Source organism: Hyphomicrobium sp. D-2, assembly GCF_029872155.1.
GTDB lineage: Bacteria > Pseudomonadota > Alphaproteobacteria > Rhizobiales > Hyphomicrobiaceae > Hyphomicrobium_A.
Genome location: NZ_JARXLA010000008.1, coordinates 515,093 through 630,435, shown reverse-complemented (window position 1 = coordinate 630,435; position 115,343 = coordinate 515,093). Strand labels below are relative to the sequence as shown.

Annotated in this window: 94 protein-coding genes and 2 tRNA genes (2 of these 96 running past the window's edge); 46 read left to right on the top strand and 50 right to left on the bottom strand. The window is 61.5% G+C overall.

Annotation, left to right across the window (positions count from 1 at the left end; genetic code table 11):
- Positions 1 to 129, top strand: the final stretch of a protein-coding gene (locus QEZ49_RS15360) for a D-alanyl-D-alanine carboxypeptidase family protein (protein ID WP_280388242.1). The gene continues 981 nt to the left of window position 1, outside the view; the window shows 129 of its 1,110 coding nt (coding positions 982-1,110); its start codon lies off the left edge, out of view; it ends in the stop codon at positions 127 to 129.
- A gap of 167 nt (positions 130 to 296) precedes the next feature.
- Here the strand turns inward: QEZ49_RS15360 and QEZ49_RS15355 are convergent, their stop codons facing one another.
- Positions 297 to 545: a hypothetical protein gene (locus tag QEZ49_RS15355; protein ID WP_280388241.1), complete on the bottom strand. Its 249-nt coding sequence runs from the start codon at positions 543 to 545 to the stop codon at positions 297 to 299.
- 156 nt (positions 546 to 701) lie between these two features.
- Here QEZ49_RS15355 and QEZ49_RS15350 point away from each other — a divergent pair, with 156 nt between their 5' ends.
- Both QEZ49_RS15350 and QEZ49_RS15345 read left to right on the top strand, forming a co-directional pair.
- A complete protein-coding gene (locus QEZ49_RS15350; protein WP_068461994.1) occupies positions 702 to 917 on the top strand; it encodes a hypothetical protein in 216 nt (71 codons plus the stop codon).
- Between the two features lie 22 nt (positions 918 to 939).
- Positions 940 to 2,337, top strand: a complete 1,398-nt coding sequence (locus tag QEZ49_RS15345) for a polysaccharide biosynthesis C-terminal domain-containing protein (protein ID WP_280388240.1) — start codon at positions 940 to 942, stop codon at positions 2,335 to 2,337.
- 156 nt (positions 2,338 to 2,493) lie between these two features.
- Here QEZ49_RS15345 and QEZ49_RS15340 read toward each other — a convergent pair whose 3' ends face one another.
- The gene (locus QEZ49_RS15340) at positions 2,494 to 3,177 is read right to left on the bottom strand and encodes a CAP domain-containing protein (protein WP_280388239.1); all 684 of its coding nucleotides are present in this window, start codon (positions 3,175 to 3,177) and stop codon (positions 2,494 to 2,496) included.
- 391 nt (positions 3,178 to 3,568) lie between these two features.
- Here QEZ49_RS15340 and QEZ49_RS15335 point away from each other — a divergent pair, with 391 nt between their 5' ends.
- Complete coding sequence (locus QEZ49_RS15335) at positions 3,569 to 4,717, top strand: hypothetical protein (protein WP_280388238.1); 1,149 nt, start codon at positions 3,569 to 3,571, stop codon at positions 4,715 to 4,717.
- A gap of 21 nt (positions 4,718 to 4,738) precedes the next feature.
- The gene (locus QEZ49_RS15330) at positions 4,739 to 8,209 is read left to right on the top strand and encodes a helicase HerA-like domain-containing protein (protein ID WP_280388237.1); all 3,471 of its coding nucleotides are present in this window, start codon (positions 4,739 to 4,741) and stop codon (positions 8,207 to 8,209) included.
- Between the two features lie 237 nt (positions 8,210 to 8,446).
- On the opposite strand, the gene QEZ49_RS15325 is transcribed toward QEZ49_RS15330, so the two are convergent.
- Positions 8,447 to 8,839 (bottom strand): hypothetical protein, encoded by a 393-nt coding sequence (locus tag QEZ49_RS15325; protein WP_280388236.1) that lies wholly within the window; start codon positions 8,837 to 8,839, stop codon positions 8,447 to 8,449.
- 12 nt (positions 8,840 to 8,851) lie between these two features.
- Here QEZ49_RS15325 and QEZ49_RS15320 point away from each other — a divergent pair, with 12 nt between their 5' ends.
- The 7 genes from QEZ49_RS15320 to QEZ49_RS15290 all read left to right on the top strand — a co-directional run bounded on the left by QEZ49_RS15320 (position 8,852) and on the right by QEZ49_RS15290 (position 25,560).
- The gene (locus QEZ49_RS15320; RefSeq protein WP_280388235.1) at positions 8,852 to 11,233 is read left to right on the top strand and encodes a transglycosylase domain-containing protein; all 2,382 of its coding nucleotides are present in this window, start codon (positions 8,852 to 8,854) and stop codon (positions 11,231 to 11,233) included.
- Positions 11,234 to 11,572: 339 nt separating this feature from the next.
- Positions 11,573 to 14,587 (top strand): hypothetical protein, encoded by a 3,015-nt coding sequence (locus QEZ49_RS15315; protein WP_280388234.1) that lies wholly within the window; start codon positions 11,573 to 11,575, stop codon positions 14,585 to 14,587.
- A gap of 152 nt (positions 14,588 to 14,739) precedes the next feature.
- Positions 14,740 to 15,312, top strand: a complete 573-nt coding sequence (locus QEZ49_RS15310) for a hypothetical protein (protein WP_280388233.1) — start codon at positions 14,740 to 14,742, stop codon at positions 15,310 to 15,312.
- Between the two features lie 242 nt (positions 15,313 to 15,554).
- On the top strand, positions 15,555 to 20,870 hold the full coding sequence (locus QEZ49_RS15305) for an alpha-2-macroglobulin (RefSeq protein WP_280388232.1): 5,316 nt from the start codon (positions 15,555 to 15,557) through the stop codon (positions 20,868 to 20,870).
- 128 nt (positions 20,871 to 20,998) lie between these two features.
- The gene (gene pbpC, locus QEZ49_RS15300; RefSeq protein WP_280388231.1) at positions 20,999 to 23,212 is read left to right on the top strand and encodes a penicillin-binding protein 1C; all 2,214 of its coding nucleotides are present in this window, start codon (positions 20,999 to 21,001) and stop codon (positions 23,210 to 23,212) included.
- Positions 23,213 to 23,371: 159 nt separating this feature from the next.
- Complete coding sequence (locus QEZ49_RS15295; protein WP_280388230.1) at positions 23,372 to 24,439, top strand: poly(3-hydroxybutyrate) depolymerase; 1,068 nt, start codon at positions 23,372 to 23,374, stop codon at positions 24,437 to 24,439.
- A gap of 158 nt (positions 24,440 to 24,597) precedes the next feature.
- A complete protein-coding gene (locus tag QEZ49_RS15290; protein ID WP_280388229.1) occupies positions 24,598 to 25,560 on the top strand; it encodes a hypothetical protein in 963 nt (320 codons plus the stop codon).
- 354 nt (positions 25,561 to 25,914) lie between these two features.
- On the opposite strand, the gene QEZ49_RS15285 is transcribed toward QEZ49_RS15290, so the two are convergent.
- Positions 25,915 to 28,617, bottom strand: coding sequence for a TIGR02302 family protein (locus tag QEZ49_RS15285; RefSeq protein ID WP_280388228.1), 2,703 nt, complete (start codon positions 28,615 to 28,617; stop codon positions 25,915 to 25,917).
- 113 nt (positions 28,618 to 28,730) lie between these two features.
- A complete protein-coding gene (gene lysA / locus QEZ49_RS15280; RefSeq protein WP_280388227.1) occupies positions 28,731 to 30,002 on the bottom strand; it encodes a diaminopimelate decarboxylase in 1,272 nt (423 codons plus the stop codon).
- Between the two features lie 220 nt (positions 30,003 to 30,222).
- On the opposite strand from lysA, the gene QEZ49_RS15275 reads away from it, so the two are divergent.
- Positions 30,223 to 30,906 carry a methyltransferase gene (locus QEZ49_RS15275; protein WP_280388226.1) on the top strand — a complete coding sequence of 228 codons (684 nt, stop codon included), beginning with the start codon at positions 30,223 to 30,225 and terminating at the stop codon, positions 30,904 to 30,906.
- A gap of 223 nt (positions 30,907 to 31,129) precedes the next feature.
- On the opposite strand, the gene QEZ49_RS15270 is transcribed toward QEZ49_RS15275, so the two are convergent.
- Together QEZ49_RS15270 and argH are read right to left on the bottom strand one after the other, a co-directional pair.
- Complete coding sequence (locus QEZ49_RS15270; RefSeq protein ID WP_280388225.1) at positions 31,130 to 31,339, bottom strand: lipoprotein; 210 nt, start codon at positions 31,337 to 31,339, stop codon at positions 31,130 to 31,132.
- An 88-nt stretch (positions 31,340 to 31,427) separates the two neighbouring features.
- Complete coding sequence (gene argH, locus QEZ49_RS15265) at positions 31,428 to 32,837, bottom strand: argininosuccinate lyase (RefSeq protein WP_280388224.1); 1,410 nt, start codon at positions 32,835 to 32,837, stop codon at positions 31,428 to 31,430.
- A 56-nt stretch (positions 32,838 to 32,893) separates the two neighbouring features.
- Here argH and QEZ49_RS15260 point away from each other — a divergent pair, with 56 nt between their 5' ends.
- The 4 genes from QEZ49_RS15260 (at position 32,894) to QEZ49_RS15245 (ending at position 39,000) form a co-directional block, all read left to right on the top strand.
- Positions 32,894 to 33,571: a TlpA disulfide reductase family protein gene (locus tag QEZ49_RS15260; protein ID WP_280388223.1), complete on the top strand. Its 678-nt coding sequence runs from the start codon at positions 32,894 to 32,896 to the stop codon at positions 33,569 to 33,571.
- Between the two features lie 485 nt (positions 33,572 to 34,056).
- Positions 34,057 to 34,539 carry a sigma-70 family RNA polymerase sigma factor gene (locus QEZ49_RS15255; protein ID WP_280388222.1) on the top strand — a complete coding sequence of 161 codons (483 nt, stop codon included), beginning with the start codon at positions 34,057 to 34,059 and terminating at the stop codon, positions 34,537 to 34,539.
- A gap of 110 nt (positions 34,540 to 34,649) precedes the next feature.
- Positions 34,650 to 35,603 (top strand): FecR family protein, encoded by a 954-nt coding sequence (locus QEZ49_RS15250; protein WP_280388221.1) that lies wholly within the window; start codon positions 34,650 to 34,652, stop codon positions 35,601 to 35,603.
- A gap of 103 nt (positions 35,604 to 35,706) precedes the next feature.
- Entirely contained in the window at positions 35,707 to 39,000 is a 3,294-nt protein-coding gene (locus QEZ49_RS15245; RefSeq protein WP_280388220.1) for a TonB-dependent receptor, read from the top strand.
- A 508-nt stretch (positions 39,001 to 39,508) separates the two neighbouring features.
- On the opposite strand, the gene QEZ49_RS15240 is transcribed toward QEZ49_RS15245, so the two are convergent.
- Entirely contained in the window at positions 39,509 to 41,200 is a 1,692-nt protein-coding gene (locus QEZ49_RS15240; RefSeq protein WP_280388219.1) for a GMC family oxidoreductase N-terminal domain-containing protein, read from the bottom strand.
- A 236-nt stretch (positions 41,201 to 41,436) separates the two neighbouring features.
- On the opposite strand from QEZ49_RS15240, the gene QEZ49_RS15235 reads away from it, so the two are divergent.
- Together QEZ49_RS15235 and QEZ49_RS15230 are read left to right on the top strand one after the other, a co-directional pair.
- Positions 41,437 to 41,509: transfer RNA gene (locus QEZ49_RS15235), tRNA-Leu, on the top strand.
- A gap of 338 nt (positions 41,510 to 41,847) precedes the next feature.
- The gene (locus tag QEZ49_RS15230; RefSeq protein WP_280388218.1) at positions 41,848 to 43,017 is read left to right on the top strand and encodes a slipin family protein; all 1,170 of its coding nucleotides are present in this window, start codon (positions 41,848 to 41,850) and stop codon (positions 43,015 to 43,017) included.
- Positions 43,018 to 43,156: 139 nt separating this feature from the next.
- On the opposite strand, the gene QEZ49_RS15225 is transcribed toward QEZ49_RS15230, so the two are convergent.
- The 7 genes from QEZ49_RS15225 to bioB form a co-directional block, all read right to left on the bottom strand.
- Entirely contained in the window at positions 43,157 to 43,933 is a 777-nt protein-coding gene (locus tag QEZ49_RS15225; RefSeq protein ID WP_280388217.1) for an SGNH/GDSL hydrolase family protein, read from the bottom strand.
- A gap of 14 nt (positions 43,934 to 43,947) precedes the next feature.
- The gene (locus QEZ49_RS15220; RefSeq protein ID WP_280388216.1) at positions 43,948 to 45,138 is read right to left on the bottom strand and encodes an OpgC domain-containing protein; all 1,191 of its coding nucleotides are present in this window, start codon (positions 45,136 to 45,138) and stop codon (positions 43,948 to 43,950) included.
- 344 nt (positions 45,139 to 45,482) lie between these two features.
- Positions 45,483 to 46,469, bottom strand: coding sequence for a beta-ketoacyl-ACP synthase III (locus QEZ49_RS15215; protein WP_280388215.1), 987 nt, complete (start codon positions 46,467 to 46,469; stop codon positions 45,483 to 45,485).
- Positions 46,466 to 47,743: an adenosylmethionine--8-amino-7-oxononanoate transaminase gene (locus QEZ49_RS15210; RefSeq protein WP_280388214.1), complete on the bottom strand. Its 1,278-nt coding sequence runs from the start codon at positions 47,741 to 47,743 to the stop codon at positions 46,466 to 46,468. The genes QEZ49_RS15215 and QEZ49_RS15210 overlap by 4 nt, the downstream gene beginning before the upstream one ends.
- A complete protein-coding gene (gene bioD, locus QEZ49_RS15205) occupies positions 47,740 to 48,423 on the bottom strand; it encodes a dethiobiotin synthase (protein WP_280388213.1) in 684 nt (227 codons plus the stop codon). The genes QEZ49_RS15210 and bioD overlap by 4 nt, the downstream gene beginning before the upstream one ends.
- Positions 48,420 to 49,553 carry an 8-amino-7-oxononanoate synthase gene (locus QEZ49_RS15200; RefSeq protein WP_280388212.1) on the bottom strand — a complete coding sequence of 378 codons (1,134 nt, stop codon included), beginning with the start codon at positions 49,551 to 49,553 and terminating at the stop codon, positions 48,420 to 48,422. The genes bioD and QEZ49_RS15200 overlap by 4 nt, the downstream gene beginning before the upstream one ends.
- Positions 49,537 to 50,574 (bottom strand): biotin synthase BioB, encoded by a 1,038-nt coding sequence (bioB, locus tag QEZ49_RS15195; protein ID WP_068462710.1) that lies wholly within the window; start codon positions 50,572 to 50,574, stop codon positions 49,537 to 49,539. Before bioB ends, QEZ49_RS15200 begins: the two co-directional genes overlap by 17 nt.
- A 558-nt stretch (positions 50,575 to 51,132) precedes the next feature.
- Here bioB and QEZ49_RS15190 point away from each other — a divergent pair.
- Positions 51,133 to 51,855, top strand: coding sequence for a GntR family transcriptional regulator (locus QEZ49_RS15190; protein ID WP_280388211.1), 723 nt, complete (start codon positions 51,133 to 51,135; stop codon positions 51,853 to 51,855).
- A 58-nt stretch (positions 51,856 to 51,913) separates the two neighbouring features.
- Here the strand turns inward: QEZ49_RS15190 and QEZ49_RS15185 are convergent, their stop codons facing one another.
- Positions 51,914 to 53,674: an alkaline phosphatase gene (locus QEZ49_RS15185; protein WP_280388210.1), complete on the bottom strand. Its 1,761-nt coding sequence runs from the start codon at positions 53,672 to 53,674 to the stop codon at positions 51,914 to 51,916.
- A gap of 210 nt (positions 53,675 to 53,884) precedes the next feature.
- Between QEZ49_RS15185 and QEZ49_RS15180 the strand changes: the two genes are divergently transcribed.
- Complete coding sequence (locus tag QEZ49_RS15180) at positions 53,885 to 54,139, top strand: hypothetical protein (RefSeq protein ID WP_280388209.1); 255 nt, start codon at positions 53,885 to 53,887, stop codon at positions 54,137 to 54,139.
- Positions 54,140 to 54,185: 46 nt separating this feature from the next.
- Here the strand turns inward: QEZ49_RS15180 and QEZ49_RS15175 are convergent, their stop codons facing one another.
- The 4 genes from QEZ49_RS15175 to QEZ49_RS15160 all read right to left on the bottom strand — a co-directional run bounded on the left by QEZ49_RS15175 (position 54,186) and on the right by QEZ49_RS15160 (position 56,771).
- The gene (locus tag QEZ49_RS15175; RefSeq protein ID WP_280388207.1) at positions 54,186 to 54,611 is read right to left on the bottom strand and encodes a DUF1178 family protein; all 426 of its coding nucleotides are present in this window, start codon (positions 54,609 to 54,611) and stop codon (positions 54,186 to 54,188) included.
- Entirely contained in the window at positions 54,608 to 55,477 is an 870-nt protein-coding gene (locus QEZ49_RS15170) for a carbon-nitrogen hydrolase family protein (RefSeq protein ID WP_280388205.1), read from the bottom strand. The genes QEZ49_RS15175 and QEZ49_RS15170 overlap by 4 nt, the downstream gene beginning before the upstream one ends.
- 45 nt (positions 55,478 to 55,522) lie before the next feature.
- Positions 55,523 to 55,780 carry a glutaredoxin 3 gene (gene grxC, locus QEZ49_RS15165; protein ID WP_280388203.1) on the bottom strand — a complete coding sequence of 86 codons (258 nt, stop codon included), beginning with the start codon at positions 55,778 to 55,780 and terminating at the stop codon, positions 55,523 to 55,525.
- 253 nt (positions 55,781 to 56,033) lie between these two features.
- Positions 56,034 to 56,771 (bottom strand): ComF family protein, encoded by a 738-nt coding sequence (locus QEZ49_RS15160; RefSeq protein WP_280388202.1) that lies wholly within the window; start codon positions 56,769 to 56,771, stop codon positions 56,034 to 56,036.
- Positions 56,772 to 56,923: 152 nt separating this feature from the next.
- Here QEZ49_RS15160 and QEZ49_RS15155 point away from each other — a divergent pair, with 152 nt between their 5' ends.
- Positions 56,924 to 57,829 carry a methyltransferase domain-containing protein gene (locus QEZ49_RS15155; protein ID WP_280388200.1) on the top strand — a complete coding sequence of 302 codons (906 nt, stop codon included), beginning with the start codon at positions 56,924 to 56,926 and terminating at the stop codon, positions 57,827 to 57,829.
- Positions 57,830 to 57,915: 86 nt separating this feature from the next.
- Here QEZ49_RS15155 and mutT read toward each other — a convergent pair whose 3' ends face one another.
- From mutT to QEZ49_RS15135, 4 genes are all read right to left on the bottom strand, one after another.
- Positions 57,916 to 58,323, bottom strand: a complete 408-nt coding sequence (mutT, locus tag QEZ49_RS15150; protein WP_280388197.1) for an 8-oxo-dGTP diphosphatase MutT — start codon at positions 58,321 to 58,323, stop codon at positions 57,916 to 57,918.
- Between the two features lie 152 nt (positions 58,324 to 58,475).
- The gene (hutX, locus tag QEZ49_RS15145) at positions 58,476 to 58,991 is read right to left on the bottom strand and encodes a heme utilization cystosolic carrier protein HutX (RefSeq protein ID WP_280388195.1); all 516 of its coding nucleotides are present in this window, start codon (positions 58,989 to 58,991) and stop codon (positions 58,476 to 58,478) included.
- A gap of 17 nt (positions 58,992 to 59,008) precedes the next feature.
- Positions 59,009 to 59,368 (bottom strand): antibiotic biosynthesis monooxygenase, encoded by a 360-nt coding sequence (locus QEZ49_RS15140; protein WP_068462732.1) that lies wholly within the window; start codon positions 59,366 to 59,368, stop codon positions 59,009 to 59,011.
- Positions 59,369 to 59,495: 127 nt separating this feature from the next.
- Positions 59,496 to 61,634 (bottom strand): TonB-dependent receptor, encoded by a 2,139-nt coding sequence (locus QEZ49_RS15135; protein ID WP_280388193.1) that lies wholly within the window; start codon positions 61,632 to 61,634, stop codon positions 59,496 to 59,498.
- Positions 61,635 to 62,057: 423 nt separating this feature from the next.
- Between QEZ49_RS15135 and QEZ49_RS15130 the strand changes: the two genes are divergently transcribed.
- The 4 genes from QEZ49_RS15130 to QEZ49_RS15115 all read left to right on the top strand — a co-directional run bounded on the left by QEZ49_RS15130 (position 62,058) and on the right by QEZ49_RS15115 (position 65,090).
- Entirely contained in the window at positions 62,058 to 62,252 is a 195-nt protein-coding gene (locus QEZ49_RS15130; protein WP_280388191.1) for a hemin uptake protein HemP, read from the top strand.
- Positions 62,253 to 62,322: 70 nt separating this feature from the next.
- Positions 62,323 to 63,198, top strand: a complete 876-nt coding sequence (locus QEZ49_RS15125) for an ABC transporter substrate-binding protein (RefSeq protein WP_280388189.1) — start codon at positions 62,323 to 62,325, stop codon at positions 63,196 to 63,198.
- Between the two features lie 50 nt (positions 63,199 to 63,248).
- A complete protein-coding gene (locus QEZ49_RS15120; RefSeq protein WP_280388187.1) occupies positions 63,249 to 64,286 on the top strand; it encodes an iron chelate uptake ABC transporter family permease subunit in 1,038 nt (345 codons plus the stop codon).
- A 3-nt stretch (positions 64,287 to 64,289) separates the two neighbouring features.
- Positions 64,290 to 65,090, top strand: coding sequence for a heme ABC transporter ATP-binding protein (locus QEZ49_RS15115; protein ID WP_280388185.1), 801 nt, complete (start codon positions 64,290 to 64,292; stop codon positions 65,088 to 65,090).
- A 65-nt stretch (positions 65,091 to 65,155) separates the two neighbouring features.
- On the opposite strand, the gene QEZ49_RS15110 is transcribed toward QEZ49_RS15115, so the two are convergent.
- On the bottom strand, positions 65,156 to 65,848 hold the full coding sequence (locus QEZ49_RS15110; protein ID WP_280388183.1) for a glutathione binding-like protein: 693 nt from the start codon (positions 65,846 to 65,848) through the stop codon (positions 65,156 to 65,158).
- Between the two features lie 147 nt (positions 65,849 to 65,995).
- On the opposite strand from QEZ49_RS15110, the gene QEZ49_RS15105 reads away from it, so the two are divergent.
- On the top strand, positions 65,996 to 66,256 hold the full coding sequence (locus QEZ49_RS15105; RefSeq protein WP_280388181.1) for a hypothetical protein: 261 nt from the start codon (positions 65,996 to 65,998) through the stop codon (positions 66,254 to 66,256).
- A 30-nt stretch (positions 66,257 to 66,286) separates the two neighbouring features.
- On the opposite strand, the gene QEZ49_RS15100 is transcribed toward QEZ49_RS15105, so the two are convergent.
- From QEZ49_RS15100 to QEZ49_RS15085, 4 genes are read right to left on the bottom strand one after another with little or no spacing between them, the layout of a single operon-like run.
- The gene (locus QEZ49_RS15100) at positions 66,287 to 67,486 is read right to left on the bottom strand and encodes an efflux RND transporter periplasmic adaptor subunit (RefSeq protein WP_280388180.1); all 1,200 of its coding nucleotides are present in this window, start codon (positions 67,484 to 67,486) and stop codon (positions 66,287 to 66,289) included.
- A 14-nt stretch (positions 67,487 to 67,500) separates the two neighbouring features.
- Positions 67,501 to 70,701: an efflux RND transporter permease subunit gene (locus QEZ49_RS15095; RefSeq protein WP_280388178.1), complete on the bottom strand. Its 3,201-nt coding sequence runs from the start codon at positions 70,699 to 70,701 to the stop codon at positions 67,501 to 67,503.
- A 58-nt stretch (positions 70,702 to 70,759) separates the two neighbouring features.
- The gene (locus QEZ49_RS15090) at positions 70,760 to 72,181 is read right to left on the bottom strand and encodes an ATP-binding protein (RefSeq protein WP_280388176.1); all 1,422 of its coding nucleotides are present in this window, start codon (positions 72,179 to 72,181) and stop codon (positions 70,760 to 70,762) included.
- Positions 72,182 to 72,203: 22 nt separating this feature from the next.
- Positions 72,204 to 72,902, bottom strand: a complete 699-nt coding sequence (locus QEZ49_RS15085) for a L,D-transpeptidase (RefSeq protein ID WP_173952740.1) — start codon at positions 72,900 to 72,902, stop codon at positions 72,204 to 72,206.
- A gap of 238 nt (positions 72,903 to 73,140) precedes the next feature.
- Here QEZ49_RS15085 and QEZ49_RS15080 point away from each other — a divergent pair, with 238 nt between their 5' ends.
- A complete protein-coding gene (locus QEZ49_RS15080; protein ID WP_280388174.1) occupies positions 73,141 to 73,800 on the top strand; it encodes a response regulator transcription factor in 660 nt (219 codons plus the stop codon).
- A gap of 56 nt (positions 73,801 to 73,856) precedes the next feature.
- Here the strand turns inward: QEZ49_RS15080 and QEZ49_RS15075 are convergent.
- Positions 73,857 to 73,933 (bottom strand) — tRNA-Arg (locus QEZ49_RS15075).
- Between the two features lie 369 nt (positions 73,934 to 74,302).
- On the opposite strand from QEZ49_RS15075, the gene QEZ49_RS15070 reads away from it, so the two are divergent.
- A complete protein-coding gene (locus tag QEZ49_RS15070; protein ID WP_280388569.1) occupies positions 74,303 to 75,832 on the top strand; it encodes a calcium-binding protein in 1,530 nt (509 codons plus the stop codon).
- A gap of 148 nt (positions 75,833 to 75,980) precedes the next feature.
- Positions 75,981 to 76,964 carry a thermonuclease family protein gene (locus QEZ49_RS15065; protein WP_280388172.1) on the top strand — a complete coding sequence of 328 codons (984 nt, stop codon included), beginning with the start codon at positions 75,981 to 75,983 and terminating at the stop codon, positions 76,962 to 76,964.
- 65 nt (positions 76,965 to 77,029) lie between these two features.
- Here the strand turns inward: QEZ49_RS15065 and QEZ49_RS15060 are convergent, their stop codons facing one another.
- The 7 genes from QEZ49_RS15060 to QEZ49_RS15040 all read right to left on the bottom strand — a co-directional run bounded on the left by QEZ49_RS15060 (position 77,030) and on the right by QEZ49_RS15040 (position 83,825).
- Positions 77,030 to 78,145: a CarD family transcriptional regulator gene (locus QEZ49_RS15060; RefSeq protein WP_280388170.1), complete on the bottom strand. Its 1,116-nt coding sequence runs from the start codon at positions 78,143 to 78,145 to the stop codon at positions 77,030 to 77,032.
- Positions 78,146 to 78,664: 519 nt separating this feature from the next.
- On the bottom strand, positions 78,665 to 79,003 hold the full coding sequence (fdxA, locus tag QEZ49_RS15055) for a ferredoxin FdxA (protein WP_280388168.1): 339 nt from the start codon (positions 79,001 to 79,003) through the stop codon (positions 78,665 to 78,667).
- Between the two features lie 90 nt (positions 79,004 to 79,093).
- Positions 79,094 to 79,540 (bottom strand): RNA-binding S4 domain-containing protein, encoded by a 447-nt coding sequence (locus QEZ49_RS15050; RefSeq protein ID WP_280388166.1) that lies wholly within the window; start codon positions 79,538 to 79,540, stop codon positions 79,094 to 79,096.
- Complete coding sequence (locus QEZ49_RS17305) at positions 79,537 to 81,129, bottom strand: hypothetical protein (RefSeq protein ID WP_348534822.1); 1,593 nt, start codon at positions 81,127 to 81,129, stop codon at positions 79,537 to 79,539. The genes QEZ49_RS15050 and QEZ49_RS17305 overlap by 4 nt, the downstream gene beginning before the upstream one ends.
- Complete coding sequence (locus QEZ49_RS17300; RefSeq protein WP_348534821.1) at positions 81,081 to 82,589, bottom strand: helicase-related protein; 1,509 nt, start codon at positions 82,587 to 82,589, stop codon at positions 81,081 to 81,083. Before QEZ49_RS17300 ends, QEZ49_RS17305 begins: the two co-directional genes overlap by 49 nt.
- A complete protein-coding gene (locus tag QEZ49_RS17295; protein WP_348534820.1) occupies positions 82,510 to 82,830 on the bottom strand; it encodes a hypothetical protein in 321 nt (106 codons plus the stop codon). Before QEZ49_RS17295 ends, QEZ49_RS17300 begins: the two co-directional genes overlap by 80 nt.
- A 137-nt stretch (positions 82,831 to 82,967) precedes the next feature.
- On the bottom strand, positions 82,968 to 83,825 hold the full coding sequence (locus QEZ49_RS15040) for a DUF3108 domain-containing protein (protein ID WP_280388164.1): 858 nt from the start codon (positions 83,823 to 83,825) through the stop codon (positions 82,968 to 82,970).
- Positions 83,826 to 84,099: 274 nt separating this feature from the next.
- Between QEZ49_RS15040 and rpmB the strand changes: the two genes are divergently transcribed.
- Complete coding sequence (gene rpmB / locus QEZ49_RS15035) at positions 84,100 to 84,402, top strand: 50S ribosomal protein L28 (protein WP_280388162.1); 303 nt, start codon at positions 84,100 to 84,102, stop codon at positions 84,400 to 84,402.
- Between the two features lie 374 nt (positions 84,403 to 84,776).
- Here the strand turns inward: rpmB and QEZ49_RS15030 are convergent, their stop codons facing one another.
- The 4 genes from QEZ49_RS15030 to QEZ49_RS15015 form a co-directional block, all read right to left on the bottom strand.
- Entirely contained in the window at positions 84,777 to 85,898 is a 1,122-nt protein-coding gene (locus QEZ49_RS15030; RefSeq protein ID WP_280388161.1) for an esterase-like activity of phytase family protein, read from the bottom strand.
- Positions 85,895 to 87,781, bottom strand: a complete 1,887-nt coding sequence (gene cobT / locus QEZ49_RS15025) for a cobaltochelatase subunit CobT (protein ID WP_280388159.1) — start codon at positions 87,779 to 87,781, stop codon at positions 85,895 to 85,897. The genes QEZ49_RS15030 and cobT overlap by 4 nt, the downstream gene beginning before the upstream one ends.
- A gap of 109 nt (positions 87,782 to 87,890) precedes the next feature.
- A complete protein-coding gene (gene cobS / locus QEZ49_RS15020) occupies positions 87,891 to 88,895 on the bottom strand; it encodes a cobaltochelatase subunit CobS (protein ID WP_068462770.1) in 1,005 nt (334 codons plus the stop codon).
- 81 nt (positions 88,896 to 88,976) lie between these two features.
- Entirely contained in the window at positions 88,977 to 89,639 is a 663-nt protein-coding gene (locus QEZ49_RS15015; protein WP_280388155.1) for a DnaJ domain-containing protein, read from the bottom strand.
- Between the two features lie 118 nt (positions 89,640 to 89,757).
- Here QEZ49_RS15015 and QEZ49_RS15010 point away from each other — a divergent pair, with 118 nt between their 5' ends.
- A complete protein-coding gene (locus QEZ49_RS15010) occupies positions 89,758 to 90,030 on the top strand; it encodes a BolA family protein (RefSeq protein ID WP_083509732.1) in 273 nt (90 codons plus the stop codon).
- A 136-nt stretch (positions 90,031 to 90,166) separates the two neighbouring features.
- Here QEZ49_RS15010 and QEZ49_RS15005 read toward each other — a convergent pair whose 3' ends face one another.
- The 4 genes from QEZ49_RS15005 to QEZ49_RS14990 all read right to left on the bottom strand — a co-directional run bounded on the left by QEZ49_RS15005 (position 90,167) and on the right by QEZ49_RS14990 (position 93,783).
- On the bottom strand, positions 90,167 to 90,427 hold the full coding sequence (locus tag QEZ49_RS15005) for a hypothetical protein (RefSeq protein WP_280388152.1): 261 nt from the start codon (positions 90,425 to 90,427) through the stop codon (positions 90,167 to 90,169).
- Between the two features lie 173 nt (positions 90,428 to 90,600).
- The gene (locus tag QEZ49_RS15000; protein WP_280388151.1) at positions 90,601 to 91,905 is read right to left on the bottom strand and encodes an HlyC/CorC family transporter; all 1,305 of its coding nucleotides are present in this window, start codon (positions 91,903 to 91,905) and stop codon (positions 90,601 to 90,603) included.
- A 169-nt stretch (positions 91,906 to 92,074) separates the two neighbouring features.
- The gene (aroB, locus tag QEZ49_RS14995) at positions 92,075 to 93,208 is read right to left on the bottom strand and encodes a 3-dehydroquinate synthase (RefSeq protein ID WP_280388149.1); all 1,134 of its coding nucleotides are present in this window, start codon (positions 93,206 to 93,208) and stop codon (positions 92,075 to 92,077) included.
- Positions 93,208 to 93,783 carry a shikimate kinase gene (locus QEZ49_RS14990; RefSeq protein ID WP_280388147.1) on the bottom strand — a complete coding sequence of 192 codons (576 nt, stop codon included), beginning with the start codon at positions 93,781 to 93,783 and terminating at the stop codon, positions 93,208 to 93,210. The genes aroB and QEZ49_RS14990 overlap by 1 nt, the downstream gene beginning before the upstream one ends.
- A gap of 202 nt (positions 93,784 to 93,985) precedes the next feature.
- Here QEZ49_RS14990 and QEZ49_RS14985 point away from each other — a divergent pair, with 202 nt between their 5' ends.
- The 10 genes from QEZ49_RS14985 (at position 93,986) to QEZ49_RS14940 (ending at position 104,508) form a co-directional block, all read left to right on the top strand.
- Positions 93,986 to 94,132 (top strand): hypothetical protein, encoded by a 147-nt coding sequence (locus QEZ49_RS14985; RefSeq protein ID WP_173952752.1) that lies wholly within the window; start codon positions 93,986 to 93,988, stop codon positions 94,130 to 94,132.
- Positions 94,133 to 94,145: 13 nt separating this feature from the next.
- Positions 94,146 to 95,909, top strand: coding sequence for a hypothetical protein (locus QEZ49_RS14980; protein ID WP_280388144.1), 1,764 nt, complete (start codon positions 94,146 to 94,148; stop codon positions 95,907 to 95,909).
- 69 nt (positions 95,910 to 95,978) lie between these two features.
- Positions 95,979 to 96,929 (top strand): site-specific tyrosine recombinase XerD, encoded by a 951-nt coding sequence (locus QEZ49_RS14975; RefSeq protein ID WP_280388142.1) that lies wholly within the window; start codon positions 95,979 to 95,981, stop codon positions 96,927 to 96,929.
- Positions 96,930 to 97,066: 137 nt separating this feature from the next.
- Positions 97,067 to 98,047: an acetyl-CoA carboxylase carboxyltransferase subunit alpha gene (locus QEZ49_RS14970; RefSeq protein WP_280388140.1), complete on the top strand. Its 981-nt coding sequence runs from the start codon at positions 97,067 to 97,069 to the stop codon at positions 98,045 to 98,047.
- A 293-nt stretch (positions 98,048 to 98,340) separates the two neighbouring features.
- Positions 98,341 to 99,255, top strand: a complete 915-nt coding sequence (locus QEZ49_RS14965) for a murein L,D-transpeptidase family protein (RefSeq protein ID WP_280388138.1) — start codon at positions 98,341 to 98,343, stop codon at positions 99,253 to 99,255.
- A 108-nt stretch (positions 99,256 to 99,363) separates the two neighbouring features.
- The gene (locus tag QEZ49_RS14960; protein WP_280388136.1) at positions 99,364 to 100,215 is read left to right on the top strand and encodes a murein L,D-transpeptidase family protein; all 852 of its coding nucleotides are present in this window, start codon (positions 99,364 to 99,366) and stop codon (positions 100,213 to 100,215) included.
- A 162-nt stretch (positions 100,216 to 100,377) separates the two neighbouring features.
- Positions 100,378 to 101,712 carry a L,D-transpeptidase family protein gene (locus QEZ49_RS14955; protein ID WP_280388134.1) on the top strand — a complete coding sequence of 445 codons (1,335 nt, stop codon included), beginning with the start codon at positions 100,378 to 100,380 and terminating at the stop codon, positions 101,710 to 101,712.
- Between the two features lie 263 nt (positions 101,713 to 101,975).
- Positions 101,976 to 102,587: a TIGR00645 family protein gene (locus QEZ49_RS14950; protein ID WP_280388133.1), complete on the top strand. Its 612-nt coding sequence runs from the start codon at positions 101,976 to 101,978 to the stop codon at positions 102,585 to 102,587.
- A gap of 14 nt (positions 102,588 to 102,601) precedes the next feature.
- The gene (locus tag QEZ49_RS14945) at positions 102,602 to 103,828 is read left to right on the top strand and encodes a saccharopine dehydrogenase NADP-binding domain-containing protein (RefSeq protein WP_280388131.1); all 1,227 of its coding nucleotides are present in this window, start codon (positions 102,602 to 102,604) and stop codon (positions 103,826 to 103,828) included.
- Between the two features lie 146 nt (positions 103,829 to 103,974).
- Positions 103,975 to 104,508, top strand: coding sequence for a VOC family protein (locus QEZ49_RS14940; protein ID WP_280388129.1), 534 nt, complete (start codon positions 103,975 to 103,977; stop codon positions 104,506 to 104,508).
- A 149-nt stretch (positions 104,509 to 104,657) separates the two neighbouring features.
- On the opposite strand, the gene secA is transcribed toward QEZ49_RS14940, so the two are convergent.
- Positions 104,658 to 107,588, bottom strand: a complete 2,931-nt coding sequence (gene secA, locus QEZ49_RS14935; RefSeq protein ID WP_280388127.1) for a preprotein translocase subunit SecA — start codon at positions 107,586 to 107,588, stop codon at positions 104,658 to 104,660.
- Positions 107,589 to 108,000: 412 nt separating this feature from the next.
- On the opposite strand from secA, the gene QEZ49_RS14930 reads away from it, so the two are divergent.
- The 3 genes from QEZ49_RS14930 to QEZ49_RS14920 all read left to right on the top strand — a co-directional run bounded on the left by QEZ49_RS14930 (position 108,001) and on the right by QEZ49_RS14920 (position 111,224).
- Positions 108,001 to 108,972 (top strand): peptidylprolyl isomerase, encoded by a 972-nt coding sequence (locus QEZ49_RS14930; protein WP_280388125.1) that lies wholly within the window; start codon positions 108,001 to 108,003, stop codon positions 108,970 to 108,972.
- Positions 108,973 to 109,266: 294 nt separating this feature from the next.
- Positions 109,267 to 110,514 (top strand): bifunctional glutamate N-acetyltransferase/amino-acid acetyltransferase ArgJ, encoded by a 1,248-nt coding sequence (argJ, locus tag QEZ49_RS14925; protein WP_280388123.1) that lies wholly within the window; start codon positions 109,267 to 109,269, stop codon positions 110,512 to 110,514.
- 53 nt (positions 110,515 to 110,567) lie between these two features.
- Complete coding sequence (locus tag QEZ49_RS14920; protein ID WP_280388120.1) at positions 110,568 to 111,224, top strand: thiopurine S-methyltransferase; 657 nt, start codon at positions 110,568 to 110,570, stop codon at positions 111,222 to 111,224.
- Positions 111,225 to 111,457: 233 nt separating this feature from the next.
- On the opposite strand, the gene QEZ49_RS14915 is transcribed toward QEZ49_RS14920, so the two are convergent.
- Entirely contained in the window at positions 111,458 to 111,685 is a 228-nt protein-coding gene (locus QEZ49_RS14915; protein ID WP_280388119.1) for a hypothetical protein, read from the bottom strand.
- A gap of 461 nt (positions 111,686 to 112,146) precedes the next feature.
- Between QEZ49_RS14915 and QEZ49_RS14910 the strand changes: the two genes are divergently transcribed.
- The gene (locus QEZ49_RS14910; RefSeq protein ID WP_280388117.1) at positions 112,147 to 113,235 is read left to right on the top strand and encodes a D-alanyl-D-alanine carboxypeptidase family protein; all 1,089 of its coding nucleotides are present in this window, start codon (positions 112,147 to 112,149) and stop codon (positions 113,233 to 113,235) included.
- An 82-nt stretch (positions 113,236 to 113,317) separates the two neighbouring features.
- Here QEZ49_RS14910 and gshB read toward each other — a convergent pair whose 3' ends face one another.
- From gshB to rsmI, 3 genes are all read right to left on the bottom strand, one after another.
- The gene (gshB, locus tag QEZ49_RS14905) at positions 113,318 to 114,259 is read right to left on the bottom strand and encodes a glutathione synthase (protein ID WP_280388115.1); all 942 of its coding nucleotides are present in this window, start codon (positions 114,257 to 114,259) and stop codon (positions 113,318 to 113,320) included.
- Between the two features lie 108 nt (positions 114,260 to 114,367).
- Positions 114,368 to 114,751, bottom strand: a complete 384-nt coding sequence (locus QEZ49_RS14900; RefSeq protein ID WP_280388113.1) for a YraN family protein — start codon at positions 114,749 to 114,751, stop codon at positions 114,368 to 114,370.
- Positions 114,752 to 114,756: 5 nt separating this feature from the next.
- Positions 114,757 to 115,343, bottom strand: partial view of a 16S rRNA (cytidine(1402)-2'-O)-methyltransferase gene (gene rsmI, locus QEZ49_RS14895; RefSeq protein ID WP_280388111.1) — the 3' portion only. Its footprint extends 349 nt past the window's final position; the window shows 587 of its 936 coding nt (coding positions 350-936); its start codon lies off the right edge, out of view — the gene reads right to left on this strand; its stop codon occupies positions 114,757 to 114,759.

The following is a 115,343-nucleotide window of genomic DNA, read 5'->3' as shown; positions in this document are numbered from 1 at the left end:
GGCGATGGTGGCGAGCCTCGCCCCGCACCGGTCACCGTTGAGGTTGAAACCGGAAGCGGTGACACCTCGGCGATCCAGCTTCGCGGCACGATGCCGCCACCGGCAGCGGCATTCCAGGCGCCGCACTAAAACGCGTCAGCTTTGATTGGCGAAGTTCGGCATCCACGCCAGCCTCAACATCTGGCCGGCTGACGCGTGATGCGCCCGGCTCCGGCGTGGGCGGGCGCTACAAAGCCTCACCTGATCCGCTCGACGTAGATGCGAGCTCAGTCAGCTTCGCTGCGAGCAATCACAAATCAGGCGATCAGCTCCAGCTTGTCATTGCCCCAATATGGGCAGCCAGCCGGCACGTCAATCAACGGCTTCACATTCGGATCGCGCCGCGCCGGCGCTCCATCCGCAGGAGGCGCGGGCTGCTCCATCTGCCGATCATTCGATCCGCTGCCTTGCGGCGCCCCAGCTTCTTCAGCCAGCACAGATCCTGCAATCCCGAAAGCCATCACAACGGCAGCGCAACGGATGGTTAACTGCAATGATAGGGACATGGGTACACCTCGCTGTCCATTCACCCCGAACAAACGCCAACGCGAGATTATCACGGAGCGCACGGGTTGGCTTTCACAGTTTCAAAACGGGGCAACTCGGGCTGGCGTGCTTCTTGCTACCCTACCGCAAGATGCACCACACGGGATTCCAAGACGATGTCAAATGTCTGGCAACACAAGCCGTCCATAGACGAGCCTGAATTCGACGCCATGGCGATCGTGTTGGAGGCCAAGCACGGCCAGTTTGCGGCCGAGGTGGCGGACTTTTTCTCAGCGGTGCACTTCAAAAATGGCGACCGAGACCGATCCGATGCCTGGGCCGATGTCGCCGAGCGTTTGCGCGAGCGTGAAAACGAGCGACTGCTTGACTGAAAGTGGCGCTGAACGGGAAACCATGGCTCAGAGCACAACCAATACTCTCAGGGCTTCCCCCATCAATCGCATCAAAGACGCCATTCAGGTTTTTCCGGCACAGATCCTGACCATTCTGCGCGGCGAGACTGACCGTCACCGTGCGCAGCGGGACGCGATGACCGCGTTCTCCGTTCGCTGCGCCAGTGCTGCGCTGATGTATCTGTCGCAAATCGCGCTGGCGCGCTGGATGGGCAGCTATGAGTACGGCATCTACGTTTTCGTTTGGACCTGGGTGATGGTGCTTGGCGGCCTGGCCGATCTCGGGCTCGGCGTTGCCACCATCCGATTCATTCCGGGCTATCGCGAAACCGGCGAAACCGAGCTGGTGCGCGGCGTGGTGCGCGGCTCACGCTGGCTTTCAGTCGGTGTTGCGACGCTCATCATGCTTGCTGGCCTGGCCGGACTCTATCTCTTTGAACCGCTCGACAGCCATTACATGGTGCCGGCGTATCTCGCGCTGGTCTGCATCCCGCTATACACGCTCACCTGGGTTCAGGACGGCATCGGCAAGGCCTTCGCCTGGATGGGGCTGTCGCTTGTTCCGCCGTATATTCTGCGTCCGGCACTGCTGCTTGCAGCCATGGTCGCCGCGCACGAAGCCGCACTGCCGATGGATGCAAATACCGCCGTCGCCGCAGCCATCGTCGCCACATGGATCACCGGCGTGGTGCAAACGATCCTGATGGATCGCCGCATCAAAGCCACCATCGGCGCGGGCGTGCGGCGTTACAATTTTCCGCTGTGGCTGAAGGTGAGCTGGCCGCTGCTGGTCATCAACGCCAGCGAGTTCGCGTTGCAGAGCGCCGACGTGCTCATCGTCTCGCACTACATGAACCCGACCGACGTCGCGATCTACTTCGCTGCAGCCAAGACGATGTCGCTCATTCTGTTCGTGCATTACGCGGTCGGCAGCTCGGTGGCGAACCAGTTTGCAGCGCTTTACGCGCGCGGCGATCACGGCGAACTCGACCGTTTCGCGCGCGAAGCCTCGCACTGGACATTCTGGCCGTCGCTTGCCGCGGGTGCTGTGCTGCTGGCGATGGGCATGCCGTTGCTCTGGCTGTTCGGCCCGCAGTTCACCGCAGGCTATCCCGTGATGCTGATCCTCATCGTCGGCTTCCTGTTCCGCTCTGCGATGGGCCCGGCGGAATTCCTGCTCAACATGCTGGGCAAACAGAAAATCAGTGCCGCGGTTCAGGTGACGATGGCGGTGCTGACGATTGTGCTCAATCTGATACTGGTGCCGCTGTACGGCCTGATCGGCGCGGCGACCGCAACATCGATCGCGCTGGCAACCGGCGCGCTGCTGAACAGCATCGTGGTCAGTCGTTCGCTGGGCATCGAGGTTGCGATCTGGCGCAATATCTTCCGCCACTAGAGTCCTGTTTGGCACCGCGACTCCTCTGCGGGGAGCCGGCCGCCGGTGCTGGGTACAGAACAAAAAAATGCCGCCGTAGCCATAGAGCCGGGCGGCATTTGTATTTCAGATAGCGACCGGAGCGTGCCGTGCGTCTTTCGCGCGGAGCCGCGAAGCCTACATCGGCGTGCCGATCACCAGCGTCCAGAACGACTTGAACTCGGTGCGCGGATCCTGCACCAGCGCGATACCCATGTGGGTCGCATCCTTGAGCAGCAGGTTCTTGTTGTGGCCGGGACTATCCTTCCAGCCGCGCATCACCTCAAGAAAGTCCACCTGACCGGTGCCGACGTTCTCCGCCGCAAGTTTGGCGTTGAAGCCGGTACGCTTGACGCGATCCCATGGATTGGAGCCGTCCGAACCATAGTGCGAAATGCGGTCCCACTTGGCGAGGTCACGCGAATGGCCCTTGGCAGCTTCCGACAGCTCGGAGTTGAGGCGCAACGGCTTCAAACCCTTGTCGCGGCGATACTGATTGATCACGTCGCGAGCTTTTTCCGGATCGAGCGCCGTGTGAGAATAATCCCGATCGGAAAGCGCGCCGGTTGTCGCTTTCTCATAGGAGCCCTTCGGCGCCTGATCGCCCAAGCTGGCGTACTGCTGTCCGGCTACCGCTGTCTTGCGACCGCGAGGCGCACCGGGATCACCGCCCAGCGCAACACTCTGCATGTTCGGAGACGAGGTTATCGACCCCGTTGTATCAGGCTGAGCATAACCGGACGAAATGGTGGTGTTGGAAGAGCCAAGGCTGCAGGCAGCCAATGCAATGGCTGCAATTGCGCAAAGCGCGACGCGATACATACGAACCACTCCCGCGTGGATGATTGCGGTACATTGATCAATCATCGCGATAACCTGTTAACTCGCCGTTAATGCTAATGACCCGGAAGCACATGTGTAGATCCGGACCAACTGCCCACGATCCAGCCATCGTTTGTGGCTTCCCCAATTCCCTCGGGGCCCCGCAGCGGTTTCGGAGCCAAAGCGCGCCTCCCCATATGGCGTCGTCAATTTGGCCCAGTTGAGGCCAAACCCGGGCGCCAATCTGACAAAAGCCAGCTGCGGGCGATGCAACATTGGTTGTCAGTAACTTCCTCAGCCCCTTGATGCAGCGGGGACTTCAAACACAATCCATTTTCAGTGGCTGCTGATTCGCGCGTTCGGCCGAAGGTCTACGAAGGAGAATCCTTGTATGTCGGCGCCGAGCTTGAGCGCGCAGGCGCTGCCGGTGAACGGCAGTGGGCCGCAGCAGGACACAGCAAACCCTATCGAGCACCTTATTCTTGTGCGGGCAGCGTGTGCAGGCGGCGCCAGCCGCGCCCAGGTCATTCGCGACCTTGCACCGCTTTTCACCCCCAAGGTGCCATCAGCCCGCTGGCGCTCGAAGGCCGACACTGCACTGACGAAACTGATGCTTGGCGGTTTCATCACTGAAGCGCGCAGCAAGCTGAAGCTGACAGCAAGCGGCGAAGAGACAGTCGCCAGATATTTCGGCGAGAAGGAAGCGCACAACCGCACCTGGAGCGAACAGCGCGATGTGTGGCTGACGGCTAAGGCGCTTGGCGTCGACCCGCGCAAATCGGCGCCGCGCTCTGCGCTGTCTCGCAAGGATGGTCTCAGCGCGCTGGTGGTGCAGCATACGTTTGGGCTGTCGGTGCGTCAGGCGCTCTCGCCCTCCAAGCTGCGGGCCGCACTTGCGTTGCTGGCGCTTGAACGGGCTTTCGGCGACAACGTGAAAGACGGGCTGGGTAAGGGCTCACCGCTTTCAGCCAAGGCGGGACGCGTACTTGCCGGACAACTGCTGAAAAAACCGCGCGAGTTGCCGACCGACGCGCGCCTCATTACCGCGCTATGCGCCGATCAGGCCGGCAGTATCCGCTACGATGTTGAAAGTCTTCGTCTGGCGGTGTTGCGCAAACTGGCATCCGCTGAGGTGTCGAAACTCCCGCGCATCGCCGAAAGAACCCCCTTGCCGCCGCCGAGCGAATCATTTTCGCAAAGCGTCCTCCAGTTCACACCGCAACCGGAAGAAGCGCCGCAGCGCCCTGGATTGTCGCAATTTTCTGCCGGTGTGCTCAGGGCGGCACGGAGCAACGCCGAGGGCTGGCCAGGGGCCCGGAAGGCGTTTATTTCAAAGGTGTGGGACGCGATCTGCACCTCGCACCCCGAATGGGGGCTTTCCGAGATCGAGTTCAAAGACATGCTGGCCGGGGCTCACCGGGCAGGCCAACTTGTATTGGCCGGTGCAGACCTTAAAGACAAACAAAACATCAAGGAGTTTGAGGATTCAGCGATCCTCTACAAGAACACCGTCTGGCACTACGTGCGCGTCGAAGACTAGGACGTCGAGGACCGTCGACTGATGCAGCTTAATCAAGCTTCCCCACAGCCAGCTTCCGACCGGCTGTTCTCAGCGTTCGAACACTCCATCACGTGGGAGGACGATATCTGGCGGGCTGACCCCGTCGATGTCGTCGAGGTTCACGCCAAGGCACGCCGCAAGTTTTCTGACCTGCTTTCCGGGATCGTTTCGGGCCGCGGCCCCGGTACGCAGGATCGTATCCTGCTGTTCCACGGCCAGTCCGGCGCGGGAAAAACGCACCTTTTGCGCGCACTGCGCACATCTGCCCATCGCGAAGGCCGCGCTTATTTCGGCTATGCGCAGATGACACCGGATGTCGCCAACTACGCCGACTATTATCTGCGCCGTCTCGTCCATTCGCTTGAGAAGACATACGATCCGGATGCTTCCGGCGAGAGTGCCCTGGCGCGCCTGACGAGCCGCATGATCGACAACGCCGATGTCGATCCCAAGGATCTGCAGAACCTGCGCGAAGCCAGCCTGGATGAAACGCGGCTGGCGCAGCTCGTGCTGAAGATGGCCGACGATATTCTGGCTTCGCCTCGCTATGCCGAGCTGGAACTCGACATCAACGTCGTTCGCGCGCTGCTGTATCTTGAGCGCCGCGATCCGCGTATCGATCAGCGCGTGCGCCAGTATCTGCATGGCCGCCCGCTGACGGAGCTTGCGCATCAGGCCGTTGCCGCGCTCGACCCCAATGACGGCGAAGATCGCGCATTCGAAATCATCGCCGCACTTGGCGGACTGATGTGGAGCATTGATCGCGCCGCGCTGGTGTTCTGCGTCGATCAGGTTGAAGACCTGCGCTTTTTCTCAGACGCCGAAGAACGTTTCCAGCGCGCGGTGCGCGACTTGATCCAGATGGCCAACCGCGTTCCGAACGCCATCCTCATCATCTCGTGCCTTGAGGATTTTTACGGTCAGGTGCGAGGCGTTCTCGCGCAGTCCTACATCGATCGCATCGAGAAGTCGGGGCCGGTGGCGCTGCTGGAAAGCCGCACGCCGGAAGAAGCGCGCCTGATCATTGCTAAGCGGTTGGCGCACATCGCCGAAGCTGCCGAGCAAGGCACACATTACTCCGATCCATCGGCATACTTCGGCCCGCAGTTCTATGAGGAATTCGCCGGTCTTTCGACGCGGCGCCTGCTGGAGCACGCCTACAACCGGCTGCGCACCAAGACCACCTCGGACGAACCGGACGACGAAACCGAAGATGTAAGCATCGCGCAGTCGGAGCCCAGCGGTTTCATCTCGCGGCTCGCAGCGGCGCTTGGCCTCGGCGTGCCAGAAGAGATGGGTGGCGCTCCGGCGCGGCCTGCTGTTGCAAACAGTGCGCCGGCTTTTGACTATCGTGAAACGTGGGAACGCTTCCAAAGCGCATCCGAAGCTGAAATTCCCTCTGACGAGAGCGAGCTTCTGGATGTGCTGGCCGGTGCTCTGCCGCTGGCCCGCGAAGAATGGGCCGGCACGCTGCAGCTTTCCGTCGAGCGGCTTGAGCTTGGCGATGACGTGGCTGCGCTCGACTTTACGCTGCGCCACGAGCAGGGCTTCGCCACGGATGGCCGCGTTTTCATCTGCAATCGTCCGACGCAGGGCGGTGGCCTGAAGCGACAGCTTGACCGTGTGCTTTCCAGCATGGGCACCAAGCAGTGCTTCATGCTGCGCGCCTCAGATTTCCCGCCCAATCGCAAGAACCAGACGGCGCAAGCGGTGCGCAAGTTCCGCGAGAATGGCGGCCGCACGCTCACTGTTCCCATCGCCGAATGGGAGCGCATGATGATGGTGCGCGAATTCCAGACGCACCATCGACTCGATCCCGGCTTCATGGATTGGCTGGCGGGCGCGAAGCTGCTTTCGAACCTTACTGTCATCATCCAGTTGCTGCGGCTCGATCTGCTTGGGCGCACGTTGCCGCGCTCCGCAATGATGGAGCTGCACGGAGTACATCAACCGGAAGCGCCCGCCGCCGGTGCAACGAACGCGACGACACCTGCTCGCGGCCTGATGGGCGCGCTGGAAACGATGGCGCCCGCTTCGCCGGATGGCACGGAAGTCTTCGACGAAGAGGGCGTTGAAACACCAGCCGTCGGCGAAGTGGAAGAACAGCTCCCGCTGTCGGTCATCCTCGACGAAAATAGTGACGGCGACAGCATTTTCAGTGGGCGTGAGATCCGCGCTGGCGGCCGCCCGGTGACGCTGAACAAGAACGTTCTGAAACGCCACGCAGCGGTGCTTGGCGGCTCCGGCTCCGGTAAAACGACGCTGGCGCTGAGCCTTATCGAGCAGCTTCTGCTGCGCGGCATCCCCGCCGTTCTGCTGGACCGCAAGGGCGATCTCTGCTCCTACGCCAACCCGGATGTCTGGCGCGAAAACGACGAGGAATTTTCCGAGCGGCGTGGCGAGCGCGAAAAGCTGGCCGACGCGATCGACGTTGCCGTGTTCACACCCGGGCGTTCTTCAGGCCGGCCGATCTCGATCACGCTGCTGCCTAACGGCATCAACGAATTGCCGGATCATGAGCAACAGCTGCTGGCGAACCTTTCGTCCGCAGCGCTCGGCGAAATGCTGCATCTAAAGAACTCGGCAACCCACCAGAAGCAGTCGGGCACTTTGTCGGTTGCGTTGCGCATTCTCGGTTCACGCCACAGCCGCGAAGTGACGCTGGCTGACCTCATCAACCTGTTGGAAGATGAAGACCCCGAGCTGTCCGATCTGACGCAGCGCATGGACCCATCCGGCAAGCTGCGTCGCGATCTGGTGGCCCAGCTCGACAGTCTCCGTCACCGCAACGCGTCGCTGTTCGAAGCGGGCGGTGAGTCACTCACCATGGAGTCGCTGCTTGGCCTCGGTCCGCATGCTCGCGAAGGCCGCACCCGCCTTTCCATCATCTACACGGGCTTCCTGGGCGACAACGAGAACATCCTGTTCTGGGTCTCGCAGTTCCTTTCCGAAGCACTGCGCTTCTGCCAGCGCAATCCGAACGATGAACTGCAGGCCGTCGTTATGTTCGACGAGGCCGACCTTTACATCCCGGCTAACGCGAAACCGGCAACAGCTGAGCCGCTGCAGAGCCTGCTGAAGCGCGCACGCTCCGCCGGTCTGGGCATCATGCTCGCCACCCAGTCGCCGGGCGACCTCGACTACAAGAGCCGTGATCAGATCACGAGCTGGTTCATCGGTCGCGTGCGCGAAGACACTGCTTTGCGCAAGCTGAAGGCCGCGTTCCAGAGCGAGTCCGGCCTCGACCCGGCTGCCGTGCTACCCGGTCAGACGGTGGGTGAGTTCCATCTCGTGCAAGAAAACCTGGTGCGCTCGATGAAGGCCCAGCGCTCGCTGATCATGGCGGAGCAGGTGCCGTTCGACCGGATCGAGCAGCTGGCGCGAGAAACGAAGGGGCAGGACGAGCGCCAGCTCCGCCTGTTCGACGCGCCGTTGCGGGCGATTGCGGGTGGTCTTAGCAAGCGCGGCTGATGCAAATCGGCCACACTTCCACAGATTGCTGATCTATTGGGCAAACCAGCCTGCACAGTCGGCAGGTTGCACGATGTGCTGTGGCGCAACCGGCACAAGCATTTGATTGCAATAGCATTTTAATTGATATGGACGCCTCGGCAACCCTGTCCCGGAGCCTAATCCCTTCGCATCTGCGAAGCGACTCACGCCTGACTCAGCAAACAACGCGTGTCAACTGCTTTATTCTGATGTAAATTATACATGTCGCTGAACATCAAGGGGGCTCAGCGGCAACGTCTTGAACGGGTTGCTGGTTTGCGAGTTGTGCGCCGCTGCGGCATTGGCGGCGTTCGTGCGGGGTAGAGTGTTATGGTTGCGAAGTCTTTCATGATGCTTGTCGTTGCGACAGTATTGGGGCCGGCTGTGGGTGTAGGTCTTTTTGTGCTGTTGAATACCTTCTGACAGGTGATTTCCAGCAGCATACGTATCGTTGGCGCGGCCATCACGGGTGCACAAACTGCCCGCGCCGCATCGCGCTTGCGCCATTCCACCGGGCCAATGTCGCCATAAAAAACGGCTAGCTGTTGCTTGTGTCGAGCGCGTCCCGCGCTCTTTTTTATTGAGCCCGCAACGACGGCGCTCGATCACAAGCGGGCTGCCATGCTTGTTCCATTTCGCGTGCTGTTTCGGGCGGTTGAGCTGCTGCTCCTGCTACCGCTACGCATCCTGCAACTGCTGTTCAGCGGCCTCGCATTCAATCCCAGGCTGGGCATGCTGCGCTATGTGTTCGGCGCTGCGCTGGTCTATGTCGTGTTCGCGGTTGCGCTGGTCTACGTGCTGGCGCCAATTCGCGGCGAGATCGGCCATTATACGCTGGGTCCGAAGCTGCACTACGACGCCGAACGCTGGCTGGCGACGGCTCTGCACGACAGCCGCGGCAGCTTTGTTGGTACGTTTGACCCGCGCCTCGACAGCCTACGCGACGTAAATTTTACCGGCGAAGCGATCGACCTGGGCGCCTACGTGGCCAACCCGGATCATAAATCAATACCGGTTCGTCAAGTGCCGGAAAGCTTCTGGCAATGCATCGTTTATCACGAGGACCGCAATCTGGGCGGTCTGCTCAATCCATTCGGCATCGACCTGCCCGGCGTGCTCAAGATTCCATTCTCGACCGTCCGCCGCTCGGTCGCCGCCCGCCGCCCGGTGCTGGGTGTCGGCGGCTCGACCCTGGCGATGCAGTTTGTGCGCGTGATCTATAAGACGCCCCCGCACAGCAACGAGGGTGCCTTCATAAAGCTGAAGCGCAAGCTGACGGAATGGTGGCTGGCGCCTGTCGTCTATCGCGAGCTGACCGCAGGCGGCGATGATGCCGGATTGAAGCAATGGGCGGCGAACCACCTCTGGCTCGCGCAGCGTACCGGCGGATCGCCCCTGCACGGCATCGAGGTGACGAGCCGCATCGTGTTCGGCAAGGAGGCCGCCGACCTGACGGTGGCGGAGCAGTTCGTGCTGGCGTCGGCTGTGAACCGCCCGATCATCCTGCTGGAAGGCAGCGAACGGCTGAATGCGGTGCGCCTCGACCGCTGGCGCTATATTATAGAAGTGCGCGCCCGCACCTGCGCCGAGAAGCTCATCACCGATGAAGCACAGCAGAAGGAAGTGCTGTTCGAACTGGTTGCGATGGCGTCCGGTCCACCGGCCCCGAAGATGAAGCCGCGCCTGCACCGCGCCCTTGAAGCCCATGCCCCAGCGCTCGCAACCGTGGCGCAGGCCAACCCGGTTATCCGCGCCAACGCCCTGCTGCCGTCCGCCCGCTATGGCATCCGCGAGGAGATGAAGCAGCGCTTCGGCTTTGCCTGGCGCGAACACATCCGGGGCGTGACGACGACGCTGGACGCAGCGCAGAACCTTGATTTCCGCGACGGCGCACGCACTGCGCTTGCCGCCATCAATACCAAGTATGCCGACCGCATTTCACCGGGCTACACGCTTGACCCGGCAGCCATCAATGACACGCAACGCAGCCCCGGCGTTGTCATCGCAGCCGCCAACGCGCGCGGCGAAATCGTGCGCTACTATGAGCAAGGCGACAACGCCGCCTATTTCGGCTCACCGTTTGCGCGCCGTGCCGATGATGGCCACTACGATGCAAACCGCGAAAGCCGCATGGTTGCATCGACCGGCAAAATCCTGGCTGCGATCGCCATCGCCAACACGCTGCGCGACACGCCGCAATCGATTTACGTCGATCCGCGTGCGCCAGCTGCCGGACTGGATACCTGCGCGCGTGGCAACGAACGGCAAGGCCGCAGCGCGCTGGTGTCGTTTGCCTGTTCGCTCAACGAACCACTGCTGACGCGCACCGCGCAGATTGGCCAGCGGCCCATCAAGCGACTGATAGATGGCTTCGGTTTCACGATGCCGCCGACCAACGCAAACGGCGAAGGCACGCCGCCTTCAACCGCTGCCGTGCTGGGACAGATTGCCGGCGCGCCAAGACGTGTGCACCACATGGCAGGCGCCGTGCTGGCGAGCCTGACAGGTGCCGGCGCCAAGCCACTGCCCCAACCGACGCTGATCAAGAGTTATGACTTTACGCATTCCGAGCCCACGCCATCGGACGAGTTAGCCATCGTGCCGAACCGTCTGATCCGCGCCGATGGCCGCCCGACGCTGCGTGCGCTGCTGGAAGCGCCGCTGTGCCATCAGGCGGCGGGACGTCCTGCGGGCACGCTGAAAGAGCTGGCGCAATGGTGCGCGCGCCGCCGCAACAGTGTGAAGCTGCACTTTGCAAAGACAGGCACGCAGGTGACGGAAGATCGCGACGCGACGGTGGATGCATGGATTACTGGCGGCGTGCAGTTTTCTAATGGTGCCGCGTATTCATATGTCGTTGTTGTCGGCACCGGCTCGGGTTCGCAACCGTGGGCGCACAAACTTCACGCAGCCCAGGTTGCTGCACCACTTGTGGATGCGTTGCTGGCTGATCTGGAAGCCGAAACACTGGGGCGAACGCCAAAGCGCACTGCGGGTAATTAGCTTTGTGGCGCTCGGCGACACCGCTACGCAGAGCCGGCCGCCGAGCGCGTAGGAAACGTTGAGAGGAGACATGTATCTGCACTTCTCTTCGCACCGTTTGCGCGAAAGATAATGCCCCTGTGCGTAACAGGTTCGAAATCGCGATGTGCAGCTCACAGTCACCTTAGCGCCGCACTCAAGACAAAAATCGCGCGTACCAAGCTCAAGGATCACTTACCGGCACGATGACAAGACACTGAAGTGCGGACGAGGCGTTGCGCGCATCGGTGGGAACGGCTTTGCGCATCAACGCGCTCAGCCGACGACCACCTGCGCGCAATCGATTGAGCGGGTTTCGAAATGTCGTTGCGGACGAATGCACCGTGGTCGCATATGCGCGAAGCAGGCGCTGGCTACGGATATGGCTTTGAATCCGACAGCGATTGGGCCGAGCCTGAAGCCAAAAAACGCGACTGGAAAAAGATCGTCCTGATCGTCGGTCTGGCAGCATTGTCGTGGATTGCGACCTACGTCGGCATGCTGGAGCTGATCGAAAGCAACATGGGCACGCTGCCTCTGGTGCATAAGGCGATCATCGGATTTTCGGTCGCGATGCTGATGACGATGGTCGTGTGGCTGCTCGACCAGATGTTTTCACCCATCGATTGGTTCACCCGCCTCACGTACATATTCGGATACATCTTTCTTACACTCATTTCCGTCGGCTTCGGTTTCGGCTTCTACTGGAAGGTGCTGGAAAGCCGCTCGGAAGCTGCGCGTTCAGCGGAAAGCGCGGTTGGGCAGGTTCAGTCTGCGCTGCACGGTGCAGCAACCCGCCTTGAACAATTGAATTCCACTCTTGTGCAACTGGCTGCCGTCTCAACGCAGAAGGCAACGCTGGAGCGCGAGAAAGGTTCAACCTGTCCGAACTCGTCGCCCGGCGATGGTCCGCGCCGCAAGCTGCGCGATGAAGATGCCCAGCGCTTCAGCTTCGCTTCCGATTTCGTGACCGGCCGCGTGGGCTCGATCAAAGGCGACATGGCGCTGCTGGATGGCGACATGGCCAAGATCGTAAAGAACGACGCTTCGACGATGGACGCGCACGGCACGCGCAACGAATTCATGCGCTCGCTGGGCCGTCGCCTTGACATGACCGTGACCGGTTTCAACGCGTTCCGCACCGATCCGCAGTTGCGCCAGATCCGCGCCGATCTTGCCGACCGCGCCGAGCGCTCGAGCTTCAGCGCCGACAACGGCAAGGCGTTCGCCTGCCCCGATGCGCAACTGCAGGCGTCACTGCGTGGTGTTGTGCGCGCGATCGATCAACTGCCAACGCTTGAGAAACCGCAAATCGCTGCTGTTGAAGGCTCGGAAGCCACCATCGAAGCCTTCCGCCGCCTGACCGCAACATTTATTGGCCTGCTGTCGTTCGAGCTGCCGCCATCGGCTGATGAGCTGCGCACGCTGCAACAGCGTGCGGTGCAATCGATCGACAATCCGGCTGCCGTATCAGCGCTGAACAACGAAACCGTGGGCCTTTCCCAGCGTGATTACATTCCGCTCGGCGTGGCACTGTTCGTTGATCTCTGTCTGCTGCTGGTTTCGATCGGGCGACCGATGAACCGTTTCGTAGCCACGCGCCAAAGCATGATCGACGCTGAACGCGGGCCGGTGTTTCCGATCCTGTCGCGGTTTTCGCAGATCCATAACCACGACGAGATGCGCGGCACGTTCGATGTGTTTCGCGAAGTGATTTTTGAATCCGGCGGCACCTATTATGTCGCCGTGCCGCTGAGCGCGCCGCGCGAACATCCGCAGCGCGATGAACTGCTGCGTGAAGCGCAGATGCTGGCCAACCTGTGCTACGCGCTGGAAGGGCAGGGCATTCTGGCGCGTCCGTGGAAAATCGCGCCGGGTCTGGTGGCGGCGCGCAAGCTGCGTCGGCAGGGCTCCAAGTTCATCGAGTGTTACCGCGACGGTCAGGTGGCACCGGTGCCGCGCGCGATGCGTGCGCTTGGCGGTATGTTCATTGCCGACAATGCCGGCGAGGACAGGCCCGCGTTCCGGATTTATGCCTTCAAGCGCGGCGCCTGGCCGGAGATGATCCTGGGCGCGGTGATGGGCGCGGCGCGGCGCATGGAGACGGAGCAGCAGCGTCAGCGGGTGCTTTCGCTTGCGGTTGTAGAGGACGCGCACGTAAGGGCGGAGTTTGAGCGCTCGATACTTGAAGACCGCGCGCCGGAGAGTGGGCGCGGGCATACGCACCGCACGGTTGATAGCGACGCGCTCGACGTCGGTGGTGATCATGATGCCGATGAGCGGGATGTGGATCTAGCCCCGCGTCGTCACCGCAGCGAGCCGCGCAGTTATCGCCCGTTCCGGCATCGGCCGGGCATGGCTGAGGAGATGGCCGAGCCTATCCTGGATGTGGTCGGCCGGCCGATCGACGACGATGACGGCTTTGCATTCGATCCCGAATGGGATGCCGCTGAGGATGATGAGCCGGAAGAGCGGGAGCGAACACCGGACCAGCCGGTCGCGGACGAGTTGCAGGCGGAAGCTACGGCTGAGGTCGGCGAGCCGGTGACAGTGCCCAAGGCGGAGCCCTCGATGGCGATGCCAGAATCTGCGCCGGCTACGGCCGTGTCACCCGCTGCTGCGCCGCCGAGGGCCAAACAGCCGGACGCCGCGCTGCGCCAACGCTTCGGCAGCTATGCCGGGCTCGCGGAGGCCGAGCTGGCCTCCTACCAGGACCTCGAGGACGAGGCCGGCGACGCTGATGCGCTTGGGCTAGAGGAAATTGCGGACGGGCCAGAGCAGCCGGGCAATGCGACCGCGGTGGTCGTGCCGTTCCCGCATCAGGTCGCGACGACGCCTGCGGGATCCGAGAAATATAGCAACGGCGCCGCGGCATCGTCTGAGGCGGCGACTGGATCGGACCTGGCCGCGCGCCTCGCCGCAGCGCTTTCAGCCTCGGATGGCAGCGAGGAACCCGGCGGCTGGCAAAGCATCGACCTGGAATTGAAGCGCGAGACGGCGACGCTGCGGGTGCCGGTAAGCCATGCGGCGCTGCCCGCCGAGTTGCTCCGCCTCGCCCGCTCAACGCCGGGCGGAACGCTGCGGACATCTGAAAGCGCCGCGGACGAACCGCAACTGGAGCTGGCCCTCGAAACAACCCGGCTGACCAGATCAGCTCCGACGCAGCCGGAAACGGTCGCCCGGATTGCTCAACTGCCATCCGATGAGCCTTTGTCGGATGCCGAGGAGGGTATGGGGTCACAATGGGTCGCACCACTAGATGCTGATGGCGACGCCAGCGATTTCGATCAACCGGCGCTCAAACGGCCCCGGGTACTGCGCAATATGGCGGAATAAGCCGTTGTCGGATCATGCAGAAGGGCAGGCGATCTGAGGCAGCCGGCAACAATTGTTTAACCGAAATGACAGCTTAATGCTGACCAACACAGCAACAAACCCGGTGCCGCTTTCGGCGTGGTTATCGGGGACAACACGGGGGATTACGGGTCATGTCGACAGAAACACCAGCACAGGTTCATGGCCTTTCCGTCGCTGAAAAGGTTTCCAGACTTACCGCCTTTATCACCGACGACCTCGACGCACGCGATGCATTGGGTATGCGCGAAGCAGGCGATTGCTATCTGCTCATCGCCCGTTCGCCCGAAAGCCCGATCGCCCAGGCGCTGCTTTCCCACGCCGAGCGTCTGTCGGTGATGGGTGTCAGCGTCCGCGCCATCTTCAACGAGATGGAGCCGGCCAACGGCCAGCAGGTAACCACGATTTTCAACACCTCCGCAGAGTGCCGCGTGATCCGCGACAGCCGTCTGCTCGCCGCCCACGAGCAGCTCGTGCTGACGCCGACGCGGTCCTGGGTTGGCGATTCCATGCGCCGCGACCCGCACAAGCGCGACGCCCTTGAGCGCTATGCCGCCGACTGTGCCGAAACAGCCGCATTCGCCCGCCGCTCCTTCGAGAACCTGTGGCGCGCCACCACCCCCGTGGTCGCCATGCCTTCGCTGGCCTCTCTCACCCAGATGCCGCAGCTTGCCGAAAACGCAGCCCCTGACATGCGCCGCCAGTAATTCCGGCCGCCACAATTCGATCTCCGAAAGGGGCTGGTGCGAAAGCATCGGCCCCTTTTTTCATGGCTTTGCCGGGGAAAGCGCCAGATCACGACAACGCCCCGCAACGGGCGGGAAAAAGCGATAAGCCGCTGCTTGTCGTCATTCTATGGACATTGGCCGCTGCTCCCTTTTCCGCCGCAGTAGACTTCTAAATAATTCAGCCTGACCGCTCCCGGCTCAGCCCTTTGATGGTGGCCCCAATGACGTTTCTTGCCCGATTACTCCTGACACTAACCATGCTGCTGCCACTGGCCCCCGCCATGGCTTCGCAAGCAAAACAGAACAGCGATCTGCCCTTTGCCCATCAGGGCGTGAGGGACGACGGCAAACGCTACGAGGATTACCTGAAGGCCAACTGGAAGCTTGATGGAAAGCGGGCCGCCGATCTGCGCCGCGAAGGCGAGCGCGCCATGCACTCCGATCCGCGCGCAGCAGCGCGTGGCTTCGCGAGCGCGGCCGTAGCCGATCCCAAGGATGTGGAATCATGGATGGGTCTGGCGCGCGCGCTGCTGGCCATTCCCGCTGATCCGAACAACTCCAGCGAGCGTTACGACCTGCAGGTGAACGCCTCCGGCGCGGCCTACATCGCCTATGAGCGCGCGAAGGATAAGCCACAGCGTGCGCGCGCGCTTGCAGTTCTCGCCAGCGCACTGGAGCAGCGCTCCTACTGGCGGCCTGCACTGGATGCGCTGAAGACAAGCCTTGCACTGGCCGACAATGGCGCCGTGCGTGAAAGCTATGACCGCCTGCGCGCCGAGCGCGGCTTCCGCATGACCGACTACAAGACGGAATCGGAAGCAGCGGCCCCGCGCCTGTGTCTGCAATTCTCCGAGAGCCTTTCGCGTCAGGAAGCGGACTTCGCCAAGTTCGTGACCGTTGATGGCAAGGATCCGCAATCGGTCAGCGCTGAAGATAGCCAGCTTTGCATCGACGGCCTGACGCACGGCCAGCGTTATCGCGTGCAGTTGCGCGCCGGGCTTCCGTCTGCGGTTGAAGAAGAACTGCAGAAGAATGTCGACATTGCCGTTTACGTGCCCGACCGCAAACCGTTCGTGCGCTTCTCCGGCCGTTCGTATGTGCTGCCGAGCCGTGGCCAGCAGGGCATTCCGCTTGTCACCGTCAACACCGCCAAGGTGGAAGTTGAAGTGTTCCGCATCGGCGACCGCAACCTTGCGGGCGCGCTGCAGAGCGGCGACTTCCAGCGCCAGCTTCAGCGCTATGACGTGGAGCAGATCCGCAATACGTCCGGCGAGAAGGTGTTCAGCGGCACCATGGACGTGCCGCAGAAGCTGAACGAGGAAATGACCACGGCGCTGCCCGTTACCGATGCTGTCGGCGCGCTGAAGCCGGGCGTGTATATTGCGATCGCACGCCCGACTGAAAAGTCGAACCGCAACGGCAACGAATACGGCCCTGAAGCGACGCAGTGGTTCATCGTTTCCGATCTCGGCCTGACCGCGTTCTCCGGCAACGACGGCGTGCATGCGTTTGTGCGCTCGCTGGCTGAAGCCAATGTCTCCGCCGACGTGAACGTGAAGCTTATCGCCCGCAACAACGAGGTTCTGGGCACATCCAAAACCGATGCACGCGGCTATGCGCGCTTCGACGCTGGCCTGACGCGCGGCGAAGGCGGATTGCAGCCCGCGCTGCTGGTGGCTGAAAGTGCCGGTGGTGAATACGCCTTCCTCGATCTCACCTCTGGCGCGTTCGACCTGACTGATCGCGGCGTGAAGGGGCGTGAAGCACCGGGTCCGATCGACGGCTATCTCTACACCGAACGCGGCGTCTATCGCCCGGGCGAGAACGTGCACATTGCTGGCCTTGTCCGCGACACAGCCGGCATCGCAGTGCCGCTGCCGGTTACGCTGATCGTTACGCGCCCCGATGGCGTTGAGCACGCGCGCTACACGCTGAAGGATCGCGGCCTCGGCGGACGCGACTTCACGCTGCCGCTGGCGCCTTCATCGATGACGGGCACGTGGCGCGCGAAGCTGCACACCGATCCGGAAAAGCCAGCACTGACGCAGGTTTCGTTCCTGGTGGAAGACTTCGTGCCTGAACGGCTCGACCTGAAACTGAAGGCACCGGAAGCCGCATTGACGCCGGACAAGCCGCAGACCATCGAAGCATCGGGACGCTATCTTTACGGCCCGCCTGCTGCGGATCTGGCGATTGAAGGCGACATCGTCGTGCGCCCTTCAACGAAGGAACTGCCCGGTTACGCAGGCTTCCAGTTCGGTCTTGCCGACGAGCGCATCGATCCGGTTCGCAAGCCACTGGATGTTGCGACCACCACCAATGCTGAAGGCATCGCCAAGGTTGCCGTGTCGCTGCCCGCAGTGACCAAGACCGCCAAGCCGCTGGAAGCCAGCGTTATCCTGCGCATGCGCAGATCCGGTGGCCGCACGATCGAACGCACGATCACCATACCGGTCGACATTGCGCAGCCGCGCATCGGCGTGAAGCCGCTGTTCAAGAATGATCGGATTGATGAAGGGCAGACGGCTTCGTTTGACGTTGCCAGCATCAATGCCGCTGGCGCGCGCATCGGCGAAAGCGACCTGAAGTGGACGCTGAGCCGCCTCGACACCAACTGGCAGTGGTATCGCCGCGACGGCTACTGGAACTATGAGGCGGTGACGCTGACGCGCAAGGTGGCGGACGGCACGATTGCAACCGGCGCGGAAGGCGACTTCGCCAAGATCGCCGTGCCGGTGGAATGGGGCCGCTATAAGCTGGAAGTTGCATCCGCCGATCCGAACGGCCCGGCAACCAGCACCATCTTCTATGCGGGCTGGTATTCCACCGCCAACGACTCGGAGAGCCCGGAAATTCTGGACGTTGCGCTCGACCGCGCAACCTACAAGCCGGGCGATGCAGCCAAGCTGCGTATCGCCAGCAAGCTGGGCGGCAAGGCGCTGGTTTCGGTGCTGTCCGGCGATGTGATTTCCATGCAGGAAGTCGACATTCCGAACGGTGGCGGCGAAGCGACTGTTGCTGTCGGCGACAACTGGGGTCCGGGTGCTTACGTCACCGCGATGATCTATCGTCCTCTGGATGAAAAGCTGAAGCGCATGCCAAGCCGCGCCATTGGCGTTGCATGGCTGGGCCTCGACCAGAAGGATCGCACGCTGGACGTTGCGATCAGCGCGCCGGAGAAGATCAAGTCCGGCACCACGCTGAACGTGCCGGTGAAGGTGGATGGCCTGAAGGCTGGCGAGGAAGCTTACGTTACGCTGGCCGCTGTCGATCTCGGCATTCTCAACCTCACGCGCTTTGCAACGCCATCGCCGGAAAGCTGGTTCTATGCGCAGCGTCGCATGGGGCTGGAGATCCGCGACTTCTATGGCCGCCTGATCGACGGCATGCGTGCGGAACGCGGTTCGCTGCGCTCCGGTGGCGATGGTGCCGACATGGGCATGCAGGGCTCGCCGCCGGTTGAAGCAACCGTGGCTGAGTTCTCCGGCATCGTGCGCATCGGCGAGGATGGCACCGCGAAGGTTGACTTCGAGCTGCCTGACTTCAACGGCACCGTGCGCGTGATGGCCGTTGCGTGGAGCGCGGACAAGCTTGGCCATGGCCAGCAGGACGTGATCGTGCGCGATGCGGTGGCGCTGACGGCATCGGGTCCGCGCTTCCTGACGCTTGGCGATGAAGCACGTCTCGACATCGCGGTGCATAACGTTGAAGGCCCGCAGGCTGCGTATACGGTTGAGCTGACCAACGATGGCAAGCCGGTACACACCGGCACGCTGGACCTGAACACCGGCGAACGCCGTGCGCAATACATCGCCATCAAGCCGACAGTTGTTGGCCTGACAAACTATGATGTGCGGGTGACCGGTCCGGATGGCATCGACGTGAAGCGACCACTGACGTTCGATGTGAAGCCACCAGCGGGCGACATCAAGCGCACCACGGTTGCGTCGCTGAAGCCCGGTGGCAACATCACGCTGAACCCGGATCTGGTGCGCGACATGATCGCCAACCGCACCCGCGTTTCTATCAGCACCGGACCGACTGCACGCTTCGACATTCCGGCGCTGCTGACGTCGCTCGACCGTTACCCCTATGGCTGCGCCGAGCAGACCGTGAGCCGCGCGCTGCCGCTGCTTTACGCCAACTCGGTCGCGAAGGGTGTGGGGCTGGCGTCGGATGGCGAGCTGAAGGAACGCGTGCAGGCGGCTGTTGATCGCGTGTTCGACATGCAGGATGGCAGCGGCGCGTTCGGCACCTGGGGTCCGTCGAATGCGGATCTGTGGCTGACCGGCTACGTGACCGACTTCCTCTCCCGCGCGAAGGAGCAGGGCTTCACCGTGAACGCAAACGGCTTCAGCCGCGCGCTGGACCGGCTGCAGAACTTCATCGCCTACGCTGAGGACTTCAAGCAGGGCGGCGAAGACCGTGCCTACGCGCTGTATGTACTGGCCCGTAACGGCCGCGCGCCGATCGGCGACCTGCGTTACTACGCCGATACGCGTCTCGACCGCTTCTCAACGCCGCTATCACGCGCTCAACTGGGTGCAGCACTGGCGATGATGGGCGACAAGCCGCGTGCAGAAACGGCGTTCGCTTCGGCGCTGGATGCGTTGCATCTGCCGGAAGCGACGGGGCTGGGCGGTTATCGCGCCGACTACGGTTCTGATCTGCGTGACAGTGCAGCACTCATCACACTGGCATCGGAAACGCGCATGGCGAATGTTGAAGCGCCGAAGCTGATCGATGTGGTTGCCAAGGCCTACTCCGGCCGCAGCAACACCTCGACGCAGGAACAGGCGTGGATGCTGCTGGCCGCCAATGCGCTGGCGGAGGAAGGCAACGACCTGAAGCTGATCGTCAACGGTGCGCCGGTTGTTGGCCCCGTGTCGCGTTCGCTGTCGGCCGAGACGATCCTGCGCGAACCGCTGAACGTGACCAACGATGGCGATGCGCCGGTCGACACCGTCGTGACGGTGATCGGCTCGTCGCTGACAACGGAACCGCCGGTTGCGAAGGGCTTCACCATCGAGCGGCAGTACTTCAAGCTGGATGGCACGCCGGTTGTGCTCGACAGCGCCAACGGCGGCACCGCCAGCATCGGCCAGAACGAACGTCTGGTAACGGTGCTGAAGGTGAGCGGCGAGCAAGCCGGCGGCCGCGTGCTGCTGGTGGATCACCTGCCTGCAGGCTTCGAGATCGACAATCCGCGTCTCGTCGACAGCGGCGATGTGAAGGCACTGGAGTGGCTGAAGACAACCGTGCAGCCGGAGCATTCGGAATTCCGCGACGATCGTTTCGTGGCGGCGTTCAACTTCTCCGGCAAGGCTGCGTCGGCAAACAACGAAGCTGATGAAGCCACCGGTGAGGGCCAGGAAAACGCCTCGCCGCCAGCAAGCAGCGCAACCGTTGCTTATCTCGTGCGCGCGGTGACGCCAGGTGTGTTCGTGCATCCTGCGGCAACTATCGAAGACATGTACCGACCGGAGCGCTATGCGCGTACCGGCGCGGGCACGCTCACCGTACAGCCGAGCAAGTGAGCTACGCAAATCCCGCCCCGCTGTCTGATCCGAGCAGGATTTGGCGGCGGGGCGTCATTGCACAGAAGCGATTACAGCACCGCACGTCTTGATTGTTCTGCTTTTCCTGGACGGGTTTGAAAATTTCGATGAACGACGCAGCCAGCAACGCCAGTCATGAACAACGCAGCATCGGGGCGTTATTGCGCCGCTGCCGCAACGCAGTGGCGCGGCGCAAGCTGGCGATGGTTTCAGCGACGTTTGGTGTTTTCGGCCTCTGTGCGACCGCTGCAATCGTCTACACGGTTTGCCGCATGCCACCGCCGGATCTAGCGGCGGCGGAAAAACTTTCAACCGTTGTGCTAGACCGCAACGGTCAGCTTCTACGCGCATTCACCACCGCCGATGGACGCTGGCGTCTGCCGGTTGCAGCCGGCGATGTCGATCAGCGTTATCTGGCGATGCTGATGGCGTTTGAAGACAAGCGCTTCTACAGCCACAGCGGCGTGGACGTTCGTTCCGTTGCGCGCGCATCGTGGCAGCTCATCGCGCACCGCAGGATCGTATCCGGCGCTTCGACGCTAACGATGCAGGTGGTGCGCTTGCTGGAGGGTCGCTACGAGCGCTCCGGCAATGCAAAGCTGCGTCAGGTTGTTGGCGCGCTGCGGCTTGAGCAACAACTGTCGAAAACCGAAATTCTGAACTTGTATCTGCGGCTGGCACCATTTGGCGGCAACATCGAGGGCGTGCGCGCGGCTTCGCTGGCCTACTTCGGCAAGGAACCGCAGCGGCTTTCCATCGGACAGGCGGCACTGCTGGTAGCACTGCCCCAATCGCCGGAATGGCGCCGCCCGGACCGCAACCCAAAGGCCGCCCGCATCGCTCGCAATCGCGTTTTGCAGCGGGCTGTTGAAGAGGGCGTCATCAATCAGGCCGAAGCTGACCGCGCAATAATGGAGGCGGTGCCAACGCAGCGCCGCGCCTTCCCGCAGCTTGCACCGCACATCGCGGAATCGGAACTGCGCGCTGATCCGATTGCCGCTGAGCATCGCCTCACGATAGATCGCAACATTCAGCGCGCACTGGAAACGCTGGCGCGCGAACAAACGGCGCTGCTGGGCCAGAAGCTCTCCGCCGCCATTCTTGCCATCGACCACACCAGCGGAGAGATCGTCGCCCATGTGGGTTCGGCCGGTTACCTGGATGGCACGCGGGCGGGCGCGATTGATATGGTCACCGCAGTGCGTTCGCCCGGTTCGACGCTGAAGCCGTTCATCTATGGCCTTGCGTTTGAAGCCGGGCTTGCGCATCCCGAAACGCTGATTGAAGACCGCCCGGTGCGTTTCGGCTCCTACGCGCCCAAAAACTTCGACGAAGATTTTCACGGCACCGTCACCATTCGCCACGCGCTGTCGCAATCGCTGAACATCCCGGCGGTGAAGGTGCTGGCCGCTGTTGGTCCTGGCAAACTGGCGGGACGGTTCCGCAAGGTTGGAGCCGAAACGGTATTTCCCGACGCAACGCAACCGACGCTGGCCATGGCGCTTGGTGGCGTTGGCCTGACGTTGCGCGACGTGGCAACGCTCTACACAGGGCTGGCGCGGGGCGGCGATGTTATTCCGCTTCATCATCGACGCGCCGACGCGGAGGCTGCTGCCAAAGCATTGCTTCACGGGAAACAGCGCAAGCATGAAACGCTGCTGTCGCCGGTTGCGGCGTGGTACGTCAGCGACATTCTGAAGGATGCGCCGCCACCATTGAATGCGCGAGCGGGGCGTTTCGCCTATAAAACCGGCACATCCTACGGCTATCGCGACGCATGGGCTGTTGGCTACGACGGCAAGTATACCATCGCGGTGTGGGTGGGCCGCCCCGATGCCGCATCAACGCCGGGCCTTACCGGCCGCCTTGCCGCCGCGCCCATTCTGTTTGATGCCTTCGCGCGCATCGGCGAGAAACGTGTGCCGCTTGCGGGCGCACCGGCCGGAGCGTTGCGCGTTTCCGGATCGGAGCTGCCACCACCGCTGAAGCGCTTCCGCGAAGGCGGCGCCGAGACGGTGCAAGGCCCGTTCCTGGAACCGCGCGTTGTGATCTCTTATCCGCCGGACCGATCCGAGGTTGAGACCGAGAGCGAGGATGCACTGCTGCTCAAGGCCAGCGGCGGCGTGCTGCCGCTGACGTGGCTGGTGAACGGCGCGCCAATTGAATCCGACCCGCGCACCCGCGAGGTGATCTGGCAGCCCGATGGCGATGGCTTCGTCAGGCTGTCCGTGGTGGATGCAAAGGGCCGCGTTGATCGCGTCACAGTGCGCCTCAAATCTCCTGAAATGGCGGCTGTTTTTCTGCCCGATCATGCGGAGTAGAGCACGCCGCCTTGCAGGCCCGGCTATGATTGGCATTCGCATGCGAGCCGCTATGCTTCGAAAGCACTGCACGAGCGACGATTTATGCGTTGGAAAACCGGTTTCCACATGTCCGCAAGCGCTTTAGGCTGCCGCTCACAGACACAGCGAACCCATGCGATGATCCCACGACTGATACCGGCCGCTCTTTTTGCCGTTGCGGCATTGCTTTCCGGCTGCGGTGAACAGCCCGCGGACAGCCTGCCTGCGCTCGGCGCGCAGCGCGATGCAACCTCCGTTTCCGGAATTTCATCCGGCGCGTACATGGCCGGGCAGTTTCAGTTCGCGCACGGCAAGGATGTCATCGGCGCAGGCATCATTGCGGGCGGTCCATACGGTTGCTCGCAAAGCGTATTCGCCGACCTCATTCCCGGCCCCGGCATGGCGCTGCTAAACCTGAACAAGGCCATCAACGGCTGCATGCTGAATGCGCTGCAGGCATTCGGCGTTCCGGACCCGGAGCTGTTGGCTCAGCGCGCCGAACGCCTTGCTGAAAAGGGCCGCATCGATCCGATCAGCGCGACGCAGTCGGACCGCATCTATTTGTTCTCGGGCAAGAACGACAGCACCGTTGTGCCCACGATTGTCGAGGCCGCGAACAGGTTCTATGCGGAAATCGGTGTGCCCAAGGAACAGATCGAGTTCGTTGCCGACATGCCGGCCGGGCATGCGTTTGTAACCGTCGATCGCGGCGCAGCGTGCGATTATACCGGCAAGCCGTACATCGTCGATTGCGACTATGATCAGGCTGGCGCACTGCTGCGGCACATCTATGGTGCGCTGAATGCACCCGCTGCCGACATCACCGGGCGCTTTCTGCTGTTCGATCAGGAGCGCTTCACCGACGATCTTTCCAATCACGGCATGGGCGATGAAGGCCTCGCCTACATTCCCAAGAGCTGCGAAGGCGATGCTGCCTGCCGGGTGCACATAGCCTTCCACGGCTGCGGCCAGAACCGGACGTTTGTCGGCGACACGTTCGCGCGCGATTCCGGCTTCGCCCGTTGGGCTGACACCAACAATCTCATCATCCTGTTTCCGCAGACGAGTGCGTCGCCGCTGAACCCGCAGGGGTGTTGGGACTGGTGGGGCTTCACCGGATCGGACTATCTGACCCGCGATGCGCCGCAGATTACGGCCGTACACCGCATGCTGGAGCGCCTTGCTTCGACGCAGCCTTCGTCCTGAGGCAGATCGCCCCTGACGCGGCAACGGAGCACACCGCTTGCATAAGCGGGCGATTGGCGTCGGCGCGGCGCTCGCCTAGGTTGGGCATGGACGGATAATCGGCTGCGCCGTACAACCGCTGGCGATACGCAGTCGGAAGAATAATGGGGGAACAGCCGGTGACACAGCTACTTTCAATCGGCTGGGCAACTCAGACAACAGCCCAGTCGGGCCGCCGCACGCCGAACCGCCGCCTGATCGACATTATGGCGGCCGTCACGGCCGGTGCTCTGATCACGGGGCAGACCGGCGTCGGGATATTCGAGCAGGCGCAGGTGGACGGCGAGCAGTCGGCGGCGGAGATCAGCAACGGCGACGGGACTGCGCAGCGCACCGGCCGCGAGACGATGCTGGGGGCTTATTCCGGCGCGCCGTATAATTATCCGAGCCCGGTTCGCGTCGAGATTCCATCGGAGCAGCCGACCGACTTCACCATCGACAAGGTGGACTGGTTCACGCTGCCGTTCAAAAGCCCGATCTATTACGGCGCGCGCGTGACGCAGTGGTTCACCGGTGGCATTGCCGGCGCGGGGGTGGATTTCATCCACTCGAAGGCGCTTGCGCCGCTGAACGACGAGGCAAGCTTTTCCGGCACGCTGAACGGCGAGCAACTGCCCGCGCGGACGCGCATCGGCGACATCGTCAGCAAGCTGGAGTTTTCGCACGGACACAACATGCTGCTGCTGACCGGCTTTGTGCGGCTGCCGAGCATCGGCCCGCGCATCAGCCCATACGTTGGGCTGGGCGGCGGCGCGCTGCTGCCGCATACGGAATTCGAGCTGGCGCAAAATGCGCGTCCGCGCACGTATGAATATAACTATGCTGGTCCTGCCGGGCAGGCGCTGTTCGGCTTCGAGTTCCGGCTATCGAAGGTGTCGTTCTTCATCGAATACAAGTTCACGTTCGCCGACTATCAGGCGCCGCTGAGCGAAGAGGAAGGAAGCTGGTTGCCGCTGGATCTGTGGCGGCAGGCGCAGCGCTGGCTAGCCGGTCAAAAGCCCGCCGGTGGGCACATCACGACGCAGGTGGTGAGCCATCAGGTTGTCAGCGGCCTGCAGGTGCGCATCGCGCCGGTGAAGTGAAGCGGGTGAGACGCGGCTGCGCGGCAGGACGGTGGCCGCTGGTGGACTGTCTGATCGCACGATGCAGCGAGAGCTGTGATCGTATGCACAGCCGGGGACTGCCAGTCAGGCTTTAGCGGAGTGCGCCGACGCGCCCGCCGCCGTGTCTCTCGCCTATGACCCTCTGCAACGGCGACAGTTCATATGCTGACGTGGATCCAGACCTGCGTCGGGATGATGGCTTTCTTTTGCACCGGCGACTCCCCTCCGGGGAGCCGGCCGCCGGTGCACAGTAGCGAAGGCGCAGCGCACGCCAACTAGCGCGCTGGCGGCCGGCTGTGCGGAGCACAGTCGCCAGCGCAGGGAAATGCGCGCTCAGAAGCGGCGCAGCAGACGCTCGTAATAATCGAGTTCGTCGGTTGGACGGGCCGGCTGGGCGAGACGACGGCGCAGCTCTTCAAGGATGGCGCGTGCGCGCTGCATGTCAATCTCGTCCGGCACCTTCACCGAGTTGCCCGCATCTGGGCCATTGAAGCGCTGCGGGCGGCCGAGCGGATCGCGTGACTGTTCGCCATTCTGGCCGTAACGAGCCTGGCCTTCCTTGGCCATGCTTTCAGCCATGCGCTGCGCGCCCTGGCGCATCTGGTCGAGGGCCTCGGACTGATCCTGGATAGCGGTGTCGTTGCGGCCTTCTTCCAGCGAATTGCGCGCGTTCTCCATCGCCTCGCGCGCCCGGTTGAACTCTTCCGAGCCCGAGCCCATTGCGCCGAGTTCCTGCCCGAGCCGCTCCAGATCCTGCTTCAGCGCTTCCTGCTGGTCGCTCAGGCTGCCACGCCCCTGCTGCTGACCCTGTTGGCCTTGCATGCCTTGGCCCTGCTCGCCGAACTGCTGCTGGCCTTGCGAGCCCTGCTGTCCCTGACCTTGACCCTGCTGCCCACCGGGCTGCTGGCCGGGCTGTTGTCCGCGTTGCTGACCTTGCTGCTGGCCACCCTGCTGCTGACCCTGCTGGCTCTCCTGCCCTTGCTGGCCCTGCTGCTGCTGACGGCGATCACCGCGCTTCTCGCGGTAGGTCTCATCCATCAGACGCTGCTGACGGCCGATCAGGTCGCCCAGCTCGTTCATCTTCTGCTGCATCTGCTGGCCGCGCTCGGCCTGCTGCTGCGAGCCCTGCCCGGACTGCAAACGCTCAAGCAGATCGCGCAACTGCGCCATCGCCTGCTCGGCCTGCTCACGCGAGCCGGATTTCATCTGCTCCTGCAGATCCTTCAGCATCTGCTCCAGATCCTGCTGGCTCAGTTGCTGGTTCTGCTGGTCCATGCCTTCCGGCGGAGCCTGGTTCTGTGCGTTCTTGGTGAGCTGCTCGACATACTTCGACAGCGCCTCGCGCAGTTCCTGCATGAGCTGGTCGATCTCGGAATCCGATGCGCCGTTCTCCAGCGCTTCCGCCAACTTGTCCTGCGCGTCGCGGAGCTGCTTTTCAGCTTCCGAGAGATCGCCGTCCTCGATGCGCAGCGCCAGCTCCCACATGCCGTCGACGACGCTCTTCAATCCTTCGCGCGAGGTATTGCGTTCCAGCCCACGGCTGGCAGCGCGCATGCCCAGATAGACAGCGGTTGAATCGATGAAACCATCGGGTTCAAGCGTCAGCGCATCCAGCGCGCGCTTGGCCAGCGGCGCATAACGCGGATCGTCCATCAGCTTGGCACGCTGCTCGACGACAGCGCGAGCCAGCGGCTTGGTGAAGGTGCGCTGCGGCAGCACGATCTTCATCGGCAGCGCTTTGCCGACATTGCCGGCGACGTCCTTGGCCTCAAGCGTCATGATGACTTCACGACCGGCAAACGGATGCGGCGCGAAATCGATGTAGGTCTGCGCTTCCTTCTGCGGCGCGCGCGGCAGGCGCAGCGTTATCTCGGGCGGGCGTTCGTATGGCGGACGAGGGCCTTTCAAAACCTCGGGCGTTGTCCAGTCGAACTCAGGCCCGCGCGGCTTCGCGCTTTCCGCATCCGGATCGCGCTTTACCTCAGCGCCCGCCGAAGCAACCCCGTAATCGTCCTCGACCGAATAGGTCAGCTTCATCGCGCCACGACGCGTCCGCTCCGGCGCCTTGGTGACGGCGATGACCGGGGGCTTGTCCGGTTTCACGTAAAACGCCCAGCGTGCCAGTTCCGAACCACCCGACAGCACACGAACTTCAGCGGAGTTCAACAGCTCATAGCGAATCTCGGAAATGTCGGCGCGCGCAGCGGTTGACTGTCCGGCTTCCGGCGCCTTCGCCTCAACAAGCTGCTTCTCGGCTGAGCCTTCAGCAAAGACCTCCAGCGACGGCGCACCGAGCCCTTTGCCCGAAGTGCGCACGATCAGGACGCTGCGCTCCGGCACCTCGACCAGCTTCGGCTGATCATCCGAGGGAGCCGCAGGACCACGGGCGCCATCGGCAAGCATGACGGGCGGGCGAGCGGTATAGCCGGGCGGCGCAACCCATGCATCGAGGCGCGCTTCGGCCAGCGCGACGGCGGAATTGAAACGGAAGGCAGACCGCAGACGGTCGGCAGCGCTGTCACCCACCAGTGAGAACAGCGCCACCACGCCAAGGATGAGCAGGCCGCGCAGGGCGATGGGGTCCTGACGATCGGCGCGCGGTTGCGGCGGGCCAACCTTCAGCCGAGCCAGTGCAGCAGCCAGCCGCGCACGGTGCGCCTGCCAGATGGCTGCCGTGCGTGGATCGTCGGCATTGGCGGTGACGGTATCTTCATAGGACGAGGCAGGACGGTGCGGCACGCCGGAGACGCGCTCAATGCGACGCACGCCTTCATCGCGCGGCGGAAACGGCGTGCGCAGAATGTGGAACAGCGCGCCAACGCCCGCGACGCCGAACAGCGCCAGCACGGCATAATGGACGGTGTCGGAAAGCAGCGGCCACAGACCAGCGAGCGACACCAGCAGGAACAGGCCAACGAGGCCGAGGATGAGCCAGACGCGCGGCCACAGTCGCTCAAAATAGAGCGCCCAGCGGCTGGCGCGGACCTTGCGCGCAAATTTTGCGTCTACCGGAGAGGCGGTCTTCGTTTCCGACATGACCTGACGATAGCCGCAACCGCGCCCTTGGCCTAGCGGGCGCGTGGGGCCAGCATGATTAAACTTTCGTCATTCTGGGCACGAAATGACCGCAGGAGCAGCGGTTCGCGTTTCTAATTATCCAGCCAATCCGGCAGCTTATCCAGCCCGATGAGCTGGTCGATGCCGAAACGTGGGCGCACTACAGCATAGGCATCGCCGTGCACCAGAACCTCCGGCACCAGCGGGCGGGTGTTGTAGCTGGAGGACATGACTGCGCCATAGGCACCGGCCGTCATAACCGCGATCAGGTCGCCGGAAGACAGCGGCGGCAGCTTGCGGTCGAGCGCCAGATAGTCGCCGGTTTCGCACACGGGACCGACGATGTCCTGCACCACCGGCGGCATCGAAAGCTTGTCTTCCACAACCGGCCAGATCTCGTGCAGCGCCTCATACAGCGTGGGGCGGATGAGATCGTTCATGGCGGCATCGACGACGGTGAAGGTCTTGTCGACGCCCTCCTTGCAGTAGACCACCTGCGTGACGAGCACGCCCGCATTGCCCGCGATGACCCGCCCCGGCTCCATCACGATCTTGAGGCCAAGCCCGGCCAGTTCTTCGCGCACGATCTCAGCATAGGCCGACGGCGGCGGCGCAACCTCGCCCTCGGAAACATACGGCACGCCGAGACCGCCGCCGATATCCAAGTGCTGCAGCTTGTGGCCATCGGCGATGAGCTTTTCAGCCAGTTCGCGCATGAGGCGGAATGCGTTGCGGAACGGATCGAGCTGCGTAATCTGGCTGCCGATGTGCATGTGAACGCCGGTGGCGGCGATGCCCGGCAGGCTTGCGGCTTCGGCATAAAGCTGGCGCGCCTGAGCGTAGGGGATGCCGAACTTGTTTTCTGCCTTGCCGGTGGAAATCTTGGCGTGGGTTTTGGCGTCGACATCGGGATTGATGCGCAGCGCTACGTGCGCTGTTGTACCCAGCGCTGTCGCCACCTCGCTGAGCGCGCGCAACTCAGGCTCGCTTTCAACATTGAAGCCGAGAATACCGGCTTCCAGCGCGAACGCCATCTCCGCCCGCGTCTTGCCAACGCCCGCGAAAATGATGCGCGAGGCGGGAACGCCGACGCTGAGCGCGCGGCGCAGCTCGCCCTCGGATACCACATCCATGCCCGCACCGAGACGGGCCAGCGTTGCCAGCACCGCCTGATTGGAGTTGGCCTTGACCGCAAAGCAGATGAGCGCGTCCTGACCGGCAAAGGCTTCCGTGAGCACGCGGTAGTGCCGTTCCAGCGTTGCGGTCGAATAGCAGTAGAACGGCGTGCCCACCTCTTCTGCGATCCGCGCCAGGCTGACGCCCTCGGCATGCAACACGCCGTCGCGATACTCGAAATGGTGCATGGCTGGATCTCTTGTTATGTAGCGGGCTGCACTAGACCATGATTGCCTCGAACCCTATCAGTCCGCAGCGTGAATCATAGGTCCCATCAGATAGTTAGAGCGGCGTCGCGGCTTGGTTGCACGCGATCGTGCTCTAGGGATTCGTCGCCGCTAATAGCGGCAGACGACGGGAGAATGCAATGGCGGGCCAACGGACAGCGACAGAGGGCGGGCCGATTTGATGCCGATAACGGGTGCCACACAGCCGCCGCCAACCGAAATCGCCGGGGTGCCGCTGAAGGTTTTCAACTTCGAGATCGGTGGCCGGACCTGGAACGTCCATGCGGCGGAGGACCATGCATCGCTGCTGGCTGTCTCGGACGATTTCGTAGCATTTCCGTTCGGGCTGCTGCTGTGGGAATCCGCCTGCGCTCTGGCCCAGGCTCTGACTGAGGATAAAAACGGCTTCGCAGGCCAGTCGGTGCTGGAGTTGGGCGCAGGCGTTGGCCTGCCGGGCATCGTGGCCCGTCATCTGGGCGCTGACCCGGTGCGGCAGACCGACCACATCACCGAAGCGCTGGATCTGTGCCGGTTGAATGCGGCGACGAACGGGGTCAGCGGCATTGAACTGGCGCTGGCCAACTGGGACGCCTGGAACGATAGCCGCAGCTACGACCTGATCATCGGCTCGGACGTGATTTATGAGCGGCAGGCCCATGCCCCGCTGGCGGCCATCCTGGAACGCAATCTGGCGGCGGGCGGACGGGCCCTGTTTGCCGATCCGGGACGGCAGGACACGCCGCTGTTTAGGCAGCAGATGATCGATCGGGGCTGGCAGGTAAGTTCGACCGCCTACCCGGCGCTGTCGATGTTTCCGAGCGGGCCGGAAGTGGTGACTGTCGATATCATCGAATTGCGCCGCTAGGGCGGGGCGCAATGTTGGGCCTTTCAACGTTTCGTGGAAACGCGGAAGGGCCCTAGTTGTCTGATTGGCGGTGCCAGGCATGCCCCGCGCCCGGCTCCAAACAGCGGAGTCGTCGGCGAAAGCGATAGCGTGACTGGCGTGGATGCCGGACTGCGCCGTCAGGACGCTTGGAGGAGGCGGGCAGGTGGTCTGCGACGCGCGTCCGTCCCGAAGCGATCACGCGTTAGCGCAGCAACGGATCCAGCACGAAGCCCTCGTGTGGCTTCTCCGGCGCGACGGACTCTGGCTGCGTGCCCGAAGCTTCAGCCGAACGGGCGGTGCCGGCAGCGGCGGCTGAAGGCGGCGGATCAAGCGAGCCACGGACACCGCAGCCGCCCAGCCCGAGGCACAGCCCGGCCGCCAGCAATGCGGCAAGCGTTGCCTTGGGTGTCATCGATACGCGCATATCCCCGACCTGTCCCACGCGGAAAGTTCAGCAGCTACAGGCCCCACCGATGGGGTGCAGCCACACATTGCCTAATCTAGCCCTTCGGCTGGTCGCTTTCCAACCGCTTCCGCCAGCCAGCCGCCATTTTCACAACGTTCTGTGGCGCGGTTCCACCATGGCTGACCCGGCTCTCCACCGACTGCTCGGGGCTTAAAACCGTTAGAACGTCGGCAGTTATGCGCGGCTCGACGGCCTGCATGTCAGCCAGTGGCAACTTATCCAACGGCAAGTTTTGCGCTTCCGCCGCCGCAACGATGCGGCCGGTGACGTGGTGCGCATCGCGGAACGGCATCTTGAGCACGCGCACCAGCCAGTCGGCCAGATCGGTGGCGGTGGAATAGCCGCTGCCCGCCGCCGCCAGCAGTGTTGCGGGCTGAGGTTGCATGTCGTCCACCATACCCGTCGTGGCCGCGATGGCCAGCGTCAGGCTATCGAGGGCGTCAAACGCGACCTCTTTATCTTCCTGCATGTCCTTGGAGTAGGCCAGCGGCAGGCCCTTCATCACCATCAGCAGGCTCTGGAAGGCGCCGGCGATGCGGCCAACCTTGGCGCGCGTAAGCTCGGCGGCGTCCGGATTGCGCTTCTGCGGCATGATCGACGAGCCGGTCGTGAACTTGTCCGACAGCTTGATGAAGCCGAACTGCGGCGTCGACCACAGCACGATTTCCTCGGCGAAGCGCGACAGATGCACGGCGCAGATGGAGGCGGCGGCCAGCGTTTCGAGGATGAAATCGCGATCCGACACGCTATCCAGCGAATTGTCGGTCGGCTTCGAAAAGCCGAGCGTTTCAGCCGTCAGATACCGGTTGATCGGGAACGATGTGCCAGCCAGCGCGGCCGCACCGAGCGGACATTCATTAAGGCGTGCGCGGGCATCGGCGAGGCGGCCGCGGTCGCGGCCCAGCATTTCGACATAGGCCAGCATGTGATGGCCGAACGTGACCGGCTGCGCCGGCTGCAGATGCGTGAAGCCCGGCATCACCGTGGCGGCGTGCTCCTCCGCCTTGCGCACCATGGCAAGTTGCAGCATCGCCAGCGCCGTGCTCAGGGCGTCGATGCGGTCGCGGACATACAGTTTGAAATCTGTCGCCACCTGATCGTTGCGCGAACGCGCAGTGTGCAGGCGTCCCGCCGGCGTGCCGATCAGCTCCTTGAGGCGGCTTTCGACGTTCATGTGCACGTCTTCCAGCGCCCGCGAGAAGGCAAACTTGCCCTCGGCGATCTCGGCCCCCACCTTATCGAGGCCTTCGATGATGGCGGCGGCATCGGCTTTTTCAATGATGCCCGTTTCGGCCAGCATCGCGGCGTGCGCCTTCGAGGCGGCAATATCCTGCGGGGCTAGTCGCTTGTCGAAGCCGATGGAGGCGTTAATCTCCTCCATGATCTCAGCCGGAGAGGCTGAAAACCGGCCACCCCACATGCTATTAGCTGGCTTGTCCGTCACGGCGTTTCGAGCTCCGTACAGGCGGCAGACCGATTGGATCGGCATAAGGAAAAAGAATGAGCAAGCGGCCGCAGAAGAAAAAGCCCGACCACCCCTCGACATACATCTGGGCTGCCGCGCTCTCTGCGCTGGCCGCCTTCGCGGCGGTATACGTCACGTTGGCCGTCTCTGACAATCAAACGCCTGCGGCTTCTTCGCCCTCAGCGGCGTCAAATTCCGTCACAAACGGGGCTGCCGCCGATGCTGCGCCGGACGACAGCGCCAGGGCGCTCGCTACCGGCAAAATGGCGACATTCGTCTTCAAGAAGACGCCCGCAGACCTGACCGACGTGGCGTTCCTGACACCGGACGGCACTGCGACGAACCTGTCCGCGTTCAAGGGCAAGGTTGTATTGCTCAATCTGTGGGCCACCTGGTGCGCGCCGTGCCGCGAGGAAATGCCGGCGCTGGCGAAGCTGGAAACCGAGCTCGGCTCGGACAAGTTTCAGGTGGTGGCGCTGTCGATCGATAAGTCGGGCGTTGAAGGCGCGAAAAAGTTTCTCGACGACATTGGCGCGACCAGCCTCAAGCCCTTCGCCGACCCGAGCGCGAAGGAAGGCACCCGGTTGGGCGTGATCGGCATGCCGACGACGCTGCTGATCAATGCCGAAGGCAAGGAGATCGGGCGCCTGATCGGCCCGGCGGAATGGGACAGCGCCGACGCGCGCCGCCTGATCGAGAAGTTTATTTTTTAGTTGGCGTCGGTGACTGCCCTCCGGGCAGCCGGCCACCGACGCCGGATCTAACCCCGCTCGTCCGTCGGCGCAGAGACATCGGCGACTGCCCTCCGGGCGGCCGGCCGCCGACGCTGGTTTAGTGGAGCAGAGGTGTATGCTCCTGCTCCTCACGGAGCGGGCAGCTATCGGCGCTCGATCTATAGCAGTGCCATGCGGCGCCAGTACCGACGATGCAAGCTCGCCACAGTTTCGGAAGATTTGCATGCGCCGGATTTGCATCCAAACACAGATGTTAGGCGCGCTAACTCTCCGCCAGACAACAAAAACATGATTTTTCGTGTAATGTTTTGCAGCAGTCGCTCCGGGCACAGCTAGAAGTGGTCTAAACTGCTCCACTTGCTTGCCTTTCTGCACCACGCTAGCAGTCAGAAACATCGTCGAGATGCCGTTTGCACATCCGGTGTTTGCAGGAGCGAGTTGCGTTGGCGTGGGATTTTCATAGCTTGTTCAAGGCGCATGCCAAGGACATCACGCGCTATCTCCAGCGACGTGGAACGTCGGCTGATCTGGCCGCTGATTTTACCCAGGATGCGTTCACACGCATGATGGCCACGCCGCCCGGCGCGCAGATAGACAATGCCTCCGCATATCTCTTCCGCATCGCCCGCAACGCCGCGATCAATCACAACCGGCGCCAGCAGATCATCCCGTTCGTGGAAGATCCCGAAGCAGCTCTACTTGAGCTTGCCGACGAGCAGCCCTCACCGGAACGGATTGCCATCTGCCGGCAGGAATTGCGGCTGCTGAATGCGTTCTTTTCTGAGCTGACGCCAATACAGCAGCAGATCTTCCTGCTGTCGCGCATCGAAGGCCGAACTTTCGCCGACATCGGCAAGACGCTGCAAATTCCGCAGCAGACCGCCTATGCGCACATGACCCGCATCCTTGTGCGGCTGAAGCTGCGTCTCGATGCACAGGCTGCCTGAATATTTCGGCATGAATTTTATTTCCGTCGCGGGCTCAGAATTCCGTTCGGCTCGATTGTCATAGACGGTAGGGACACCGCACCGATCATCGGGGCGTGGATACGGAAAGCATGGGCGCGGATCGACAGCAGACGGAAGAGGAAGCCGACTATCTTCGTATTGTCGAAGAGGCGGCTGCCTGGTTCGCAAAGCTCAACGACGGCAAGCCGTCACGCAACCATCGCGACGCCTTCAGTACCTGGCTGAGCGCTGACCCGCGCCATGCCGACGCATATACTGACATCCAGCGGCTGTGGGACAGCGCGGGCGAAATCCCCGTGCTCAAGGAACACGACAAGACGCTGAAGGCCAAGAAGGTGACGCGACGTCAGCTCGGGGTGGCTGCGATACTGCTAGCGTCGGGCGGATTGCTGTGGCGCTTTGCACCCTCCGGGCCGCGTCCGGACTTTGAAACCGCAACCGGGCAACGCAAGACCATAACGCTGGCCGATGGCTCACACGTTGAACTGGCCGCACAGACACAGATCGCGGTTGTCTTCACGCCTGAGGTGCGGCGCGTAATGCTTCTGGCGGGCGAAGCGTTTTTCGACGTCGCATCCGCCCCAACACGGCCGTTTATCGTCGATGCCGGTGCGGCGAGTGCCCGCGCGCTCGGAACCTCGTTCGCGGTCTCGCGCGAGGCGCAGGACGTCCGCGTTATTGTGACCGAGCACGCGGTACGGCTCAGCTCCGGCGCGAGCAACGTCGAAATCACCGCCGGGCATCGCGCAACGTTCTCTGGCCAGCGCATCAGCACACCGGAGATTGCCGATACGCGTAATGATCTCGCCTGGCGAGAAGGCCGACTAGTATTCACCCACGCGCCATTTGGTCATGTGGCGGCAACCATCAACCGTTGGCGCAAGGGCAGACTGATCGTTGTCGGTGAGGAGCTGGCTCAACAGCCCGTTACTGTCATCGCGGAAATTGATCGGCTCGACGAAGTGATCGAGCGTCTTGGCGAAATCCTGCCGACCCGCATCGTCGAAGTTGGCCCGTGGCTGACGCTGGCGTTGCCCCGCTAAAAATATTTGTCACGGAGTACAGAAATCCGGCGCGCCTGCTTGTCCTTCTAATTAGGAAGCCCGCTAGCAGTTGAGTTCGGGCGCGTATCCGGGAGTGTAGTGTATGCCAGCGTATCGGCAGCCGATTTGCCACGCGCGTTATTCCATCAGCAGCCGACGCTGGAAAGCGGCGCTGCTTGTCACGACCGCGTTCTGCGGGTTTGCAATTGCCTTGCCCGCTCCGCTGATCGCGCAAACAGCTGCGCAGAGCAATGCTGGCCAGTATTCCTTCAACATCGCTCCGCAGTCGCTGTCGTCGGCGATGGTGGCGTTTCAGAGCATCACCGGCATGAGCGTGCTGGCCGACAGCAGCGTGCCGCAGAACGTGAAGTCGCCCGGCGTTGCCGGTTCCCTGACGGCGGAGAATGCGCTGGCACAGATGCTTGCGGGAACCGGGCTCAGCTATTCCATCAGTGCAAACACCGCACGCATCATCAATCCCGCAACCGACAGCAGCGCAGCGACGGTCGATGGCGCGATAGCTCTTGATACGATTGATGTGTCGGGTGGCAGCAGCGGTTCGGCGGCGGCGGATGAGCCATACATAACGCCTGGGTCGGTCTCCTATGTTTCCGCTGAGCAGCTTGAACGCCTGCCTGCAACAACACCTGGCGACATGCTCCGCGACGTTCCCGGCGTCGATATTCGCGGCGGCAACAATGGCGCTCAGATGGACGTCAGCATCCGCGGTCAGCACGGAAACAATCGCGTCAAAGTAAAGGTTGAAGGCAGCGAAATCGATTCCTCGACCCACCAGGGCTATTTCGGTCAGGACAATTCGACGTTTGTTGATCCAGACCTGATCAGCAGCATCACAGTCGACAAGGGGCCGTCAACCGGCCCCAATGGCGGCGCCATCGCTGGTGTGGTGAGCATGCGAACGCTTATGGCTGATGACGTGTTGCTGCCTGGCCGAACGGTTGGCATTCGCGTGCGCGGCACCCTGATGGGTAACGTCACGGACGATGTGCCGAACGCAGGCAACCATGCATTCGACTTCGATCGGCCCGCACTGTTCAACTTCGCCGGCCGCTCCGGCAGCATCGCACTTGCCGCGAGAACCGACACGATTGAAATCGTCGCGGCGGCAACTGAACGCGAGCACGGCAACTATTTCGCTGGCAAGAACGGCGCCGCGAACTACGGCGCAACGGCGACGCAGGTTTATTCAAGGAGCGCCGCTGGCGCCGAGGTTCTCAATACATCGCAGGACAGCCGCTCCCAATTGCTGAAGGCAACTGTGCGCCCTTGGGAAGGTCATTCGGTCGAAGCCGGTTATCTGCGCAGCGCGAACGACTTTGGATGGATCTATCCCATCTCGGCGAATGGCCTGGCACAGGCGCCGCTGAACTGGATCCAAAGCGAGCGCATGTGGGGACGGTACAATTGGAACCCTGCAGAAAACGATCTTGTGAATTTCCACGCCAACGTTTGGAAAGCGCAGCTTGAACGAACCGATCAACGGTTCACGACAAGTAAGGATGCGCCGGGGATTGTTGAGTCCTGGGGTACTGAAGTCTGGAATGAGTCCCGCCTGGACTCCGTTGCCGGACTATTCATTGCGACCTATGGCGGTGAATATTCGCTGGAAGAAGCAGACCTAGAAGGCGGCCTTCGCAACAACCACGCCTCACGCGAGGTTGCCAGCACCTATGCGAACCTGAAGTGGAAGCCGCTGGACTGGCTGACCCTTGATGGTGGCGTTCGCTACACGACGTTTGAAACTTGGGGCGGTTATCAGCAAGGCGCGACGTTCGTTGAGCAAGGCCAGGATGGAAGCGGTATTACGCCGTCGGCCGGCGTCACGCTGGAGTTTCTGGAGGGGCTGCAGCTGTTCGGTAAGTACACCGAAGGATATCGACCGCCATCAATTCGTGAGACCGTGCCGCAGGCCTACTCGGGCTATGCGGTCAATCCTACGCTGCGTCCAGAACAATCGCGCAACTTCGAACTTGGCGCTAACCTTCTCACGCGAGATGTGCTGCGGGCGGATGATGCTCTGAAACTGAAGCTCGCGTACTTCAATAACCGCTATGAAGACTACATAACGATCATAACTCCATACGATCCCGACTACTACTATCACAACATTCCCGGCGCCAAGATCGACGGTATTGAGCTGTCGGGCTCGTATTCAAACGGTACGCTATTTGCCGAAGCCAATTTCAATTACTACACCACTTTCGAGTATTGCTATCCGCCGCATCCGTGGATCGTCGGTCCTTCGATTAACACCGGCTGCACACAGTATCTCGGTGGCGGCGGTTTGGTCTATTCGATATCTGCGCCGCCGAAGTATTCCGGTTCATTGACTGTTGGCACCAAGATGCTCGAAGACAAGCTGACAGTTGGCGCCACCACGCGCTTCTTCAGCAAGAGCGTCGTTCCCTGGCAGTTGCCGAACGGCAATTTTGTATTCGATGCGCCAATGTGGCGGCCGGATGCGATTGTCGATCTGTTCAGCAGCTATAAATTTAGCGAGCACTTCGAAGTTTCGGCCAGCATCGAAAACGTCTTTGACAGGTACTACGTCGATCCGATGTCGATCGCTAAGCAACCCGCACCCGGACGCACCATGCGGATCGGCGGTACGCTAAGGTTTGACGATCAGGGTGGATATGGCTTCGACGAAATCTCCGTGCCGGTAATGACGACGCGCAGCACGGGGCACGATTGGAGCGGTGCGTTTGCAGGTCTCGAAGGTGGCTATCTTGCGACGTCTGCCTCGGCGGAGGGAGATTTCACGGGCACCATAAGGACCGGGTCAAACGCCGCCAACTATGTCTGGAATCCCTATCGCTCCAATTTGCAAACCGCGCATGAAGCCGGGAATCTGAGCAGAGGCCTATTCGCGGGTTACAACTTCCAACTCAATTCGCCGGTCGTTTTCGGCGTCGATGCCAACGCCGGTTATGTTGCTGCGACGGATGTCTCGGTGGGAAGGTTCACCACGCCAGCCGCAACCCCTGCCATCACGCGCACTCTCACCACAACCGTTACGTCGAACGTTGATTGGCAGGCGGGTGTGCGCGGTCGCGTCGGTGTCGCCTTCGACAGAATGCTTCCATACATCGCTGGCGGTCTTGCCGTGGCACAGTTCAATTACAACTACGCTTCGTTTTCATTGAACCAAACTGCATCTACGATAACGCTGCCCAATGTTACGAACTTCCAGGGGACGTACATCGGCTGGACACTCGGCGCCGGTGTCGAGCACGCGATGACCGATCACATGCTGTTCCGCGCCGAGTATCGACACAACGACTTCGGCAAGAAGACGTTCGACACACCAGCCGGTGCGCATAAGGTCGATCTCACGTCTGACGAGTGGAAGCTCGGCGTCGCCTATAAGTTCTGACGTCATTGCGGGGGCGGCCATTGTAAAAACTGGCCGCTTCCAGCTCGCTTCAAAACCTCGCCGAGCTGAAACTTACAGCTGGAATCCAGCTAGGCGCACACGTGCGTGATTGGAAGTTGACCGGCCTAAAGGAATTACCCAGGAGCGCTGAGCAAATTGCATTGCTGGATCTGAGCTGGCGTGGTTCCCGACCTGCGTCGGGATGACGTCGAGAGGAGGCATGGGGCCTCAGCACGTGCCTACTTTTCCGCACTCGGCGGCCTGCACCGCTGCGGAGCAACTTGCTAAAGGGGTTAGGGTCCCTACGGGGCCGCTACCCAGCTGCTGGTCGAACTGACGTGGCATCGCAGGCTAGGCAGGGTGCCCATGACCGCGCACCAATCGGCGCTGGCGGCTAGCTCTATGAAGCGGGCAGCCACCATGAATTTGATAAGCGCCGACAACACTCCTGCGGAGCGCCGATAAGCGCTGGCGGCCGGCTCCGCGCAGCGGAGTCGCCGGTGCGCGATTAAGCGGCAAGAAACGGCGACAGATCCTGCGGCGTTGCGCGCACGCCCTGCAGCGGTTCGGCATCGAATGACAAACCGAAATCCTGCTGCATCAGCAGCAACGTTCGCTCCGCCAGCGCGGTGATCGTCAGCAGCGGATTGACACCGAGTGAACGCGGCATCACCGAGCCATCGACAACGTAAAGCCCTGCGTGCACATCCGCCGCGCCGTGCCCCGCTCCGGTGTCGAACACCTGCCCCTTGTGATTGATGACCCCCGCGCCGCTATCGCGTCCCATGCCGGCGCCACCGAGCGGATGCGCCGTTGCGGGCTGATGGCCCATCACCGTGCCGGACAGCGGGTTCTTGACATAACTGCCGCCAGACTGCGCCACGACCCTGGACAGAATTTCATCGAGGCGCGCATAGACAGGCTCGCTCTTGGCGTCCGGCCAACGCAACGAAAGGCGATCATCGTCGAGCACGAAGCGGCCCGATGCACTGTCGTGCGACACAGCGAAGAAGGTTTGCAATCGCGCGAACGACCCTTTGTAGACGCCGTTGACAAGGCTTTGCAGCGCGCCGAGCAAACGCCCGTTGGGCAGAAACAACACCGGCAGAACCGGAGCGATCGCCGATGGCAGCACGCCTTCCTGCACGCGCAGTTCGTTCGCCAGCACGCTGTCGTCGTCAATTTCGAGCTGACCGGAAACGGCGGCGCCAATCTCAACGCCTTCCAGCTTGGCCGGATGCCCAACCCCGACTGCGTTTACCGGCTCGCGCGCGCCATAGCCGAAGGCAATGATGTCACCGTTAGCCGAGAAGCTGGCGCCCGCACGATCTGACAGCGCCAAGCCCTGGGCCCGGGAACGGAGCAATATCTCGCTGGTGCCAAGCGTGCCCGCAGAGAGGATCACGACGTCGGCGCACAACACGATTTCCTGCGTGTCGTCTTTCCGGTCCAGACGGCGCACATGAACCGTCCACGTACCATCCGGCTGCTTGCGCACATAACGCACGCCAGCATGGGTGAACAGCTCAGCGCCATGGCGCACCGCATCGGGCAGATACGTCAGCGCGACGGAATTCTTGGCGCCTACATTGCAACCGCCGCAGCAATCGCCGCAACGGGTGCAGCCCGGCTGCTCGACGCCGACGACGTTGGTCTGTGGCTCGAAGCTGACTGTGATGGTGGGCCGCACAATTGAATGACCCAGCGCGGCGCCTGCGGATTGCAGTGTGCGATATTTGGTGAAACTGTCAGCGCGCGGATCGGCCTGCGGATTGAGCCATAAACGGGCGCGGCGAAAGCCTTCATCCAGCAGCCCATCGCGCGCGACTTCATCCGGCCAGCATGGATCTTCGAACACGCGATCATCGGGGCGTAGTGCTACGCCGGCATTGATGAGCGAGCCGCCGCCCAGCCCGCAGCCGACGAGAACGTGCATATCTTCGCCCAGACGCACATCATAAAGCGCGGAAGATGGACCGGTGCGGAGCTTCTTGCCCGTAACCTGCATTTCGTTTTTCAGATCGGGAAAGCGGGAAGGAAAGCCGCCTGCGAGCACCTCGCGTCCGCGCTCAAGCACGGCAACCGATTTGCCTGCGCGCGCCAGACGGGAGGCGGAAACGCCGCCGCCGTAACCGGAACCGACAACGATCACGTCATAGCGATCGCGTGCATGCTCAAGGGTGCGCGAAAGGCCGGTCATCTGCTCTTCCTGTTACCCTTTCCTCAGCTAACCGATTTGCGGCCTCGACGCCACCCGTTCGACGCGGTGTGATTGCTGACACGCAGTGTCATCAAAATATCGAACCGCGCTTTAATTCCGCCGGAATTGCCGATTTACTGCAAGGCTTGTTGAAAGCCATGTGACCGGACTCGCTGAGATCCGGCTGGCGCGCGCCGCGATGCGGAGTGCGCGTTCCGCGTTCAACAAAAAGAGCCGAGGCCGTAGCTCACCGGTAGAGCACCCGGGCAGACCGGGAGGAAGGGGGTTCAATTCCCTTCGGCTTCTCCATGCGACCGCTCAATGGTTGAGCACAAGATTAGGGATCTTGCTGTGCGGGTTCGAATCCCGCGAATGCCTTCGAAGCATCTTCTTGAACTTGGGGAAGCCGGTCTGCTTTCCGGCCCTTCGGGGCAACACTTGAGGCGCTTTGCGCCACGGCGGATACCGCCTGACCGCAATGCCGGAGCACGGGCACCGGCGCTGTTCCAACCATCCGGAGCAGCGGCAGCAACCCGGCGCAGAAGGCGGCGTGGTCTGGCTCAAGCCGCGGCCCGTGTCTCTGATGTGGGCAGCGGACCGGCAACCTTCGCAGCTTCGATTGAGCCGATATTTGATTGGATAGTGTTATGCGGAAGTTTGGTTTCTGGTTTGAAATTACGGTGCGCGACGATGAGCGCGCGTTTCTTTCTCGCGACGGCCGCTTTGAGTGCCTGCTGGGGCCGGGACGCACAATTGCGTTCGATCCGCTGCGCCAGCTCAGCGCGGAAATTGTGAAGGTGGTGCGGACGGAACTGAACGCCGAGCGCGCCTCGTTGCTTCAGCGCACCCATCGCACGGTTGCCGAGCAGAACTTCGAACTGGTGCAGACCAGCCCGACCGAAGTTGCAATCGTTACGCTCGACGGGACGCCGCGCCATCTGGTGCCGCCCAACAGCACGCGTGCGTTCTGGCGCGTGCTGACGGCCGTCGATGTCGAGGTGATCGACACCACTGACGAACTGCGCGTGGCAAAGCAGCATATCAACCGGATTGATCTCGCCAACGCGACCAAGCTGATCGTGTTTGCGATCATCGACGCGCATGAAACCGGCCTGCTGACGGTCGATGGTGAGCTCAAGGAGCGGCTGTCGCCCGGCTTCCACGCATTCTGGCAGATTGGACGCACGGTGAAGATCGCGAAGGTGGACATGCGTCCGCAGCCGCTGGAGGTGACTGCGCAGGAGATCCTGACCAAGGATCGCATTGCCATCCGCATCACGCTGACGGCGTTCATCAAGGTGATCGATCCGGAGAAGGCGACCAAGGCAGCGGCGGATGTCGCGGGCACGCTTTACCGGCTGGTGCAGTTTGCCATTCGCGAAGCCGTGGCGACGCGGACGCTGGATGAAATTCTGGCTGCGCGCGACACGATTGATCGCGAGGTGCAAACCTTCGTCGCCGAGCGGGCTGCAGATCTGGGCGTCGAGATCGGCGCCATTGGCGTCAAGGACATCATCTTGCCCGGTGACGTGCGCGAGCTGCTGAACAAGGTTGTAGAGGCGGAGCGGCTGGCGAAGGCTAACCTGATCCGCAGGCAGGAGGAGACAGCCGCGACGCGCTCGCTGCTCAACACCGCTAAGCTGATGGAAGACAATCCGCTGCTGCTGCGGCTGAAGGAGTTGGAGGCGCTGGAGAAGCTGGTCGAGAAAGTCGGCCGGATCGATCTGCACACCGGCGGCAACAGCGGCGGGGCCGGCTTCGATGCTTTGCTGCAGAACCTCTATCGCCTGAGCCGCGAGAAGCCGGAGAACGCCTGACAGCAACACGCCGCATCAGTGCGCCGTGCCTGCTCCGGTACTGAGCGCAGGTTCAAAAACGAAAGAGGGGCCCGGAACATTCCGGGCGCCTCTTTTTTGTTTCAGCGGTTTTCTCAGTGCGTCGTTTCAGCGACGAGGATCAGCGCAGCGGCGCCTTCAGCGTGCCGGCGCGCTTCGCCGTTTCAGCCGAATACTTCATCTGCACCACTGCCTTTTGTGGCGTGAAAGCATCGCCCACTTCGTCCTGTAGCGCCTCCGCCACGATGCGGCCCAGGCAGCCATAACCGGTATCGCTGAGGTGGAAGCCATCGGCCGCCAGCAGCTGCTGCGCCGTGTATTGGGCCGAGCTGACCAGATGCTTCATGATCGCATAGCGCCGCAGCACCGGGATGCCGCGTTGCTCCGCAATCTGGCGAATGGATGCCAGATAGGGCGGGAAGCTGCTGACCTTTTCGGAGCGCGGATAATACTGCATGTCGAGCAGCACGATATCGATGCCCGCCTGCTGCATCTGCTCGATGCCCGACACCACGGTCGCGCGGAACTTGTCGAGCGGAACCCCGCGCAGCGCATCGTTGACGCCCGTCTGCCAGATGACCAGCGTGGGCTTGCGCGCGATCACATCCTTTTTGATGCGCTTCAACATATGCGTGGCGAGCTGACCGCCGACGCCCATGTTTTCGACTTTGATGGTGCTGCCCGGAAAGCGTCGACGCAGTTCCGCCTGCAGCTTCACCGGATAACTGGCCTTGGGGCTGGATGCGCCAACGCCCTGCGTGCTCGATGAACCCAGAGCGATGATGCTGACGGGCTGGCCACCAGCGAGCGCCGCCGTGAACTTTGGCAGCGGCGCATTGAAATGCACCAGCGTATCCGGTGCTTCACAGGTGGCGTTGGCTGCCGCTGGCGGAACCATCGCCAGCGAGACAGCTATGCTTGCAATTGCTGCGAAGGCGCAGCGGATCGACGGACGGTTGCAAACCGGCGCAGCGATGGCACGAAGCCAAAGTCGGTGCTGCGGTTGCGCTGCGCTACTATCCATGCAGTCCCCAACAGTATCCCGATACCCACGGTGTTGATCAGGATCTGTAGAGCAAGTCCCTTACCGAGTTCAACCATTACAATCCAACCGATAAATGACAGGATTGTGCCAACGCAGAAGACTTCTAATGAGTGACGGCCACAGCGGCCCACAGCCATCGCCCACGGACGCGTAAGAAACGCACTTTGCGGCGCCATCAGCACCATGACGAGATAGCCAAGTGCTACAACGTTCATAAGACGCCATAGAGAAACGTAAGTTTTATCCATATGGCCGAGCGGATTCGCCGCAAGTAGACGCGTCTGTTCAAAGCCCGGAATCTGCGTCCACGGCGCGACTGCGATAAACGCAAAAGCGAGATAAGCTACTGCAATCGTAACGAGTGGACGCGAGGCCTGCACCGCTGCATTGCGCGTGAAGTGCGCAGTCAGCGCACCAACAGTTATGATGAGCTGCCAGGCAAACGGGTTGAATACCCAACCACGCGAATGCTGCATGCTCGGCAGGTTCATCGTCACAACGTTGGCGACAGCCCACAGACCAAACGACAGCACCAGTGCCTGCCAGGGATTGCGATGGATGAGCCAGAGCACAAGCGGCATCCAGAACATCAGCAGCACAATGTAGAGCGGCAGGATGTTGAGCAGGTTCGGCTGATTGGCGAGCAACGCCGCCTGCACGGCTGAGCGTAGCGGATCGATGGAGAAGACATGCACGCCGATGTTCTTGGCGTATGAGAACTTGCCGAAGTAGGCCGCCGCGAGCGTGAGGCCGATGCCGCAGATGACAATCAGCGCAAGGTGCCAGAAGTAGATGTCGCGCACGCGCTCATAGACCCGCAGCGTGCCGGCCTTGAATCCCTGATGCTCGAACGTGCGGCTGTAAGCCAGCACAGCGGAGAAGCCCGCAAGCAGCACGAACACTTCCGCAGCGTCCGCGAAACCGAAATTCCGCAGGGTGAATTTCGCGAACACGTTATCCGGCACGTGATCCACGAAAATGAAGATCAGCGCCAGGCCGCGAAAAAAGTCGATTCTGAGGTCGCGCCGTGAAAGAGAGCTTATTTCGCCCTTCGGCATGGTTCCCACCTAGGCCGCTGATAGGACAAGTGACACCGGAACGGGCAACACTGCACGTTCCAGTTAACCCAAACAACGCGACACGACAGTCGCCAGTTCCTGAAAGGTAATTGCGGCGCGACGGGGGCCTCGCAGGACACCCTGCTTTTGAGACGACAACCAACTTTGCATAGTCCGACGTCCAATGGCACCCGGAGCGTACTGACCGGAGAAGATCATGGATTCCGCCTGAACGGCACATGAACCGCGCGTTAGGGATGAAAATCTGGCCGGTCGCCCGCGCGCGAATTGCCAGGACAGGCAATAAATCTGCGCCAAGAAAGCACCCCAGCGACTGACAGGCCTCAGCAGCGATAGACCACCGCGCCGCCGGTGAGACCTGCGCCCGCTGCGCACATCAGCAGCGTTTGGCCCGGCTGTACCTGCCCCGCCTCCATCGCCAGCGAGAGCGTGAAAGGTATCGTTGCCGCCGAACTGTTGCCGAAGGCCGCGACGCTGCTCAGCACCTGCTCACTCGGCATGCCGAGTTGCTTCGACACAGCGGCGATGATCCGGCCATTTGCCTGGTGCGGCACAAGCCAGTCCACCAGGTCCAGCTCAAGCGCCGACATCGCGAGCGCCTTCTGCGATGCATCAGTCATCATCTCGACGGCGCGCACGAACACCGCCTTGCCGTCGGTGATGGTCATCAGCGTTTCTTCGATCGGCAGGTCAGCGGCGAACGGTCGTCGACTGCCGCCGCCAGCAATCTGGATCAGACCATAGGCGCTGCCATCGGTGGCGAGACTGGCGCCAAGTACGCCGGTGTCGGCGCGATCGGTTGGCAGCAGAACCACAGCGCCAGCGGCATCGGCAAACAACACAGAGCTGGCCCGCTCGGCCGGATTGATGCGGCGGGAAAGAATGTTCGCGGCCACCACCAGCACCGGCGCACGGTGGATGCGAGCAAAGCTGTCGCCCAGAGCAAGCGCATAAAGGAAGCCGCCGCAGGCTCCGGCCATGTCGATGCCGCCGGAGTTGCTGAGGCCGAGCTTATGGGTGAGCAGTGGCGCCGATGGCGGCAGCGGATTATCCGGCGTGCTGGTGGCCAGCAATGTCAGCGCGACGGCGTTGCGATCGATCCCGGCGTTGCGCAGCGCCATGTCGGCGGCAGGGAAGGCGATGTCAGTCAGCGCCTGCTCAGGCGCTGCATACCGGCGCTCTTCGATACCGGTACGCCGCTTGATCCAACCGGGTTCAAGCCCCAGGCGCTGTTCGATCTCCGCGTTAGTGACGCGCTGCTCTGGCGCATAATGTCCGGCGCCCGCGATTGTTGTTCCAGCAATGCTCATGCGGTTTGCCTCGCCAGCCAATCCGGCGCGTCGGCAATGGCATTGTACACGAGATCAAGCTCCTGCCCGGTGATGCAGTAGGGGGGCATGACGTAGATGGTATTGCCCAGCGGGCGCAACAACACGCCACGCTCAAGGAAGAAGCGCGACAGTGCGGGCGCCACGCTGGCGAGATAGCCGCCATCGGGGACCTTGAGATCGAGCGCCGCGATGGTGCCGAGCTGACGAACATTTTCGAAGTGCGGATTGCTATCAAAAGCTGTCAGGCGCGCGGCATGCGCATCGGACAACACGGCCAGACGATCGGCAACAGGCTCATCGCGCCAGATTTCAAGATTGGAGACCGCAGCGGCGCAGGCGATGGGGTTGGCGGTGTAGGAACTGGAATGGAAGAACATGCGCGAACGATCGTGCGAACGGTGCGCGTCAAAAATCGGCGCCGTGCACAACGTTACCGCCAGCGGCATCGACCCGCCGGTGATGCCCTTGGCAAGACACATGATGTCGGGTGAAACACCTGCAACATCGCACGCCAGCATCTGACCCGTACGGCCCCAGCCGGTCATGACCTCGTCGGCAATCAGCAGCACACCATGCGCATCGGCGACACGGCGCAATTCCCGCAGCACGCTTGCGTCGTAAATCAGCATGCCGCCCGCGCCGAGGATCAACGGCTCAACGATCAGCGCGGCAACATCGCCGGCAGCGCACGCGGCTGCAAACGCATCGATGGTGAGCTGTTCGTTGCCAGCAGATGGAAACGGTATGCGCGCCACATCGAACAACAGCGGCTCATAGGGGCTGCTGAACACCCCGCGCGCGCCGACCGACATGCTGCCGACGGTGTCGCCGTGATAGGCATGTTCGAAGGCCACGATGCGGCTGCGCGCTTCGCCAATGTTGCGGAAGTAGCCGAGCGCCATCTTCAACGCGACTTCGACCGAGGTTGAACCGCTATCGGAGAAAAACACGTGCTCAAGGCCACGCGGTGCAAAATCAATCAGGCCGCGGGCCAGCGTCTCGGCGGGATCGTGCGTGAAACCGGCGAAGATCACCTGATCCAGCGTCTGCGCCTGCCGCGAAATGGCATCGACAATCTTGGGGTGGCAGTGACCGTGCGTGATCACCCACCACGACGAAATCGCATCGAGCAACTTCGTGCCGTCACGCGTTTCAAGCCAGGCGCCGGAAGCTGACGCAATCGGCATCATCGACGGCAGCAAACCGTGCTGCGTGAATGGATGCCAGATCGGGCTGCCGGAGCTTTTCGTCATGGCGTGGACGGATGCGCAGATGACGGTGGTGCAGCAGGGGCCGTTGCGATGAAATCAGCGATACGGAAGTTGGCGGCAAATGCAGCGGAAAGCGACGCGGGTGAAAGCTCATCGAGATGCGGCAGGCGACCCAAGCGACGCGTGCCGCCCATGGTGACAATGGTGTTTTCCGAATCTGACATGCTGTCGCCAATGAAAGCGACGCCGAGCAACGGAACACCACGACGCTGCAGCGCTTCGATGGACAACAGGCTGTGATTGATCGTGCCCAACCGGGTTGAGGCGACGAGCACCACCGGCAATTTCCAGCGCGCATAAAGATCGAGCTGCAGGTAGTCGCGCCGCAGCGGCACCATCAAACCACCGGCGCCTTCGATGATAAGCGGCGCGCCACCGGGCGTGGCAGGCACGGCCGAAAGAGTTTCGACGTCGATCTCGATGCCGTCGCGCTCGGCTGCAAGATGCGGCGATGCCGGTGTCTTAAGGCGATAGGTTTCAGGCAGGATATTCTCGCGATCGGCTGCTGCCAGACGGCGGACAGTGTCGCTGTCGGTCGGGCCGGACAATCCGGCCTGAACCGGCTTCCAGTACGCGCCATCCAGGGCTGCCACCAATGCGGCTGAAAACACCGTTTTGCCGATGCCCGTATCCGTCCCCGTCACGACGATTGTCGCGCTCATGGCTGCAGCCTCTCCAGCTCCTCGGCGAGCGCATCGATCACAGCGGCGACCTGCGCTTCATCAACGTTCAACGTCAACATCAGGCGTAGTCGCGCGGTGCCCTCCGGCACGGTTGGCGGACGCACGGCGCGAATGTCGAACCCACGCTGCTGCATGGCGGCGGCAAGGCGCGTTGCGCGCTCGTCAGAGCCGACGATGACAGGCTGAATGTGCGTGCCCGAAACCGGCAAACCGCAACGCTCTCTCAATCGCGTGCCCGCAAACGCGACCAGCGCTGCGAGCTTGTCCCGCCGCGCATCTCCGAAGCGGCTGACAAGCAAGGACGCGCGCACAACCGATGTAATCAACGGCGACGGCGCTGTGGCATAGATGAATGGCCGCGATCTATTGATGATGTAGTCGCAAAGTATTTTTGGGCCGGTGACCAGCGCACCCATGGCACCCAGCGCCTTGCCGCACGTGTGCAGCGCGACGACATTTTCGCGCCCTTCAAGGTCTGCGCCTAAGCCACGTCCCATGCGGCCCATAACGCCCGTAGCGTGTGCTTCGTCGATGACGAGCACACCGCTGTGGCGGTCGGCGATGGCAATGAGATCATTCAGCGGCGCAGCGTCGCCGTCCATGCTGTAGAGGCTCTCGACGGCAATCCAGGGCGTGCCCGTGCCGCCGTTGCCGCGCCAGTACGTGATCGCGTCCTCGACCGCCTGCGCATCGTTATGACGGGCCGGGACACTGTCTGCCTTGCCCAGCCGCATTCCATCGTGAACCGATGCATGGATCAGTTCATCGTAAACAACCAGATCGCCGCGCTGCGGCAACGTTGAGAAGATCGCAAGATTGGCCAGAAAGCCACCGCCGAAAAACAGCGCGCACTCAGCACCAAAGAAGGCTGCCGCTTCTGCTTCCAGCGCTTCGTGTTCGCGATCGTTGCCGCGCAACAGACGCGAGCCGCCCGAGCCGATGGAAACATCGCGTGCTACAGCCGAGCGCGCAGCGTCGCGCAACTCCGAGGAGCGCCCGAGCGCGAGGTAATCGTTAGAGCTGAAATCGAGGCCGGCTGCCGGTGCGAGCGCCCGAAGGCGCCCGCGTCGCGTCAGAGCTTCAAGCGCACGCTCATGGCTCTTGTACATCGCCCTGCTCGCCCGCTCCGTTCTTGAGTTCGAGCGGCTTCAAGCCCAGCTTTTCGAACAGCACGGCATCGCTGTCTTCGCCCGGGTTGTCGGTTGTCAGCAGCGTGTCGCCAATGAAAATCGAATTGGCGCCGGCGAAGAAACACAGCGCCTGCGTCTCGTCGCTCATCTCGGTACGGCCAGCGGACAAACGGACAAACGACTGAGGCATCATGATGCGCGCCAGAGCGATGGTGCGCACGAAATTGATGCCGTCGATCTTTTCCGCATCGGCCATCGGCGTGCCCGGGATCGGGATCAGCATATTGATCGGCACGCTTTCCGGATGCTCTGGCAGGTTGGCCAGCGTCAGCAGCATGTCGACGCGATCTTCGGGCTCCTCGCCCATGCCGACGATGCCGCCACAGCAGACCTTGATGCCAGCCTCGCGCACACGCGACAGCGTGTCGAGCCGATCAGCGAACGTGCGCGTGGTGATGACCTTGTCGTAGTAGCGTTCGGACGTATCGATGTTGTGGTTGTAGTAATCGAGACCGGCGTGCTTGAGCTGCATGACATCATCGTCGGACAACATGCCGAGCGTCATGCATGTCTCCATGCCCATCTCTTTCACGCCCTCGACCATCGCGCACAGCGTTTCCATGTCGCGGTTCTTGGGCGAGCGCCACGCGGCACCCATGCAATAGCGGGTAGCGCCCTGCTCCTTCGCCTTGCGCGCCTCGGAAAGCACCCGCTCCACCTGCATCAGCTTGCTGGCTTTAAGGCCGGAGGAGTGATGCGCGGACTGGCTGCAGTAACCACAGTTTTCTGCACAGCCGCCGGTCTTGATCGACAGCAGACGGCTGCACTGCACGGAGTTGGGTTCAAAATACCGACGGTGAATCGTGTGAGCCTTGAACAACAGATCGTTGAACGGCGCATCATAAAGAGCCTGCGCTTCCTCGCGTGACCAGTCATGGCGCACCGAGCGGTCGGCAGATTGGCTCGTCCCTACGGATGCATGGGACGTCCGCAGCTCCATAATTTGCATAAAGCTTCCTCCAAGGCCGGCCATCTGCAGCCAACAACGCCCCGTTGTTTGCACCGGGCTGGAAATACCCGCAAGGGTGAAAGGAAGAACCGATACGCTGTGTCGCCCGTAATACTTGCAGCGACCGCTTGCTCCGGGCGAAACGCAGCCCCTCGGACACAACCCCAGATCAACAATCCGGGCCGTCGAACAAAAACAATCGGAATTTGGAACACAGTTAACGTAACAACGTTTGCGCTGTGTACGTATTAGTTTTGCGGAGCCGATGTCGATCTTGCGCCCGCGTGTCGCACCTTTAAGTTGAATAGCTGAAATAGACGTGGACAACCTCAGTGCAACATGACCTAATGCGGGTTATAGTTAATCGCGATTATTATGCAGTACTTCGAAGTGCACTTTAGTTTTCAAAATAATGGCGTACGCGTCATATGCACTACAAAGCTTTCGTATTTCGCGTTGCCGGACATTGGCGGGCCAGAGGCGGGGCCAACAAATGCTCCATAATTCCTTTGGCTCGGAGGCAAGTCACTCAAACCTTCGAGGCTCCCCATGACAGCGGTAGGACGGTTCTCCACACGGCCCCTTTATCTGCAAGTTAAGGACACGCTGATCCAGCGCATAGCGGCAGGCGCATGGAAACCCGGGGCAGCAATACCGAACGAAATTGAGCTTTCGCGAGAATTGGGAATAAGCGTTGGCACGGTGCGCAAAGCACTTGATGAAATGGAAACTGAGCGGCTGATTTCCCGACGCCAGGGCCGCGGTACATTCGTAATAGATCAAACTTCCAACGAGCATGCTGTTCGCTTCAGCAATATCCGCGAGCGCGATGGATCAAAAATAGTGGGCGATGCGGAAAGCTCGTCTGTGCTCGAAGGCACCGCAAGTGAATGCGAGGCGCGCAACCTGCAGTTGCGAATTGGTGAGCCCGTCTATCGGATACGCCGCGTTCTTTCCCACAAAGGCGCACCACTACTGACCGAAGAATCCACCGTTTCGCAATCGCGATTCCCCGGCCTTTCACAAGCCGATGACATCTCGCCCAGCATTGTTGTGCTTTCCCATCATTACGGAGTTCTGCTGGGGCGCGCGGAGGAGAAGGTCGCCGTTACAACTGCCAGCGACATCGATGCGCAATTACTGAAGGTCACTGAGGGCACACCGCTGCTTACTCTGGACAGCATAGTGTTTTCTATCGACGGAAAGCCTGTCGAATGGAGGCAGGCTAAGTGCAACCTGGATGGCTACCATTACTACGCTGAGATGAATTAGCCCCGACCTGACGGTTAATTTATTTTGTACTTTGCAATGCACGGATATGTTTGAGAACTTACTTCGCTAGGCCTAGCGCTCGTGCGATCGCACGAAATACGTAAGTGTTGTCAACGCGTCCGCGAAAAGCGTCTGCACCGGGTCCATCTGCTGTCAGCAGGACATCGTCAGCTGCGTGGACGCCACTGCGCGCGGTAATCGGAAGATTGCCGATCTTGCGGGCTGCACCCGGCGCGCAATAGGTTGGACTCGCAACCGCAGTCGCCTTCTCTCCTGTCTTCTCCCCCGCCGCATCAGCAGCAACGACTGGAACGTTTTCACCTCCAAGATGAGGCCGCCCCGCATCGCAGTGATCGGGATAGGCGGCGAATACCATCGCCAACCGCCGCTCCACATCAACACGGGGCGGATAACCGGCTTCATCCGGCGCCGGGTAATTTGGAAAGCCTGCGGACGCATAGGTCTGCAGACGCTCGCGCAACTCATCGCCCTTGCGGTCGTCATATGTGCCGATGATCGAAACCGGATGCGCATGATCCGGCACGACGATCACGAGTGTATCATTGCTGCGGGCAGCATATTCCTTGGCCACAGCCACGGCATTATCGAACATGATGGTGTCGTAGACAGCGCGCTCCCAATCGAGCGAATGGCTGTATTTGTCGATGCGCCCGGCTTCGACCAGCAGCAAGAAGCCCTGGTCATTGCGCGACAGCACCTGCAACGCCGCGCGAACGCTGTCGGTTAGATCCGGCTGATCGGGGAATTTGGCGACAGTGCCCTTCTTCAGAAACCGGCGATCGAGCGCGCCATCGATATTGCGATCATTGAACAGCCCAAGCAGCCGGCGCGTTTCAGGCCGCGCCGCGACATCGCCAAGCGTCGTTGCAGTATCGACGAACGCATACCCGCCGTTCTGAAACTTCTGGATGTAGTCCTGCCCGTCCCGACGCTTGCCCCGATCGACGCCAGCAGGCCGGAAGAACTGCGCACCACCGCCGAGAACAACATCCGGCTGCAAATTGAAGTACATCTCGACGATGTCTTCATAGTCAGCACGCGCGCGCGTATGCGCAACGAAACCGGACGGTGTTGCGTCCTGAATCTCGGTGTCGGTTACGATGCCAACGGCCAATCCAAGCTTGCGCTTTGCAAGCTCGGCGATCGTCTCGAACTGCGGATGCTGGCGGTTGGCGAGATTTGATGCGCAATAAACACCCAACGCATTCACGCAAGATTTGTGGCCTGTGGCATAGGCGGTGATCGAATTCGCGCTGTCGGTCACGATTGAATCGGTACCGGAGGTTGAAACGAGCGCCATGTTGGACATCGAGTCCATAGCAAGCTCGCCGTGATATTTCCCCTGCGAGATTCCCTTCGACAGCATGCGCGCCGCCGTTCGGTGCGCGATTGAAAGACCGTCTCCGACCAGCAATATGACGTTGCGGGCAAGCCTGCCGTCGGGCGTGCCGAACACATCCCACGTGACGCTCGCTGTTGAACCACCGGCCGATGCTTCGACGACAACCGGCCCGCTGCTGGACAGTTCAGCATCCCTGATCCAGTAGGCCGTCCGCGCGGCTCCGTCCTCGCGCTCGACAACGGTCGCTTTCTTGCCAAGCACCTTGCTCGCGTCTTCGCCGTTAATGGTCACGCGCAGATCGCCCGATGTCGGCGCTCCGGGAAACTCGACCTTCAGATCGAATTTGGCGCCCCGCAGGATCTGCGCCCGGTCTATAGGGTAAATCGTTTGCGCGGCGGCCACGCCACTCCACGCCAGTGCCACAATGACGAATACGAGGCGAACGGGCGATGTCATCGGGCCTAATTCCGTTGAGACATGGAACTCCAACCTCGCGCTTAGCCCGCGTGAATGAAGCCTATATGACAGCAACCCAGCGTCATTTTTGCTCCGCCATAGGATTATTGGTAACTATTTGGTAATGAATAGTATCAGCAAGCATTGAAATAGATCGGATTCGATTCAACTCTCGCACATCGCCAGCAGGGGAAGTTCGTGGGGGCTGCGATGAGAGAAGACAAAAAGCGACGGCTGTTTGAGCTGCTGCGATCGAACGAAATTCTGAAGATCAAAGGCTACTCGCTGGCCTATGACGACGGCGGCGGCATCGTTGTCGATCGCGCCGGGCATGTGCATGGTATCTGGAGCCACGATGCGCGCAGCTATACGTGGATCTCACCCGGCAACACTGAGCCGCGCTTCCGCACAGAGGATGTGAGGTCGGCCGTGCTCTATACGGTGGTCGTGCTCGCGCAAACGTGATGATCGCGCACGAACCCGCGCGCGACGCTCCGATCTACGATCAGCGTCAGTTCGCTTCTTCAGGCAGATCAGGCAGCGGAACGATCGCAATGCCTTCATCCAGCATGCTACGAACTTCGTCCGCCGAAGCGGTGCCGCGGATCGCACGCTGTTCAACTTCGCGATAGTGAATCGCGCGCGCTTCATCAGGGAAACGGTCGCCGACATTTTCCGATTGCGCCTCAACCATCTGGCGCACTTCCCGCATTAACGCCCGCACCTTGGCGGCAGTATCTTCGTGCGGCGACAGCGTTTCTGTGGCACGGCTGCTTACAGCAACATTGGGCGCCATGATCGATTTCTCGACCTTGCGGCTAGCGCATACCGGACACACGACATCACCTGCGCTCGCCTGAGCATCATATGATGTGCTGGAGGCAAACCACGCTTCAAACTCGTGGTCGCCTGCACACCTGAGACTGTATCTGATCACGTCGTAGCACCACCCTGGCGAGGAGGCGGCGACGTCACCAGATCGAACGGGCGATCATTGCGCAGCGATGGCACCTGCTGGCGAATCTGCTCAAGCCGCGGAAGATCGATGTCGGCAACGATAACGCCGGGATCAACACCGCCTTCGCCCAGAATTTCGCCCCACGGCGAAATGATGAGGCTGTGCCCAAACGTTTCGCGGCTGTCCTCGTGCTTGCCGCCCTGCGCCGCTGCGAACACATAGCATTGGCACTCGATGGCCCGCGCCCGCAGCAGTGTGTGCCAGTGCGCGGCGCCGGTTGGGCGGGTGAATGCCGCCGGAACGGCCAGGAAATGCGCGCCACCGTGCGCAAGCGTACGATGCAGGTGCGGAAAGCGCAGATCGTAGCAGATCGTCATGCCCAAGCCGCCCCACGGAATCTGCGCCAGAACAGCAGACTTTCCGGGCTCATAGCTGGCGCTCTCGCGATAGCTTTCGCCGTTCGCAAGGTCGACATCGAACATGTGGATTTTGTCGTAGCGCGCGACGATCTCACCTTCAGGTGAAAACAGGAGTGAGCGATTTACCGGTTTTCCGGCCTCGCCCTGCAGCGCCAGCGAGCCGATGTGCAGCCATACGCCCAGCTCCCGCGCCAGCTCCGTGAAGCCAAGAATTGCAGGGTCTTCAGCTTCTGGACGCAACGCATCCGGCAAGCGGGTGCGATCGATCTCCAGAATGTTGGTCATCTCCGGCGTCTGGATGTATTGCGCACCCTCACCCGCCGCCTGCCGGATCAAGGCACACGCAGCGTCAATATTCGGCGCGACGGTTCTGCCCGAACACATCTGCACGAGGCCGACGCGAAACTTATCTGGCGCGACCGACATCGGATGCCACCCTTCGTGAAATTTGATTTGCTGCCGATCTGATTGCTACACGGCTAGCAATCCGTCCAGCTTGCCGTCGCGGTCCAGCGCGTAGAGATCATCGCAGCCGCCGACATGCTGATCGCCGATCCAGATCTGCGGGACCGTGTGCCGGCCGCCGGCCTTCTCGCGCATCTGCGCCCGCACGTCGTGCTGGCTGGCGTCGATTTCCTCGAACGCGGTGATGCCCTTCTTGCGCAGCAGCTCTTTGGCCATGTGGCAGTATGGGCAAAAACGGGTGGTATAGACGGTGATCTTTGGCATGGGCTTAAGATGCGTCCCCTTTCATGCGCCCGCCCGCTCCAGAGCCTTTCAGCGTTTCGTTGAATCGCGGAAAGGCTCTAGACGTTTGTTTCTACGTGCTTCTTGTCGGAAAACCGGTTTCCACTTTTCCGGAAGCACTCCAAGCGACGACGCACTGCCATTTTAATGCTTTCGCGGCGCAGCGCAAATCGCGACGAATACTAGACATTTCCGGAAAAGAATTGCCGGGAACTGGGCAACCGCGCCCTGCGCCTCAGGGCGGCAGCAGCGCGTCGTCGGTAACGATCGCCAGCGCCAGAACATCCACCCGCGCAGCACCGCCATTCTTGAGGGCGCGGGCGCACGCACGGACCGTTGCGCCGGTGGTGATAACGTCGTCCACCAGCACGATCCGGGCGCCTTCAAGTTTGCCGCGCGCGCTGGCCGAAACCGCGAAGGCGCCGGCGACATTATCGCGACGCTGCACACGCGTAAGGCCTACCTGCGGCTGCGTTTTGCGGCTGCGCACCAGGGCCGCTGGCCAGTACAGCAACCCGGTATTGCGGGCAATCTCCTGCGCCAGCACCGCCGACTGATTGAACCGACGCCCAAGCAGACGCCAGCGGGTGAGCGGCACCGGGATCAGGGCATCGGCGTCGGACAGCAGCTCCGCCCCGGCCGACGCCATGACGCGGCCGAAAAACTGCCGCCCGCCATGCTGGTCGCGAAACTTTAGCCCATGCACTAACTCGCGCATGACGCCGTCAAAGCGGGCCACAGCGCGGGCGCGGTCATATTCAGGCGGGTCGGCTGCCGCCGCAGCGGATATGGCCGGGGCACCAATATCCATGGCGAGCGGCGTACCGAGGCGATCGCATACTGGCTGGCGGATAAAGTCGACCCGGCTCCAGCACTGCGCGCACAGGGCCCCATGCTGGGCGATCGGCGCATGGCAGGCCAGACACAGCGGCGGCACGAGAAAATCCGATACCGCGCGCGCAGCCCGGCGCATCGGCGCAGTTGTGCTATTCCATGCTGCAGACATAGGTTAAGGCCGAAATTCAGTAAGTTCCCATCTCTCCGATGGTAACGTGCCGGCACGAGAGAGGCGACACGCTTTTCGTCCGGCCACGCGCAAGGCCGTCATCGATCCGGATTTAGCCGTTGCAATCCCAGCCCGAACTCACCCGCATTTTCGACCGCACGCTGCTGACCCGGCGGCGGCGGCGCTTCGCCGGTCGCGCGTCCGAGCATGACTTTCTGCTGCAGCGCGTGGCGGACGACCTGTCCGAGCGGCTGGCAATCGTGCGCCGTACGCTACCGTTGGCGGCTAACATCGGTGCGCATCACGGTGTGGTGAGTGAACGCATTCGCGGGCTGGCGGGCGTGGAACGGATCATTGATCTTGATCCGGTGGCAGCGCTGCTGGCGCGGAGCCCCGCCGACCTGCGCGTGGTTGCCGACGAAGAAGCGCTTCCCTTTGGCGACGGCACGCTCGATCTGGCGGTGTCAGCGCTGTCGCTCCAGCTCGTCAACGATCTGCCGGGAACGCTGATTCAGATCCGCCGCGCATTGCGACCGGACGGCTTGTTGCTGGCTTCAGTACTCGGCGGCACCACGCTTTATGAGCTACGCGCAGCGTGGCTGGCGGCGGAAGCGGAAGTTTCGGGCGGAGCGTCGCCGCGCGTGGCGCCATTCGCCGACGTGCGCGACATGGGTGCGCTGCTGCAGCGCGCGGGCTTTGCGCTGCCAGTGGTCGATTCCGAAACCGTGACTGTCACCTATTCCGATCCGCTCAGTCTGATGCGCGAAATCAAAGCGATGGGCGCCAGCAATATGCTCATCGCGCGCCGCAAAACGCCGGTGACGCGAGGTCTGCTGTTGCGCGCAGCGGAAATTTACATCGAGCGCTATGCGCAAGCTGATGGCCGCATTCCGGCGACGTTTGAAATTCTGACGCTGACCGCGTGGGCGCCGGACGAAAGCCAGCCCAAACCGCTGCGGCCGGGCTCTGCATCCACGCGTCTTGCGGAGGCATTGGGCGTGCCCGAACGGAAGCTGGACGAATAGCTGACGGCATTGTGCCGACTGGAGCGTGGCAAGGCTGTAGGCTCCAGCACACTCCGCACGCCCCACACGACTAACTGCTGTAGCGCTTAGCTGAGCAGATCGCGCAATGCCGGAATGAGCGGCACATCGGCGGGCGGCATCGGGTAGTCCTTCAGCCGCATGGCCCGCACCCATGCAAGCTCCTGCCCCTCCTGCGCGGCAACCATGCCGTCCCACTGCCGAACCAGAAACAACGGCATCAGCAGGTGAAACTTCTCGTAGGTGTGGCTGGCGAAGGTGATCGGGTGCAGGCACTCGGGGCAGACATCGATGCCTAGCTCCTCGAACAGCTCGCGCCGCAACGCTGCTTCAGGCGTCTCGCCGGGCTCCACCTTGCCACCGGGAAACTCCCACAGACCGGCCATGTCCTTGCCGGGCGGGCGACGGGTGAGAAGGACGCGATTATCGGTATCGACGATCGCCGCTGCTGCGACGAGGAGTATGGGCTGGCTCATGAAGCCAGCCCATACTCTAGGACGCGCCTGCTGCATAGGGGAACTGGGAGGTTGCTCCCTTAGGCGGCGCCAAAGGGCAGCCGTCGTAGGCCGACTACCCAATCCATGCTGTGCGAGCCCTGTGCTTTCACACGCCCCGCCAATCGCGAGGCTTAAGCCGAATAGCGGGCACGCAGCGCTTCGAACTTCTGCACCTGCTCCGGGATAAGGTCTCGGTTGTCGTCGCGGCCAACGAAGATCTTGAACACAGCTTCGCCCGCGGCGTTATAGAACTGCACCGACATGCTGATGCGCTTCAAACCGCGTGCAACGAAAGCAATGGCCTTGCAGTTGTCAGCCTTGATGTGACCGCCGATCGGGCTGTCGCCATGGATGTTGTAATAGCCATGGCCGAACGTGCCCGGCGGAACCTTGCCGGTGCACTCAAGCACGATATCGCTATTGTGAATGAGGAACAGAACATCGCCCCACGAGGAGATGTCCTGCATGATGTCGGCAAAGGCGTCGCCCGAAACGACCACACCCTGATCGGCCGGCAGATTGCGCACAACCTCCAGCGTGCTGACGCCATATTCGCGGGCGATCTGCTCAAGCAGATCACCGGCACCAGCGGCGACACGCTCCGCCAGTGGCGGACGTTCAGTTGTAGCGACTGCAGCGGTTTCCATGATCTCAGCTCCGCCGATTATTCCGCAGCCACGGGCGTCTTGGAGGTGCCGTCGTTCGTCTGCTCCATCAGCACGGTGAAGCCTTCGAATTCCGGATGACCGACATAAAGCGGCTTCACGTCACCGCTGCCCGCGCGCGCATGCGCCTTGCGGAACTGCTCCGACTTGGTCCACGCCTCGAAGTCTTCCTTGGAGCGCCAGACAGTGTGCGAGGAATAAAGCACATGGTCTTCACGCTCCGGGCCCTTGAGCAAATGGAACTCAACAAAGCCGGGCAACTCGTGCAGATGCGTCTCGCGCGAAAGCCAGACATGCTCGAAGTCTTTTTCAGAACCCTTCTGCACCTTGAAGCGGTTCATGGCGATGAACTTGGACATTCTATTTGCCTCCCATGGGCGTGTTGAACTCACATCGGCGGATACATGGTACCCGCCGATGTCGATGCCTAGGTGTCGCTGACATATGCCAACAGGTTTATCACGGCATCAAGCCGAGCCAAACCCGTCAGAACTGCGCCCTCGCCGACAGGATGAAGGTTCGGCCACGGCCACTCTGAGGTTCAGCCGGACACGTGCTCGGAATAGTGAAGGAGACACAGGCCGAAGACTGCGCTGTACCTAGCACTGGCGTGTAAGTGCGGTCGAAAACGTTGGTCACCATGGCGCCGAGTGTCACGCCTTCCCAAACATTATAGTTTGCGAACAGATCGACCAATTCGTAGCCAGCCCGGCGACCAGCTGTAGCCGTAGCGCTCGGATCGTCAGCCCCTGACACGATGGAAGCGCGAGCTCCCACCTCAAGCGCTTCGTCGAGGAACCGGAGACCACCCGTAAGAACGAGGTTGTGCTCCGGCATATAGGTGCTGCCGCCGAAAGAGGATGTGAGCTGAGAAGGCAAAGTGCTGTTGTTGTAGCTGTACACAAGGCCGGCAAACGCGAACCCGGTGTCGTAATCGGCTTGAACTTCGACGCCCTCAACCAAGCTCGTGCCGGGTACGTTATCGAAGAAATAGACGGTAGACGGTACCGTCGACATGCGCGTCACGATGTAGTTGTCGACGTCCATGCGATAGTACGCTGCCTTGAGGCCGAAGACGTCGCCACGATTGATCACGTCACGCTGCAGGTAATTGAAGCCCAACTCGTAACCCTGCTGCGTTTCAGCATCCAGAGCCGGGTTAGGTCTGTAGAAGCCGGTGGTTCCTGCACCTGGATGACTACCACCAAAGAACATTTCATTGGTTGTCGGCGCGCGCATCGATCCTGAATAAGTCGCGTAAACCTGGAAACCCTTGAACGGATTTACAGCGAGCGTCAGCTTCGGATCGAAACGACCATCTTCATTCTCAATGCCAGCGTAAGCTCCGTTGCCTTCCACCGAGTAGTGGTCGTAGCGAAGGCCCGCAATGAAATCGACGATGCCGTAGGTGAAAGTAGTGTTCGAAAACGCACCGCCAACGGTCATCGTGCCGCCGGGGTTCACGTTGCCGTTGGCAACCGTGTATTCGTCGCGGAAGTACTCATAACCGTAGGTGGAAGCAACCTTCACCTGGCCGAGCATGAACCGGGACGTGTTGGATAGATCGAAGCCAATGCCGCGGTCTTCAATCGTACGACCGACACTTGAATTACCTGCCGAGTTCACCGCGCTCAGATACTCAATCTCGACATTGCTGTACTGGATGCCGGCCTGGAAATTGACCAGGTTATTGTCGGCTGGCGCATAGTGAAAGAGACCGTTGGCAATCCGAGATGTGACGTTCTGATTTACCGACTGCGCGCTGAAGTCGTTGTCATAGAACACGCCGCCGAAATCTACGCGCGCTTCCGGTGAAAGATACGCATAGGCCTTGGCGAGACCTGAGACCACATCCTGATCGGTGAAGCGAACCGTTTCACCGTTACCATTCTTGTAGTTATCCCGATTGCTACCGCTGATCGCGGCCGCGACACCGGCAGTGCTGTTACGCATACCGGCACCGATCATCTTCGACCATCCGGTGCCGTTGCTGCCCCAGGTGACGGCGGAAAGCACGCCAGCGTTCTGGCCATCCTTGATAATGTCGCTTACGCCGAGCGTACGGAAATTAGCCGCGCCTGCCAGAGCACCTGCACCGCCGCGGCCGGAAACTGCACCGCGCTGAATATCAATACCCGCCAGCAACATCGGATCGACATACGCAAAGCCAGCGGCTTCGTGGCCAGTAAATCGAATATTCTGGCGGACGCCGTCGATCATCATGTTAACGCGGCCCTGGCCCTCAAAGCCGCGAATGTTGACGGCGGTGCCAGGATTGCCTGCGCTTTCGCGTGTGAATGTTCCGGGCGTCGCGCGCAGAACACCGTCCGTGCGAACCTGCCCGAAGGTGTTCAGCTCACTGCTGTCGATTACACTTACGCCAGCCGGCACCGTGTAAGGCACAAACGATGGCTCAGTAACTGCAGCGGAAGTAGCCTGCGTCTGCGGAGCCTGCATCGGCTGTGGTGCAGAAACTGCAGCGCTCGGCGAAGACTTCTTGGCGGCTGCCTTCTTTTTCGTCGGCTTCTTGGCCTGCGCACCCTCTACAGTAAGAGGGGGGAGTTGAGTTTCCTGCGCGAACGCATCGCTGGCGACAGAAACAGCAACGACAGAAACACCAAGCAAGAGGAAGGCCCTAACGAATGGCCCTGAAACCGGAGCACCGGGAGTACGGGAGCGCCCGGCTGAGCCATCGATACTCTTGCTTGATTGAACTTCCCTGAGCCCTGAGGCTCCTGCGGGCGAACCCGCAGCCGCAACTTCACACGCAACGCTACGCGCACGCACTAACTCAACCCCCCAAAACGCATACCAAAGGGCTGGCTGGCTCATGCACGCAACACATACGCGTACTACTGGCGGGCTTGCCTCAATTCCGATGCGTTGCCCACGACGGTGGGACGCACCTAATCCGGCACTGCCGGACTTGTACAAGTTAATGTTTTATGACTATTAGAGTCAAGAAATGTGTTCGGGCGCAAATCTGCCACAAACGCCGCACCGCTCGCATTTCGAGGCCATCTTCAAAAAAGCCATGGAGCGCAGGTCATGAAGGCCGCTGCCAAAGAAGAAACCTATCCCGATGCGGCCGTAGAGCATATTACAGGTTCTAATGGCGAACGCAAAGTGCGCGTTGCGGTGAAGGATATTCTGAAAGGCGGCCGCGAGGCCATACTTGAGCACGACGGCATGGACTACCGTCTGCGCATCACCGCCAACGGCAAGCTCATCCTGACAAAGTGAGATATCAATGTTTCGCAGCTATCTGATACGCACTTGCGCCTCTTCCCTCCTGCTTGCAGCTGGCGTTGCCATGTCGGCAACTTCGACGCTGGCCGAACAATTGATCGTGGATGGCAGCGGACGCGACGTTAAGGTGACCGACACCTCACGCATCCTCTCCGTCGGCGGCGATGTAACCGAAATTCTCTATGCTCTGCGCGCCGACGACAAAATCATCGCCATCGATTCAACGAGCCAGTTTCCTGGCGACGCGCTGCAAAAGAAAACCGACGTAGGTTATCTGCGCGCGCTGTCAGCCGAGGGTGTGCTTTCCACCAATCCTTCAGTCATCATTGCCTCATCGGACGCGGGCCCGCCTCCGGTCATTGAGGTGCTGAAGTCTTCGTCTGTTCCCTATGTGATGGTGCCTGACGATAAAACACCCGAGGGTGTGGCCAACAAGATCCGCTTCATCGCGAAAGTTGTAGGCCTGGAAGCTGCGGGCGAAGCTCTGGCCAAGGACGTCGAGCGCGACTTTGCACTGCTGGCGGAGCAGCGCGCCAAGATCACGAAGCCGAAGCGCGCGCTGTTCGTGCTGAGCGTGCAGAGCGGCAAGGCCACCATTGGCGGCGCTGGAACCGGCGCCGATGCGATGATCCAGCTTGCCGGCGCGGTGAATGCAGGGGCCTCGGTTCCAGGCTACAAGCCCATGACCGATGAATCCGGCGTAGAGCTTGCTCCTGACGCGATCCTCACCATGCAGCATGGCGGCGGTGGCATGCATTCCGATCGCATAAAAACCGTCCCGTCACTTGCTGGCAGCCCAGCCATGAAGAATGGCGAGATCATCGAGATGAACGGCCTTTATCTTCTCGGTTTCGGGCCACGCTGCGCACGCGCCGCCCGTGAACTGATGGCCGCCCTTTATCCCGAACTGGTGCAGAAGAAGGCGAGCGCTGCCGAATGACGAGTGAAGCAATTCCCCTCTCGGGCAGCCGGGCGGGGAAAACCCACCGCATGAGCGCTGCCCAGGTCATCATTGGCAGCGCTGTACTTCTAGCTGTTGCGATAGTTGCGTCGCTTTCACTGGGGCCCACGGGCATCACGTTGTCGTCTTTGCCGCGTGCGCTCTCTGCCGCCATCAGCGGCACAACCGATGCCACCATCGCCCGCGAACAACTGGTGCTGCTCGACATTCGTCTGCCGCGCACGTTGCTCGGCATTTTCGTCGGCGCGAGCCTGGCGATTGCCGGCGCAATAATGCAGGGGTTGTTCCGCAACCCGCTGGCTGACCCTGGCCTCGTTGGTGTGTCGTCCGGCGCAGCACTCTTTGCCGTCGCAACCATCGTGCTGGGCAATGGTATTGCCGCGCCGATACTCGCGCCCCTCGGCATCTACGCATTGCCTGTTGCCGCGTTCTTCGGCGGCATGGTGACGACGCTGATACTTGTCACGATCGCCGGACGTCACGGCCAGCTCATGATTGGCACCCTGCTGCTTGCGGGTATCGCGCTTGGTGCTCTTTCAGGTGCGCTAACCGGCCTGCTCGCATACGCCAGCGACGACCGTCAGCTACGCGACCTTACCTTCTGGTCCATGGGTAGCCTCGGCGGTGCCAACTGGCCCAAAATTCTTGCCGTGCTGCCATTCGGTATTTTGATTGCACTGCTGACGCCACTGCTGATCCGCGGCCTGAACGGCTTCCTGTTGGGCGAAGCCGAAGCGTTTCACCTCGGCATCAATGTCGAGCGCACCAAGCGCATCGCGATTGTAGCGACCGCTGCATCCGTCGGCGCCGCCGTCGCGATGGCTGGCGTTATCGGCTTCATTGGCATCGTTGTGCCTCATATCATTCGCCTGCTCGCCGGGCCGGATCATCGCGTCGTGCTGCCGGGCAGCGCACTGTTTGGCGCGGCGCTGCTGCTGTTCGCCGATATCATCGCGCGGCTCATCGTGCGTCCGGCAGAGCTGCCCATCGGCATCGTGATGGCTGCGATCGGAACGCCCGTGTTCCTGCATCTGGTGATGAAACGCGGCATCGGCGGCTCGGAGTAAACAATGCTGACTGCACACGCCGCCGCATTTCAGATCAACGGCAAGACGCTCGTCTCCGACATCGACATGGCGATCCCGCCGGGCAAGCTGGTTGCACTTGTCGGCCCGAACGGTGCTGGCAAATCCACGCTACTGAAGCTGCTGTCGGGCGAGATCAAGCCAACCTCCGGTGCGATCACACTGGACGGCCGCGCGCTGTCCAGTTTCACCGCGCTGGATCTATCCCGGCGGCGCGCTGTGGTGCCACAATCAACGGCACTCTCGTTTCCATTCAGCGTGCGCGAAGTGGTGCTGCTGGGCGCAACCGTGCCCGGCTTTGCAGAGCCGCCGGAGCACATCGAGCGCATGGCGCTGGACTGCCTGCGCACGGTAGGGCTGCTGGCGCTTGAACATCGCCTGTTTACAAATCTATCCGGTGGCGAACGCCAGCGCGTACATATTGCGCGCGCGCTGTTGCAGCTTGCGATGGCGAAGCGCGCTGAAAATGAACCGGGCATTCTGCTGCTGGATGAGCCGACCGCCAGCCTCGACCTCGCCCATCAGGGCGTCGTACTGGAAGAAGCGCTGGAACAGGCCCGCAAGGGGCTTGCGGTCATGGCCATTCTGCATGACCTGAATCTGGCCGCCGTGTTTGCCGACGAACTCGTGCTGCTCAGCGCCGGGCGCATCACCGCACGCGGAACGCCGGCCGAAGTATTGAAGGACGATGTGTTGTCCCGAGCTTACGGCTGCGAAGTACGCACCAACCGCACACCGTCTGAAGGCGTGCCGTTCATTCTGCCGCATTACATCCGCGCGCGCTGACAAACTGAGACGTCATCGCAGCGCCACTCTCAACCGAGGCGCTGCGATGATCGCCAGCATTAACGTCAATCGCGCTTGGCTGTCTGGCCGAACAGCACCTGCTTATCCTGCTCCGACATGACCGCATTTGCATTCACCGTCTCGGCCAGCGCGTATGCCTGCTGCACCGCCGGACGTGCCGCAATGGTTTCCAGCCAACGCGCCAGATGCGGGAAGTCCGCCAGATTCTGACGCTGCCGCTCATGCGGGACGATCCACGGATAACAGGCCATATCGGCGATTGAATATTCGCCCGCAATAAATTCGCGATCGGCCAGACGGCGGTTCAATACGCCATAGAGGCGGTTTGTTTCCTTCACGTAGCGATCGATCGCGTACGGCACGTTTTCACTGGCGTACTGCACGAAGTGATGGTTCTGGCCCGCCATCGGTCCGAGGCCACCCACCTGCCAGAACAGCCATTGATCAACATCGACTCTTGCGCGCTCTTCCTGCGGATAGAACAGCCCGGTCTTGCGGCCCAGATACTGAAGAATGGCACCGGATTCAAAAATGCTGATCGGCTCGCCGCCGTCGCGCGGTGAGTGATCGACGATTGCCGGAATGCGGTTGTTGGGTGCGTGGCGCAGGAACGCGGGATCGAACTGCTCGCCCTTGCCGATGTTGACCGGCAGCAGGCGGAACGAAACATCCGCCTCCTCAAGAAATATCGTGATCTTGTGGCCATTGGGCGTGGCCCAATAATAGAGATCTATCATGTTTTCCGTTGTCGCTGCATTGATCCGCCGGCGCATCTTATGGGATCAAAACCAGTCGCTTACAACGGCCAGCACTCGCAATTGCCCGCATGTTTCCTTAAATATCGCTGGCGACGCCATCAGCCGCCACAGATTGCGAGGTTTTATATGCTGGTCATCCAGAATAACGGACAAACGACGGTCGTTTCCGGATGGCGTGCATGGCTACTGCTTGCAGGGCTCGTCATCGGTTCGATCGCGGGACTGATCCTGGCGGCGTTTTTCCTGGTTGGAGCGGCGCTGATAATCGGCATCCTGCTGCTGGTCGCAATTCCGGTTGGCGTCGCGCTCTCGCTCTACAGCAGGTGGCGCGGGCAGCGCGCGCACGGCGATCAGAACTCGCGATTGCCGCCGTACGAAAACCGGTAATCCGCACCGCGCGCAGCTTGTTGGCGTTGCTTACCGGCGCGCCATACCCACCTGCGCCGATGGTTGCGCAATTTCCACCTGATCACCCGGACGCAACAGCGCATTTGGACTGACGATCACCTGATCGCTTACCGTCAGACCGGCAGAGATCACCACGCTGCCGCCCAGATCCCGCGCAACGCGCACCGCTTTCCATTGCACCTTACTGTGCGCGTCAACCACGGCGACGACCTGCTTGCCGGCGCGCGTCATCAACGTATTTGAAGGTACGTTGACGGCGCCCTTCTCGGCCGCGACATGAATGGAAACCTGGCCGTTCAGACCCGCCGGAATTCTGCCCGCAGGGTTATTCATCAGCAGCTCTGCGCGCATGGTGCTCGACGAGGCATCGATCTGACTGGCGACCCGCACAACCTTCGCTTCCAGCTCCTGCGGCCACTCTGCAAACTGAACCTTAGCCGCAGAACCGGGAACAACGACAAGCGAGGATGACTGCGGCACATCCACTTCAATACGCAGCTCATCAAGCCTGCCGATCCGCAGCAGATAACCGCTTTGCTGACCCGACTCGCCCGACACCTTGTCACCGCGCTCAACGTGCCGCGCGATGATGGTGCCATCGAACGGCGCGCGAATAGTCTGGAAGCCTGCCACTTCCTCCAACCGCTTCACCTCCGCAGCGGCGGCGGCAACGTCAGCCTTGGCAATCAGCTCCGCCGCGCGCCTTTCGTCGACCGTCTGCATCGAGGTGTGCCCCTTGCCGACGAGACTTTCCGAACGTTCGAGACTAACGCGCGCCAGCGTTAGCCTAGCCTTTGCCTGATCCACAGCCGCACGGGCGCGACGCAACTGCTGCTCCACCTCCGGCGCGTCGATGACGATCAGCACATCGCCCGCATTGACCTTGTCGCCTATGTCCACACGGCGTTCAGATACGATGCCGCTGGCGCGCGACGACAGCAGCGCCTGCTCCACCGGCGCGGTGCGTCCAGACAGCGTCAGCACCACCGCTTCCGGCGCTGCGACCGGCGCGATAACACGCACCTTGCAGATCCGCTGAGCGTCGGCCTTAGGCTTTTGCGCCGGGTTGGCATGCGCCTTGTTTGCCAGCCCCGCATAACGCAGCGCATCCGCCAGCACCGCTCCGCCATCTGCGCGCGTGACTACGTAAACACCGGTGCCGCACACTGAAACCACCGCAAGCGCGATCGCCAGACGTTTCAGGCCCATGACTTGCTCCATCCTCATTCTGCCGGAACGCCGCTGAGCGACGTAGGTGCGATTTCCTGTTTTTGCCCTGCGTGATGATCGCTCGCGGCCTGCTTGCGTCGGCCGATGCTGGCCAGCGTCGCAAACAAAAACGGTACGAACGTCAGCGTTGCACAGGTGCCAAAGATGAGACCGCCGACAACCGCACGTCCGAGCGGCGCATTCTGCTCGCCGCCATCACCGTGACCGAGCGCCATCGGCAAAATGCCGACGATCATCGCCGTCGCGGTCATCAACACCGGACGCAACCGGGTGCGCGCCGCCTCTATCGCGGCCTGACGCGGCGCTATGCCTTCAAGCAAAAGGTCACGCGCGAAACTCGTCACCAGAACGCTGTTCGCGGTCGAAACACCGATCACCATGATGAGGCCGGTCAACGCCGGCACCGAAACCGCTGTGCCCGTCAGCAGCAACGCGAACAATGCGCCCGATATCGCCACTGGCAAGCCGCCCATGGCGATGGCCGGCATGATCCACGACTGGAAGTTCACCACCATCACCAGATAAACGAAGATGGACGCCATCAGCAGACCGCCCAGCATTTCCGCATAGGCCTGCTGCATGGATTGCGCTTGTCCGGCGATGACGATGCGGTTGCCCGGCTTCAGGCGCGCACGCGCCTCATCGACCAGAGCGGCAACATCTCCGTAAACACCACCGAGATCGCGCCCTTCCACATTTGCCAGAATGGTGATGGTGGGCTGCAGCGTCGTGCGATCGATGTTGGCAGGAATTTCGCGCATCTGCAGCGAGGCAAACGTGCGCAACGCAACGGGGTCACCGCCGGCCGACGGACGCACAGGCGTATTCAGCAACTGCTCAAGCGAGGTGAGATTGGTTGGCGGCGCCACAACCTGCACCGTGTAGGCCGCGCCCTGCTCCGGATCCGACCAGAAGCTGGGCGACACCGTTCCCGATGCCCCGAGCGCCGCCAGCAATGCAGTGGCGGCGTCCTGCGGCGTCACACCAATCTGCAGCGCACGTACGCGATCGATTTCCAGGTAATACGACGGCAGGTCTGTCACCTGCCGCTGAGCGACATCCACGGCGCCTGGAATATCGTACATGCGCGTCATGAGCTCGTGCGCTATTTCGGCGTTGCCTGCGCGGTCGCGACCTATGAGGCGCACCTCAATCGCCGTTTGCGCGGAACCCGCAAGTGTTTGCGAGGTTGCATCGGCAGGCCGGAAATACGCCACCATCTGCGGGAATTTCTCCGTCAGCATCTGACGGATCTTGCGCACGTACATTTCCGTGGGTGCGTGCGCATGACTGAGCTGCACCAGCATTTCGCCGTCGAACGAACCAATAACGCCGCTTTCAACCCAGCCGAGATTGATAGGTTCGGGACTGCCAATGTTCTCGGCGATGAATTCGACCTCATCCGGCGGAATGATATCCAGTATCTCGCGCTGCACAGCGGCGAAACGCACGGCCGTCTCTTCCAGCCGCAGCCCCGTTTGCGCGCGCAGATAGATGCGGATCATGCCCGCGTCGGTTTCAGGAAAGAACTCGCGCCCGAGATTTGCGGCCGACCAACCGCCAATGCCAAGCGCTACAACCAGCCCTGCGAGCGGAATAAACTTCCAGCGCAACAGCAGCGCGGCGATGGCGGCGATCGTGCGCTCAAGAACGGCCAACAGCCTGTCGACACCACGCGCAACGAAACCGAACAACCCACCCGGCGCGTGATGCGGCCCGGCATGCAGCATCAGCGAAGCCAGCGTCGGCACCAGCGTGCGCGACAACACATACGACGCGACCATTGCGAACACGACCGCCAGCGCCAGCGGCACAAACACGAATGCGGCCGTGCCGGTGAGCAGAAACAGCGGCGAAAACACGATGCAGATCGAAAGCGTCGAAACGAACTCCGGGAAAGCAACTTCGCTGGCGCTCTTGAGGATCGCTTCATTGAGCGGCAACCCCATTTCGAGGTTGCGGTTGATGTTTTCGATCTCGACCAGCGCGTTATCGACCAGAATGCCGATGGCCAACATCAAGCCGCCCAGGGTCATAAGGTTGAAGGTGTTTCCGGTTAGCGCCAGACCGGCAATAGAGGCAAGCAATGCCAGCGGGATTGACGTCAACACGATCAGCGACGACCGCCAGCTACCAAGAAACACAAGCACCACCAGCGCAACCAGCAGGCCAACGATTACGGCCTCGACCATCACGTTGTTGATCGCATTGACGACGAACACCGATTGATCGAACACCGGCGCAATCGTGATACCTTCGGGCGCCGCAGCGCGCAGCTCCGGCATGCGTGCATGAATCTGTTGCACGATGTCGAGCGTCGATGCGTCGCCCAGCTTCAGGATCTGCACGATCACAGCGTTCTGGCCATCAAGCCGCGCGATGTTGGTCTGCACGGCCTGACCGTCACGCACACTGGCGACATCTGAAACACGCACAACCCGGCCATCCACCGAACGCAACGGAAGATCGGCAAAGTTTGCCACCGTCTCCGGACTTGCATTGGTGGTGATGGTGATGTCGCGTTCATCGACGCGCAGCGAACCGGAAGGCAGCGTCAGGTTCTGGGTTGCCGTTGCGCGCGCAATATCGCCAGCGGAAATGCCGTACGCCTGTAGCGCCTCCGGCTTCAGATCGATCATCACCTGCCGCGAAGCGCCACCATAAGGCAGCGTCAGACGGATGCCGGGGATCGACTGGATCTGTGCACGCAACGCGAGACGCGCATAGTCATAAAGGGCGCCATCGGTGAGCGTGTCCGAGGCGAGCACAAGCTGGATGATCGGCACGCTCGACGGCACATACGGAACGATCAGCGGCGGATTGGTGCCCGGCGGCATGCGACGCAGAATGGTCTGACTGACGGATGTTACCTGCGCGAACGCATCCGTAACGTTAGTGCCCGGCTGAAACGTGACCTGCACGATGCCAACGCCGTTCACGGTTTCGGAACGCACCTCGCGAATGTTGTCGACGTTATTCATCACAGCAAGCTCACTGAACGACGTCAGCTTGCTGGCCATCTCCTGCGGATTAAGCCCCTGATAGGTCCAGATCAGATTGATGGCCGGAATGTTCACTGCGGGCAGGATGTCGGTCGACATGCCGCGTCCGCCCAGGCCACCGAGCAACAGCAATAGCAGCGCCAGAACGCCGATGCTGTGGCGATGGCTCAGCGCGTATTTTACGATCCACATGGGCCGCTCTTCTGTCTTTCACAATTCCGGTCGAGAGATGATGGACTGAAGCTCGCGCCTATCCCGTGCGCGCAATATCCTCATGGCTTTCGACGGTATCTGGCACGGTGATGTCGATAACGAAGCGCTCGACAGCAAAGGCGATCTGCGCGCGCAATCCCTGCTCCGGCGTGCGGTTCTCAAGGTGCAGTTCCAGCCCGTCCTTCTCCAGCGCCGTGTGCGCGATGGACAGACCCAGACCACTGCCAATTGCGCTTTTGTGACGGCCGCGGAAAAAGCGATTGCGCACCAGCGCCAGTTCATCCTCGGGAATACCCGGGCCGCTGTCTTCCAAGGTCAGCAGCAATGCATGCTCCGCCACCACCATCGACCAACGCGCGGCGCCCGTGCCACCGGAATGCTGCATGGCATTCTCGGTGAGATTGCGCGCCACCATGTGAAACGCATCCGGATTGACCTGAATGCGGCACTCGTACAATGCCGCTTCAATCGTCACGCCCGGCTGCGCGTCCGAACGGCGCAATTCATCACAGATGCCCTTCAGGCGGGCGCCAACGTTTATCCATTCCTGCGGCGCGCGCGTTTCGGTTGCATCAACCTGCGCCATTGCCAGCAGCTGCCCGGCCATGCGCGTCGTGCGGTCGGCTGCGGTAAGCGCACTGCGTAGCGCATTGTAACGGATGGTGGCATCGGACGCCGCCAGCGCGATCTGCACCTGGGTGCGCAACCCGGCAAGCGGCGTGCGCAGTTCGTGCGCGGCAAACGCCGTCACGCTGCGCTCATGCTCGCGCGCCTTCGCCACCTTGTCGAACAGACTGTTCATGGAATCGACGACGGGACGAATTTCAGCCGGTGCGCGTCCGATATCCAGCGGCTCAAGCGCATCGGGCGAACGCGCGGCCAGCGTAGCGCTCATGCGGCGCAACGGCTCCAGACCTTCGCGCAAGGCCAGCCACAGCAGGCCGCTGAGTGCAGCCAGAACGAAGATACCCGGCAGCGCCAATCCCCACATGAGATCGCGAACCAGACGCTGGCGGTGGCTGATGCTGTCGCCCACCAGAACACGAATGCCCAGCACCGGATCGACATGGGCATAAACGCGCCAGGGCGTGCCGTTGATTTCCTGATTGGTGTAACCGCTGTTCACGGAAGTCAGCTGCGTCATCGGCGCATCGCTGGACTTGCCGACAAGCTTTCCGTCAACTGACCATATCTGGCATGCGAGACGGAAATTCGCTTCATGCTGATGGATGGCAACCGACTGATTGGCCACACGCGCACCCGCGACGCCATTCGTCACGTGTACACCCGCGCTTTCCATCAGCGACGTAACCATGCGCGTCGCCTCCTCAAGTCGCGCGTCAAGCACGCGTTCCAGCTCTTTCTGGCTGCCGACGTAGATCCACACCATGCCGCACGCCCAAACCACCGTTGTGGCCAGCATCAGCAGTCCAAACAGGCGTGCGGTCATAGAGGTCATGGCGCGATCTCCCGGAGCAGAGTCATGCGTGCGGTGCACTCACCGGCGCTGAAGCCGATTCACTCGACAACGATGGATCCGGCAACACGATCGTTTTCGTATTCTGCGGCACGCGGCGATACAGATCGATCACGTCATGATCGAGCAGACGAATGCAGCCGCTGGATGTTGCCTTGCCCAGCGTGCGCGGATTGCCGCCGCCGTGAATGCGATAAAGCGTGTCGCGCCCGTTCTGATAGAGATACAGCGCCCGCGCGCCGAGCGGATTTTCCGGCCCGCCTGGCATTCCGTTGGCAAAGGGAGCCGTGCGCGGATCACGCGCAACCATCTCCCGCGGCGGCGTCCACGTCGGCCACGCCGCCTTGCGCGCAACGTTTGCCGTGCCGCTCCACGCCATACCTTCGCGGCCAACCTCGATGCCATAGCGCAGCGCGCGGTTCTCGCCCGTCACCAGATAAAGATAGCGGTTGGGCGTATCGACGATGATGGTGCCCGAAGGCTCGCGCGTTTCATACCGCACAAGCTGACGCCGGTAGCGCGGATCAAGCTTTGCAAGCTCCACGGCCTTGAGCGGGAAACGCTCATTCGGATGCGCCGCATAGTTCTGGCGGTCCGCCTCGCTGACGGCATATGGCACACCCAGCCAATCCATGTCGGTTGACGCACAACCGGCAACGCTCAGTGCCAACCCCACAACCGCAGCAACACGCAAAAGCGTCATCTCGTCCCCCTTATCAACAATCCGGCGAGATGCGGCGCCACACGGGACCACCGCCAGTCAAACCCCGGCGGCTCTGTCCTAAGTGTTCACATTAAGGCAAGCTTAAGCTGGCAATTGCACCACGGCTTCTGCGGCGGCAACTTGGTCGCATGCGCGCAAAGCATGCATATGCTGAAGCATTTCGTGCCCATATTGTCGCAATGACGTATGCGCACCAAGCGCACGTGAAAGGTAAGCGATGCGACTGCTGATCGTTGAGGACGACCTTGTTCTGCGCAGCGGGCTCTCCGTCGGTCTGGGCCTGCATGGCTTCACCGCCGAAGCGGTCGAAACATGCGCCGACGCACTGGCCGCGCTTTCGACAACGCAGTTCGACGCGGTTGTGCTTGATCTGATGCTTCCCGACGGTTCGGGCTTCGATGTGTTGCGCGATCTGCGCGGCAGGAACGACACCACGCCCGTATTGCTGCTCACCGCACGTGATTCAGTCCGCGATCGCATCCACGGCCTTGACAGCGGGGCGGACGACTATCTCGGCAAGCCGTTCGACCTTGATGAACTCGCTGCGCGCCTGCGCGCGTTGCGCCGTCGTTCGCTGGGTCGCGCCAAGGCCACCATCGACTGGCAGGGGCTGGAGCTTGATCCTGAACGGCGCACTGTTACCGCCGCCGATGGCGAGCCGCTGAACCTCTCACGGCGGGAATTTGCGCTGCTGCAGGCGCTGGTGGAGCGGCCGGGCGTTGTGCACTCGAAGCCGGAGCTGGAAGACATTCTCTACGGCTGGCAGGAGGAGGTGGAGAGCAACGCGGTGGAGGTGCACATCCACAATCTGCGCGCCAAGATCGGCAAGGAGCGCATCGAAACCGTGCGCGGCCTCGGCTACCGCGCGAAGGTTTGAGGCGCGGGAGCGCTAAGACGCTATATCAGCCGAATATCATAACGCATTGAAACTATTGGTGACCCCGACAGGATTTGAACCTGTGACCCTCAGATTAGGAATCTGATGCTCTATCCAGCTGAGCTACGGGGCCCCAACGGTTGGCACCTACCAGATGGCGCCACCGGAGAGAAGAATTTCTGGATGACCGCCCATAAAACACGGCCAGACGACAACCGAATGGCATGACAGATAGGCTTCCTTCTAGGTATCGCGCCATCCGCGCCGAAGCAATGAGCGGCGGCAGCTAAATCTCTTAGCCCCCAATCGCATGCAACCTGCCGCCAATCCGCTTCCCACCGCAAAAGCATGAGCCGACCTGCCCCTGCGGTGAGGCAACAATACTCATCCTCCTCGCCCAACGGATGCGATTGCCATCATGTCGCAATGCAATCTATGATTGCAATTCGTGAGCCGAGAAGGACTTCGCACCGCTGGTCGAGGGGAGAGAAAATTGCCGCGTGTGCGCATCGAATGGATGCCGGTGCAGATGTTCGGGCTGGGTCGACTAGGCTTCGACCACCTGCAGCTTGTGTTCGAGAGCGACGGCCATTCGCAGGACCATTGGTATGTGATGGAGGGCGTTCGCGACGCCAGCCCGCACGGCATATTCCTCGGCATCGAAGGCGCGGATGGCCGCACCACGCTAGCCACCGCAAATCTGGCCGCACGCGCCGACCTCTCCGCCAAGATCGGCACGCCAGAACTGCGCGGCAGCCGCGCGTTGCCATACAACGGCGAAGAATTCCGCGCCTGGGAAACCATGTCCAGCTTCGCGCGCACCATCGAAGAAGAAGATTTTCCCTACATCGCCTACAGCCTGCCGGGCTCACCCAACCCGACGATAAACTCGTCGTCGGCTGTTGCCTCGCTCATCCATTATTCGGGCCTCGACCCGAACACCACATTGCCCCACGGGATGCATTTTTCGCCCGGCATGACAACGCTGCTCGGGACCGGCAATGACGACATCATGCGCGCCGAGCACGGCTTCTCAACTTTCATTGGTGGCCGGGGCAGCGACACCTTCAGCGGCAGCAACACAGCCAACACGATTGAAAAGTTTTATGGCGGCGAGGACGACGACCTGTTCCAGTGGTCGGGCGGCTTCAACATCATCCACGGCGGCATGCCGACACTGAATTATGCGTCAGATGGCACCGACGTCATCGACTATTCCGGCGCGGGCGAAGTGACCATTACATTCAATCGCCACTGGATCGCACACAAAGTCCCGAACTTCACCGCTACGTTCGCGGGCGGCACCGACCACCTGTTTTCCATCGAACGGATACAGTGGAACCACAAGACCGATCGCATCCTGCCGGGCAAAGGCATCGACCTGCAGGAAGACAATCAAATTCTGCGTCCCGCCGCCGATGCTGAGCCCGGCGCGACACGCAGCGCGTGGCTGGTTCAGCACGACACTGTTGCAGATATCGACGGACTGATTGGCGACGAAAACAGCAACCGCATCGTCGGCTCGGCGCGTGGCGACATCATTGAGGGCCGAGGTGGCGACGACGTCATCTACGGAGGCACGGGCGATGACACGTTGATCGGCGGCACCGGCAGCGATGCCTATGTGTATCTGCCCGGCGATGGCGACGACACCATCATCGAACTTGCAACAGTCAACGGCGACATCGACGAGTTGATCCTGACCGGCGGGATAGATCCTGAGCACGTCGAACTGATCGCTATTGCAGCGCGCGACCTGCTGATTTCCATGCCCGATGGATCGGTGCTTATTGCCGGGTTCTTTGAGGGTGCTGGCGCCGGAATTGAGCGCGTCGTGTTTGATCACGCGCTTTTCTGGAACCGTGATGAGATTGTGGCTCGCGCGACTGCCGGTCAACCAACCGTTACCGCCGACAGCGGATTGCCCGCATCCAGCACCGGCGATATTTTCCAATTGCTGCCGGGAGCGGTTGACGCTCAGCCTGACGCGAACCGCAGCTTCGCCGACGCTTTCCTTTCCCCCGTGTTTTAGATCGTCACGCCGCTTTCCCGCGCCAGCATATGGCTGTGCCCCACCACGCAGCGGCCCGCCACACAACAGAAGCTTTCCAGCTCAAACCTCCCTATGCTGCCGCGCGGAGGATTGAATGCGCGTGCGCGTACCAAAATCGCAGTTACGAATGACATGGTTGCGTCTGCTGTCGGGAGCGGCGGCGGCGAGCCTGGTGGCCTGCGTGTCCGGCGTCTGCGTACCTGGCGCAATAGCGCAACAGCAGGATGCTGCCAGCGAACCGGCCGCATCGTGCACGCTCAAGGCTGGCGCATCCGGCGCGGCGGTCCGTGTCATCGACGCTGAAACCATCGAGATGGACGACGGGCAGCAGGTCCGCATCATAGGTGCACTGTCACCGCGCTCACCCGACCTCAGCCCGGCAGCCGAGCCATGGACACCCGAGGAAAACGCAAAGCAGACCTTGCGCGAACTCGTTGCGGGCAAAACCATCTTCCTGGCCACGTCCGGCCGCACGCAGGATCGCTATGGCCGCCGCCTTGCGCATGTGTTCATCGACAACGATGGCGAACGCGTTTGGGTGCAGGGCGAAATGCTGCTACGCGGGCACGCGCGCGCTTACGGTTTGCCGGGCAACTTCGACTGCATGAACGAACTGCTCGCCCATGAGAAAGCGGCGCGCGATGCTGGCCTCGGCCTGTGGCGCAACGGCGCCTATTCTCCACGCCCTGCCTGGCGGACTCGCGAACTGCTTCGTCGCCGCAATTCCTATGAGATAGTCACGGGCAACGTCGCCAAGGTCGCCACCACCAAAGCACGCACCTACATAAACTTCGGCCGCGACTGGCGCAGTGATTTCACCGCTGGCATCGAGGCACGCGTGTTGCGCGAAAATCCGGAGTTGGCCCAGTCGCTGCAGCAGCTTGAAGGGCGCCGCGTTGAAGTGCGCGGCTGGATCCAATATCGCAACGGTCCGTACATCGACATCGAGCATCCAAGCCAGCTTGCCATTGTCGATGATAACGGAGCGCCGCCTACACCAGCGCCGAGGGGCGCAATGACAAGCAGCGATCGCCGCGAGCATGGCACCGCGCCAACGCGCAAACAAAAAAAGCGCCCGGCGCGGAAGGCACCGGACGCTCTTGATCTCTAACAGTCGCCAACAGTCAACGTTGACACGCGGCCCGATCAAAAATCGGCAACGCGCGCCGCAGCGAATTAGGCGGCCTTTGTCTCAGAGTCATCGCCGTCATCGTCAGTATCCGCTTCGGCGGCAGCACCCGCTTCTGCTTCAGCCTCAGCTGCCAGACGACGACCGCGTGCGCTCTTGGAAAGCACGTCGGTGATGCGCTGCACAGCGCCACGCTCATCGAGCTTTTCAACGGCTGCAATTTCGCGTGCCATGCGGTCGAGAGCATCCTCATACAGCTGGCGCTCAGAGTACGACTGCTCCGGCTGAGCCTCCGAGCGGTAAAGGTCGCGCACGACTTCCGCGATCGAAACGAGATCGCCGGAGTTGATCTTCGCAACGTATTCCTGCGCACGGCGGCTCCACATGGTGCGCTTTACACGGGCGCGGCCCTTGAGGATTTCCATGGCCTTCTTGACGAGCGGCTCTTCGGCAAGCTTGCGCATGCCAACGCTCTCCAGCTTGCCGGTCGGCACGCGCAGGGTCAGCTTTTCCTTTTCGAAGTTGATCACGAAAAGCTCGAGCGCCATGCCCGCAATTTCCTGCTCCTCGATGGCGATGATTTTCCCAACGCCATGAGCCGGATACACGACAAACTCATTCGCCTTGAAACCATGCCGCTGATTGACGGGCTTCTTGGTCAGATCAGCCGCCACGGCAGCCTTTTCGCCACCGCCAACCTTCGGGGCCTGCTGCTGAACCGGCGCGGTGATCTTCTGGTTCGAAGGCTTCACCGCCGCAGCAACAGCGCGCATCGGCGCGGCGACTGCTGGCTTGTGTGCAACAGTCTTGGGCGCAACCTTGGGGGCGGCGCTCACGGGCTTCTTGACGGGCGCAGCGGTTCCTGCTGTTTTCGCAACAGGCTGTTTCGCTTTGCTGGGTGCGGGCGCTTTAGCCTCCGGCTTCGCAGCCTGGACCTTGGATGCTGCAACTGCTTCCTTTTTGGGAGCAGCGGCCTTAGCGGCAGCGCTCACCTTAGCAGCTGGCTTTTTTGCCGTTGCCTTGGGGGCAACATCCGGCTTGGCCGCCGAGGCGCGACCAGCAGCAGGCTTCTTCGCGGTAGCCACCTTGGTGCCAGCCTTTTTTCCGGCGAGGGTCGTCGACTTCGCCGAACGGGTGGCAGGTGCCTTCTTCTTGTCAGCCATGGGGGTCGTCTCACTTTCTCGTCGGGCTAGAAGCCAGTACTCAATTCGATGCGCACCAACTCGGCGTCAGCACAGGGCCGCCGCTCAAGTCATGTAGGCGGGCCAGCGATACTCCCAATCGGGGGAGCGCGACCCAGTGTTGTGCCCTGAAGTGACAAAACCGCTCGTTGCACAGAACAGCTGCTGGCCCGATCGTTGCCAGCGCGGCAAAGCGGAAGCTTTTTGTTCGCTCCTGTTCCGGCTCTGTACTGCGTTTTGGACATCATCTAGGTGGAGCGTAACATAAAGTTCATTGAAAATGAAGGGCGGGCCTTAGGAAGGGTATGGCGACACTTACCCGGAGAGCCCGAATCCAAGCCATTCTGCAAACACTGTGAAAAGGTTGCGCATTTTGCCGCAACATTCCGTGAGCACAAAAATGTGCTCTCAGACGCGTTGCATGGGTCACTCAAGAATTAGAATTATTCGCGCGATCTCAATCAGTTAGAGTGCAACTGACCCGCCGCCGCGGAGCCGGCATCAATCGCCTGAACCGGGCTCTGGCGAAAAATATTTTTCAAATTTTCCGGGTTCGTCCCGCAGAGCCTCTGCGTCCGGCAACGCGTCCTTTTTAGCCGTGATGTTGGGCCAGACGTCCGCATATTGCCGGGCCAGCTCCAGCCAGCGCTCTACCCCCAGATCGGTATCCGGCTTGATCGCATCAGCCGGGCATTCAGGCTCACATACACCGCAGTCGATGCACTCGTCGGGATGGATGACGAGCATGTTCTCGCCTTCATAGAAGCAATCGACCGGACAGACCTCCACGCAATCGGTGAATTTGCATTTGATGCATTTGTCATTGACGACATAAGTCATAGGTCTTGATCCGGGTCACTTCCATTGGGTGCAGGCGCACCCTTGGCTTCGGTGGCAGGGCAGATCGCAATCGAACTGCACCCCGCCAGGTCAGCGGGACTTGCCGTGGAACTTATCGATCTCGCGGCGCTCTTTCTTGGTCGGGCGCCCACTCCCTACCGGGCGCTGAACCGGGGCAACCTCAATGGCTGGCCGAACTGCGCCATCGGGCGGAGCCGGCGACTGAGGTTTGATGGCATCCCCCTCTACTGTCAATTCCTCATAAAGCAAGCGCGCCGCGGCAGAAGGGCCCCGCCGCTCAGCAAAACCTTTGACGCGTACCAATTGCACATGCCGCGTGATGACAATCGTCAGCACGTCTCCGACACGCACCGTCTGAGCGGGTTTGATTACACGCTCCCGGTTAACCCGGACTTTGCCGCCCGAAATGAGCGTCGCCGCAAGCGTGCGCGTTTTCACAAAACGCGCAAACCACAACCATTTGTCGAGCCGCTGCGAGCCCGGAGCAGAAACTGCATCCGAGGGCTCGTCGCTCAAGTGTTGGTCTCCTTACCGCGCTTTGCAAGCTCCTCGCGCAGCGCGCCCAGTGCCGCAAACGGCGAATCCGGATCAATCGCTCCGCCACGGCGTGGCGCCGCCGCTGTGTGCACCGCTGGCTTGCGGCGATCATCCTTGTTGCGGTCGTCGCGGCGATTGCGATCCCCACCGCGGCGATGCTGCTGGGCATTACCCCGGTTGCCGCCGTCACGCTGCTGATCCCGGCCGCCTCCGCCTCCGCCTCCGCCATGCTCGCGCTTGCCACCGGCGTTGCGCTGCTGGCCGCCACGGCGATTGTCACGGTCTCCGTCCCGACGCTGCTGACGCTCGCCAGATCTGCTCTGGCCTGCGCCACCCTCTGCGCCTGCCGCCGGAGCGGCAGCGGCAGCCGAAGCGTCGCCACTTGCCGCGGTCGCAGCGGCCTGAGGTGCACCCCGTCCGCGGCGATTGTCCGGACGGCGTTGGCGGCCCTGCTCACGGCGATCGTTGCGCTGATGGCGGCGCGGACGCCAGACTTCCTCAAACTTTTCTTCTTCAGCGGTCGCTTCCGCGCTGACGGCTTCAGCGTTGCCTGCAGCAGCAACGGCGTCACCGGCTTCAGCGGTTGCCTCTACTGCGGCCTCACTCGCATCAGCTTCAGTCGCAGCAGCAGCCTCATGCTCCGATGCTTCGTCCACCGCTTCCGTCGGCGCTGGTGCTGAAGTTTCGTCTTCTGAAGCAGACGCAACCGCTTCAACGGCAACAGCATCGGAAGGTGCTTCGCTACCTTCAGCCGTTGCGGCTTCAACCGAAGCTGCGGTCGTCGAAGCTTCAGCTGCGGCCTGCGGCTGCGCTTTGACCGGACGGCGCTCAAGCCGGAAGCCCAGCGCCTTCAACACACCCGCAAGCTCGTCCGGCGAACAGCCAAGCAGCGACATCATCTCGGGCGTTACGGTGAACCCGCCATCGCCAGTTGCGCCCTTGGGCGGCATGCTTTCTTCAGAACTACGCCATGCAAGCAACGGACGAATGTGATCGGCCAGCCGCTCCAGCATGTCGAAACGCACCGCGCGCGGCCCGCACACATGATAGCCGAATGCGCGATAGAACGGCTCCGGCACGGCAGGATCGGGATTGAACGAAGTCAGGCCAGCACGCGGCGGCTCCGGCAGAGTTTCAATCGCAAGTCCGTGCGCAGAAGCATTCTTCAGCGCCCAGAGAGCAAGGATCAGCTCCGCCGCTGCGGGCTTGAGCAGAACCGGGAAGTAGATATTGAAGGCGCCAAAACGCACGCCGTATTTGCGCAGCTGCGCACGGGCGTTCTGATCGAGCGTCTTTACCTCGTCCGATACGTCCTCGCGGCGCAGAACGCCGAAGTTCTCGCGCAGCTGGAAGGCGATGCCACGGGCCAACCCGGAGATGTCATCGGCGTTGCCGATATCCACCAGCGGCTTCAGCTTTTCCGCAATCGTCTGCGACAGCCACGATTCCAGACGGGCCTGGACCTTCTCGCGGTCCGGCGCGGAAAAATGCTCGTCGACCAGAAGCGTTATTCTCGGCTTCAGCGCATCGTCCGCCGCTTCGATCTGAGCGATTTCCTCACCGCGCACAGAATGCGGCCATGACGGGCGAGCTGCAGCGCATCCGCTTGAGCGGCGGCTACGCGGCGTGCGCGCATCCCCAGCTCTCGCCCCAGCACCTGCGCGGCGGCATTGCGCATAGCCTTGCCGTTGACGCCTTCGGCCGCTTCTGGATCGAGCTGAAAGCGGAAACCCTGCAATCGCCCGACAAAATGGTTCTCGACATGAATAGCGCCGTCTGCGGCGATCTCTGCCGTCAGCTCGTCTTTATCGCGCATGCCCTTCATCAACGCACTGGTTCGAGGGTCCACAAACCGCTGCGTCAATTGCTCGTGCAGCGCGTCTGATAGACGGTCTTCGATTTCGCGCGTCTTCCCCTGCCAATGTTCCGGATCCTTGAGCCACGTCGACCGATTAGACACAAACGTCCATGTACGAATGTGTGCAATGCGGTTGGCGAGCGTATCGATATCGCCGTCTGTACGATCAGCGAGTGCAACCTGTTTCGAGAACCAGTCCTCGGGGATTCTCTCCTCCGACCCCATCAGATACGTGTAGATGGAGGCGACCAGTTCAGCATGACTTTGGCCTGAAATCTTCCGATAGTCCGGAATCTGACAGACCTCCCACAGTTTGACCACCGCAGCGGGTGCAACGGCCAACCTGGAAATCTCTCTATCGGCACTTACGGTTTCCAGAGCGATAACGTCATCGGCGGCGCGTGCCCGCGTCAGGCGCGCCAGCCCCGGCGTTGCCCGCAGCGAATGCTTCAGCCCTTCCAGCGTCCGGAAGTCAAGCTCGCGGTTGCGCCATTGCAGCATCCGCACGCCATCGAAATTGTGCGTTTCCAGACGCTCGATCGTATCGCTGTCGAACGGATCGGCGGTCCCCGTCACCCCGAAGGTGCCGTCATTCATGTGCCGGCCGGCGCGGCCAGCGATCTGGCTCAGCTCCGCTGGCGTCAAATTGCGGTGCGTCTGGCCGTCGAACTTACGCGTGGCCGAGAACGCGACATGGTCAACATCGAGATTGAGGCCCATGCCGATGGCGTCGGTGGCCAACAAGTAATCAACGTCACCCGACTGATACAGCGCAACCTGCGCATTGCGCGTGCGGGGCGAAAGCGCGCCGAGCACAACGGCCGCGCCCCCGCGCTGGCGGCGGACCAGTTCCGCGATCGAATAAACTTCTGCAGCCGAAAACGCGACAATCGCCGTACGCTGCGGCAAGCGCGTCAGCTTTTTCTGGCCGGAATAACTGAGCTTGGACAGCCGCGGCCGCGAAATGAAGTTCGCGCCGGGGATGAGATCCGCGATGGCCTGGCGCATCGTCTGCGCGCCCAGCAGCAACGTTTCTGAGCGTCCGCGCGCGTGCAGCAGCCGATCGGTGAACACGTGTCCGCGGTCCAGATCAGCCGCGAGCTGGATCTCGTCGATAGCCAGAAAATCGACATCGATATCGCGCGCGGCATAGCCTCTGACCGTGCACACCCAAACAGCGTGCCCGTTCCGGCTTGATCTTCTCCTCGCCGGTGATCAGCGCCACCTTGTCGGCACCGACCCGCGCCACGATTTTATCGTAGACTTCACGCGCAAGCAGGCGCAGCGGCAAGCCAATCATGCCGCCGTCGTGTCCGAGCATGCGCTCGATGGCGAGATGGGTCTTGCCGGTGTTGGTGGGTCCAAGCACCGCCGTGACGTGTCGAATACGCGTTTCGAGGTCGCTGGCCATCTGGCCTCCTCAGCTTGTCCGGGAAGGCATCGCGAAGACATCCACCGAGATCAAGAGCGCGATTGGCATGCCACGCTTAAAACGGCTAGCAATCGCCCTGTCTTGATGCACTCCGGCAACCCCGGCTGAATACGGCCTTAGCGCCGCAGTGCAATGCGTTTCTGGTCGGGCATCGTTATGTCGACCCGCTCCGAGACCAGCGTGGCGGTGCCGACAACGGTGGGAACGGTGACGCGGAACGGGATTACCACGTTGGCATTGGGCACCGGGCGCATCACCAGCTCAATCTCGCCATTGACGACCGAGGCCGCCCCTTCGCCGGGCTTATGGCCGGAAACCGGAACCAGCTTTACGGAGCAGATGTGGTCTGCCCCCGAACGCCGCAGCAGTTTGAACTGGATGTCGAACCGGGCCTTACCATCGTAGATCGGCAGCTTCTGATCGCACGGCTTGGCCGCATCCACCATCGACAGCGCCATAACGCCGCTCAACGGGTCCAGCACGTTGTTTAACTGCTCGGCCGTGACCGGCACATACTTCGGCCCCAGCGGGTCAGGAGGCGTGACCGCCTTCACCGCACCGCGGTCAAACGCAATGTTCAGGCCCTTCAGCTTCTTTTTCTTCAGCAGGGCTTTCTGGCGATATTCGAAGGTGTGGCTGGAGGGCTGTGTTTTCACGATGCCGGCCGGCGTAACCACGCCCACGCTGGTCATGTTGCCGCGATAATCGAAGATCGCCGTGTCGATCTTGGCGTTGGCGGTCAGCGTGTAATTCTTGCCGGAGACCTGAGAATTGAAGTTGAAGGTGCCGATCTCACCCAGCGCGGTGAACCTGACCTTGTAGAAGGCCTTTACGTCCGCTGGCAGCACAGGCGCGACAGGGCCCTCCGCCCGCGCGGTGCCGCCCAATCCGAGCGGTGAGGAAAGCGAAACGAGGGCGAAAAGGGCAAGCGCCGCCAAACCTCGCGGGAAGACAGGCAGAAGCCACTGGATCATCGTTTTAGGTCGCCCTTGGAAAAGTGCCAGATGATGAAAAAATCGGTTAAGCCGGTTTTGCGTCGTTTATGTGGCCCCAAAAACGCAGTGCCGTACGCCTCAGCTGGTAATAAAACGTCACTTTAGGCCTAGCACACCGGCTTGACGAGCCCCGGCTTTCTCGGGCATAGAAGCGGCCAAAGCGCCCTATGGTTCTGCCGTAGGGTGCGACCTGTTTCCAGCAATCTCTTGTACGACGTCCGCCGCTACGAGCGGTGGCGAAGGAGCTTTTACTATGACGAGGCGCTGCGAGCTGACCGGTACGCTGCCCCTTTCCGGGCAGTTGAGGAGCCACGCCGAAAACTCGACCAAGCGGAAGTTCCGTCCGAACCTCTGCGACGTCACGCTGATCTCCGACTCGCTGGGCCGTTCGTTCAGCCTGCGCGTTACGGCGCGCGCACTGAAGTCGGTCGAGCATCGCGGTGGTCTGGATGCATTCCTTCTCAAGGCTGCTGACGCGGATCTTTCCGAGCGTTGCCTGAAGATGAAGCGCGAAGTCCAGAAGGCCGTTAAGGCAGCCGCTCCGGCCGCCGCCTGACGCTGAGACGCCTCGGGGCAACCCGGGGCTCTGCCTCACGTATTCAGCCTCAAGCACTGCATCAATCAGCTTGGCTCTTTTGAGCTTTAGGCTTGTTGGTTGCGTGCTCTGAGGCTTTTTGCGTTGGCCAACGCTTGCGCGCGAACTGGGGAAGCCGGGACGAGACATGACCCAGTTCGCCACAGCACAGCGAACGGCCTAGTACGGTCACAGCCACTGTGACCGCCCCCACCACTTTCCCGGAATGACGAACACAGAATGTCGCAGGCGCCGCGATATCTTTAGGTGCGCCCCGCGCACCAGCTCTTGAGCTTGCTTGCGCGCGGCCCCCCGCGTTTCAGCTTGCCATCAAGCCCCGTAAGCCAGCTCCAGCGCTACGGCTGATCGTTCTTCGAGCCGCCCGCCACCGCCGCAATATCAGTCGTCTTGAGTGAGAACTGTAGCAGCAAAGTCCGCTGGAAAGCCGGGTTGTAGTTGTTGTCGGAAATCATCGTGACGATGATCTCGCCATCCGACCCCGCGTTCACCGACAGCCCCTCCATGTTGTCGATATTGCTGCGGCCATCCGCGGCCACCAGAATATCGGCATCGATAACCGCGCCCGCCTTTAGCTGTTCGGCGTGGATGTGGCGCAGACGCATACGCACACCCTCGCTCAGGCGGAAGCGCCGCTCCAGCACCAGCAATCCGCCATCCGGCAACGGCGCCACATCGGTGACAGCATAGTCGCCGTCGTTGGTCATGTGAAAGCGGCGCGGCTTGTCGTCGGATTCCCAGATCCAGGCAGTGTAATTGCCGTCGCGATCGCGCAGCTCCTCGGAAAACGCGACCAGCCTGCCTTTGTTGGGTCCGTCACCACGGACAACGGCAATGCCCTCAAAGCCGCCGTTAGCCGGCATGTCCTTCGCGTCTTCCGGCAGCACGACCTTGCCACGCGCGGGCGACAGGCCATCCGGCCCTACATCGTAGCGCGATATACGGTGCTTGCGCTCAAACGAGATGTATACGCTGCCGTCGCGTGGCGTACCGCTGATGAGCGCCAGCCCCTCCGCATCGCGATCCTTGCCGCGAGACAGCGCATCGCCATCCTTGGATTGGATCGCGCCAACGCTTGCATCCGAAATTCCGGTGGGCGCACCGTCGCTATAGTCCAACGCTCCCGTCATCCAGATGCCAGCATCGGAAACGGCGAGAAAATTCCGGCCTTCGCCATCGAGCCGGATGCCCGACCAGCCGCCGAAGTATTGCGACGGCGAAGTCAGCACCAACCCGCCCTTCCACGTCAGCTTGCCGAAGCGCGTTTCACCGGGCTTCGTCGGATCGAATGCGGTCAGCGGCGCAGCATCGACCTTGATCTGCTCAACCGTCAGCCCATCCGTCGAGGGCTTGCCACCGCCGAGCGCAACGCCGGCTCCGGCAGCCAGCACAACGAGCAACGCGGCGGGGAACCGCAGGCGACGCCCGCGATGACGAGAAAAGAACGAAGCGGATTTCAATGCGTGCGTCTCCGTGGACCGATGCGCGTCGGCTGCGCCTCGCGTGCCTTCTCGTCGAAGAGTTCGACGAGCTTGTCGGTCATTGCGCCAGCGAGTTCACCAGGATCAGTAATGGTAACAGCGCGGCGATAATACCGTGTGACGTCGTGGCCGATGCCAACTGCGATCAGCTCCACCGGCGAGCGCGTTTCGATCTCATCGATCACCTGCCGCAGATGCTGCTCCAGATACGAGCCGGTGTTGACCGACAGCGTTGAGTCGTCGACCGGCGCGCCATCGGAAATCATCATCAGGATGCGGCGCTGCTCCGGCCGGGCCAGCAAGCGGCGGTGCGCCCAGGCGAGCGCTTCACCATCGATATTCTCTTTCAGCAGGCCTTCGCGCATCATCAACGCAAGCGAGCGCTTCGCGCGCCGCCACGGGGCATCAGCGGTTTTGTAAACGATGTGTCGCAGATCGTTGAGACGACCGGGTGCCTGCGGTTTGCCAGCTGCAAGCCACTGCTCGCGCGCCTGCCCACCCTTCCACGCGCGGGTGGTGAAGCCGAGGATTTCGACCTTCACGCCGCAACGCTCCAGCGTGCGCGCAAGAATATCTGCGCAGCAGGCCGCCACCATGATCGGGCGGCCGCGCATGGAGCCTGAGTTATCAAGCAGCAACGTCACAACCGTGTCGCGGAAATCGGTATCGCGCTCACGCATGAACGACAGCGCATGCATCGGATCTGTGATGACGCGCGTCAGACGCGAAGCGTCGAGCATGCCTTCTTCAAGGTCGAAGTCCCACGCGCGATTTTGCTGCGCCAGCAGGCGGCGCTGCAAACGGTTCGCCAAGCGCGAGACTGCACTTGAAAGCGTGCGCAATTCGCGATCGAGATAGGCGCGCAGGCGCTCCAGCTCCTCAGGCGACGACAGCTGTTCGGCAGCGATTTCCTCGTCGAACGCACGCGTGAAAACGCGATAGCCGAACGCTTCTGGATTATCGAGCACAGACGAATTCGGCCGCCACGGCTCCGGCGGCTCCAGAGGCTCGTCGTCCTCCTCCTGCGCGTTGTCCATCTGATCGGTGCCAGAAGCTTCCGCGTTCTGGTTCACCTCATTCAGATCGCCGCTGACGGTGCTGTCCTCGGCAGCGTTCTCGCTGCTGCCCTTCTCACCCTCTTCGGAAGTATCGGCCTCACCTTCCTGCTCTTCCTGGGTGCCTTCTTCCTCTTCCTCGTTCTGATCGCGCTCGGCGTCGACGGATTCCTCCGTCAGTTCGAGCAGGTGCAGCAGGTCGCGAATGACGCGCCCGAACGCTTCCTGATCCTCAATCAGCTCATCAAGACGCGACAACGCCTTTTCGCCGCGCTTCTCGATGGCATCGCGCCAGACATCCACCAGCGCCTGCGCTTTTTCCGGCGGCGGCTGACCGGTAAGACGCTCGCGCACCATCAGTGCAACTGCATCTTCCAGCGGCGCATCGGCTTTGGTTTTCACCTGAGCAAAGCGGCCGTGCGAATACTGATCCTCAAGCCGCGCGGTAAGATTGCGCGCCATGCCGGGCATCCGGTTAGAACCCAACGCCTCGACGCGCGCGCGCTCCGCCGCCTCGAACACAAGCCGCGCGGGGCCGGAAACCGGCACCAGCTTGCCGTGCACCTTGGTGTCGTGACAGCCGGCCGTGAGCGCAAAGCTGTCGGCCCAGCCGCGGATCACCGCAACCTCGCGCGGCGATGGCACGCGCGACGGCTCAGGCAATTGCATGTGTTTGGGCGAATAGGCCGGCGCACCGGCCGCGAACGCAACTTCAATGTCGCCGTGTCCGGCAACCGCGCGCACGGCAAGCCCGATGGCCCGCTTCAGCGGCTCGGTCGGTGGTTCCTTGCGCTTGCCGTTGGACATTGGATGCCTAGAGCACGATCGCGCTTCGTCGTATTGCGATACGGCTCTAGCCTTTTTATGGAACCGACGTTTCACGCTCCGGGCTGCTTGGGCCCGGCGCGATCATGATCTAGCTCAGTACGACATTCGCCGCGCTCTCGGGCAATTCCTCGCCGAAGCAGCGCTGATAGAACTCCGCCACCGTCGGCCGTTCCAGTTCATCGCACTTGTTGAGGAACGTGAGGCGGAACGCGAAGCCGATATCGTTGAACAGCTCGGCGTTCTCGGCCCACATGATGACCGTGCGCGGGCTCATCACCGTGGAGATATCGCCATTGATGAACGCTGAGCGCGTGAGATCGGCCACCCGCACCATGTTGGCAACGGCCTTGCGCTTGGCTTCGCTCTTGTTGAACGACTTCACCTTCGACAACACGATCTTCACTTCATCGTCGTGCGGCAGATAGTTTAGCGTCGCAACGATAGACCAGCGGTCCATCTGACCCTGATTGATCTGCTGCGTGCCGTGATAAAGTCCGCTCGTATCGCCAAGGCCGATGGTGTTCGTCGTCGCGAACAGGCGGAACGCCGGATGCGGGCGAATGACCTTCGACTGATCCAGCAGCGTAAGCTTGCCGGAAACTTCCAGCACGCGCTGAATGACGAACATCACATCCGGACGGCCGGCATCGTACTCATCGAACACCAGCGCGGTGTTGGACTGCAGCGCGTAGGGCAGGATGCCCTCGCGGAACTCCGTCACCTGCTTGCCGTCCTTCAATACGATCGCGTCCTTGCCGACGAGATCGATACGGCTGACGTGGCTATCGAGGTTGACGCGAATGCACGGCCAGTTGAGGCGCGCCGCAACCTGCTCGATGTGCGTGGATTTGCCGGTGCCGTGATAGCCCTGCACCATGACGCGGCGGTTGTGCTTGAAGCCTGCCAGAATGGCCAGCGTCACGTCGCGGTTGAACAGGTAATCGGGATCAAGGTCGGGGACGTATTCACTACCCTGCGAATAGCCCGGAACTTCGAGATCGCTGTCGATGCCGAACACCTGACGCACAGAGAGATTCAAATCAGGGAGGTTCGCAGGTTTGCCTTCGGCACCCGACTGGGCTTGCGCTCTCATATTCGCGGATCCTTGGAGTAGTGCGGCAGATGGGGTTCAACGCGCTGGCCGCGGCGGCGAGGCCGTACGAAAGCAGGCCGACTAAACGAGGCCTGCTTGTTTCAGGAAGTTATAGGCTTGAATGATCTCTCGCAACTTCTCGCCTGACCGCGCGTCGCCGCCGTTGGCGTCGGGATGGTAAATCTTCACCAGGGCCTTGAAGCGCGCCTTGATCTCGTCCCGCGACGCGTGGAGCGCAAGATCCAGCGTCTCTAGGCTCTTTTTCTCAAGCGGCTTGACCACGCGCCGTTTACCCGCCGCAGCTTCTGCGCGCTGGCGGGCCGCCCGCTCGCGCCGGGCGAAGAACGAGTGCGGATCCATGGTTTTAGCACCAACGCCCGGCGCAGCGGCTGCATCGGGAGGTGGCGGAGCACCAGCGGCAGCGCCCTCCGGCGGCGGCGAGTTCGCGCCCACCTTCCAGGTGGGGCGATGGCCGGTCATGGCGTCCTTCTGGAATTCCTGCACTTCGGAGTCGTTCATGCCATCGAAATAATTGTATGTGGCATTGTACTGGCGAACGTGCTCAAGGCAGAAAAAGTAGAACTGTCCGTCGCGACCACGGCCGCGCGGAGCCTTGTGGTCGCCGGGACTTTTACATCCCTTCCACTGGCAACGCGGATGCCTTTCCTCACGCGCAGGCGCAGCCGTGCGCTGGCGCTTGGAGGAAACGCGGATGCTGTCGAAGTATTTGGAGTCGAGCTTCATTTCGCGCGAAGTATGATCCTGCTGTCGTCCTCAGACAAGCTGATCTGCTTGCTCTGAGGCAGACTTATTTTTCACCAGCCCCTTGACGTTTTGTCTGATCCCGACACGAGGCGTTTTTATGAGCTTGCAAACACGTATGCGCGAAAAGTTGATAGTGGCACTACGCCCGACACGTCTCGACGTGGTCAATGAGTCGCACCTGCATTCGGGCCATGCTTCATCTCCCGGCACGGGCGAAAGCCACTTCCGGCTTTTGATCGTGTCGGAAGCCTTTGCAGGCAAATCACGGATCGAGCGACACCGCATCGTGAATGATGTCGTGCGCGATGAACTTCGCGATGGCGTGCATGCGCTGGCCATCAAGGCGCTGGCACCGGGCGAGCCCGTTTGAGTGTCCGGCTGCCGGCAAATGTCAGCAGCGAAAAAGCGGCGCCGCTCATCTGCATACCCCATAAAGAGAAAGTCTCGCCTCCGCGTGAGCGAAGGCGAGACCTCGGACTTTAGAACCGTCTGGCTCCGTCCGGCGCTTAGCGCCAGTGACGGTGCTTGTAATGACGGTGCTTATAGTGGCGATGCTTGTAGTGGTGGTGATGGCGCTTGTAATAGCGCTTCTTCCAATGCTTACGGTGATGGCGGTAATGCGCCTTCTCAACGGTAGCACCGGCTTCACCAACGGTTGCCAGCTTGCCGAGGACGTTGCCCGCAGCGGGAGCAGCCTGGGCGCTGCCAACAGCAACAACGCACGCCAGTGCGCCAGCTACAGCGGCCAGAGGGAGAATTCTCTTCATGATTGGCTCCTTTATATGTCTCGCGCGTCAATCTTTTTTCGCGCGTTGCATGCGGCGAACACCATCAGCACGCGCTGTTCAGGATCTCGCTCACGACATCCATGAGCCCAGATTTGGCTTTGGCACCTGAACCTAATCTGAACGAAAATGTTCAGATTGAGTGAAGCTTATATTCATTGCTGCAAAGCGTTTCGCGCCGCGCGGGCCGCCAACACATCCGCCGGACTGATCCGCAACGCCGTGATTTTATTGCGCGTTTTCCGCAGTATCTCGAACCTGTGACCGTAGAACGTGAATGCCTGCCCTGGCTCCGGGATCGTCTGCGCTTCATGAATGACAAGGCCGGCAACGGTCGTCGCTTCCTCATCAGGAAGGTTCCATCCCATCTGACGGTTGAGATCGCGCACCGTCACCGTGCCATCGACATTGACGGTTCCATCGGCCTGCACACGGATCGCCGTATCGTGCGCGTCGTGTTCATCGGAAATCTGGCCGACAATCTCCTCCAGAATATCCTCAAGCGTAATGAGGCCCTGCACTTCGCCGTACTCGTCAACCACCAGCGCCATCTGCGCCTTGCGCTTCAAAAACTGATTGAGCTGTTCCTTCAGCGGCGTGGTGTCCGGCACGAACCACGGCTCACCCGCAAAGCCCATGATATCGAGATTTGAAATGTCGCCCTTGGATCGCACCAGGGCCGACAGCAAATCCTTTGTGTGCAGAATACCGATGATGTTTTCCGGCTCATCGCGCCAGATCGGCACCCGCGTATATTGACTGCGTAGCAACTCATCGACGATCTCTTCCGGCGGATCGTCGGCATCTATGGTCGCCATCTTGGTACGATGCACCATGATGTCGGAGACATGCAGATCGCCAAGATCGAGCACGCCGCCCAGCATGTCAGCATCGTTGCGCTCAACCGAGCCTTCCATCTTCTGCAGCTCGATGGTGCCGCGGATTTCCTCATGCGCAGCGAGAATGTTTGCTTCGTCATCCACCGTCGTCGGTGTCAGCTTCAGGAAGAAGCGGACAATGAACTCAATTGCGATATTGATGGGGTTGAGAATGATCGTCATCACACGCATGATCGGCGCAACGATCAAAGCCATGCGGTCGGAATAGGCCAGCGCATAGGTCTTCGGCAGCACGGCCGCGAAGATGACGATCATCAGCGTCATCACCGCCGTTGCGTAGACGACGCCAACTTCGCCGAACAGCAGCACCGCCACACCGGAAGCCAGCGCCGAGGCAAGCACATCCACCAGCGTGTTGCCGATGAGGATGGTGCCAATCATCTTTTCCGGCCTGGAAAGCAGCCGGTTGACCATTGCCGCGCGCGGATTGCCTTCCTGCTCCAGCGCATGCATGCGCGCGCGGGACGCAGCTGTCAGCGCCGTCTCACTGCCATTGAAGAAAGCAGACAGCACAATCAGCAGCAGAATGACTGCGATTATCAGAATGGTGACCAGAGACATGGCGCGCGATCTTCGCTTTACGTGGGGTTGCAGCTACCGGACTTGGCGCAACGGCCGACGCCATCCATAGCATAGCTCCATGCATCGAAGGTTAGCGCCCGGCTAACAGGTGCAACCGGGCGCATCCGGAATGCCGGTCACACCGCGCCGGGTGGCAAGACTCGGCCCGTCAGACCGCCTCGCCGGCAAGAAACGCGCGCACCTCATCACCCGCCACGTTGCGCGCAATGTAAGCCTTGCCGATGCCATGCGTGAGGATGAACGTGAGCTGGCCACGCTGCACCTTCTTGTCCTGCGCCATCAGCTTCATCATCGCTTCGATATCGGGCTTGTCGCCGGGAATTTCCGCGATGGTGGTGGGCAATCCAACTGCCGCGAAGTGTGCGGCCGTGCGCTCAGCATCCGCTGCCGTGCAATCGCCGCGCAACGCCGAGAAACGGAACGCAAGGCACATGCCTATGGCGATGGCTTCGCCATGCAGGAGACGGTCGGAATAACCGCACCACGCTTCAAACGCATGCCCGAACGTGTGACCAAGGTTCAGAAGCGCCCGCTCGCCCTGCTCGGTTTCGTCGCGGCCCACGATGCCAGCCTTCGCCTTTACGCTCGTTTCAACCGCGTGTGTCAGCGGCTCCGCCTCAAGCGCGAACACGGCCGGATAGTTCTGCTCCAGCCAAACGAAAAACGCTTCATCGCCCAGCAAACCATACTTGACCACTTCGGCATAGCCAGCGCGCAACTCGCGCGGCGAAAGCGTGCGCAAAACGTCGGTGTCGGCCAGCACAAGCCCCGGCTGATGGAACGCACCGATCAGGTTCTTGCCCTGCGGCGTGTCGATGCCAGTCTTGCCACCGACGGACGAATCCACCTGCGCCAGCAGCGAAGTCGGCACCTGCACGAAGCGCGCGCCGCGACGCAAAATGGCAGCCGCAAAACCGGCGAGATCGCCGATAACACCACCGCCCAGCGCAACAACGAGATCGCCGCGCTCCAGCCCCATTTCCAGCAACTGCTCGCACAACGGTGCAAGCTGACGGAAGCTTTTGGTCGATTCACCCGGCGGCAGAATGATGGAGCCAAGCAGTTGCTTGTCGACGTTGAGCGATGCCTCAAGCGTATCGAGATGGTGCCCAGCAACGTTTGCGTCGGTGACGATGGCATAGCGCGCGTTGCCCAGCCGCTCCGCGATCAATTCACCCGCGCGTGCAACCAGCCCCGGCCCGATCAGCACATCATAGGCGCGGTTGCCAAGAGGCACGTTGACCGTGCGCACGGATGCGCTGGCAGCGGTGACATCAGTCATCAGGAATTCTCCGAGGGGGCAGCAACGTCGCGCAGCACGCGACTGACAATTTCATCAACGATCACTTCATGCGGCACGTCACGGCTTTCAACCGTCAGATCGGCCGTCTCATACACCGGATAGCGCTTCGCCATCAGATCGCGCAGCACCGCTTCCGGATCGGCAACCTTAAGCAACGGGCGGTGCCCGCGCTTGCCGACACGGCGCACCAAAAGCGGCAACTCAGCCCGCAGCCAGATGGAAACGCCGTCCTCAAGAATGGCTGCACGGGTCTCTTCGCACATGAATGCGCCGCCGCCCGTTGCCAGCACCTGCGGCCCGTTGCTCAGCAACCGCGTCACCACCTTGCGCTCACCCTCGCGGAAATAGGGCTCGCCGTGGTCGGCAAAGATCTCCTCGATCGATTTGCCAGCGGCTTTTTCAATCTCATCGTCCGCATCGACGAATGGCAGCCCCAGCCGCCCCGCCAGCCGGCGACCGATGGCCGACTTGCCACACCCCATCAGGCCGACAAGCACAATGGAGCGCGGCCCGAGAATGGTGCGGATGTCTTGCTGGGTTTGCGCGTCTGCCATGTTCTTTCTCTTTCGGCCGGGGCCGAATCGACCGATGACGTGTTGATCGTTGCGAAAACCAGCTCGATTGCCACCATCGACGGTCATCAACAACGGGATTTGCCCCCACAGACTGGGCCGCCTACTTTGGATCATAGCCCGGCGCAAGCCATAATGACGCCAATTTGCAAAGTGACCAAAGCGGAGGGGACGGGATAGTCAGATGCCCAGCTTATTCCGATTTCTGTTTGTTGTAGGCAGCGCCGCCGCCATAATCACCGGCGCGCTCTATATACTTGCCACTGAATTCGAGCCGGAGCCGCGCACGGTTACAAAGCCGGTTCCGGGTGTGAAAGTCCGCTCCGAGTAACCCTGCCCCTGTGATGCGCAAGCGTATTTCCTTTTCTGGCCTCGGCATAGCTGCTGCCAGTGCCGCAATTGCGGTCGGCCTCCATTGCGCGCCCCTCGCCGCTCAGGACCGTTTTCATTCTGACCGCCCCAGCCAAGCGGGCGATTGGCAAGCCCCGATCAACAATGACGATGTCATCCGGCCCTCAGGCACCTACGACAGTTCGGTTGAAAGCACCGACCTGACGCCTGTTATGGCCGATGACGGCTCCGGCCTGCCGCTGGAACTGTGGCAGGGCATGAGCGTCAGCACGCTGGAAAAGCTGATCGCGGCAATCGAGATCCCGCCTCGATCGCCAGCGCTGCATCGGCTTTGGCTACGTCTGATCACCGCCAACCTTGATGCGCCAGCCGGCGCCAATGCCAATCGCCAGTTTCTGGCCCTGCGGCTGGAAATTCTTTATCGGTCCGGGCTCATTGAGGAGGCCCAGCGCCTGCTTGAAACGATGCCTGCGAATGACCCAGTCGTCGCTGTGCTGGCCGCCCGCAACGCTATCGCGATGGGGGATGAAGCCCGCGCATGCGAAGGGCTCAGGGCGGCGAAGGTCTCCGGCCAACTTCCCGGTCCGGTCATGGTCGATGCGGCACTGATATCCGGCCTGTGCGCCGCACTGGCTCAGGACGGAGCGGGCGCTGGTCTGGCGGCTGAACTGGCGCGCGATGCTGGCGCCAGTGGCAGCCTGGGTCTGAAAGCGCTGGATGCGCTGGCGATGGGTGGCAAGCCAGGCACCGCCGCCGTCGCTGGCGATGCCAACGTCGGGCTGATCGACTACCGGCTCATCAAACTGGCCGGCGGTGAGATTGATGAAAAGGCACTGATCAAGCGCGCAGCCCCCGCACTGCTGGCCTCGCTCACTCGCGATCGCACCGTTCCGCTCGGTGCGCGTCTGGCGGCCGGTGAGACCGCATTGAAGCTGAACGCTATCACGCTGGAACAACTCGCCGAGCTCTATCGGCATCTGCCACCCGGCGATGCAGTCATTTCAGATGCGCAGGGCACCGATACACCCGAACGGCGCGCTGCACTGTTTCTCGTCGCCGAGCGCGAAAACACGCCGCAAAAGAAGGTCCGCCTGATCCGCGCCTTCCTTGATGAAGCCAAGCACGCCGATTTCTATATGGCGGCGCTGCGCATGGTGTCGCCCCTGTCAGACACGCTGCAGCCGGCTCCAGAAATCGGCTGGTATTCTGAAACCAGTGTTGAAGTTGCATTGGCGGCCGGAAACTTCGGCAAAGCACGCCAATGGGCCGCATTCGGGTCCGACGCAAATGCCTCGGTCAGCGGCGGCCGTCTGGACCATTGGAGCGCGCTCATCGACATCGCCGAGGGCGCTCGCCCCGCCACCGAGCAGGATATGCGCCCGCTGGAAGACCTGGCCGTTCAGGGACGGCTCGACTCGGCCCTGCTGCACCGCCTCGCCACCGTGCTGGATGCGCTGAACTACAGCGTCCCGCTTCCCTTGTGGGAGCGCGCGAGCAGCACCTCGCAGCCGGCCGGTGGCCATCTGCCGGAAACCGGGGTGCTGACGGAGCTGCAGGACGCCGCCAAAAAACGTGAATTCGGCCGCACCGTGCTGCTGACCATGAAAACGCTTGGGGCTAATGGCGCGGAAGGCGCGCATATGATTGCCTTGGGTGATCTGATCCGCGCATTGCAGCGGACTGGGCTTGCACCGGACGCGCATAGTCTGGGATTCGAAGCGCTGTTCATGGCGTGGCCGCGGGCTGTAAGTAACTAGCGTCCAACCAAACGACGCGCGAAGTTCGCGCCTGCCGTCGAAGCACCAGCACCGCATCGGGCATCAGATATGGACGCAGGCCGAATACACATCGAAGCATTCCTTGAAATGCTTGGCGTTGAACGGGGCGCTGCCGCCAACACCATTGAAGCCTATCGCCGCGACCTGATGCAGCTTTGTGAGCACCTTGATGGCAGCGGCGTTGATCTGATCGCCACGTCCCCCGACGACATTGCACTCTGGCTGGAGCAACGCTCCGCCGAGGGCATCAGCGCAGCATCGCGCGCCCGCGCGTTGTCGGCCGCCCGGCAGCTGTTCCGTTTTCTGGTGGCCGAGGGGCATGCAGAGAATGATCCGACCGAAGGCCGTTCCGGTCCGCGCAAACCGCGCGCATTGCCCAAAACATTGAGCGTTGCCGAGGTTGACCGCCTGATCACCGCCGCCGCCCAGCGCGTTGAGGCCACCCTCGCGGCAGACGATGGGGTAGAGCACATCCGCGCGCTGCGCCTCTGCTGCCTTGTTGAGATGTTGTATGCCACAGGCATGCGCGTATCGGAGCTGGTGTCTCTGCCCCGCGCCGTGCTGGCTGGCGATCCGCGAGTACTCACCATCAGGGGCAAGGGCGGCCGCGAGCGGCTGGTGCCGTTGAACCGGTCAGCGCAGACCGCTCTCGCAGCGTACCTCGATGCGGTGACCGCCGCCGGGCGCATTTCCAACCGTTGGCTGTTCCCGTCCAAAAGCGCCGAAGGGCACCTGACGCGGCAGCGGTTCGGGCAGGATCTGAAGCAATTGGCGCTGGAGGCGGGGCTCGACCCCGAGCGCGTCAGTCCGCACGTGCTGCGGCATGCTTTCGCCAGCCACCTACTGGACCGGGGCGCGGACCTGCGAGCGGTACAGACGCTGCTCGGCCACGCCGACATCTCGACCACCGAGATCTACACCCACGTGCTGGAGGAGCGGCTGAAGAAGCTGGTGTTCCAGCACCACCCGCTGGCGAAACAAAGTAGCGGCAACGATTAACGTCTACGCTCCGGCCCAGCCCAAACCGGCACCGAATCCGGCCGGACGGACGCAGGAAATTAAGCCGCCTCCTACCGTCGCCTTGACATCGCCGAAGCTCTATCGTGATTGTCGCCCCAACATCCCTTAGGTCATACATGAGGACCGTCTTGGAGCGCTCCCCCATCCGCACTTACCTCGACTTCGAGAAGCCGATCGCCGAGCTGGAAAGCAAGGTCGCCGAGCTGCGTGCGTTGGAGGACGACGAGCGCGCGGTCTCTATCGTCGATGAAATAAAGAAGCTGGAACAAAAGGCCCGCGCGGCCCTGGTCGACACCTATTCCAAGCTGACGCCCTGGCAGAAAACGCAGGTGGCCCGCCATCCGGACCGGCCCCATTGTCTCGATTTCGTCAAGGCGCTGATCGAGGACTTCACGCCCCTCGCCGGTGACCGCTACTTCGCCGAAGACGAGGCGATTGTCGGCGGTGTTGGCCGTTTTCGCGGCCGTTCGGTGGTCCTGATCGGCCATGAAAAGGGCTCCGATACCGAAAGCCGCATCCGCCACAACTTCGGCATGGCGCGGCCGGAAGGCTACCGCAAGGCCGTCCGGCTGATGGAAATGGCCGAGCGCTTCAACATGCCGGTCATCACGCTGATCGACACGGCAGGCGCCTATCCCGGCGTTGGCGCTGAGGAACGCGGCCAGGCCGAAGCCATCGCCCGCTCAACCGATTGCTGCCTCGCCATTGGCGTGCCGCTGATTTCGGTTGTGATTGGCGAAGGTGGCTCGGGCGGCGCCATCGCGATTGCAACCGCAAATCGCATTCTCATGCTGGAACACGCGATTTACACGGTAGCGTCGCCGGAAGCAGCCGCATCAATCCTGTGGCGCGACTCCGCCAAGGCTATCGATGCCGCTACCAACATGAAGATCACCGCGCAGGATCTCGACCAGCTCGGCGTGATCGACGCCATCATCACCGAGCCGATCGGCGGCGCTCACCGCGATCGCGCGGCGATCATGAAGGCAACGGGCGATGCCATTGAGCGCTCGCTGTCGGAGTTCGAAGGCAAATCCCCAGCGGAAGTTCGGCGCCAGCGCCATGCCCGCTTTATGGAAATTGGCCAATCCCTTTAATGGCTTAGCGGGCGACGCCAGCGCTTGAGCAGTCGCCCGCGCCAAATTTGCGTCGCATCGTGCAGCTAGACACAGACATGCGCCGCGGCGGGATGCTAATAACTGTCCTGCTAATGATTCAGTAACGTTAATCAAATCTTAAGGTTTTGGGATCGATGGTTGGGCATCGTGCGCCAGGGGCACATCGTATGCGTTCAATCAACCTTGGTGTTGCCGCCACGCGGCTTCGCTTAATTCCGGCCATTTTGGCAGTCGCGGGGGCATGTCTGCTCGCGGGCTGCAGCGGCCCTTCTATGACCGAGCTCTCGCGCGGCGAGACGCCTATCAGCACCGAGACCATGTCGATGCTCGGCCGCAAGGGCATGGATGCCGGCGCGCCAATCTTCGTGCGCATCTTCAAGGAAGAGTCGGAGCTGGAAGTGTGGAAGGCGCGCGACGACGGCCGCTTCTATCACTTCAAGACCTATCCAATCTGCAACTGGTCCGGCAACGTCGGTCCCAAGCGCGCCACCGGCGACAAGCAGGCGCCGGAAGGGTTCTATCGGGTCAGCAACAGCCAGATGAACCCGAACTCGCAGTATTACCTAGCCTTCAATCTCGGCTACCCGAACGCCTATGATCGCGCCCACGGCCGCACAGGCAGCGCGCTGATGGTGCACGGACAGTGCAAGTCCGTCGGCTGCTATGCGATGACCGACGCGCTGATGGAAGAGATCTACGTCATCGCCCGTGAGGCGCTGCGCGGCGGGCAGGAAGCGTTTGAAGTGCACGCGTTCCCGTTCCGCATGACGAAGCAGAATCTCGCTCGCCATGCCGGTGACCCCAACATGGGCTTCTGGAAAACGCTGCAGCAGGGCCACGACTTCTTCGAGCGCTATCGCATGCCGCCATCGGTGGCCGTTTGCGAGCGCCGCTATGTCGTCAACGTGAAGTTCGCGCCCAACGCTTCCGTACAACCCGATGCAGCCTGCCCGCCGTTCTATCGGCCGCAGTTTGAGCCTTTTACGCCAAGGCCTTATGAGCAGCAGGTGGCTGAGGAGCGCATTCACGCGCCGGGGCCGAAGACACGTCAGTTCTATGCTACCGTGACGCCGCCGAAGCCAACACCCGCAACGCGCGGCAACGCCACGTTGGCACCGGCCTTCGCTCTCGGTGGTCCTCCTGTCGATGCTCCGACCGAAACCGGCAGCACTTCCCCTGCGCCCTGAGATGCTGAACGCGCCAGCGCCAACCATGGATGCTGCGGCTGCCTCGACGTATCGCGTCATGTCCGACGTCACGTTGCGCCAGCATGAAAACATCGGCATGTTGCGCTGATGGTTGGTCGCAAGCAAAGCCGTTGGCGCTCAGTACTTCTCTTTATCGCGGTGCTCGCCACCGTCATTGCAGGTGTTGGCTATCTATTCTGGCCGCAGATCTATCCTCTTATTGAAGATGAGCTGATCTACGCGCGCAAAGCCAAGCACTGGGCAACCTATTCCAGCGGCGCAGCGCTGCCCGGCACACCCGATCCCGCAAATCTGAAACAGCGCCTCGCCGACCGCGGGATGGAACTTGGCGCCCCCATTTTCATCCGCATCTTCAAACGCGACTTCGAGCTTGAAGTGTGGATGAACCGCAACGGCCGCTACGAGTTGTTCGAGACCTATCCGGTCTGCATGTGGTCAGGCGGATTAGGCCCCAAGAAAAGGGAAGGAGACAAGCAGGCACCCGAGGGGTTCTACACAGTCGAGCCGACGTCGCTGAACCCCAACAGCAAGTATCACCTGTCGTTCAATCTTGGTTATCCGAATGCTTTCGATCGGAGCCACGGACGGACAGGATCGTTTCTGATGGTTCACGGCGACTGCCGTTCCATCGGATGTTATGCGATGACTAATCGCGTTATTGATGAAATTTGGTCCTTATTGACCTCTGCCTTCTCGGCAGGGCAAAAGCACGTGCAGGTACAAGCGTTCCCGTTCCGCATGACAGAGACAAATATGTCACTGCATGCGTCGAATCCGAACAACGGATTCTGGCGGCAACTCAAGGTAGGGCACGACGCGTTCCTGCGTGATGGTGTCCCACCGATCGTGAGCGTCTGCGATGGACGGTACGCGATCAAGCCCGGAAATGGGGATGCGGGCGACGGTGCGCCCATTGAGGTTAACTGCCCTGCGACGTGAGTCGCAGTTGACATTAACGCCTCAATTTTTCACCTGCCCGTCAACGCCAGCAGAAGAAGAGTAAGAGAGTTTCAATATGCTGACCAATACTGAAACAATTCGTGCGCGCCGCGAAAGCATCGGCGAAGTCGCCGTTGGCACGCACCCTGCAAAAGCGACGGCATGACGAAGTCGATCGCTTACATCAAGCGCGCTGCTCTTACCGTGTGCGCTGCCGTCGCCATCCTAGGGCCTTCCGGGACCGCGCCGGCGTATTCATTGGATATGACGGAAATCGACAAGCTGCGCACTGAGCGCAAGCGGGCGAACAAGTCAGGTAAACTGCCGCTTCCAGGCACGCCTGACCTCAACCGCCTCGATGAACGTCTTTCTGAAGCCAAAATCACGCCCGACACGCCGCTCTTCTTCCGCTTCTTCAAGGCGGAATCCGAGATGGAGATCTGGGCGGGCGATGAGAACGGCAACTACAGCCTCTTCGCCACCTATCCGATTTGCTATTGGTCCGGAAAACTGGGGCCAAAGCTTAAGGAAGGTGACAAGCAGGCGCCCGAAGGCTTCTACACGATTAACCTTGAGCAGAGCTACCACAAGGGCCCACGCTGGCCGCGGTCGCTTAACCTCGGGTATCCAAATCCGTTCGATAAAATCAACCTTCGTTCCGGTTCGTACATCCTGATCCACGGTGGATGCTCATCCGTCGGCTGCTTCGCAATGACGAATGCATCCAGCAAGGAAATCCACAAGCTTGCAACCCAGGCGCTAGAAGGCGGCCAGTCGCACATCCCCGTGCACGTGTTCCCGTTCCGCATGACGGAGGAGAACTTCGCCAAGTATGATGCTCCAAAGTGGCAGGGCTTCTGGCGTAACCTGAAGGAAGGCTACGACCTCTTCGAGCGCACCAAACGCCCGCCGCGCGTCAGCGTCTGCGGCCTGCGCTACACTGTTTCAGCCTCGGACCGCCTTGAAGGCGTTAACCCTGGCCCGCTCCAGGTATGTCCCGAAACGGAACAGGTCATCGCGGATCTGTCTCACATCAACAAGCGCGTTGCTGAGCAGCCGCAGGTGAAGCCGCAGACGACCGAGATCAAGACGGCGTCTATCTCTGGTCCGGCCGCTTACTTTACCGGCCCAACCGCTTCCCGGGTGATCGCCAACCGCCTCGGCGACAACTTCGAGCTGCAGCTTGCGCCGCAGACGTCCCGCGAAGGCATCAGCCCGCTGCTGAGCAAGCCGTTGCAGTGTTCGCTAGCCCTGCCGAGCTGCCGCAAGTATGCCGACCTGCGCGAGCAGATCGCTCACAAGACGGCCCTGAAGCTTGAAGAGCCGAAGCGCGAGAAGGCACGCGCGCCGAAGAAGAAGAAATCGGCGACCAAAAAGAAGAAGCGTTCGAGCAAAAGCTCTCGCCGCACCTCCAGCGTCGTTGGCGAAACCCGACACGCCAGCTCCGGTGAGCATCGCCGCTGGAACGAAGTTCAGAGCGTGAGCTTCAACAACTAAAGCACCACCACCCACGATTGCCCGCGCGGCACACGCGGGATCGATCGGCACGACAAAAACGCTCTGGATCAAAACGATCCAGGGCGTTTTTTTCGACCCCGTCACAAACTGGAACCGCCCATTTAGCTGCCGAAGCGCTCATGTCCCAAGCTTTCCGCTGAAGATGCCGCACGCTGACAATGCGCGCTCATCCAGCTTTACTTGCGCAGTTTTCCGCACGCGTGCGATACATACCCAGCAATCGCAACCATCGGAATTGACACATGACGCGCCCCGTTCCGCAGCAGATCGAACGCATTATCGAAACAGTCATTTTCGCCAGCCGCTGGATATTGGCGCCGTTCTATCTAGGCCTTTCGCTGGCGCTCATCGTGCTGCTCATCAAGTTCATTGCCGAGCTGGTGCACATTGCCGCCACCGCGTTCACCGCAACGGAGTCGCAGGTCATCCTCGGGCTGCTGGCGCTGGTCGATCTGTCGTTGACCGCCTCGCTGATCATCATCGTGATCTTCTCCGGCTATGAGAATTTCGTGTCGAAGATCGACCACTCCGAGCACCGCGACTGGCCCGAGTGGATGGGCACGATTGATTTCACCGCACTGAAGATCAAGCTGCTGGGTTCGATCGTCGCTATCTCCGCCATCCAGCTGTTGAAGCAGTTCATGTCCGTCAACACTGTATCGGATCGCGATCTGTTCTGGTTGGTTACGATCCACGTCGTGTTTGTTGTGTCCGGCCTGTTGATGGCATTGTCAGACCGCATCTCCGGAGCCCACAAATCCAGCGATGATGGAGCAAAAGGTAAGCACGCGACGCCTGTCGCTGCTCCGGCCGTAACGGCGGGCGATCCCGTTGGCGACGGCAAGCAAGCCTGATCCCGCAGTTTACCGTGAACGATAGGCCCCAACCGCAAAACGCTGCCGCACCGGATACAACAGACGCTGTGTCCGGTGCAGGCCGCAGCGGCACGAGCAACCACCGCATCGTAATTGTCGGTGGCTATGGAGCCTTTGGCGCCAAGGTTGCAGAACGGCTCGCGCGCGATCCCGCGCTAAACATCATTATTGCGGGGCGCTCAAGCGCGAAGGCGCAAGCCTGCGCAGACAAGCTTACCCGTGCAGCTGGCCAGTGCATCAGCTCCACAGTGCTCGATGCCCAGACTGCCACCGCCGACGACATTCGTGCCCTTGCGCCAACGGTGCTGATCAATGCATCCGGCCCATTCCAGCAGCAGGATTACTCACTGGCGCGCGCGTGCATCGCGGCACACTGCCATTACATCGACCTGGCCGACGCAAGAGAGTTTGTGTGCGGCATAACCCAGCTTGATGAAGCGGCGCGGGCAGCAGGCGTGTGCGTAATATCCGGCGCCAGCTCTGTGCCCGGACTGTCATCGGCCGTTGTGTTGCAACTCAGTGAAGGCCTGCGCCATCTCGACGAAGTGCATATCGGCATCTCGCCGGGCAACGCCTTCGATCCGGGCCTCGCCACCACACGCTCCATCATCGGCGCCGCTGGCAAGCCGTTTGAAGCGCGCCGAGACCATGCCGCCGTCAAACGGTATGGCTGGCAAGGCCTGTCCCGCTACACGTTTCCTCTGATCGGGCGCCGCTGGATGTGCGACGTCGATGTGCCGGATCTGGAGCTGTTTCCGCGCCATCTGCCCGGCATCGCCAGCGTGCGCTTCACCGCCGGGCTGGAAGTCAGCGCCTATCATCTCGGGTTCTGGGCACTGTCGTGGCCCGCACGCTTCGGCATCGTCCGGTCGCTTGCGCCTCTGGCCAAACCGCTGCTGTGGCTGAAGCGCCGTCTGCACTGGCTTGGCAGCGATGCTGGCGGCATGTTCGTCCGCATTGAGGGCCGCGACCCGCGTTCGCGCATAACCCGCGCCTGGCATCTGATCGCACGCAACAACGACGGCCCCTATGTTCCGGCGATTGCGTCGGTTGTTCTGGCCCGCCGCCTCGTTGCCGAAACAGGCCCCGCCCCCGGCGCAATGGATTGCTTCGGGCTGTTCACGCTGGCGGAGTTTGAAGCGGAAGTGGCCGATCTCGATATCATCTCGAAGATAGACCTGCGCGGCCGCTGCTCCCCCTACGGCCCAGCGCGAAGCTAAGCCGCAAGCCGAACCTTTGACGTGCGCGCTGGAAATCGCCGCTGCGCCACCCACATGAGCATTAGGCTTGGTTCGCAGATAAGCTGCGCGTTCTCCTTACGCATCCGCGCACCAGTGCGAGCCGCAACGCCAATGCCGGAGTTCCCATGACAGCAAATGCGCCCCCGCAGGCCACGCCGCTAGAACCGCAAATCACGCCCAAGCCCGTCGATGCCGGCGTCCGTATAGGCCACGTGCACCTGAAGGTTTCCGATCTCGATCGCGCCCTGGCGTTTTACTGCGGTGTGCTGGGCCTGGAACTGACGCAGCGCTACGGCGACCAGGCTGCGTTCATTTCGGCCGGCGGCTATCACCACCACATCGGCCTGAACACCTGGGAGAGCAAGGGTGGCCTGCCGCCACCGCCGGGAACCACCGGCCTCTTCCACGTCGCGCTGCTGTATCCTACGCGCGCCGCACTGGCCGACGCACTGCGCCGACTGATCGAAGCTGGCGTGCCGCTGGATGGCGCCAGCGATCACGGCGTTAGCGAAGCGCTCTATCTGCGCGACCCTGATGAAAACGGCGTCGAGTTGTATTGGGACCGCGAGCCCGCCGACTGGCCGCGTGATGAAGCCGGGCACCTCAGCATGTTCACCCGACGGCTAGACCTAGACGGCCTGCTGCGAGAGGCAGCATGACACTCAAAATAATAGAATTTGCTGTTTAAAATCAGCAATATGCATGATTTAGATAATCTATTTTATTAGTTAGCCGCGCTGGAATAAAAAAGCGCCCCAGACCGTAGATCTGGGGCGCTTTTGTTTGAGCAATCCGGTTGGGCGAAGTGCTACTCGCGACCGTGGCAGTGCTTGAACTTCTTGCCGGAGCCGCAGGGGCAAGGCGCATTGCGCGCCACGCGTCCCCAGGTTGCCGGATCGGCCGGATCGAAATCTCCGGCGGCACGGCGGGTCTGCAACGGAGGCCGGCGCTCGCCGCTTTCGTCAAACTGGGCACGTGCGCCGCCTTCGATAGCCGCGTCAGCCATCGCCAGTTCGTCCATGCCAGAGAACGGATCCATGTGGCTGGCATGCATTTCCGGCAGCTCAGCCGGCTGCATGAAATCTGAATCCGGTGAAGCAAGCTCGATGTGCATCAGCTGGCCGGTGACCGCTTCGCGCAGATTGGCCAGCATGGCCTCGAACAGCACGAACGCTTCGCTCTTGTACTCGTTCAGCGGATCGCGCTGGCCATAGGCGCGGAAGCCGATCACCTGACGCAGATGCTCCAGCGTTACGAGGTGCTCACGCCAGAGGTGATCCAGCGTCTGCAGCACCACCATCTTTTCGATCTGGCGGAAGTTCGCGTCGCCCAGCTCAGCTGCCTTGCGCTCAGCCTTCTCGTCGACTTCCTTCAGGATGCGCTCGGAGATTTCCTGATCGGCGATGCCTTCCTCGTTGGCCCAATCTTCAATCGGCAGATCGAGCCCGCATACGCCGTTGATCGCCTCACGCAGCCCCTTCGTATTCCACTGCTCGGCATAGGCCGTCTCGGGAATGTAACGACGGACAAGCTCTGCAACGAGCTGGTGGCGCAACTCCTTGACGGTCTCGGAGACATCCTCCTCGCCCATGATGTCGAGACGCTGATCGAAGATGACCTTGCGCTGGTCATTCATCACGTCGTCGTACTTCAGGATCTGCTTGCGGATGTCGAAGTTGCGCGCCTCAACCTTCTTCTGCGCCATCTCCAGGGACTTGTTCATCCACGGATGGGTGATGGCTTCGCCTTCCTGCAGGCCAAGCGTCTTCAGCACGCTGTCCATGCGGTTGGAACCGAAGATGCGCATCAGATCGTCTTCGAGCGACAGGTAGAACTTCGAACGGCCAGGGTCGCCCTGACGGCCGGAGCGGCCGCGAAGCTGGTTGTCGATGCGGCGGCTCTCGTGGCGCTCGGTGGCCAGAACATAAAGACCGCCAGCCTCAAGTGCCTTCGTCTTCCGTTCGGCCATCTGGGCCTGCAGTTCCTTGCGCTTGGCGGCCGTGGCAGCGGCGTCGGGCTCGCGACCCTGCTCGCGCTCAGCGGCAATCCAATCCTTCACGCTGGCGTCAACGTTGCCGCCCAGCTGGATGTCGGTACCGCGACCAGCCATGTTGGTGGCGATCGTGACAGCACCCGGCGCACCGGCCTGCGCAACAATGCCGGCCTCCTGCTCGTGATAGCGCGCGTTCAGCACCTTGTGCGGGATTGGCGATGCGTTGCCCTTGGCCTGCGCAGCCGCGTTGACCAGATAGTTGCCGATCTCGGTCAAGTAGTCCTTGTATTCCTGCTCCTTGGCGCCATTCAGCTTTTCAGCCTGCGCCAGCGCCTTGCGGCCAAGCTCCTGAATGTACTTCTTGTCTTTCAGCAACTCAGAAAGCTGCTCGGACTTCTCGATCGACACCGTGCCGACAAGGATCGGCTGACCACGGCGGCAGCAGTCGGCAATCGTCTGCACAATGGCTGCGTATTTCTCGCCGGCCGTGCGATAGATTTCGTCGTCTTCGTCCGCGCGCTGCACGACAACGTTGGTCGGAATCTCAACGACGTCGAGACCGTAAATGTCGAGGAACTCGCTAGCTTCCGTAGCAGCCGTACCGGTCATGCCGGCAAGCTTGTCATACAGACGGAAGTAGTTCTGGAAGGTGATCGAAGCCAGCGTCTGGTTTTCGGGCTGGATCTCGACGCGCTCCTTGGCTTCCAGCGCCTGATGCAGACCCTCGGAATAGCGACGTCCCGGCATCATGCGGCCGGTGAACTCGTCGATGATGACGACCTCGCCACCCTTCACGATATAATCGCGATCGCGCAGGAACAGCTTGTGGGCCTTCAGCGCGGAATTGATGTGATGGACCAGCGTGACATTCTCGATGTCGTAGAGCGAGCCGGTCATCAGGCCCTTTTCAGCCAGCATCACCTCGACGCGCTCGTTGCCCGTTTCGGTCAGCGAAACCTGACGCTGCTTTTCGTCGAGCTCAAAATCTTCAGCGACGAGCTTGGGGATGATGTCATCGACGGCCTGATACAGCTCAGCGCGATCCTCAAGCGGACCTGAAATGATGAGCGGCGTACGCGCTTCGTCGATCAGGATCGAGTCCACCTCGTCGACGATGGCGTAGAAATGGCCGCGCTGGACCATCTCCTCACGATCCATCTTCATGTTGTCGCGCAGGTAGTCGAAGCCCAGTTCGTTGTTGGTGGCGTAGGTCACGTCGCTGGCGTAGGCGGTCTTGCGCTCTTCATCGTCAAGGCCATGCACGATGTTGCCAACGGTCAGGCCAAGGAACTCATAGACCTTGCCCATCCACTCGGCGTCGCGCTGTGCGAGGTAGTCGTTGACGGTAACGACATGCACGCCCTTGCCGGTGAGCGCGTTGAGATACACAGGCAGCGTGGCAACCAGCGTCTTGCCTTCGCCGGTCTTCATCTCGGCGATCTTGCCTTCATGCAAAACCATGCCGCCAATGAGCTGCACATCGAAATGGCGCATGCCGAGTGCGCGCTTGGCGCCCTCGCGAACGGTAGCGAATGCCGGCACCAGAAGATCATCAAGCGTGACCGTGCCATCGGCGAGTTGCTGGCGGAACAATACCGTCCGCGCCCTGAGCTCGTCATCGGTCAGGCCCGTCAGCTCATCTTCGAGCGCATTGATCGCTTCGACGCGCGAACGGAAACCCTTTACGCGACGCTCATTTGACGACCCAAAAATCTTTGCCGCAAATCCACCAATCGTCGAAAGCATTCGCAGAATTCCCTATTGCCGGGCTTGACCGGGAGGTATTGGGTTTGCTGCCGTTGACGGGCTTTATCGGCGCTGATCCGCGGGCCCTGTTAAAGGCGCGCCGGATTCCACACTGGTAAGGTCACACACACGGCATGCGTCTAGAAGCGCCTCGGACGCAAATGGTTCGGTCGCCGGGGGAGAGATAAGGACCGCACCATAGGCTTGTCAACGCATTGGAAACCGTGGCAGCGCCCCTTTAATCACGGAAAAATCAGTCCTCATCTCTCCAATTCTTAACTTGGCAGCCTTTAACTCGCCCACTATCCATGGGCCCGGACCGGGCCGAACGGCCCGTTAACTGTCTAACTGGGGCCTGCCATCATATTGAAGGCGAGTCTCAAGCCAGCCAGCTAAAATCAAGAGATCAAACATGCATCGAGTTATTTCGAATATGCGCATTGCGACCGGACTGGCCTTTGGCGCTGCTCTTCTGTTGGCACTGCCGACCCCGGCCGCTGTCGCGCAGGAAGCGGCTGTCGACGCAGTGGTTGTTACAATCGACGGCAAGCCGATCACCCAGTCACAGCTGAAACTGGCCGAGGAAGAAATCGGCTCGGAGCTGAACTCGCTGCCGGAAAACGACAAGCGTCGCGCCCTGGCCGAGTACCTGATCGACAACACGCTGTTCGCCAATGCAGCGCTGGCTGAGAAACTGGACGAGACGGTCGAGTTCAAGAACTACATGGCCTATCTCAACCAGCGCGCCCTGCGCGAGCAGTACTTTGAGAAGTCTCTAAAGGGTGCTGTCGATGAGGAAGAGGCCAAGAAAATCTATCTGTCCCGCCTGAAGCAGATGCGCCCTGAGGAAGAATTCTCGGCTCGCCACATTCTGGTGAACAGCGAAGACAAGGCCAAGGAAATTCGCGCCAAGGTCGTAGGCGGCGAGGACTTCGCCAAGCTGGCCAAGGAAAACTCCATCGACCCCGTTTCCAAGGAAGATGGCGGTGACCTGGGCTATTTCGGTGTCGGCCAGATGCTGCCGGAGTTCGAGAACGCCATCTTGAAGCTGAAGGCTGGCGACATCTCCGAACCGATCAAGACGGCCTACGGTTGGCACGTGATCAAGCTGGAAGACCGCCGCAAGAAGGCTGCGCCGACGTTCGAGCAGGTACGCGATAACATCGTCAACTCGCTCGCCATCCATAAGGCACAGGAAAAGTCTTCGGACCTGCGCAACAAGGCCAAGATCGAGTACGTCGACCCGGAAATCAAAAAGACGGTCGAAGAGCACGCCAAGAAGCGCGAGGAGGCACTCGCCGCCGCTCGCAAGCAGCAGGAAGAAGCCCGGAAGAACGATGTCTCGCCGCCTCCGGCTGCCGCACCTGCAGAAGAAAAGAAGTAAGCGGCTGCAGGTGGCGGAGCGGTCCTCCACCTGACTGGCTTGCTGCAGTTGATCGGGTCGTCTGGAAACAGGCGGCCCGATTTGCGTTTGAGCCCCGGCTATCAGCTTGCCCTGTGCGCGGTTGCGGGATTTGCACTGAGGCGGGCGACGTTACAGAGCCTCCACCACGCGCCACCCCACTCGAACGGGGCGCGATCACGTGATAAACCGCGCCGGCAAGCGACACACTCGCTTCAAACGAACCTGAAAAACGTGGCGGCGCTGAAAGCCGTTTCATCCGCCTTGGAGCCAACCATGGGTAAACCCGCCCCCGTCTCGCCCTTCGCGCCCGCCAGCCTGCCCGCAGTGCCGGACGTGCCGGGAGTTGCATTTGCCACCGCCGAGGCCGGCATTCGCTACAAGGGCCGCACCGATCTGCTGCTGGCCGTATTTGCTCCGGGAACGACCGTGGCTGGCGTTCTAACCCGCTCCAAAACCCGCTCCGCTCCGGTCGACTGGTGCGCTGAAGGCTTGCGCCATGGCAACGCGCGCGCGCTGGTGGTCAATTCCGGCAACGCCAACGCGTTCACCGGCAAGAAGGGCCGCGAAGCAGTTGAGATTACCGCCGACGCTGCAGCCGATGCTGTTTCCTGCGCACCCGGCGAAGTTTTCATCGCCTCGACCGGCGTGATCGGTGAGCCGCTGGAAGCCGGCAAGTTTGCACATCTGCTGAAGGGGCTCGCCGCCTCGACGCGTGCAGACACCTGGCCCGATGCCGCCCGCGCGATCATGACCACCGACACGTTCCCCAAGCTGGCAACCCGCACCGTACGCATCGACGGGCATGAGGTTGTCATCAACGGCATGTGCAAAGGCGCGGGCATGATCCAGCCCGACATGGCGACCATGCTGTGCTTCGTAGCCACCGACGCACCGATCGCCGCTCCGGCACTGCAGAAGCTCGTTTCCAAAAGCGCTGACGAGACCTTCAACTGCGTGACGGTGGACAGCGACACTTCCACCAGCGACACGCTGCTGGTGTTCGCGACCGGCGAAGCGGAAAAGCGTGGCTGCCCGCGCATAACCGATGCCGCCGATCCGCGACTTGCAGACTTTGCAGCCACGCTGCACGACTTGCTGCGCGAACTCGCCATTCTGGTGGCCAAGGACGGCGAAGGCATCACCAAATTCGTCACCGTCGAAGTGGAAGGCGCGGCGTCTGACCTTGCCGCCAAACGCATCGCGCTTTCGATCGCCAATTCTCCGCTGGTGAAGACCGCCATCGCGGGCGAGGACGCCAACTGGGGCCGCGTTGTCATGGCCGTCGGCAAATCCGGCGAGGAAGCCGATCGCGACCGGCTGTCGATCAGCTTCGGCGACATCCAGGTGGCATCCGAAGGCGAACGCGCACCGAGCTACAGCGAAGAGGAAGTGTCGCGTTACATGCAGCAGCCCGAGATTACCGTGCGCGCCGACATCGGCATCGGCACCGGACGGGCCACCGTGTGGACCTGCGATCTCACCCATGGCTACATCGACATCAACGCGGACTACCGCAGCTAATCTGCGGAACAATCAGGCGCGGCGATCTCACAAATTCTGCGGAGGCATAACGCATGGAACCCGGCTTTTGGCGCAGCCGCTGGCAGAAGCAGGAAATCGGCTTTCATCAGGCCGACTATCACGGTCTGCTGCTGGAGCATTGGGCCGATCTGAAGGTGCCTTCGGGAACCGACGTATTCGTTCCGCTGTGCGGCAAAAGCCTCGACATGGTCTGGCTGGCGGAGCAGGGGCACCGGGTGATCGGTGCCGAGTTGAGCGAACTGGCAGTGGATGCGTTTTTCGCCGAGCGTGGTCTGATACCTGACGTCCGCACGGAAGGCGTGTTCACTGTAAAGTCCGCCGGCCCATACGAGATCTGGTGCGGTGACTTCTTCGAGATGCCGTCGGATGCATTGCGCAATGTAGCCGGCGTGTTCGACCGTGCCGCGCTTATCGCGCTGCCGCCCGGCATGCAGCAGCGCTATGCGGAAAAGATTGCCGAGATCGTTCCCACCACCGCGCCAATGCTCATCATCACGCTGGAATATGACCCTGCGCAGATGTCGGGGCCGCCGTTCACAACACCGCGCGTGCAGGTTCACAATCTGTACGACGCCGAGTTCGACGTTCAGGAAATTGACTGCCGCGACGTGATGGAAACGCATCCGCACTTTGCAGCGCGCGGCCTGACCTCACTTGAGGAATGTGCGTTCGTGCTGCGCCGACGCTGATCAGCCCGCGCTGCCACAAATATAAAAAAGCCCGCCCGTAGCGCGCCAAGGATGCGCTACGGACGGGTAATAGACCCCGAAAGAGCTTTGCATTCTGGGGACAGGGATCCCCTGATGAATTTCAAAGCTACTTCCTGTTTAGACCGGCCATTTCGCCGCGTCTGTTGGCCTATGGTACATCCCGGTTCCATTGGTGCCTGGCCGGCTCCAAATGGTGCCAGGGGTGCAAGTGATTATCGCGCGTAGCGATAGTTGTAGCGCGGGCCGGGCTTCTTGCCGTGGCGATGATGATCGCGGCACACCTTCACCCACTTCGTACGCTTCTTACCCCACTTACCCTTCACGACCTGCTTGGTCATGTGGCAACGATAGCCATCGCGCGGTGCGGCTTCGGCAGGTGCAGGCGCCATTGCAATTGCGAGGGGGGCGGCCAAAGCGGCCATCGCGACGAAATACTTCATGATCATCTCCTCAATATCTTTGTTCGCGTCATCTTCTGGACGCTTGCTCCGGGGGAAGCAAAATAAGAACGCCGCGAGCGCGCTCAGTCCGTCGCTCGGTTAAAATAATCGGGCGATGTCGATCCTTTTGCCCACAGGTGTTTGAACCGCAGCGCGCATCGGCACTCACCACTGTCCGCGAACACATTTATCGATGGAATTCGAACGGTGCCCGGTGCGTAATTTCCAGCAGAAATACCTAAGTCCTTTATCGTAGTGACGAAAATTGGCCACGCGGCTGGCTCCAAAACGCCTGATGGCGGTTTGCGGGCTGACATTCAAGGCCGAAGGCTTCATACTCCGCGACTGGAGAATCAACGGCTTAGACTGTCGCCGATATTTGTGCCGACACGACAAGCAAACAGATTTAGCCGTTCCAAGCTTCGCCAGATGGAGCGGCATGCAAAAGGGAACGGGGCGCCTTGCGCAGGGACGTAGGCATCATTTCTCTGGCCGCACTGATAGTGTGGGGCTGCGCCGCGCCGGCAATGGCCGCGAGTGCGTCCGGATCATCGCTGCTATTCGACTTCGAAGACGGCCACGTTCTCTACGCTGAGGACATCGACCAGCCCTGGTATCCCGCTTCGCTCACCAAGATGATGACGGCCTATATGGCCTTCACTGCCATCAAGGAGGGCCGCGCCAAGAAAGACACCAAAGTCAAGATTTCGGCTGCCGCTCAAAAGATGCCGCCGACGCGACTGGGCATGAAAACCGGCAGTGAGATCACGCTGGACGATGCACTGCGCGCGCTTATGATGCGCTCCGCCAATGACGTTGCCGTTGCGATCGCAGAGACACTCGGCGGCGATGAGGCCTCGTTCGTCAAACAGATGAACCAGACCGCCGCGCGCCTGGGCATGACGCACACGCATTTCATCAACCCACACGGACTGCCCGCCGAAAAGCAGGTTTCCACCGCGCGTGACATGGGGCTGCTGTCGCAGGCGTTGCTGAAGGATTTTCCCGAAGAGGCGCCGCTCTACGCGCTGACATCGGCCACCATCGGCAAGATCACTATCGGCACCCACAACGCGCTGCTGACATCGTTCGATGGCGGTGACGGCATCAAGACCGGATACACCTGCGCGTCGGGATACAATCTCGCCGCCAGCGCCACGCGTGATGGCCGCCGCCTAATTGCCATCGTACTCGGCGCGCCAAGCAACAGCGCCCGCACGGCCCGTGCATCCGCATTGCTGGAAAGCGGCTTTCGCACGCACGAATGGAAAACTTCATTTCCGATCGCGCGGCTGCAGAATTATCCGCGTGAAGTTATCGGCACGCCCTATGAGCCGGATGAACTGATACTCGGCCGCTTCCGCGCCTGTTCGGCACCACCACCGCCGCCAAAACCGGAACCTGCAACTGCGAGTGCAGACAGCGCCACAAAGGCGGGCGGAACGGCGGCAGCGCCAGCGGCCAAGATCGAGAAAACGTCAGCGCAGAAATCTTCCTCCGCGAAGAAGGCATCGCGTAGCACCAGCAAAAAGAAGCGCCCGAAGCAGTAACGCTTCAGGGTTGCGTGCTACCGACCGGGAGCCTTGCGCACTCCCTCTGCCCGCACCGGCCAGAACACAGCGCCTAGCGCTATTAAGAGCGCTTGCTCTCAATTGCATCCCAGATCAGCGCCGCAATATCGGCACCGCCAAATTCCTTCACCTGCCGGATGCCCGTGGGCGACGTGACGTTGATCTCGGTGAGATATGGACCGATGACATCGATGCCGGTGAACAACAAACCACGCCGTTTCAGCTCCGGTCCTAGACGCGCGCAGATCTCCGCTTCGCGATCAGTGAGAACAGTTGGCTTCGCCGTGCCGCCGACATGCAGATTGGAGCGCGTTTCGTTGGCGGCAGGCACGCGGTTGATTGCACCGACAAATTCGCCGTCGACCAGAATGATGCGCTTGTCGCCCTCGCGCACTTCCGGCCGATACTGCTGCACCATGAACGGCTCGCGGAACACCGTCTGGAACAGCTCCACAAGCGAAGCAGCGTTGGTATCGTCGCGGCTGAGGCGGAAAATCGCGGCGCCGCCATTGCCGTACAGCGGCTTCAAGATCACGTCGCCCATCTCGCGCCGAAACGCCTGCACGTCTTCAAGCGAGCGCGTCACGATCGTGGGCGGCATGAGATCCAGAAAATCGAGCACGAAAATTTTCTCTGGCGCGTTGCGCACCTCGGCTGGATTATTCACCACCAGCGTATGGGGATGAATGCGCTCCAGCAGATGCGTCGTGGTGATGTACGCCATGTCGAACGGCGGATCCTGCCGCAGCAGCACCACATCCCAGTCGCGCAGATTTTCAACGCGCGGATTGGATAGCTCGTAGTGCGATCCAATCTTGTCTTCGACCTTCAGGGATTGTCCGCGCGCCAGCAGCTTATCGCCATGCAGCGACAGATTTTCCGGCGTATAATAGAACAGCTCATGCCCGCGCCGCTGCGCCTCCAGCAGAATGGCGAACGTTGAATCGCCGCGAATGTCGATGCGGTCGATCGGGTCCATCTGACAGGCAACACGCAGGCGCATGGTTCCAGCTCTTTTCTGGGCCAGCCCCGCTTGATTGCTGCGCGGCCGGATGGGGTTCAAACACAAAAATCGGCGCGCAACATAAACACGGATGCGCCCTGAGGAAGGTCAAAGACCATCGGGTATATGGCGCGGCCAGCGCCGTGGCACCAGAAGCACAAGATCAAATCGCTGCTCATGGTGATGATAGCGCGGCCGCCGTGCCAGCCAATAGTCAGCCGCGTTGCGGATACGTTGCGCCTGCCGCCCACCGAGTGCAGCCTCGGCTGCCTCCTGCGTCGGCCGGCGCTTTACTTCGACGAACGCCAGCAGATTGCCGCGCACGGCTATGATGTCTATTTCGCCCGCCCGCGTCTTCACATTGCGACCGATGATCCGGTAGCCCTTCGTCATCAGCGCCGCAGCCGCCAACAGCTCAGACCAGCGCCCACGCTGCAACCGCTTGCGCCTTTCATCGGCATTCGCTGGCGAAGCGTGCGGGCGCCGTGTCATCAGCTCTAGCTCTCCGCATCGTCCGCGCCGTCGTCACCGCCGTTCTGCCGCAGCTGCAAGCCCAGCTCATAGACGCGGTTTTTAGGCACATTCAACGCTTCCGAAACCGCCTTTGAGGCGTCTCGCAGGCTCATGTCCGCCAGCGCCCGCTGCAAATGAGCGACGACATCATCGTCGGTGGCTGCCGTTACCACAGGTGCGCCCACCAGAATAACGCACTCGCCCTTCACCGGCCGTTCCGCCAGCTCTGCCGCCAGCCCATCGAGCGTTCCGCGCAACACCTGCTCATGCAGCTTGGTCAGTTCGCGCGCCAACGCCGCCGGCCGAGGGCCTAGCACTGCGGCCAGATCTGCCATCGCTTCCGGTGCCCGCGTAGGCGACTCGAAGAAAACCAGCGTCGCCGGAACGCCAGCCAGCTCGCGGATGCGCGTCTGCCGCGCCGCCGACTTGGGCGGCAGGAACCCGGCAAACAGGAATGCATCGGTTGGCAGACCGGCAATCGTCAACGCAACCAGCGGCGCCGAAGCGCCCGGCAGCGCTTCAACGTGGTGCCCCGCATCGATGGCCTCGCGCATCAGCTTCCAGCCCGGAT

Coding starts and splice junctions, on each gene's coding strand:
- QEZ49_RS15355 (WP_280388241.1), bottom strand. CDS start 545: ATGTCCCTATCATTGCAGTTAACCATCCGTTGCGCTGCCGTTGTGATG.
- QEZ49_RS15350 (WP_068461994.1), top strand. CDS start 702: ATGTCAAATGTCTGGCAACACAAGCCGTCCATAGACGAGCCTGAATTC.
- QEZ49_RS15345 (WP_280388240.1), top strand. CDS start 940: ATGGCTCAGAGCACAACCAATACTCTCAGGGCTTCCCCCATCAATCGC.
- QEZ49_RS15340 (WP_280388239.1), bottom strand. CDS start 3,177: ATGTATCGCGTCGCGCTTTGCGCAATTGCAGCCATTGCATTGGCTGCC.
- QEZ49_RS15335 (WP_280388238.1), top strand. CDS start 3,569: ATGTCGGCGCCGAGCTTGAGCGCGCAGGCGCTGCCGGTGAACGGCAGT.
- QEZ49_RS15330 (WP_280388237.1), top strand. CDS start 4,739: ATGCAGCTTAATCAAGCTTCCCCACAGCCAGCTTCCGACCGGCTGTTC.
- QEZ49_RS15320 (WP_280388235.1), top strand. CDS start 8,852: ATGCTTGTTCCATTTCGCGTGCTGTTTCGGGCGGTTGAGCTGCTGCTC.
- QEZ49_RS15315 (WP_280388234.1), top strand. CDS start 11,573: ATGTCGTTGCGGACGAATGCACCGTGGTCGCATATGCGCGAAGCAGGC.
- QEZ49_RS15310 (WP_280388233.1), top strand. CDS start 14,740: ATGTCGACAGAAACACCAGCACAGGTTCATGGCCTTTCCGTCGCTGAA.
- QEZ49_RS15305 (WP_280388232.1), top strand. CDS start 15,555: ATGACGTTTCTTGCCCGATTACTCCTGACACTAACCATGCTGCTGCCA.
- pbpC (WP_280388231.1), top strand. CDS start 20,999: ATGAACGACGCAGCCAGCAACGCCAGTCATGAACAACGCAGCATCGGG.
- QEZ49_RS15295 (WP_280388230.1), top strand. CDS start 23,372: ATGATCCCACGACTGATACCGGCCGCTCTTTTTGCCGTTGCGGCATTG.
- QEZ49_RS15285 (WP_280388228.1), bottom strand. CDS start 28,617: ATGTCGGAAACGAAGACCGCCTCTCCGGTAGACGCAAAATTTGCGCGC.
- lysA (WP_280388227.1), bottom strand. CDS start 30,002: ATGCACCATTTCGAGTATCGCGACGGCGTGTTGCATGCCGAGGGCGTC.
- QEZ49_RS15275 (WP_280388226.1), top strand. CDS start 30,223: ATGCCGATAACGGGTGCCACACAGCCGCCGCCAACCGAAATCGCCGGG.
- QEZ49_RS15270 (WP_280388225.1), bottom strand. CDS start 31,339: ATGACACCCAAGGCAACGCTTGCCGCATTGCTGGCGGCCGGGCTGTGC.
- QEZ49_RS15260 (WP_280388223.1), top strand. CDS start 32,894: ATGAGCAAGCGGCCGCAGAAGAAAAAGCCCGACCACCCCTCGACATAC.
- QEZ49_RS15250 (WP_280388221.1), top strand. CDS start 34,650: ATGGGCGCGGATCGACAGCAGACGGAAGAGGAAGCCGACTATCTTCGT.
- QEZ49_RS15245 (WP_280388220.1), top strand. CDS start 35,707: ATGCCAGCGTATCGGCAGCCGATTTGCCACGCGCGTTATTCCATCAGC.
- QEZ49_RS15240 (WP_280388219.1), bottom strand. CDS start 41,200: ATGACCGGCCTTTCGCGCACCCTTGAGCATGCACGCGATCGCTATGAC.
- QEZ49_RS15230 (WP_280388218.1), top strand. CDS start 41,848: ATGCGGAAGTTTGGTTTCTGGTTTGAAATTACGGTGCGCGACGATGAG.
- QEZ49_RS15225 (WP_280388217.1), bottom strand. CDS start 43,933: ATGGTTCCGCCAGCGGCAGCCAACGCCACCTGTGAAGCACCGGATACG.
- QEZ49_RS15220 (WP_280388216.1), bottom strand. CDS start 45,138: ATGCCGAAGGGCGAAATAAGCTCTCTTTCACGGCGCGACCTCAGAATC.
- QEZ49_RS15215 (WP_280388215.1), bottom strand. CDS start 46,469: ATGAGCATTGCTGGAACAACAATCGCGGGCGCCGGACATTATGCGCCA.
- QEZ49_RS15210 (WP_280388214.1), bottom strand. CDS start 47,743: ATGACGAAAAGCTCCGGCAGCCCGATCTGGCATCCATTCACGCAGCAC.
- bioD (WP_280388213.1), bottom strand. CDS start 48,423: ATGAGCGCGACAATCGTCGTGACGGGGACGGATACGGGCATCGGCAAA.
- QEZ49_RS15200 (WP_280388212.1), bottom strand. CDS start 49,553: ATGTACAAGAGCCATGAGCGTGCGCTTGAAGCTCTGACGCGACGCGGG.
- bioB (WP_068462710.1), bottom strand. CDS start 50,574: ATGGAGCTGCGGACGTCCCATGCATCCGTAGGGACGAGCCAATCTGCC.
- QEZ49_RS15190 (WP_280388211.1), top strand. CDS start 51,133: ATGACAGCGGTAGGACGGTTCTCCACACGGCCCCTTTATCTGCAAGTT.
- QEZ49_RS15185 (WP_280388210.1), bottom strand. CDS start 53,674: ATGACATCGCCCGTTCGCCTCGTATTCGTCATTGTGGCACTGGCGTGG.
- QEZ49_RS15180 (WP_280388209.1), top strand. CDS start 53,885: ATGAGAGAAGACAAAAAGCGACGGCTGTTTGAGCTGCTGCGATCGAAC.
- QEZ49_RS15170 (WP_280388205.1), bottom strand. CDS start 55,477: ATGTCGGTCGCGCCAGATAAGTTTCGCGTCGGCCTCGTGCAGATGTGT.
- grxC (WP_280388203.1), bottom strand. CDS start 55,780: ATGCCAAAGATCACCGTCTATACCACCCGTTTTTGCCCATACTGCCAC.
- QEZ49_RS15160 (WP_280388202.1), bottom strand. CDS start 56,771: ATGCGCCGGGCTGCGCGCGCGGTATCGGATTTTCTCGTGCCGCCGCTG.
- mutT (WP_280388197.1), bottom strand. CDS start 58,323: ATGAGCCAGCCCATACTCCTCGTCGCAGCAGCGGCGATCGTCGATACC.
- hutX (WP_280388195.1), bottom strand. CDS start 58,991: ATGGAAACCGCTGCAGTCGCTACAACTGAACGTCCGCCACTGGCGGAG.
- QEZ49_RS15140 (WP_068462732.1), bottom strand. CDS start 59,368: ATGTCCAAGTTCATCGCCATGAACCGCTTCAAGGTGCAGAAGGGTTCT.
- QEZ49_RS15130 (WP_280388191.1), top strand. CDS start 62,058: ATGAAGGCCGCTGCCAAAGAAGAAACCTATCCCGATGCGGCCGTAGAG.
- QEZ49_RS15125 (WP_280388189.1), top strand. CDS start 62,323: ATGTCGGCAACTTCGACGCTGGCCGAACAATTGATCGTGGATGGCAGC.
- QEZ49_RS15120 (WP_280388187.1), top strand. CDS start 63,249: ATGAGCGCTGCCCAGGTCATCATTGGCAGCGCTGTACTTCTAGCTGTT.
- QEZ49_RS15115 (WP_280388185.1), top strand. CDS start 64,290: ATGCTGACTGCACACGCCGCCGCATTTCAGATCAACGGCAAGACGCTC.
- QEZ49_RS15110 (WP_280388183.1), bottom strand. CDS start 65,848: ATGATAGATCTCTATTATTGGGCCACGCCCAATGGCCACAAGATCACG.
- QEZ49_RS15105 (WP_280388181.1), top strand. CDS start 65,996: ATGCTGGTCATCCAGAATAACGGACAAACGACGGTCGTTTCCGGATGG.
- QEZ49_RS15100 (WP_280388180.1), bottom strand. CDS start 67,486: ATGGGCCTGAAACGTCTGGCGATCGCGCTTGCGGTGGTTTCAGTGTGC.
- QEZ49_RS15095 (WP_280388178.1), bottom strand. CDS start 70,701: ATGTGGATCGTAAAATACGCGCTGAGCCATCGCCACAGCATCGGCGTT.
- QEZ49_RS15090 (WP_280388176.1), bottom strand. CDS start 72,181: ATGACCTCTATGACCGCACGCCTGTTTGGACTGCTGATGCTGGCCACA.
- QEZ49_RS15085 (WP_173952740.1), bottom strand. CDS start 72,902: ATGACGCTTTTGCGTGTTGCTGCGGTTGTGGGGTTGGCACTGAGCGTT.
- QEZ49_RS15080 (WP_280388174.1), top strand. CDS start 73,141: ATGCGACTGCTGATCGTTGAGGACGACCTTGTTCTGCGCAGCGGGCTC.
- QEZ49_RS15065 (WP_280388172.1), top strand. CDS start 75,981: ATGACATGGTTGCGTCTGCTGTCGGGAGCGGCGGCGGCGAGCCTGGTG.
- QEZ49_RS15060 (WP_280388170.1), bottom strand. CDS start 78,145: ATGGCTGACAAGAAGAAGGCACCTGCCACCCGTTCGGCGAAGTCGACG.
- fdxA (WP_280388168.1), bottom strand. CDS start 79,003: ATGACTTATGTCGTCAATGACAAATGCATCAAATGCAAATTCACCGAT.
- QEZ49_RS17295 (WP_348534820.1), bottom strand. CDS start 82,830: ATGGCCAGCGACCTCGAAACGCGTATTCGACACGTCACGGCGGTGCTT.
- QEZ49_RS15040 (WP_280388164.1), bottom strand. CDS start 83,825: ATGATCCAGTGGCTTCTGCCTGTCTTCCCGCGAGGTTTGGCGGCGCTT.
- rpmB (WP_280388162.1), top strand. CDS start 84,100: ATGACGAGGCGCTGCGAGCTGACCGGTACGCTGCCCCTTTCCGGGCAG.
- cobT (WP_280388159.1), bottom strand. CDS start 87,781: ATGTCCAACGGCAAGCGCAAGGAACCACCGACCGAGCCGCTGAAGCGG.
- cobS (WP_068462770.1), bottom strand. CDS start 88,895: ATGAGAGCGCAAGCCCAGTCGGGTGCCGAAGGCAAACCTGCGAACCTC.
- QEZ49_RS15015 (WP_280388155.1), bottom strand. CDS start 89,639: ATGAAGCTCGACTCCAAATACTTCGACAGCATCCGCGTTTCCTCCAAG.
- QEZ49_RS15010 (WP_083509732.1), top strand. CDS start 89,758: ATGAGCTTGCAAACACGTATGCGCGAAAAGTTGATAGTGGCACTACGC.
- QEZ49_RS15005 (WP_280388152.1), bottom strand. CDS start 90,427: ATGAAGAGAATTCTCCCTCTGGCCGCTGTAGCTGGCGCACTGGCGTGC.
- QEZ49_RS15000 (WP_280388151.1), bottom strand. CDS start 91,905: ATGTCTCTGGTCACCATTCTGATAATCGCAGTCATTCTGCTGCTGATT.
- aroB (WP_280388149.1), bottom strand. CDS start 93,208: ATGACTGATGTCACCGCTGCCAGCGCATCCGTGCGCACGGTCAACGTG.
- QEZ49_RS14990 (WP_280388147.1), bottom strand. CDS start 93,783: ATGGCAGACGCGCAAACCCAGCAAGACATCCGCACCATTCTCGGGCCG.
- QEZ49_RS14985 (WP_173952752.1), top strand. CDS start 93,986: ATGCCCAGCTTATTCCGATTTCTGTTTGTTGTAGGCAGCGCCGCCGCC.
- QEZ49_RS14980 (WP_280388144.1), top strand. CDS start 94,146: ATGCGCAAGCGTATTTCCTTTTCTGGCCTCGGCATAGCTGCTGCCAGT.
- QEZ49_RS14975 (WP_280388142.1), top strand. CDS start 95,979: ATGGACGCAGGCCGAATACACATCGAAGCATTCCTTGAAATGCTTGGC.
- QEZ49_RS14970 (WP_280388140.1), top strand. CDS start 97,067: ATGAGGACCGTCTTGGAGCGCTCCCCCATCCGCACTTACCTCGACTTC.
- QEZ49_RS14965 (WP_280388138.1), top strand. CDS start 98,341: ATGACCGAGCTCTCGCGCGGCGAGACGCCTATCAGCACCGAGACCATG.
- QEZ49_RS14960 (WP_280388136.1), top strand. CDS start 99,364: ATGGTTGGTCGCAAGCAAAGCCGTTGGCGCTCAGTACTTCTCTTTATC.
- QEZ49_RS14955 (WP_280388134.1), top strand. CDS start 100,378: ATGACGAAGTCGATCGCTTACATCAAGCGCGCTGCTCTTACCGTGTGC.
- QEZ49_RS14950 (WP_280388133.1), top strand. CDS start 101,976: ATGACGCGCCCCGTTCCGCAGCAGATCGAACGCATTATCGAAACAGTC.
- QEZ49_RS14940 (WP_280388129.1), top strand. CDS start 103,975: ATGACAGCAAATGCGCCCCCGCAGGCCACGCCGCTAGAACCGCAAATC.
- secA (WP_280388127.1), bottom strand. CDS start 107,588: ATGCTTTCGACGATTGGTGGATTTGCGGCAAAGATTTTTGGGTCGTCA.
- QEZ49_RS14930 (WP_280388125.1), top strand. CDS start 108,001: ATGCATCGAGTTATTTCGAATATGCGCATTGCGACCGGACTGGCCTTT.
- argJ (WP_280388123.1), top strand. CDS start 109,267: ATGGGTAAACCCGCCCCCGTCTCGCCCTTCGCGCCCGCCAGCCTGCCC.
- QEZ49_RS14920 (WP_280388120.1), top strand. CDS start 110,568: ATGGAACCCGGCTTTTGGCGCAGCCGCTGGCAGAAGCAGGAAATCGGC.
- QEZ49_RS14915 (WP_280388119.1), bottom strand. CDS start 111,685: ATGAAGTATTTCGTCGCGATGGCCGCTTTGGCCGCCCCCCTCGCAATT.
- gshB (WP_280388115.1), bottom strand. CDS start 114,259: ATGCGCCTGCGTGTTGCCTGTCAGATGGACCCGATCGACCGCATCGAC.
- QEZ49_RS14900 (WP_280388113.1), bottom strand. CDS start 114,751: ATGACACGGCGCCCGCACGCTTCGCCAGCGAATGCCGATGAAAGGCGC.